Genomic DNA, 115,343 nt, shown 5'->3' with positions numbered 1-115,343 from the left:
TTTGGTGGGCCGACGGCACGAAACAGAACTCAACTAATTCATAATTAACCCAATAGGCTAAAATCTTATTATTTTACCATAAGATAGGGTTCCGGGCATTCAGGTGGGCGAAACAGGAATATTTCCCAATTAGCAGACCGACAACCCAGCTAAGGGATTCTCCCCAATATGACAGACTGCCGGCTCATTCCTCCCGGAATGGCTCTCCCCACACATACAGATCGAAGGAGATGGACAGTCCAAGGGCTGCCATTTTTTGGATCGCTTCGGCAGACAGGAAGGGCCCTCCCAGCATACCATTACCGAAATGAAAATCCGTCGCCACCTGGATGTAGCCTTTGGCCTGGCGCACCAGGTGGCGGATACCTTCTGCGTCCTCCAACAGATAGTCCAATAACTTTTTCAGCTTGTCTTCGAACGCATCCGGTTCCGGATTGCTCAAAATTTCAATATTGCTGTATTTATGAGCTGATCTTCCGTTCCATTTCAGGTCTCCCTTACTCCACCAATTCGTTACCATCAGACGGGTCATAGCTTTCAAATCATCGGCCGACATTGTTTCTGAAGTTGCGCGGAAATACACCCTTTGCCAGGCCTCGGTATCCATGCCCGTGATCTCCCCTTTTTCAGCATTGATATAAAAAGTAAAGTAGAATTGTTGTTCCAGCACCGGAAGGTACACGACAATACGGCCCTCCCGCTCCCTATCGATACGATCGACTTTTGGCTTTCCTTCAACCAATACGGGGGAATGAATAGCCAGAAACTGTTCAGTAGCACCCATTGTTTGTTCCAGCAGTTCCCTTTCAACAAGGGAAATGACCTGTTCGTCTGTCAGCATATTAAAACTTATTGTAAGATCGCGCAGCATTATACGTTATAACCACAACGAATCTTCCATGAATATACGATTGCATCCGATTATTTCGTTTCTTTATCGCACAGCATCAGGTACTCTAACGGATGAGCAGCATTGAACAATTACATGTAACGCTTAATGAACGGCGACGTCCTGAAGACGTAGCAGAAATGATCATTTCCCTGCTGGATAAAGACCTTAATCAACAGGAGCGCAGTATACTGATGAAAGCTGCCAAAGGGTCCCTTGCCCGAAAAATGTTCTCGTACACATCCATGTTGCAGACTTTTGCAGCAGCTGTCGGTGCCGGCAAGCAGGTCGAAACAGCAATAAGGCTGTTCAAGTTGAATCAACCAGCAGCAATCGACTACAACGATGCGACAAACATCGAAAGGTTCATAAAGTTTGTATCGCCAATTATACATAAGCAGGTTGGGGAAAATGACTTTAAAGCCGACCGGTTGAACAAAGAACAACGCAAAACGATTGGGTTGGATGTATCCAAACGGAACTACAACAAAAAATGGAGGTTACTGAAGCGGCTTGAGCGTAAATTGACCAACTTCATCCAGGAAAACAGGAAGATCGAGTTCCAGAAGATATCAAAACACGGGCTCGCGCATACCATTAACCTGGGTGAATTTTTACAGGATGTTAATTCAGCCTGCTTTATCGCTTACTACACTGCCCGTTGTAATGTCAGAAGTATTTTCACCAATGAAAAGCAGGAACGCCCCTTCGACGAGATCTGCGATATGCTGCTGAAAAGATGCAGTAGCCAACACCATCGTTCGGACTTGCTTGCAACCAGTTCTAAGGAATCCTCTCCGATGCCGGCTAATTGGTGGGCAATTGCCCATTGCTATGTGAGCGAGCAGGTGCTCAATCACCTGGACGATGAGCAAAAAGGTATTCTTCTGGGAAAGTGGACTTCCATTTTGCAGGATATTGCGGCGCTTTTGGAAGAATTGTGGCAAGGCAACGATATTAATCACCGCACTATGATCGTTAAAAGAGGCAATGATTCCACTACCTGGAACAATACGGCCGGAGCCTGGAACAAAGCACGGGACAATTGGATGAATCTTATATATTCGATGGGCCTCGAATCCATACTGGAAGATATTTGTTTTGGTAAAGTACTTCGCCTGATGGCAGCCGATGTGGCTGCCTGGCATCGGGCCAGTGGAAAAGACCTCGATCCCAATACCGACGTTTGGGCAAAGCTACCATTGCCCTGGCAGGTTTTCCAGGACACAGCCATCTGCAACAAGGCATTGGTTGAAAAATCCTGTGAGGAAGCGGGTGTTGATCCAATAAAATCCGGCTGGATCACGCCAAGGATCCATGGTATTGTTGCCTTTAAGCCTACCCCCGAGCTGGTTCATGGGGTAGCAATCAGTAGTCCCTATCTTGCAACCGTATTGAAAAAACATAAATACTATTCAGGAAAGAAGGGAAAACCCTTTACTCCCGGAAACAATTAGATAGGTTAGTTCAGTGGTAGAACGTCCGGCTCGTTTACCGGATGGACGCAGGTTCGAGCCCTGCACCTATCGCCAACCACGGTCGAGTCACTTGCAGTGTCCCTGCAATATCCATCTATCCGAGCGCGTTATAGGAGTATTCGTCCATCGAACGACGATAGCACCTAACCAACCCGTACCCTACATGACAAAACTGATCCCCTGCCTCCTGATAGGCGCACTGTGCCTGCCGGGCACTGTCTCCGCACAATACAAGAGATCCACAGTGACTCCTCCATCACCCTTCGCTTCATCGGACAGGACCATTCATTACGAACCTCAACGCAACGAACCCGCCAATTCCGGTATTTTCGGTATCGTCGTGAGTCCGGCTTATCTCGACGTGCATGGTCTGAACCTCAATATTGGTGGCGCCGCCGAATTTTTCTATACCTGGCGCAGCCTCCTGCGCATCAGCGGTGGCTACTATTTTGCCTATGCCGATAATATTGGCGGCGAAAATCACAAAGGCGAGCCCAATGAAGATTGGGTTAGTTATGGAACAGCCGTAAACGTGAAACCCAGCAGCAGCTTTCATCTCCTCTTCTCGCCCACCATCAGTTCCTGGGAAAAAACAGACGACTACCATATCACCCTTGGCAAGGCAGACCGTAATTCCATTGCCGTAAGCCGTGTGAGCGGCACTGTATTGAAAGCAGTTACCGGCCGGTTGGGATATGTTGTAGACAAGAGAATGATTGAGACCAAAAACGGAATTGCGTTTGAAACGAATACCCCCGCCTTCAATTACAACTACCAGGGTGAAGTGTATACGTTGCGGCCCGAAAACCTTGACAAAGGAAATACTATGATGCAATCCAATATCGCCGTGATAGGAGTTGCCCTCACCACCTTCCGGGATATGAAGATCACGCTCGACGACGACAGGTATACGGGACGGCGTCAGGAAAAATCACAGACTGATGTGTTCTTTGATCTGCTCTATGCCCATCAGCTGCAGTTTCAGGATATGATCTATTATCATTCGCTGGAATACCCCACGCAGAAGCAGGCAAAGGGACACCTTCCGCAACGGCTCGACCTGTCGGCCACGCCGGTCAACAAGTTAGGAGCCCGTGTAGGTTATCAGTTTACAGGTATGTACAAAAGGAATTTCGGCGCCAAATGCCTGATTGAACTGGGCTTGCGACCCGGTCCCAGTAACGCCGAAGGTAATCTGTACCTGCAAATAACATATGGGATCGTTTTTGGAGCCAAACCGTAAGCGGCTACCGCAGCATCCGTCAACTCACCTAAACTTGTCCCTCACAAACACTTTCACATGCCGACCTTGCAACAACTTATACCCATCACGATAATAGCTGTTTTACTCGCCGCTTGTTCTTCGAAAGACTTTGAACATTGCGACGGCACTAAACAAGCCCAGGCCTCCGTAAGTAAAAATGCCAATGGAAGCATATCGCTCACTGCCAATGGCATCGATAATGTTCATTTATACAGCTGGCGGGGCCCAAATAAGTTTTACTCCAACGAACAGAACCCGCAGATCAGCAATCCATCTGCCGCCAACGCCGGCAAGTACACCGTAGATATTATTACCAAAGATGGATGCCTGTATACTGCTCAAACCGACTCGATTGGCGTAACGCCGGTAACACCAAGCTGTAACCTGCGCAATAATTACATGCAGCTTTCTCCCACATACGGTGTTTCTTTCTTTTATGCAAACGGCTCTAACGAGACTTCTTATTACGAAGTAGAAGCAACAGGAAGTAACTATGACCTGGTATTTAATTTTTATGGAGGTTACCCCGGTTCAGGCCTCTACTCCATCGTACCCTGGAATGGTGATAAGAAAAAAGGCAATGTCACTGTCATCATCGATAATAACGGCGCCTTCTGGTATGCATCTGGCGGCACTATCCTGGTGAGCGGGCCAACTTACGATCCAACCGTTACTTTTTGCGACGTGGAGTTTACGCGCTATACCGACAAATTACAGGTTAGTGCAAAAATAACCTTCTAATTACGGCACGGCAATATCGGCCGTCCCGCTATCATTTACATCCGCAGCGCCTCTATAAGCAATGTTTCTCAGGCAGCGCCTCAACGTCTATCGTCGCATCACAATCAGGTTCGCATTGGCCGGCGTACCAAACAACTCGAACTCGCCCAACTGCAGGATCGTTCCGCTGTTGTTGGTCAGGTTGAAGCGATAATATGTGTAGGCCGTGGTATTGCTGATCGTAAACGTTCTTGTTTGAAACCGATTCGGAAAATCCTGGTTCGTGCGCGTGTCGATCGTCGTCCAGCCTGTGCCATTGTTGGAGCCTTGCAAGGTCCAGTTGAGCGGATCACGCTCGGGCGCATCATTGGCCGAGGTAATGGAATAGCCATTTACAACATATGAACTATTGGCTTGAAATTGTACCCAGCCGCTGGCATTGAACGTGAGGTATTTTGCCCTTGTATTATTATCAATTAACTTGCCGTATTCCTCGCCAGTGGGTGATCCCGTTTGATACTGTGCAGTGAGCGTGCCCCCCAGGTCCGTAATATCCTGCCCCTTCGGTCCCGGATCAACCGGCAAACCATTGGCCTGCCGCAGCAACTGGAACAAATGATCGGGGCGCACCACCACATAGTTGGTATTGAGCGATGCGGCCACATTCTTAAAACTTGTCGGTGTTACGTTCGTCCAGGGTTGCGCCTGGATGATGACGAACCGTGGCGACGTACCATTCCATCCAGCAGCAGCCGTCGCGATATGATCCTTCATCGCCTGTTCGCCGGTGCAATAATTGCACGACAAGGCCTGCCCCGGCAGCGATGAGCTGTAGATCGTTAATCCCCCACCTGTATTTTGCGCGGTAAGCCCCAGCATGGAGGGTGCATTGGCGGCAAAGCTTTGTCCCACATTCTGGTTGATGCCGACTGTGATCGTATTCCAGATCGTGAGTACCCGCAATCCGGCTTTCCGGTTATAGGTTTCTGATTTAGACACAAACTGATCGAGTATACTTTGATTGGGAAAATTATTCGGGTACACATATCCATAGCCCGATGGCCCCGAGATCAGGTTATCATTTACAGTCGCCGTTTGCCAGTAGTAATTGAGCGCCGACGGCATGGCATCCACCATCGCGGGCGACAAGGTCCATCCCATTGGCACGGTACCACGATCGGCATTGTTCCATAGCTTGCGCATCAGGTGCTCCACATATTGCAGGTTGTCGCCATCGCTTAAGACAAAGGCCACATAGATCTTATTCTGCAAGGTTGGTTTAGAAGGCGCCGGTGTAATATTGATCGTACGCGATGTTCCGCTGTGCATGGTGAGGTTGCTGCACCAGTCGCTCGCAATGGTGCTGATGCCATAGGTAGAACCTCTTTGTACGCCGGGCGCTTCTTCGGGCCACCATCCCATATAATTGGCGCCAACCGGCATGGACGACAGGAAGCTATTAAGTAGGGTACTTTCGGCGGCGACATTGGGATCGAGCCAGATCGTAGCAGCGCCTAGCGCGGTAGCATATTCACGCAGCGCCGCTTTGTGTACATCGGGGTTTAACCCGATCAGCAAGCGGTGATCGATCGTGGGCCAATAAGTATTGTACAATGCCTGGTATACCTGCAGTTTGCTGGTATACTGGCCACGCAGGTCGAGAACCACCGGTAGATTATACGGAGCAGCTGTTAATCGTGATAACAATCCCGGTGAAGCGACCAATGCTTTCCGGTCTTTGGTCAGGGTGGTAGCCAGGTTGATCGTAGCCGTTTGCGCGGGATCATACACGATCACCCCCAACAGTTCGCTACGGTATTTAGTAATGAGGCTCCATTTATCGGCCGGTTCATTCCAGCTCATGCCGAGCGATTGCAGCCAGGTGTATTGTCCTTCTGCAAAGGCATCACCTTCGTAACTGAAGATTCGTGGCTGTACCCTATTCACAATCCCTTTCAAGGAGGCAAACAGGTACATCTCCGCCGACGAGGCATTTTGCTGTACCCCCACCCAATCGACCTTGGTATAGGCAGCGCCGCGCCAATAGATCCGTAACTCCAGCGACTGGTTATCGCCTGACAGCGTAAAAGGCAAGGTGAAATTGACGTAACTGCCCGCCGCCGTGAACTGCTGGCGGGTGATCGTTTGCGCAGCCAGGATAGCGCCCGATGTGGCATTCCGCACATCGATATCGACGATGGGGTCGTTGTTGGCCGTATTGTTGTCGGTCTTTATCCTGAACTCCGCCACATTGGGCCCAGCAGGGATATTGGTCACGTATGGCCCAAATACCATATGCTGGTTGGCCGCATCGATACCGGTTTGGCAAAGCCAGCCATCCGTTTCGAGCCGGCCTGTATTGTGACTGATGGAACCGCCTTCCGCTTCCCAGCGCGAAGAAGATTCACGAAGTAATATAAGATCCTGTGTGGAGGCAGGCGTGGGAAACGAAGGCAACAATTGACCCGATGGCCAGTTTACCTGTGCGATAGCGGGAACAAAAAAGAATAACAACGGCAAGATCGTACCTGCCGCCAGTATGCGTGACAAGGCAATCGATTTCGACATAGGTATAAGTTTCCGGTGAATGTAAATCATTACCCACCGGTGCTGGCCCCATATCGTCTCATTATATTGCCAATAAGTTACATTCGTTGCCTAAACGCCTGTCCACAACTCCCGGTCGCATTAGCCGCACTGGTCTGCGAACAGGCAAGGCATCAAAATGATCTCGCGGACAGACCGGCGCCGTGGTAACAAAAACTTAATACACGTGTATCCTTTGCAGTAACCGAAAAAAAGGCAAATTTTGTGCATGATGATACTGGCTACCAGCCCCAAAAGCCGTTTTCCATGGATCCCATCCGGAATTTTCCTATTACTCCTCGGACTACTGATCTCCGATCCACACAATGCCTGTTATATAGCTTTTCTTTTCCTCTCTGTGTACCTTGTAGTGTTTGCTTTGAGTGACTACGTTGGGCACACTGAAGCGAGTTTCGATGATCATTGTCTTTATCTACGATCAACCATGGCAGGAGATGCAACGATCCGTTTTAGGGACATTAAGCTCATTACTTTCATCAAGCAGCCTCAGACAGAGGAAGAATGGGACAGAAATGAAATACCAGCAACGGAATTCACTATTTATTACCTGGATAACTTCGGAGCCTACCAAATGCGTTATTTTACCATACCCGTTCGAAACGAAATCTTATGGGCCAGGGCCATTACGCTGATCAAAGCCCAAAATACGGGAGTAGTACTGCACAATGAAGACAAACCCGAAGAACCTTCATTCGTTCCTTCTACTCTTAACCAGCAACTTGCTTAAATTCCGTATCTTTCTTTAAACTACTGCTCATGCGCAATATCTTCCCGGGTCTGCTCACGGCCATGACCCTGCTAATTTTTGCCTGTCAGCAACCTAACAGCCAGCTAGCAACGGCCACATCCAGCGACTTCAATACCGGAGATACCGGCGTACGGTATGCAGGCATAAAAATGATCCCCGTACAAACGCCAATTGGCACGTTCAAGGTGTGGACCAAAAGATTCGGTAACAATCCCTCCATCAAAGTTCTCCTGTTACACGGCGGCCCCGCTATGACACACGAATACATGGAATGCTTTGAAAGCTATTTCCCCGGGCAGGGCATCGAATTCTATGAATATGACCAGTTGGGCTCCTACTATTCCGATCAGCCCACCGATAGCAGCTTATGGACCATCGACCATTTTGTAGACGAAGTGGAGCAAGTGAGGAAAGCGCTATCGCTCGACAAAAGCAATTTCTTTCTATTGGGGAATTCCTGGGGCGGTATGCTGGCCCTGGAGTATGCCTTCAAATACCAGGATAACCTGAAAGGATTACTGATTTGTAACATGATGGCTAGCTGTCCGGAATACGGCAATTACGCCGAGAATGTACTGGCCCAACAAATGGACCCCAAAGTGCTCGACACCATCCGTCAACTGGAAGCCCGCAAAGCCTTCCAGGACCCTAAATACATGGAACTGCTGATGGCCAATTACTATAACCAGCACATTTGCCGCCTGCCCGAACTACCGGAACCTGTGATGCGTAGTTTCAAACACCTCAATAACTCCATCTATACGCTGATGCAGGGCCCTTCCGAATTTGGCATTGGTGGCCGCCTGGCCAATTGGGATCGCCGGGCCGATCTGCCAAAGATCAAAGTACCCACCCTCACGGTGGGCGCCAAACACGATACCATGGATCCTGAACACATGAAATGGATGAGTACGCAAGTGCAGAACGGCACTTACCTGTTTTGTCCCAATGGAAGCCATTTGAGTATGTGGGATGATCAGAGAGTATTTATGAACGGGGTAATCGATTTTATTAAAAAAGTAGATGCAGCGAGCGTGAAGAAATAAACGAAGGCTATTACAGCGGTGTACGGGATCCGGCCTGATTACCGCGCATAGCGGTTCTTGTATTCCACCGGCGTGGTGCCCGTAACCCGTTTAAAGATGTCGCGGAAAGTTTGAGCATCTGAGTAACCCACTTCGAGGATGATCTCGTCGATCGATTTACGTCCGGTTTCCAGCTCCTTCTTGCTGGCTTCGATCCGTACTTTCTGCAGGTATTCGATGACCGAACAATGCGTTCCCTTCTTGAACCTGCGTTCAAAGGTGCGTCGCGTGAGGTGTAGCTTGTCTGCCAGTTCATCCACCGTGATCTTTTGCGGATAGTTGGCTTCAATAAACTCCTGCGCCTGCAGGATTAGCGTATCCTCATGATCCTTCAACCCATTGAAGATGATAAAGGGCGTCTGGTTTACTTTATCGAGGTTCACCACAAAATACTTTGCCACCTGGATCGACAGTTCCCGGCTCACAAACCGTTCTACCAAAAACAGCAACAGATTCCAGTAAGCATTGCTGCCACCACTTGAATACAGTCCATTGTGCTCCACGATGATCTTTTCATCGATCAATTCCACGTTTGGATAGAAATAGCGGAACTCATTGGCATACTGCCAATGCGTAGTGCACTTCTTATTGCGCAACAATCCCGAAAAACCCAGCATGAAAGCACCCGTGCAAAGCGCAGCGATCTCCGCATTCTTCTTGTACTGCTTCACGATCCAGTCTACATAAAACCGGTTATTGTGTGTTGCGCTCATCATATCTCCCTCGAGCGCCGGGATGATGATCAGTTCGGTCTTTTTCAGCGCATCGGTCATCACCTCGGGATGAATGCTGTAAAGCCCGTCCGACAAACTCGTGTCGCCCTGCATGCCTACGATCTGCACGTCAAATGCCTTAGGCTGGTGGTTTAATGCCAGCAGCTCATTTACCTTCAGCAATACGCTTCTGGCATCCACGATCGATGCGAAATTGGAATCCCGGAGCGCCAGTATGGAAACGTGCTTCATGCTGATTATTTGTACAAAACTAAGGGTATTCCTTGTCGCAATTGGCATAGGCAGAATGTCGTATTTACCTATGGACACATGGGGGAATGTCACCTACTTTTGTTGTGCAATCAAAAAACACAGCCATGAAAAATGTCGATCTCTATTTGCACTTCAACGGGAATGCCGAAAAGGCCATGAATTTTTACAAGAAAGTATTCGGGGGTGAGTTCACCATGGTACAGCGATACGGCGATGTGCCCGGCAGCGAAAAAATGGTGGCAGAAGACAAACAGAAGCTCATCCATATAGCCCTGCCACTTTCCCCCAACCTCCAGCTGATGGCATCGGATATCGTTACCAAAATGGAAAGCAATATCACCTTCGGCAACAACTACCATATCTGCCTGCAGGCGGGCAGCGAGAAGGAGGCCGACAAACTCTTCAACGCGCTGTCAGATGACGGCCGAATCGAGATGCCGATGGCAAAAACCTTCTGGGGCGCCTATTTCGGTATGTGCCTCGACCAGTTTGGCGTACAGTGGATGATCAACTTCACGTACCCGCAATAAACTTCACCAAACACTTATAGCCATGACAACAGCAAACAAGTACCTCACCGCATCGCCGGTGAGGACAGGAACTTCTATTGCCCAGACGGCCGCCCGAATGGCCGCTACCGCCGCCAGCCTGGCGCTTATTCTCGTAGCCCTGCTACACTTCATCAAAAGCGATCTTTCGCCTGCCGGCCATATGCTGAGCGAATATGCCCGGCCGCCGCACGGGTGGATCATGCAATGCGCCTTCCTTGCCTGGTCATTAAGCTGCTTATCCCTGAGCTGGTCCATCCGCTCGCAGGTTACAACTACCGCAGGGAGCGTAGGTCTGGGCCTGTTGTATGTTACCGGCATCGCCCTGCTCCTTGGCGGCTTGTGTGTAATAGATGACCCCTTCGCCCCACCGGCCGAACCTACTTTGCAGGGTAGCCTGCACGGTCTTGCCGCCATGATCGGCTTACCCGGACAGGCCATCGCCGCGCTGCTCATCAGTTATAGCTTAAAAAAGAACCAGCAATGGCGAACGGCCGGGACACCATTGGTTCGCTTTGCACATGCCATCTGGATCAGCCTGCTGCTGATGTTTGCCGCCACCTTCGCCATGTTTGCGCAATCGGGCGGGCAGTTCATCGAAACCAGTTATCTCGGTTGGACCAACCGCCTGCTGCTGCTTACCAACTGCGCCTGGCTGATCGCCGTTGCCAGGAATGCCATTGCCATTGGCAGCAACCGCTAAACTATTATTCACGCTTTAAAATATTGAATCATGAACATTCTACTCACCCTGCTCGCCATCATCGGCGGCCTTGTATGCATCCTATTTCTCGCAGCACTATTTACCAGGAAAGCCTACCGTATAGAACGCACCGTTACCATCGGCAGGCCCGTACAGGAAGTGTTCAACTATATCCGCCATCTGAAAAACCAGGAACAATACAGCAAATGGGTCATGATGGACCCGCACATGAAAAAGGAATTCCGCGGTAATGATGGAACTACCGGCTTTGTGTATGGCTGGGATGGCAACAACAAAGCCGGTGCCGGCGAACAGGAGATCACCGGCATAGTAGATGGTAAACAATTGAATACAGAAGTAAGATTCAGGCGCCCCTTTAAAGGCATTGCCCATAGTTTGATGACAACAGGGGCAGCTGCCAATTCCATCAACAAAGCTGAGTCCACGACGGTGCAGTGGGTCTTCAGCAGTGAATTGAAGTATCCCGCGAATATCTTTCTTTTGCTCACCAATGTAGAAAAAACGTTAGGCCGGGATCTGGAGACCAGCCTGGCCAATCTCAAGCATCGGCTGGAGCAGTAGTTGCTAGCCTTATTTATACACTGCCTGCATGCATGCAGGGCCATAACTTCTCTGGAAAGCGCAACCGCTTTTTCACGGTAATTGGCTACAGTTCACCATCCCATTCGGGGGCGCCGGCCAGTTTCTCCAGCAGGTTTTCCGGGAGGTAGGGCCTGCCACCACTGGCCTTCACGCAGGTGCCCGAGAAGACAGCTTTGGTCACCACTTTATTGTTCAGCATGATGGTTTGGCGGAAATGCAGTACAGACTTATTGTTCTTATCCAACATGGGGCTGCAGGTAACGATAAACTGGTCGCCCTGTTTCAAAGACCGTACGAACTGGAGTGAATATTTCGATAGCGCCATGTTCACGCCATTTCGTGCCTCTTCTTCGAAATCGAAACCCAGCACCTCCTTGATGAAATCGTGCCGGCAATACTCCATGTAAAAGGGGTAATACAGCCCATCCATGATGTTTTGCACATCGATGTGCTCGTCTTTAACGGTGTAGCTTTTTGAATATTCCATAGAAGCGTGGTGTTAACGTAAGGGCGCAAATGTAGAAAGGGCGCCCCGGGCGGTAAAATTTAATTACCCACCACGCTTCATTCTCATTAAGGTGGCCACCAGCAGGTCCACATCAGCACAAGTATTGTAAAAAGCCAGCGAAGGACGTACGGTACTCTCCAGGCCAAACCGGCGCAAGATCGGCTGGGCGCAATGATGGCCTGTTCTCACGGCAATACCTTCCTGGTTCAAAGCCTGCCCTACCTGGTCGTTGGAATATCCCTGCAATGTAAACGACAGCACACTGGCTTTTTCTTTCGCCGTGCCGACCAGTCGCAAACCAGGCACCTGCTGCAGTAATCCGGTAGCATACTCCAACAGGAAATGTTCGTACAGTGCAATATTGTCGATACCAAGCCCGCTAACATAATCAAGCGCCGCCCCTAAACCCACTGCGTCCGCAATATTGCCGGTGCCAGCTTCAAATCGGCCGGGCGCATTATGATACAGGGTGCGCTCAAACGTGACATCCTTGATCATGTTTCCCCCTCCTTGCCATGGTTCTGTTTGGTTCAACAGCTCTTCCTTACCATACAAAACGCCAATACCCGTGGGCCCAAATACCTTATGGCCCGAAAAGACAAACCAGTCGGGGTTCAGCGCCAGTACATCGGTGCGCATGTGAGATACCGACTGAGCTCCATCGAGCAATACTTTGGCTCCTGCCTGGTGCGCCATATCGATGATGATCTTTGATGGCGTTATGGTGCCCAGCGCGTTCGATACCTGAGTAAAAGCGACCAGTTTGGTCTTGCTGTTCAATAGCTTTCCATATTCATCCAGCAATACCTGTCCGTCATCATCAACCGGCACTACCCGCAGCTTTACCCCTTTCTTAGCGACCAGCTGTTGCCAGGGCACTATATTGGCATGGTGTTCGAGATGGGTGATCACGATCTCGTCGCCCGGCTGCAGGTACTGATCACCCCAGCTCTTGGCCACCAGGTTGATTGCCTCAGTGGTACCACGAACAAACACGATCTCATTGGGCGAAGCGGCATGAATGAAGGTCTGCACTTTTTTCCGGGCATGTTCATAGGCATCGGTGGCGCGCGCCGCCAGTTCATGGGCTGCCCGGTGTATGTTGGAATTCTCGTGTTGGTAGAAATAGCTGATCCGTTCAATAACGTGCCGGGGCTTCTGCGTCGTGGCTGCGTTATCGAGCCATACCAGTGGTTTGCCATTTACCTTTTCGGAAAGGATCGGAAAATCCTTCTTGATAGCATTCGCATCGAATCCCCAGGCGCCGGCCGTAGCTGTTTTGTCTTCCAGGAAATAGTAGCCCGGTGCATGCGCCCAAATATTACCGGCATCTGCCGGCCATGCCGGCAATTGAGGCGCCAATGTAGTATTGGAAGGGATCAGGGACAATATTGCCTGCAGGTTGAACATATAGGCCGGGTCTGCCTCGTAAGGCAGGTATTCTTTCAACTTGTGTGCCGGTGAATACACGCTGTCACCCGGCATAGTCGCTACACCGGCTTCCTGCAGGTTCTTATCGGGAAAACCTGTTTGCGGGTTCTCGAAATTGATGTTGTTGCCATGAAGGATGCCGGAAGGCGATTGACCGCTACCGGCCACCGAGGCAGGAATGTGCTGCGGCGGCAGCACCGGCAAGCCAGGCACTCCCTCACTGGCTTCAGACTGACGAAATAGCTCATTGGCGAGCTGCTGGAGCGCAGCTTCGTCGGGCACATCTGACTGGTTAATATTTGTATTCATGGTAATGGCCGGTTTCAACATCATCCAATACAGCGATGGCATCATCTACCAGCACTGCCAGAGAACAATACAGTGATACTAAATAAGAAGCAATAGCCTTGTCGTTGATGCCCATAAAACGGACCGATAAGCCGGGCGACTGCTCACCCTGCAGGCCAGGTTGAAATAATCCCACTACCCCCTGGCGGCTTTCGCCGGTGCGCAGCAGAATGATCTTTGATTTACCCTTCTCTATGGGGAGCTTGTTCGATGGGATCAACGGGATACCCCGCCAGGTGATGAACGGTGAGCCGAACAACGATACGGTTGGTGGCGGCACCCCTCTGCGCGTACATTCCCGGCCAAAGGCAGCTATCGCCTGTGGGTGCAATAGAAAGAAGCCGGGCTCCTTCCACACCAAAGCAATGAGTGCGTCGAGGTCATCGGGGGTAGGCGCCCCGGTGCGGGTCTTGATACGCTGACTGGCTGCTACGCTGTGCAGCAGGCCGTATTCCTTGTTGTTGATCAGCTCACTTTCCTGCCGCTCCTTGATGGTTTCAATAGCGAGGCGCAATTGTTCGCTGATCTGGTTGTAAGGCTTGCTGTACAGGTCCGACACCCGGGTGTGGACATCGACGATCGTTTGCACAGCCGCCAGGTTGTACTCCCGGGGATTTTCGATGTAGTCGACAAAGGTTTGCGGCAATATGTGTTCGTCGCGTGCCGAGCAATCCACCACGATGGCGCCGGCATCCTTTACCTTATTCAACCGGTACACGCCGGATTCTACGCCCACCCAACTCAACAGGCGGGTAAGCCAACGCGGACTGATGGTTACCATTTGCGGAACGGTACGGGTAGCAATAGCCAACTGCCGCGCTGCCACATCACCCAACGCTGTTTGCTGATAGGTACTCTTCTGATCTGCCATAATGTATTTTTTAATAGTGTACAGTAATAACGGCAAAAGGACTTACCGCCAATTCATCCAAACGGGGCAGGATTAATAATTAGTAAAGGAAAAACTTGCATCGGGAATGGGCTCTGTTCAATACCTGTCAACCGGAAAGGAAAAACCAATGGAAAACGAATATCTGCAATGGTAAGCATTCATCGCATTGGTCGGGTTGCAGTTCCTATTTGCCGATACCACTTTGAAGTGCACAGAAATGGTACCGGTACTGTAAAAGAAGAATCGCTACTTAAATATAAGCTAAGGCGGGAAAACGACCAATTTATTTCTCCTGACTACGGGCCGTATATAATAGGGTTGTAACTGAGATCGGAGATGACTCACCAGCTATATCCGGGGCTGGGACATAACGTAGAAAGCAGGCACAGACAACAAGTAAGCAAGTCCGCTGAAAGCAAGTGCTTCAAAGGAGGCGGTCCACTCGTTGGCATTGCCATCCGGACCAATCGCTCTCGGTAGATGCAGTATTAAAAACCATCCGAGGATCACGGCAGCCACCGTCTTCCCTACCCTGTTCAGCTGCCAGCCGGCCAGGAAACAACCACCCGCAACGATCAAAAAAACGCCCGACGCATACACCCAAAAAACATCGCCGGGTATCCAGGCAGGGATCAATGCTTTTACAAAATCGACGAAGAGAAAATGCTGGATGCCGCTGGCCAGCAGAAAGAGGCCGAAGCAAAAGCGGCAAAGGACACCAAGGCGGAGAAAGAAAGCCGGGGCACCTGCAAGCGTTCGTGTGGCAACAGGCAAAGGTGCATCGACAGCAGGTTTAGCGCCAACAAGGGGCGCCGCTCCTTTATAAAAACTTGCCAATACGAGGAAAGCTCCCGACCCCAGGGTTAGTGCTTTGCCGGTACAGGTGAGCAAGGCACCGTAGTCGGCTTTTGCGATCGTTTGCACCAGGTTGGGCAAGGCAGCTGCGCCCAGCAGCCAGCTACCCACGCCTATCAGGCCGTATTGGTAAAACCGGCCAACCAATACCAGCAGGCCCGTCAATACCAGTAGAACGCCGACGATATACGCGACGACATCCTCACCCGAAATAAGGCTCGCCAGCACCGACGGCCTTCCGGCTACCAGCTTACCCAATGCAAACTGCTGAACACCGAAGACGATCAGCGATAATGCGAAAAAACAACGAGCGGTAAAAAGAAGTTTGGGAGACATATAGACGTTCCCTTCGTTTTAAAGACAGCTCTTTGAAGGTATCTAAATATCTCCCAAAAATCAGATTAAAACAAGAATCTCATGAACAACCGCTTCCTGGGCACTAAACAGGCTTTACTACTGACAAACAGCCTGTAGATTTATGCAATCCGGCAACCGATGTTTTGGATGGGTAAGTACGTAAAATAGTGCATTGACGCTGCGACCTCTGTCAGGGTTTCGTCGCGTCTGATGAAGGCTGAATAAGCCAGACCTTTGACATGGCCAAACTTACCAGTAAACCTACCAGGCAACCAAAAATCACTTCACCAATCTTATGCAGTCCGTAGCGGAGACCCATTTCTGCAGAAGCTCCGTGCCTGATACTCGCAGCAATGACTACGGCAGCTGTGATAGGCGCCTGCCGCCACATGGTTTTAATGCGTACGACATAAGAAGAGATAAGTACCGTGGTACCCAGCGCCAACGGGAGCAGCCAATCTTTGGCGCCGCCCAGCAGTAGAAAGAGCAGGCCTACGGCGCAACCAACAAGAACATTTATGATTCTCGCCCTAAACATCTTCCGCGCCTCAACTGGCTGCGGATCAGATGCAGCCACCATGGAGGCGATGGCCCAAATTGGATTGGTATCTTCCAAAAGCCGCAGGGTGGTCCAGGTGATCCAGGTGGCAATAGCTACATTGACAGCGAACCGCATGGCGAGTATATGGTCGAATGAAAGGCCGAGCCGTTTCATCAATGCCTCCGCCTTTTGTGATGATCGACGTGCCATACTCTTTATTCGTTGGATTTAGATGCGTTGCCGAGGAGTTTGTAAACAACACCTGTTTTCGTGGCATTCAAAGCTATCCAGTCTTTGGCCGAATATTGGAGTGCCAGGAAGAATGCTTCGGCACGTTTCATGGATTCACGATTGAGCTCCCTTCTGTCTTTGAACTTAATCTGGTAAGCAAATTCACCGATAAGCGGCCGGTGTTCTCCGCGCGTGCGCCAAATACCGACGTTCGCTTTCGCTGTAATGCCTTCACCAAAATCCAGCAGGCAAATATCCTGCAACACCTCTTCTATAATGGCGCCATTGACGAGGTTTATCTTTTCACCTTCCTCCTGTTTCAGCTTCTCCAATGTCGGAAACACCTGCGTTAACACATCAAATGAAAGGGCATCACTTTGGGTGACATTCTTGCGGGGGAACTGAACATTGTTCGAATACAGGATTCGCACGCCGCCGAGTTTCTCTTTTAACGGCAATACCTGGCATTTAAATTTAACCTGGTAATCTCCCTGTATCTGGGGCCGCACGTCGGTTTCAGCAGTTGTTTGAAGATCCGCATTTCTAAATTTAAACACAATTTCCGGATCGCCTTCCGGGAAGCCGTTTACGTAAGTTATACGACGTCGCAGGATGAAAGAGTTATTGTATAGCCTGAAATCGTCGGTGTCAATAAAAATAATCTCCCGGATCTTCGTTGGCTCATCAATATAATTGCTCACGTTAAAATCAACCCCATAAGTAGCGGCCGGTGCTTTTATCACGCGTGCAAAGTCGAACAAACTATCCCTTGAAATAAACCGGTTGGGTTTGAGAATGAGCTTAAACGCAAGGTAGTTGAAGTCGGGATATGGCAGACCATCCGAGTACACCCCTGGTTCTATATGTGGAATTTTACCTACCCACGAAGTATATTCCGGTTCTTGATTAGCCATTTGTTGAGGAGACGTAGATCCCAGCTTCTTGTCATTTTTCTTTGCCGGCTTTACCGGTGAGTGTGACTTTTGCATAGTAGTGTTTGTTTTATAAACACGGTACAGCAGTAAGCTAACAGAACTTTGAACACATATTAAGTTACGTTATAAATTCATGAGATGTAAGCATTTAACAGTTAAACAGCATCTCTGCAATACTAAGTTGCCGGCCCCCCACGAACTACTGCACAATTACTCGTTGGCTGATATTCCGGTCGCTCAAAACTTTCAGTATGTATACGCCCGGCTTAAGATCATTTACCTGCTGCGGCTTTGCGGCCGTAATCATAAATGACCTCACCAGTCTTCCACTTCCATCAAATACCTGTACAACATCCTCTTCGATACCTGAGAGGCTTATATTGAAATAATTGATGGCAGGTACCGGCCATGCTTTTAAGTGAATGCTTTTATTCGCTTCTCCTGTCACCCACCGGATAACAGAATAGGAAAACCGGCCATCGATATCCTGCTGTTTCAACCGGTAATAAGTTCGGCCAGTGAAATTATTGGCATCCGAAAGCACATACTCATTAGGAAAAATACTCGTACCGTTAGGGGCTTTCGTCCTTTCAAAAGCAACCACGGCAAAACCGGTATCCGAATCTATTTTCCGCTCAACAAAGAAGCCTTTGTTATCGATCTCCTGAACGGTTTTCCAGGTAAGCCGCACCTCTTTGCTGTTTATTCGGCTGGCAAAAAAATCCAATCCCATTACTGGTAAAGCGGTTAAAGCGAAGGGCTGCAAAATACCCTGTGTAAGCAAACTGTTCTGTTGCTGCAAACTGATGCTGGTAACTTCACCCACAGTAAATTCAAGCAGGAGGGCATTTTGGGAAAAGGTGCCGCCGCCATTATCCAGCCCGGCAAATCCGCTGCCTAATTGTACGTTGCCGACGGTAGGAATATTGGTGGTGGTGCCTGCAACGGGTTGTAAAAAGTCGGGCGTATACATGATGGCATTACTGTTTACAGCCTCCGCCACAAGGCCACCCACCGCATCTTCGAGTAAAATGCTGCCTGCACTATGGCTTCGCCCGGCACTATTAGTGGTTTGTATACTTAGTTGTTGCGCTGATGCTGCCGTGCAAACCAGCATCAATAGAACAACGGTGTTACATTTCGTTACTACCCTCATCATGTAATAGCTTATTTGTTTATTAGAATAAGTTATAGGTCCTGGCATCATTCAAAAATCAAAATGCTTGTATATAACCGCTATAGTAGTCATTGCCGTTAAGTGCGACGCCCGAATTATTGCGCACGCAAGCGCCCACCTTATAAGTACCTGATCCAGGAACTACAGCTCCGCTGAAACTAAAAGTCAGTCTGGTTGCGGTTATTGGTGCTTCCATGAAAGTGGTAGGAGTAAATGGCGAAATGGTTCCTCCACCTGAAGATTGATAGCAGGCACAGAGAGACACCTGGTTTGCAGTTCCTGAATTAAGTCCCAGGACTGCAGAAAAATTGGCGCCAATATATTGACCGGCATTAAGCGTAATATCTTGCGACTGGCCAATAAAGATCCAGTTGGGACTTGAGGCAATTATATTGTTTACCTGGCCGGTAAATACCTTAAATACAGGGGCAGAAGAAGCAATGGTTGAAGGCTGCCATTTGCCTGCGGCTGAGCTCCAGGTTAATACCTGCCCATTAGTTGGGGCTGACACTGCATCTACTGTACGGCCGCCAATTTTAGTGCTATTCACTGCTGTATTAGCGGCTAATGCAAACGGAACCGACACCAGTTGCTGGCTACCCATATCGGTGAAAACGCCGCTATTGTTTACATCCAACTCAACCCTTATAGTACGTGTTTTGCTGCCATCAGTCCACTCTGTATTGCTGATATTGCCATAGGTAGAACTGGCTCCGGATGCCCCTATCTGAACATTAAACAACCCAAGGGTGTTTGTCGTAACAGTTCTTGTTTCGCTGTAAAAGGTCATGGCGCTGTTTGCATCTGCTGCATTCAGGCTTATGCGTATCTTAATGGTTTGATTGGCCAGTGCCTGACCACTGTTATTACGCGCCACAGCCTGGTAGTTTATTAACTGAGGAGTTTGTGCGGCTGCGATAGTTGTTATAAGCAAAGCAATCAGGAAAAGGTGTACTTTTTTCATGTCATTTTATTTTGATAGGACAAAGATTGCCTTCCCAGAAAAAGCATGCAAACGGAGTTAAGCCATCGCGCTATTCAATGCCTTCAAACGGATAAACCCTGCGATGAAGTGATTTGATGAAAAAAGACCCCTGTCTTTACAAAAACTACCGGCGTTGTATATGAATGGCACACGCATGCCACCGACTAATCATCCCGGCCGCACTTCAAAGGCTTTTTTATCCGTTTTACGGACTTTTTCCCCTCGCGCTTTCTTTCCGGTGCACTTGTTTATATACATTCGTATTTTATGGTACATTTCTCATTTTACTAAAGCAATGAAGAATTTCCGGTGCCTGCTTGGTGGCTTAATAGGGCTGTTTGTTCATTTGAGTGTCTACGCTCAAATAGCCGATATTTACTTTCATGATATAACCGTCAGAAACGGGTTAAATGACGGCAACGTAACCTCCATAAATCAGGACAAATACGGCTACATCTGGATTGCTACCCAGGGCGGACTTAATCGCTTTAATGGTACTACTATTGAAAGGTTTACCCACAAACATGGCGACAGCACTTCAGCACCCGGCAGTATTCCTTATTCAATTACCAGCGGACCTGATGGACGGCTGTGGTTTGCCTGCGACAACGGGCTGTACGAATTTGATTTTCCGACCAATCAATTTAAAAAGCATCCCCGTTTGCAAAACTGGTTTATAGAGAAACTGATCGCATCCTCTAATAATCGGCTATTTCTTATTTGTAATGGAAGTTTGTACGAGTACAACACCGTACAGGAGAAACTAACCGATCTTAAAGATAAAAATGCGGCCATCCATCAACACCCCACCTATTCATTATTCTTAAGCGGCGATCTGCTATACATAGGAAGTAAGGGAGGATATATAGCCTACAACAGCGAAACAAACCAGGCTGTATTTAATCCAGTTTCGGTATTGAGTCAACTAACCGTCAACCGCATTATGGTCGACAAAACGGGCTACGTATGGTTAAGCAATTTTTCGCAGTATAAATTGGTCAGACATCATCGTGAAGATGGCCAATCGGAGGTCATTTCAGATCATCCTTCCATCAAATCTTTGAATAAAACAATTTCTTACAACGATCTCATCTGCGATTCAAAAAACAATACCTGGATCACAACCAATGTGGCGGGCCTGCTCCAATACATACCGGCAACCAAACAAGTAAATCATTATCTTAACCATAGGAATAAGGACACCTATAATGCGGACTATATACTGATTTGCCTGTTTTCAGACGCTGATGAACGGTTATGGATCGGCAAGGTAGGAGGATGCAGCTATTTTTACCCGGATAAAAACCTTTTTTCAACATTACTTCCCTTTCCCGAAAAGGAAAGGATTCAAACAAGTCGTATTGCACGCCAGGATAAAGGTGGAAACTATTGGTTTTCCACGGGCCTTGGGATCTCCTACTATGACCCCAGAAAAAATACCTGGAGCGTTTGGAGAAATGAACCCAATAAGAAAGACGTCATCTATAATAATTCGGTTCGCGGGCTTGAAATTGGCGATGATGGCAGAGTATGGCTTGCCACCGCAGGGGGCATTAACTGTTATGATCCGAAGAACAAAAAGATGACTTTTTTTGACGAGAAAGACTCTATCCCCAAGGTGTTCTATTTTACAGCAAACAAGGATCGCAAAGGACGTATCTGGTTTGGCACCAACCGGTACGACGGCTTATATTACTATAGCGAAAGCGTCAATAAGTTTTATAGTGTACGGAATCACCCGCTGCTCAAAAAGTTCACTGGCTATTCGGCGCGCATTGTTTATAATGACAGTAAAGGTCGTATTTGGGTTGGTTATGGCAACGGGCTGGCTATGGCTGATGAAAAAAATGGCGTATGCAAATTCTGGGAAAATAATGACAGTAGCCGTAAGACAATCATCGGCAATTTGGTCATCGATATTAAAGAAGATAAAAAAGGCGTAGTTTGGATTAGCACCTTCAATGGCGTAACGGGTATTGACCTGGAGAAAGACCAGTATTATTGGATAAATGAAAGCCAGGGATTAAAAACCAATATTGCCACATCGCTGGCTGTCGATACAACAAACCAGTTATGGATTGGAACCGCCGCCGGCCTGTATATGCTGGATGAAAAAAGACAAAATCTTTATTATTTCGACGAGGCTTCGGGACTCACCAGTGCAGCATTTACAGAACACGCAGGGTATCAGCTGGATGATATCATAATAATGCCCACCACCAAAGGCTTTATTAAGTTCCGGCCGTCGGAATTCAAAAAGGAGGAGAATAAGATCCCTTTTTACATAGCCTCTGTTGAAGTACAGTCTGAAAAAAAGTGGGTCGATAAGGAAATGGGTAGTCAACTGCACCTGAATGCCAGGCAGAACTCGTTCACCCTGTACCTCGAAGCACTTAACTATAGCAGCCCGTCACAAACCTGGTTTGCCTACAAACTATCGGGATTTGAAAAAGAATGGCACTACACTACTGACCCCAAAGCGGTATATACAAACATACCTGGCGGCAGTTACACCTTTCTTTACAAAGCAGCTATGCGTAATAAGTTTGACCATGTGGAGGGAAAACAATTCACGATTACCATTAAAAAGCACTTCTACAAAACAACATGGTTTTGGATGCTGATTTCCGGTTCAGTTGCTTTGTTATTGTATGCACTTTATCGCAACAGAATGAACAAACAACGGCGTATCCTTCTATTGGAAACAAAAGCGGAAGCACTGGAGAAGGAAAAAACCCTGGTACAATACGAGAGTTTAAAACAGCAACTAAACCCCCACTTTTTATTCAACTCTTTAACGTCCTTACGTAGTTTGATAAAATCAGACACCAAGCAGGCAACAGGCTTTCTGGATGGACTAAGTAAAGTATACCGGTATGTATTGAAAAGCGGCGACCAGGAGCTGGTATCATTACACTCAGAACTTGAGTTCGTCAAGGTATTTATTGACTTACAAAAAACACGATTTGGTGAAGGCCTTCAGGCAAACATTACTATTCCAGCCGAAAGCTATGGCAGGTATATTGCGCCGGTGAGTTTACAAAACCTTGTTGAGAATGCTATTAAACACAATACAACCGATAAAGACAGTCCGCTTGTTATAGATATTTATATAGATGCTGAGTATGTTGTTGTTAGAAACAACCTGCAAAAGTACCATATGGTAGAAACCAGCAATAAAAAGGGGCTTGCCAGTTTACAAACCTTATACAGGTATTATAGCGAAAAACCTATAGAAATAACAGCCGACGAAAAGTACTTCATTGTAAAAATCCCCTTGTTATAGATCATGAAAGCAGTAATTATTGAAGACGAGCAATTGATTGCAGCCGAAATGCAGGAAACGATTGGTGCTGTTGCGCCTGATATTGAGGTGCTTGAAATTCTTCCCAGTTTGAAGGCCGCCCGAAAATGGTTTATCGCCAACAGTGAGCCCGATATCCTTTTTATGGATATAAAACTAAGTGACGGTATTAGTTTTGAAATATTTGAACAGTTTCAATTAAAATGCCCCATCATATTTTGTACTGCTTACGAGGAATATGCAATCAGGGCATTTAAGGTAAATGGGGTTGACTATTTGTTAAAACCCGTTCAGGAAGAAGACCTCAAAAGGGCAATAGACAAAGTACGGAACCAGCGGGCTGGCGCTTTCCCCGAATCGGTAGACATGCAGTACCTGATGGACTTTTTCACCAATCCCGCTTCAGCAAAGCAACAGTACAAGGAGCGTTTTATTATCAATACCAACAATAAGTGGACCCCTGTTGAAACCAGCAACATCGCCGTATTTATAAAAGACAACCTGAATTACATATACACATTTGGCGGGGAAAAGCATATTTACGATTTCTCCGCACTCGATGACATCGAGGAAGTACTGAATCCACGCCTTTTCTTTCGGGCTAACCGGCATGCCATTATTCATATCAATGCCATCCAATCTGTTAAGCCCGTTGGCAATCAAAAGCTGACGATCCAGGTAAAATCGCCTTTGAAACTGGAAGTTGATGTAAGCCGGGAAAAAGCTCCTTTATTGAAAAAATGGATGGATAAATGATGACACAAAAAGAAATACAATTAATCAAAAGAAGCTGGCGTCTATTTCAGCAGATTAAACCAGAGATCGTAGGTGACGTGTTTTACAGCAAACTATTCGATATTAGCCCGTCACTGCGGAGAATGTTTGGCACAGACATGAATGCCCAATATCGAAAATTGATGGATATGCTGAGCCTGATCGTGGCCCGGCTCGATAACCTGGACGTGATCTCCACGGAAATAAGTGAAATGGCTGCTCGTCATGTTAAATACGGAGCCACTCCGGCGCATTACAAAATGGTAGGAAACGCCTTGCTATGGACACTTGAACATGGTCTCGGAAACGACTGGAACGAAGAATTAAAAGAGGCATGGTCTGCATGTTATAGAAAACTTTCCGGGGCCATGATAGCCGGAGCATGATCCGGAAAACACAAAACCCGCAGCGGTACTGCTGGCTTCTTTTTTTGTCGGGACGAATGATTGAAACGCTATGAATGAACAGGGCTATCAAGTAACCTCATCCGGTATGCATTCATCGCTGTATGCCCGAGTTTTTTGATCAACCTGTAGTTAACTAATATTCCTACCGGCGCACCGATAACAGGAACCAATTGTGCCATCTTGGCCAGGTCAATATAGTCCCTGTATTCCTGTTGAAATTTTCTCCACTCAAATTGGTTTATATCTTCTGGAAGCTGCTTGCTTTTCTGGTCCCAGTCTTCCATTTTCAGATAAACTTTTTTCCGGTGAGCATGGCTTGAAAATGCCAGTTCGAAGATATGAAGCAGGTATACTCTTTCCCTGTAATCATCGGTATTGAATCCATAAACAGCTGCAATATCAAAAAGCAATTTTAACTTAATGGCGATCAACAGAGGAAAATCAGCAAGCCCCAATAAAATACCGCCAGCCCCGGTTATACCTCCTTCTACTGCCGCAGTGGTCCGGTAGAATTTGATCTTTTCCTCTATCCTTGCTTCCCGAAGTTGCAAGCTTGCATTGACCAGCGGATCGGCCGTTGTGTATTTGGCACCAAACAATACGCCCCTTATCATTTGCTTGATAGCAACGGTCACTGCATTATGTATCTTTTCGGGTATCCACGAGTTGATCTTATCCTGCGTCAGCTTGGAAAGGTTATTAAAGAAAGAGGGCCTTCGCAGCATTTGCTTTTGCCAGATTTGTAGTTCTGAAGCTGCCTGTTTGCTGAAAACGTCCATTTCCCGTATTTACTTGTAGTGTAAATTTAACTATACGGTACAAACTTTTACTATTAAAAGATGCCTCCACACCAAAGGAAGAAGCCACCTGGCGTGAAAAACATACATAAATATAGAGCCCATCACAAAGAATATTAGTCTTAGGGTCTCTTTTCAAGCAGCGCTTATCAATAACACCTTAGAGCAAATAAGGCAGCGGGCACTTCAGGGGATGGATGCTCCAACTCGATGATTAGCTTTTCTGCCACAACAGGCTTCTCCAGTCTCACCACGTTATGGGTGCGGTAATTGCCCTCCACCACCGCAAGTACATGGCCCGCACCGTCTTTGATACGGTAATTCCGTACACAAAAAGGCATCACCGATTCCGGATGGTGCATCAATACAGATTCCATGGGATGGTCGTAATCCGCGTCAAAGAAAAGATCGATCCGGCTGATGGTCTTTGGTTCTTCCCAACTGATGCTCAACCGGGGATTAGGATCCCTCCAGTCCGCCACCCAGGCATTGGGATGATCGGTTGGCCGATCGATACCATTGCGGATATTGTCAGCAGCAAAGGCATTCAATCCAGCGGGATATTTGAAAGCGATATTATGCCCTTCGGGCCTGCGTTGCGGACACCAGAACTCGAAAGTATCCATGCCGATATCCTCGGGTGGCGTCTGCTTGCCATAGTTGGAAACAGCCTTGTTGATGGTATTGAAAACAGAAAGTATACCTGTTACTCTTTTCCTCGTATGATGCAACTGCACCAGCGGATTCTTCATAATGGTTAGAAATGCATAACCCGGCTGTTCCATGACGGCGTCGAATGCGATCTGCAGGCAATTGCGGCCCGGTTGTATATCCAGCACCTGTTGAGCCAGGGTGATATCGGGCGTGTGATTACCCGGCTTACTGCTGATGCGCAGCCCCACTTCCAGTTGGGTATTGGTTTCTGATTGCACATGAACGATAAAGGGCTCCACCTGGCCGGCCTCCAGGGGAATCATTTGCGCCAATGAAAACGTCAGCGGTTTCAGGAAGCCTTCTTCGGGCAGTTCCTCCAACACCAGCTCGCTGCTGGCTTCGATATGGGCCAATTGAACTTTATCGGCATTGTCGGCCAGCACCAGTCCGGGAATAAATTGACCAGTCTGCTGTAATCGTTGCTGCAAAGTGCCGATACGTCCTTTCTGAATGATATCGGCAGGTAGCAGATTTTCCTCCTTACAAAGCGCTGCAGCCATGCCCACCGCCTGAGAAGCATAGGCAGCTGTGGCCATTACCCGGGTAGAACCAAACGCCACATGCGAAGCGCTGATGATACGCCCCCCCAGGAAGAGGTTGCCGATATTCCGGCTATACAGGCAGCGATAAGGAATCTGGTAAATACCTTTTGCGTGCCATTGATTGCAACCGGGCTTTTCGCTAAACACACCGTCGGCGGGGTGCAGATCGATACTCCAGCCACCAAAGGCCACCGCATCCTCATGTGTGCGCTGCTCAACGATATCCTGTTGTATCAGCATATAATCGCCTTCGAAACGGCGGCTTTCCCTTTTGCCAGGTATCGTACCCACCCATTCGAGGGTGAGGTTGGCAGCCTCCGGAAACTCCCCTGAGTTTTTGATATAATTCCATACCCCGTATACCACTTTCCACAACTCCCATTTGATCTGCTCCGTATCGTGCACCGTATCCAATCGCCCGCCATACTCGATCCACCAGAGCTTACAACCAAATTCCTGTGCATTGAACGATTTGAAGCGTGGTATCTGCGTGATATCCTTCAGTGCAAAGGCAGGAGGAACAAAATTGACCGGACGGCCCGTATCCTTGCTATAGAAATAAAGAGTATGTCCCAGCAGTTCTCCATATTCCTGCGTCGGCGCAAATTGCTCTCCAAACTCTTCTTTACTTTCTGCTCCCATGCGAAAAGCGGCGCCCGACAGAAAACCCACTACCCCATCACCCGACGCATCGCAAAACAGCGGAGCGGATAACAGGTATTCAGTCTGGTTTTGACTACAGAACGCTTTCACAGAGCTGATTGTATCGGCACTGCTCTTCTCTACATCATACACAGCCGTATTCAGCAGCAACGTGATATTGGGCTCACCAATTACTTTATCCAGCAGTAGCATATCCAGGATCACGGCATTGCCCTCCGGATTGCGGTACGTATTTTCTACCAGTATCTCGTCGATCACACCCCCTTCACGGGCCCAGCGGTTGTTATTGCCCATATGCGAAGTAGCACCCAGCACCCAGAGCCGCACTTCGCTGCTGCTGTTGCCACCCAGCACAGGCCTGTCCTGCACCAGTACAACTTTACAACCTTCTCTTGCTGCCGTGATCGCGCAGCAAACACCGGAAAGCCCCCCACCAACAACGACGAGGTCGGCTTCCATCTTTTTATTCATCAATGAGCGCTTGCTACCAGAACTGTTCTTATCTACTTTCATCTTTACCAGTTATAAATATTTGAATAAGGTTAATTTCCAAGAATCACCTGTTCGCTTTGCTGCACCTTCCCATCCACACCCGTCAACGAGAGATCAAAACGAACCGCTCCATGTTGTGCTACCGGAACAGTGAATTCAAATGGATACGCCGTATCAACGATCGTTATTTGCGCACCATCCGATTTGGTACAAACCAAAGTCGCTTTGCTGATCTTATTATCATCGGCTTCCAGGTACACATATAGTCTCCTGTCGTATCGACCGAGGCGCATCAGCATCGCATGCGCTCCGCCGCTCTTCAGTTTTATGTAATCCTTTCCGGTGGCGCTGTAGTTTGAATCCAGCAACGCTTGCTGAAAGGACGAACGAATTACAGCTCCTTCTATCTGAACGGCAGCCAGCCCATTCGCCGGAACAGTGATCACAAAGCTGCCATCCTTGATCTTCGCCTGCTGTGGTCCGGTGAATGACCTGAGCCCGCTCCCGCGCTGAAGTTGTACACGTGCCGGATCGATACTGACCGTTGTTGTTACCGCTTTGCCAGATTGGTTAGCGAAAGCCAGGTAAAGCGAATTACCCTTGCGGGCTGAAATATAGTTCAGCTCGTTGCTGGCGATCTTCAACAAACGGGCCGGCATCCACAACTGCACATCATTGTCAGCATAGAATCTGCCTTTTTGTGCACCGTATAATTTGTTCTGCAGATAAGCATACCCTTCCATGTACTCTGAAGGAAAATCGATCTGCGCCTTGCTGCGTACAAAGGCATCGGTAACCAGGTAATCGAGCAGCATGCTCGCCATGGGCAGTATATGATTGTAATGAAAGGAGTTCACGCTCTGTTCCTTGTGCTCATGCAGGGGAAAATCGAGCTGCTCATAAGCCGTGGTCCTTTCCGTATTGATATGATAGCCCGGAAAATTCCGGTAACGCCCGATGATGGCCGCCTTGGCCACCTGTACGAGGAAGCTATCCTTCGCATAGTATCCCAACCGCAACATCCAGGGAGCATAATTGCTCATGAAGATGCCCCGGTGCCCGGTCGATGTGCCGGAAGATTCCGGGGTAAGCCCCATCTCCGACAGCCGCCAGGCTGGCGCCTGTTCTTCCGGGTAATACATCTGTGTATGCCCTTTAGAGCGCAAGTACCAGTACATTGGCGCTTTACCACCTTTGTTAACGGTGATCATGCTATCTGGTACAGCCGGACTCATCCAGGTAAACATCGTATAGTTGCGCGCACCCTCCCGGGCAGCCTGCAGGTATCGTTTCTCACCCGTCAGTTCGTATAACTGCAGGAACTCGATCCACCTGCCGGTGAAAGTGGGCCAGAAGAAATAACCGGTCTGCATAGGATCGTTGAAAGCGGTCTGCGGCCGGTCGATCCGTTGTAAAAGGTATTGATCAGCACCTTTCATGCTGGCCTGCAGGTATTGTTGATCGCCCGTAGCCTTATACAGCCACATATCGCTGATCCAGTTCCTGCCCACCTCCTTGTACTCCATATTGCGAACACGCGTCGTTTGGTATTCTTTCTCTGCCATGGCCAGGTAGAAAGGGTTCTTTTTTCCGAACACATCATACAAAGCCAGCAATTCTGAGATGGGCGCAATGGGCCCCTTCATCTTACGGCTGGGACTTTGTATCTTTTGCGTACTGTCCAATGCAAACAGAAACTTCTCCCGGCTCAGCATAAACTCCATCAATGGATAAGCCCGCTTTTCAAACATCACTGAATCATCCCGCACGATGGCCAGTTCCAGCGGATTCAGACTCGACACGTTCTTCACCGCACCAGGCACATCGGTACTATAGGCGCAACCCTTGAGACTGTCTATGAACCACGCATAGTGCGACAGGGAATAATCCACCATATTGTCCAGCGCCGTATTCAGCGACGCAATATCATTGTACCGGTAATCACGGAAACCAAAAACCTTTCTTGCCAATAGCTCATAAGTTTGGTTGATCGTCTTTGGTTCCACCACGAGATAACAACTGAAATCAAACGATTCCCCCGGTCCCATCTTCGACAGGTATCCACCCGGTAAAGGAGCATAGAGCTGCGGCTGCAATTGCTTTTTCTCGTTCACCAACGCCACACCAAAGCGGCTATTGGGCAGTGTCGGAAGCGGCTGAAAAGGCAATTCTTTACTCGCCGCTAACACCCCTAGGGTATTGACGCCGTCATTGACAAACGTCGATGGCAAAGTGGCCATGAAGGCAGGCGTACAATAAGCGCCATCAGGGATACGCTTTTCCTGCCAGATCAGCGGCTGCCAGATACCCGCTACTGCGTCCGGCGCAAAGGCAGGCGCGCCCGAATAGCCCACGCTGTAATAGCCGGGCTTATGAGGCTTGAAGGAGAAGTGCAAAGACGGGTACGGACCGTTCTCTAAAAGGTAAGCGGACAAAGTAAAATCAGCCGCAGCCGGTAAGATGAAAAGAATAGTATCCTTCACCTTTTTAATCCCTGTAGCCGCCAATACGGTACGATCACCGGCATGGTATATGTTCGCGGTTCGCCATTCAGCTTTCGCGCGCAGGATTCGGTCATCAAACCCATCCCCTGCCATGGCGGCACCAATCTTTTTCTGTTTGAAATCATATCGAACGCTGTCACTCACTTTCCAGGTCAGTACATTGTACTCTACTTTTTGTAGTCCGGTCGGCTTCAGTGCCATACCCGGATCGGTAGCATTATAGAGAATGGTAAATACCGGTAAGAAACGATAGTCACGCCCACCCCTGCTGATGACCAGTTCCTTCTTATCCATAGTCACAGTAACCTGGGCCCGCAATGAAACAGGGATATGGGCAACAAGCAATAGCAAACAATAGCACAAAAATCTTCCTTTCATAACCGGTCATTGCTTTATTTGGATCACCAGACCGCCATTGGCAGGTATGCTGAAGGATGAATTTTTACCAGGGTTGGGTAACTGCTTAGCGTGCACAAACCCTTTCCCATCTGGCGCGTCCTGGATCACAGTTACAGTACCTTTTACCGGACTTCCGGCAAATGCCGCATCCAGTTGAAAAGGCACCTCACGATCAGCGCCATTGATCACCGCCACGTACCAGGTATTGCCTTTCCGGCGTGCGAAGGCCGCGCATGTACCGATGGCGCTGCCCGGCAGCACAATGGTACTGTCCCAGGTAGTCGGTAAAGTTTTCAATAGCGGCAGTATTGCTTTATAGACAGGTTGCCGCAGTAACTCAACCGGATTTTCTGCAATGCATTGAAACGGCGAGTCGAACAAGTACAACAACGCAAGCTGATGGGTATAGGTAGTATTAGCCCGGTTGCTGAAGAAGGCAGGCGTATAGTCGCCATGGCCGCACAGCAACCTTGTAAACGGCAGCGCGGCATTGTGCCAGGCAGGAATGGGCTCATTCATGATATTGAGTTCCATGCCGCGGATGCCCTCGCGGGTAAGTTCATTGGGATAGGTCGTGCTTTCGCCGGTGGGTGCCTGGCAACCATGGAAATTGACCAGCAACTTCCTTTGAGCACAAGCCCGCAGCAAGCCTATCTCAAAATCAATGAAGCTTTTGTCTTCACTGTTCATGAAATCGGTTTTGATACCCACTGCCCCACTACGCCGGATGCTGTCGAGGAAACGATCTCTTTGTAACGTATCCAACAGGTCCTTACTATGCTTCCACACCCATACACCGATCTTCTTATTAGCGGCGTAATGGCTGAGCGCAGCCAATTGCTTCCACTTATCCCGCCATTTGGTCTCCCAGCCTTCGTCGATCAATGTATATTGAAAATTAAGCTTCGCAGCAGCATCGATGAAACGCTTCTCCTCTGCCGGCTCCATGTACAGTTCCTCTTTACGCGAGATCCAGCTCCACACCGCAACACCCGGTCTGATCCACGAACGGTCTGCAAAAAGCGCCGGATCGGGTACAGGGTTCAATAGTGCAATCACTTTATTGTTGACCAGCTGATCGAGACCATCCGCAAACAGGATCACCCGCCAGGGTGTCGATAGTTTTTTGTGAATGGTAAAGCCAGCATTGCCCTCAGTAAAATTCACCTGTACAGTATTGTTCCCAATAGCCTTGAGGCGCATGCCGCTGTAGCCGTTTAACGCCGCCTCGGTGATGACCATGAACTTATTGCCTGGAAGCTCAGCCACCAGGGGTTTTCCCTGTATCGGTCCCTGGGAAGAAACCGTGGGCAGTTGATCGGGAGTTGTTTGCTGCCAGAGGCCGGCATAGGATTTCAACTTCCAGTTATTATTCCTTTCGAAATACCAGACACGCGCCTGCGCAGGAAAATTGAATGTGGTCAATTCCTCCTGCACCCGCTCCTGCAACTCACCGGCAGGTAGATACCGGAATGCACAGCCATTATCAAACAAACGGAAGATAACGGTATCCGTTATAGCCAGTTGACGCACCAGTACAATGTATTCTATGCAATGGCTGCTTGCCCGCTGATCGCCAAAGCGAGACTGTCTCACTTCATAAATCCCTTGGCGACGAAACAGACTGATATCCTCCACACGTGTTCCCACGCTCCTCCCATCCACCACGATACCCAATGCAGCGTCTTCCACCAATACGAGATCGCCCGCCTTCAAACGATAGTGGAGTTTTCCTTCGGCGATGGATAATTCAGCCTGCAGTGATTGATGGGGGCTGGTCAGCCGGACCGGCTCACCGGCCCAACCAAGGACATGAGATAACACGAGGATTATGGTAAGCAATACGCGCATAAATAACAGGTTTCAAATGTAACCAGGGCACTCCTTTGCCTAAAGCGACAGCAACACAAAATCACCTTGGGAACATTCCCAATTGATGGGAATGTTCCCATCGGCATCAGTCACAACAGACAGGTTATAGCGGTTTTCCATTCAATAATATTTTGCCCAGGTAAAATACCGTGCGGTCATAGCGGCGTGGGTTCGCCGTAATATCCTGCAATTGTTTTTCTCCCAATATGGTACGCTTGTCCGCTTTGTCGGGAGAGATGGTGACGGTAACTGTATGCTCACCCGGCGCCAGCCGGATGCATTCAAACTGCCCGCGGTAACGGTTATTGCAGAAGCTATTGAACCGGTTGACGGGAGCTGCTTCTACTGCTACGATGGTCGACACCCGCGTACCCGCCTGCACGGCCGACAGCCGCACTGGTTTACCATCTACCTCGATCAGCAATTGCCCTACTTCCGGACCGCCGATGTCGAAGAACCCAAACATGTCGCCGGAGAACCTGAACGTGAAACTGGCACCCGGTTGCTCCCCTTGCAGAAGGTAAGGGAACCAACCTGTAAAAGACTTGAGATAGGTGCTATCCGACGGATCGAGCTTTTCCCACGCTCCGTTAAACCGGGCGATGGCTTCCGGAGCATACATGCCCGCCGCTTCCCAATTGGCGGCGATCATGGCGCCGGGCAACGTATGCGGTACCTTCCCTGCCTGTTGCTGCATTCGCTGCATGCTCCGCGCAATAGCACCGGCATAGAGGTCGCCGCCTTCGGGCAGCGGGTGAATGCCATCATTGGAAAAAACGACTTTACCCTGTATGGTCTTGCTGTCAGATTTCCAGACCAGCCCGCCTTGAGCCTCCAGCATAGCCGGCTGCAAGCCCAAATGAATACCGGGTATACCGTAATGCGTTGCAATCGCTTCAAAGGCCGCAATATTGTCCGGCACCTTACCGGATGCATAGATAGCCGACTGCCCATTAAACAACGTATAAAGCAGGCAGATATCGATCGTAGGATCCTCCTTCCAGATCTGCCGGATCATCCCTTCCAGGCCATCCCGGTAAGCCCCATTCACCGCAAACTCGATGAATACCAGGTCGGGCCGGTATTGCAGCAACTGCTCCCGCAACCGGCAGGCGCCCAAATCGGTGCCCGTACCAGACACCCCTGCATTGATGGCTTTCATGAGCGTGCGCGGAAACATCGATTGTATGAACCGCGCCGAGCTGGCTCTATAACCATGCACCGCCTGGGTAATACTCCCCCCGATGTAGCCAATGGTCACCGTTTTACCGGCAGCTGCTTTCTCAAAAAAATTGGGCAGCCCACCCCGCACCTCGCATTCCTGCGCATTGCCGAAGTTCAACGGCTGTATCACCTGCACGTCCTTGGCGCCGGGATCAAAGAACAGGGGCGAAGCGCCCGACTGCGATGCTGCAATCAGTTGTTCCCTGCTGTCATCACCCGCCTTCTTCACCTGCGCACAGGCAGCCATCCCCATCAACAGCGAAACAAATACACAATAACCTTTCAGGGTATGCATGGGCTATTCAAATTCAATGTTTGCTTTTGTAGTCTTTCCATCGGTGCCCTTAACTTCCAGTACTCCTTTCAGCGTCTTGTTTGCTGGAAGCTTATAGACAGACCACTCATAAGGATAGTTATCCTTTGTCACCTGTGTTCCTCCGAGGGAGAAGCTGATACGGGCACCTTCAACAGGAGCAGATTCCAGGTACCCGTACATAGAATCCCATCCAAAAGGCGACCGGATCCGGAACACATAACACTTGCCCCAGGGAGCGCCGAGATCGATCACTTTCATGCCCTGCTGAACAGGGACCTGCAGCGGTGCTTTGGTAGTAGCCTGTAGTGGGACCGACAAAGCCACCATCCCTTTACCGGGTACTGCAATTTCCATAGTTCGGTTTTTCAGGTCGACCTTCCCTTGTTTATTATCCTCAACATGCAGAAGTGCCGCAGTACCTGTAGATGCGACCGGCACCTCCGCCCCCAGCGCGACCTTTGCCGATTGACGCTCCGCCCCTTCATTCATAACCAGTATCCAGAAACGATCATTGGAGATGGCCGTTACAAAGTTGAAACCGGGCTTATCGATAGTCACCAGGCCCCGCTTCAGCCAAAGCTTTGCCTGCTGGTCGCCGAACACAGTTCCCTTTCCGGCGCCAAAAGCCCTGTTATTGAACCACACGAATCCATCCTGCTTGCCAAAAGGAAAATTGACTTTGCCATTCGACCGCGTGATGGCTTCGCTAATGAGGTAATCAAGGGTAAATGCCAGGTGGGGAGGTATATGGTGGTAGTAGATCGAACTCACATCCGGACCTGTGTAGGGAAATTCTTTCGACAGGGTGATATCCGTAAACCCCGTTGCGTAGTACCCAGGATAGGTAGAGAAACGGCCGATCACCGCATTACGCGCATACGTGAGGAAGATCTTTTGCTGGCTGTATTGATGCAGGCGCAACAAGTGCGGCGCCCAGCTGCTCATGAATACGGGTCTCACCGTTTTGCCCGCGTCGAAATAAGTGAAGGGTTGCTCAAAACCAAGCCCTACCGGCGATACCAGCCATTGCGGCACCTGCTTTTCCGGCGCATCGTCTTTCACCCGCGGAAATCCGAGGCGGTATCTTTTATCGCCCTTCCACCACAAGGTGGTATTGCCTTCGAATTGATTGCCCGGATGAATGACCTGAACCGTATCCTTTACCTGGGGATACGAGCGTATGCCCGCCACAGTATGATAAGCAGATGCTTCAGCTGCTTCCAGGAACCTTTTTTCGTGGGTAACCTCATAGAGGTCGATCAGATCCCACCAGTAGGCATAGAAAGAAGCATTGTAAAAGGGTTCCCTTGACAGCGGCTTTGTGATAGGACCGTTAACCTGTAGCGCAATCAATCTATCCGCACTAACCTTAGCCTTGTCGAGCCATTGTTGATCGCCGGTAAGGCGCCAGGCAGCCAACTCCTGTGTATAGGTCGGCACTTCTACCGAATACCCCTTAGCAGGCCGAACGGCTCCCCCAGGCAAAGCGATATCTTTCAACCAGGGATTCGCCTCTCCCAGCAAACGGTTCAATCCTTCATAGTAGTTGGTAGTGAACTGCGAACCAAAGGGACTCAGCTGCAAAGATTTTTTATCACTATTGAAAGGTGTGCCGGATACAGCCTTCGCCCAGCGAAAACCACTGCGCGATAAAGTATATTCAATAGTAGGTAAGGCACGTGTAAGGTAGAAGTCTTCATCATTGGCCATAACAGCCACCGATACCAGGGTGAGCGGAGAAGCATGCACCACCGTAGGCACTACAGCGGGATTGGCCTCGATATCATAAAACCCTTTCAGACTCGCATCCCACCCGGATGCCGAATCGTTCTTCATCAGGTCAACAATATTGAAGGCCGTCTCTGTTAACGAGGTATTCTCTTGCTTGCGATAATCCGTAACCCGGTAAATGCTGTCCGACACATAGGTCAACACCTCGTTCCACCCCGTAGCGAAGGCTCCGATGGCAAATCCACGCTGTAAAGTATTTCCCGCTGCCAGCTTTGAATCGGGCTGACCCAGGATTGGGGAAAAGGCAACAGGCTGCACCCTGTTGCTTTCATTCTTTACCGTAAATCCAAGGGGACTGTTCGCACTGCCCCAGTCGTTCGGAGAAAAGCTCGTCGCCAGTCCGCTGGCAAAAGTGCTGACCAGGCCCAGGTCCGTTCTCATCTCGGCAATCGAAACCGGTTGTGGCATCATACCGGACGGCACCATAACAGGCTGAGGAGATAACCGCTGGTACTGGAACATGGGCGGTAATAAAATATTGGTAGCGCTATCAGCCGCTATACTTTGAAAGGCAGCCAGGCCCATACTGTAATAGCCTGCCCGCTGTGGTTTGAATTGCAGGTTTACTTCCACATGCTTTGCGCCGGCAGCAAGCGCCCAGGTGCCAATAAGCAGGGGCTCCCCCGCCACCGTATAACTCACTTCAATAGTATGTGCGTTCAGTTGCCTGGCCGCTACCGGAATAGCCTCCGTAACCTGGCCTGCAAAGAAAGGATTGAGAATAACATCAGTTTCGAGGATGGAGTATTTTTTGCCATTGTTTTCGAAAGAGGTGAGCCCGGTGCTACCATTCCAGGAAGGAAAGAAATTTCCAAATCCGAGCTGCGGATCGTCCGCACGCAGGATATACACTTTATGGTCTTCCCGCTTCGCATCCATACTCCCCCACTTGCCTTGTATGCGGATATCCGTTTTAGCGACCAGCCTTTTTACCTCACTGCCGGTAGCAGGCATGAATCGCACACGCACCTGTTCATTTTGGATCGTGGCAACAGGGGGTCTTACGCCACTGGCCACCGCATTAGACAATTGGGGGTATACCACCGGGGTTGGCTGCATGGTTACCGGCTTTACCCTGGATGTAGCCAATGCAGTCACGGCCTGTGTGTTGGGATCGAAGTTATCAGCAGCAGTCAGTAGGATCGCATCACAACGCCCGAAATTGCCCCGGCTGTCATTGAGCCTCAGCACGGCATTACCCGCCGGCAACGCCGCCGTTCCCACTTTCTCCCAATAGAACCCGGGTTTGCCGTGGCTGCCCGATTCCTGTGGCATATTGTTATCATTCACCGAAAGCCTGAACAGCCGGGTGCCCGGCCTGTCGTTTGGATAATCGGCCGACCTCACCCATACCTGATAGGTCGCTGCCCGTTTCACTTCCACTACCGTTAATGCATCGACGGCTTTGGTCTTACCGGATAGCACACGTAGAATACTGTTGTTGGAAAGTCCTTTGCCACCTTCCCGCTCCACCACCCAGCCTCCCTTGAATTGGAAGTCTTCCGCCTCTACCAGGTAGTGATCCTGGCCATAAGCAATGGCAGCGCCCAGGAGGCAACTGATCAAAAACAAAACACGCAGGTTTTGCATAGCAATATTTTGAAGTTTTTCTAATGCACGGATTAGTAGGCGACCTCGATCACCTGCATTCCATATGAAGGGATCGACAGCGTCCATGTATTACCCGTCGCCAGTACCGTTCGCTGGCCGTCGGCATTCCGCAGGTGCACGGACCTTGGGCGAATATGGGCGTTGTTTATTATTTTGTTGTAGTCGACGGTCAGCGTTGTTTGTAGCGGATCATTATCACTGTTCAGCAATAGCAAGAAGAGCTTCCGCTGTTGCTCATTGATAGCGCCGAAATAGTCCAGGTAATGACTGTCTGCCTGCAGCATGCCTTCTTTCAGCAGCAACGATGCCGGCTGTCCATACACCTTCCCTGGTTTAAAGCCATAGCTCTGGTGAGGACCAACCTTGGGGGTGATCCAGCCGCGCGGAAAACTCACCTGCCCCTTCGAACGCAGCGACACTTCCGACAGGAGATAATCCGTGATCCAGCCGATCTGCCACCAGGCATGATGCGGATAAGGCCCCGCTCCCCGGTTCATCACATCCCAGTAATAAGAAGCCACACTTGTTGAAGAATCGACAAAAGCATCACGGCCCAGGGCAGCTGCGCGGGCCATAGTCAGGAACAATGAATCTTTTGTAAGGGAGAACATACGCACAAACAGGCCGGCATGACTGGCTAGCAGTATCGGGCCACGCAGGGTGGCAGAGCCAAAGCTGCCGCCATGCTCAAAGCTGAGACCTACCTGGCTGATCTCCCAATCGCGCCGGGGCACCCCTCTTACCGATTTCTGTAATTGCGAAGGAATGGGATGCGTATAGACACTGGTCGTATACAGTTGAGCCGTCGTGATGGCTGCATCAAGATGACGTTTATCTTTTGTTATGTCGTACAGGTCAAGCAAGGCTTGTGCACTCTGGCCTGTGGCGAAATCCGGCGCAAAGCGGGTATCGCCGCACACACCGGTGAAATGACCTTTGTCGACAGCATGTGTCATAAACCATTGCGCTCCTTTGATAGCGCCCTGCAGGTATTTTTTATCGCCCAATAATTTATAGGCGATCAACAAGCCATAGAAAGTCGGCCGCAGGTCGTCAATGTCGGTGAACAAAGGTTGCTGCGTAGCATGATCATAAGCAACAACCCAACGCCCCTCGGGGCTCATCCAGTTTAATAATCTGTCAGCAGCGAGGCGTACTTCCCTGCGCATAGCCGTATCACCAGGCTCAAACAGCAATATATTGCCAGCATCCATCAGCACATAATACGTAGTACCGATGGGCTCTACATAAGGTCCCCACTCTTCTGTAAACTTCTTTTGGGAGGGCAGGTAATACTGACCGGCCGCCGAACCGTAAAAGAAGCCGGCAACGGTATCTTGCTGGGTGAGTTTAAAATTGCGCGCATAGGGTAGCCTGGTTGCCTGCAAAACCGGATCGCCGGAAATGCGGGCCAGCATCCACATGGCGCCAAAGTCTGCATTCTTGATGGCATCTCCTACTCCGCCGTGCACACCACCCCGGTAGTCTTGTGCTCCCACTGTCAGACCCCGGAATTGTGTGGTCCTCCATTTGGAGGTACTATCGTCGATCACATACTGATGCATCTGTTGAATACGATCTGTCAGCGATTGGCGGGTCTGCTTCAAAGCGAGAAAATCTTTCAGCCTATAAATATCATTGGCAGCATGCTTGTACACGCTGTACCAGTCGGCCGCTTGAATCGTATAGCGAAAGGAGAACCTTACAGCATCTCCCTTTTTCAACCAGGATCCCTGCTCACCGAGGATAGGATGCCAGGCTGTGGGGGTAAGTTGCGCCGATCGGTTCATAACGGAAAGACCAAGCTGCCAGTCATTCTGTGTACTGTGATCCCACTCCCAGGGATCGCGGCTGGTGCCGGGTGCCGGGATAACGGCGAACGTGATGCCTTGCTTATTGCTAACGAGCGGTGATAAAGTGCTGGCGGTCCTTTCCCGGGTCACTACCGGCAAAGCAGGTATCCCCTGACCGTATCCATAGGCCTTAACGAGATTCTTTTCAATAGTACTTCCCTGGAAATGTCCCGGCACCATCGCCCACGCCAGCTCTTTTTCTGCCGTGATGGCCAGTGATGGAGAAGCCAGGGAGAAGTAACCATCCTGCTTCGCCTGCAGCACCAGCTCTACCAGGATATCGTTTTGATATACTTCATCCATGCGCCAGGTGGCGGTAATATCCGCTTTATCCAACTGTTGGCTGAACTGTAACGCCCCGTCTGGCTGTTTCAATTGCCTAGGATAAAACCGAAAAGCTTCACCCGCCTTATTGAGGGCCACAGGCAGCAAAGTTTGCTTCCAGGGTGGTAGAATATAACGGTATTGCGGCTCAGGAATATCGATCAATGCCCCTTGTTCATTATATACTTTAGCAGGTACACTATCGGGCTTCGCTTCGGAGTACAGGAACATATATTCCCCACTCAGCCCCGGCAGCAATTGCCATTTATTGCCCTGCTTTACCGCCAGCTTCTGCAGGCGCCAGCCATCTGCCGACTGCTGCCACTCCACTTGTAAGGAAGAAGAAGACAAATTGGTTTTCGCAGCAACCGGCTGCTGTGCAACTACCGTTGAGCAAACCAGGAAGGTTGCGCAAGTAGCGGCTACATATGTTTTAAGAATACTCATACCTGTTCTGATTGGGTGTAAGCAGCCACCGGCGGGGTTGCCCCATCAGCCTGTTGTGGTAATTTTGCTTTGAGTGCTGCGCGGAAAGGAATGATCGCACTTAGCAGGATCAGGGCAGCAATACCGGCAACAAGGCCAGACCCAGCCGTAGTAAGCAGGCTCAGGGCAAACAGCAGCACGGCAATAAAGGCCAATGCAAAAGCAATTACCCGTAACCCAAACCTGTTCTGCTTTTTGATCTCCAGCACCTCTTCCTCATTCACCTGCTGCGCATTCGCTTTGCGTTGCGCCTTGCTTTCGAGGTAAGCATGGTATTCCGGACTCACCTTATTGGACGAACGCATATACCATTCCCAGGCAGCCAGCATCAGGAACGGCAGCCCTACCCCCAGCACCATCTCCGCTCCACGGCTGAGTTTGAAACCAATGGTCAGCGGTAAGATCATTTTAAACACCAGGTTCACCCCAAGGCTGATCAAAGTGATGGACAAAGTGGCTTTCCCCGTAAGGCGTTTCGAAAAGAGCGCCCAGATCGGAGGAGCCAATAAGGGACCGCCGGTAATGGCGCCAATGCTCAGCGTGAATTCTACAATACCACCGATATAAGGAACAATGAGCGCTATTCCAATCATGCCCAACCCGAATAACCAGGAGGAGATCCGGGCCACCCGCATCAATTGCCGGTCGGAGGCATTCGGATTAATGCTGCCTTTATAGATATCATTGGTGAACACAGCGGACACCACATTCAAAGCCGTGTTGGCAGAAGCGGAGGTAGAGAAATACATCCCCGTAAGGATCAATCCCATCAGTCCTGCCGGCAACACATGTTTGCAGATCATCAGGTAAGCGTTCTCGGTATCCAGACCGGTCAATCCGGGATTGATCGTCTTGTATACCATGGGCGGCAACATCCACAAAATGGGACTGATCAGGTACAGCCCCGCAAATAGGAAAGCGACCTTCGACGCTGATTTGGGCTTATCAACACTGGTATAACGCTGTACAAAAGTCCAGTTACCGCCGATATAGAAAATATGATAAAGTGCGAAAGCCAGGATAAAACCCCAGGTATATTCACCATTCACGACCTGAAAGAACCTTTCAGGTGCTTTCTCCAGGAATGGCTGCACACCACCGGCTGCATTGAAAGCCAGCGGCAGGATAATGAGGATGGCAGCCGTGAGGATAACAAATTGCAGGATATCGGTAACCATCACTGCCCAAAGCCCCCCAACAGCCGTATAAGCGATCATGAACAAACCGAGCACAATGGTGGTTGGCAGCAGCGGAAACCCGAGCGAGGAACCAACGAGTTTGGCCACAGAGTATAAAACAGACCCTTTGATAAAAAGGGAAACCAGCATGAAGATGTAGATATAACTTTTCTGTACCCGCTCCCCCAGCCTTTCGCGGATGAACTCGGCAGCCGTCAGGTTGCCGGTCGCCTTCCACCGGGGCGCCAGGTATAGACCCGTAATGAGCCCGCCGATGCACATCGTCCACTGGATCGTGATGGCCACCCAGCCGTGCTGATAGGCGATAGACCCCCAGGCCACGAAGGTGCCAGCAGAAAAGAAACTCATGAAGAGCGACAACCCGCCGATCGTCCAGGGAACCGCTTCACCGCCGGCAAAGAACGATTTCAGGTTCCTGCCGGTACGGGCAAAGAGAAACCCGATCAGCATGATAAAGACCGAGAATACAACGATGACAGCGGTATCAATGGTAGCGTTCATAGTGTTGGCGGATAAGCAAAGGCAATTTACGGAGTAATAGTTATGGTTAATTCCTTCAACACGCGCGCCGGCATATTCTGATAAGACGCATTGCTGGCTTCAAATACCACCTTATACGTGCCCGCTTTATTGAACAGATCGGTAGCTGGTGCATAACGGGTGAGATTGGTGGTGATGTTCTTGATCGCAATGCCTTTATCGGGCGTAGCAGTATTGGGATTGAAACTTTTGGAAAGTACCCAGTCATCATCCGCGTTATTGGCCGTAGCCTGACTCAGGAGCTGCGAGCTCGTGATCGACCAGTTGGAAGCAGGATTCGCAAAGCTGATAGCTTTCCAGGCAGCAGTAGACATGGTAGCCATTGGAGTAATGGCGCCATCCGGCGACTGGTTATCGGCATTGAAGGTACGTACCACCCACCGGTTCGGACCAGCCAGCGCAGGCGTCACATAACGAAAGGCAAGGGTGGCGGCCTTGTTGTTATTGGCGAATTCCGACAGGTCGACAGTTCCCGATTGCGTTTGGTCGGCACCCGTAGACAGCGTAAAACGGCTGGTCACATCTGTCCAGGTCGCCGCCTTCACATTCGTCGTATCGTATACTCCATTGAAATCGTTCGACACCAGTACGGTCATATTGTTGCGTACGCCAAACTGCTGATAGGTATTGAATTTCACCAGCAACTTATTGCCCGTGGTGAACGTCCTTTCCCTGAATTCATATACGCGCCCCGGTGTCCCTGGCCAAAACACGATGTTCTGCGGGGTACCTGTAAAGGTGAATATGATGGAATCGCCCAGCTTGAACGTGGACCCGTTGGCGGCAACTTCAAAAACCGGCGTATCTACTTCATCACGCTTGCTGCAAGACGCAAGCAGAAGGCTGCAAATGATATATGGAAATAGTTTGTTCATGTCGTTGTAGTTCGAAAGATGAATAGATATTACCAACCAGGATTTTGTGAAACATAGGGATTCACGGCAATCTCGGTATTGGGAATAGGAAACAGTACACTCCTCGCTGTAACCCTGGCGGCCTGCTTGATGGCTGCATCAGACAGTGTGCTGGGCATATTGGTCTGGTAGGCCGTCACCTGTTGCTGCATTGTGCTAACGTAAGTACCCCAACGCAGCAGATCGTGTTTTCTCAATCCCTCATAGCTCAACTCCCGGAAGCGTTCCTTTTTGATGGCTTCGAGGAAGTCGGCGGAAACGATACCCGGATCGAGATCGACCGATGGATCGGCCACCTCAGCAGGCTTCCCAAACCCTCTCCTTCTTACTTTGTTGACATACTCTATGCCAGTAGGCGTAGCGCCCACCACATGGCTTTCCGCTTCTGCATACATCAACAGCACATCCGAATAGCGGAGCATGGGAAAGTTGATACAGGTAAAATCCTGGTTCTTGGGGTTGGTCACTTCATATTCCCGGCGGTATTTACCCGCGCTTCTTTCATAGATCTGCGCTGAGGTCCAGTTGGTGCGTGTTACCGGTGCTGCCGTACCTGAACCGGTTGGCACAAATCGGTAAGGAGCGATGGTCCAGTCGCGTCGAAGATCACCATCCTCATAGGCGCTGTACAGTTTGGCAGTAGCATGCACGTAATCATAAGCAAAGCCGGTATCGATATTCGGACAGTAAACACCCATCCAGGAACCTACATAGCCGCCTTCGCGGATGATCTCCTGGTTATTACCAAAGTATTCTACCTCCCAAAGCGTTTCTTTGATATCGTACCGGTTCTTCGACAGGTTGATGAAGACCTCGGAAAAGCTGGGATTGAGGGCGTGTAATTTAGAGTCTATTACTTTCTGGGCGTACAACTGCGCCTCCGCATACTTGGATTCATCTTTCAATGGCTCACCCGCCATTGTCAGGTACACCCGGGCCAGCATACCTTGCACCGCAGTCTTGCTGATGCGGCCGTTGAAGCCGTAAGTAGTGATGTTTTTCACCAACCCCTCTGCGTCTTTCATATCCTGTACAACCTGGGCATACACATCGGCCAGCGGTGCACGAGGCAGGTTGGGCTCGAGCGGTGATTTGGTATAGGTGAGTTTAAGTGGAACGCCACCCCAATTATCCGCCAGCACAAAATAATAGAAGCCGCGGAGGAACAAGGCCTGTCCCTTGATCTCATTCTTAACAGAATCGTGCACGTCTGCACCACCCACCCTTTCTATCAGCATATTCGCACGCTCGATGCCCACATACAACGCTTCCCAGCAACGATTAAGCTCCAGCATACTCGCATCGAGCGTATTCGACATATACCCGGTGGGCTGGCCCTTGATGAAGAATTCGTCGCTGAAGCTAAGAAAACCATACAGGCCGTTTCCATAGGTACGGCGATCGCCCAGGCGGTCATATACCGACGAGAGGGCCCGGTCGAGATCCTCCTTTGTTTTATAGTAAGTTTCCGGTGTAATGGAATCAACCGGTTTGGTATCGAGGAATCGCTTGCAGGAGCTAAGCAACCACATACAGCAACATACTGTCAGCAGCAGGCCCAGGTTGTTGAAGGCTGGCCGGCCACCCTTGCCTTGTCGGCACTCTTTGAATGATAATGGGAGATGCAGGAACATATGCAAAGCTGTTTTAAATCGTTAGAAAGTTACGTTTAGGCCAACGGTGATGGTGCGGGCTTTGGGATAGGCCGACCAGTCGAAGCTGGGTGTAAGCGGAGAGTTCCGTACAGATACTTCCGGATCCACACCAGTGTAATTTGTCCAGGTCACCAGGTTCTGCGCAGCCGCGTACAGCCGGATACTCTTGATCTTAATACGCCTCAGCACCGGCGCCGGCAGCGTATAGCCAAGGGCCACCGTTTTCAGCCGCAGGTAAGAACCATCTTCGATGATACGGCTCGAATACACGTTGGGACTCGTGACCCCGGCCACCGGCAGTGTTGCATCGGTGTTATCAGGCCGCCACCGGTCTTCAAATGACTTGAACATATTGAGATAAGGTCTTCCTTCCATGCCTTCAAAAACCAGGCGGTTCGCATTCAGCACGTCGTTACCATAAGACCATTGGAAGAATACGCTCAGGTCGAAATCATGGTACTTGAAATTATTGGTGAAGCCGCCGGTATGTTTGGGCATCGGGTTGCCGATAATGGTCTGGTCATTGGCATCCACTACGCCATCGCCGTTGATATCCTTGTATTTCACAAAGCCAGGCTTGATGAGGGTACGATCCTGCCCGTTGTTGGGCACTTCGTCTTTCAGCTGGTAGCTGCCATTGGGCAATTGGATAAAATCTTCCACCTGGTACAATCCATCATTGATGAAACCGAGGAACATCGCCACCGGCATACCTGGCCTTGCCAGATACGGAAGACCGTTGTTGAAGTTGTCATTCCACCCCTGTACACGGGTGGTGATGCTTGGCTGATCGAAGTTCAGCTCCAGTATTTTGTTTCTATTAAAAGCGATATTGAAATTGGCACTCCATGTGAAATGCTTATGGTCGACATTCACGGTGTTAAGGGTAAACTCCAGTCCGTTGTTAGCCACTTTGCCGATATTCTTGTACCCGTTCAGGTAGCCGGTAGAAGCAGCCAGGTTGGCCAGCAGGAGCAGGTCGCTGGTACGTTTATTATAATAATCGACGGTAAGCGCGAGGCGGTTATTAAGGAAGGCCAGGTCGATGCCCAGGTCCAGCTGTGCCGTACGCTCCCATTGCAATTCTTCGTTGCCCACTTCTACAGGTGCAGATCCTGGAATATGCACGTTATTGAAATAATAACCCGGCGTGGTGTTGCCGCTACCATTGGTGAACCCGGTTTGGCGCAGCACAGACAGGTAAGCGAAATCGGCCACCCGGTTGTTACCTGTAACGCCATAACTCGTACGCAGTTTCATATCGGTGATCCAATCGAATCGCTTCATGAATGATTCCTGGTTGATGCGCCACGCAAAAGAGCCAGAGGGGAAATAACCCCAGCGCCTGCCGGGAGCAAATTTGGAAGATCCATCTGCCCGGAAGGAAGCCGTGAAGAGGTATTTCTGCTTCCAGGTATAATTAGCCCTTCCCAGGAAGCTGGCCAGGGCCGACTCAGAATCGGCTGAAGTATTGGTAAGCGGAATACCTTCATCGAGACCGGCGATCCCCAATGCCTCGTTGGGCACTTTACCGGCAGTGAAGCCATCGGCAATCGCCCGCGTCCTTTGCAGGGTAAAGCCACCCAGCACGTTCAATACATTATTCTTGTTGAATCGCTTATTGTAAGTGAGGGTATTTTCGTTGAGCCAGCTGGTGAATACCGTGTTATTGATGGAACCGTTAACGCCATAGGTTTGTCCATACACGGTACGCGGATTACCTGCAGCCGTTTTTGTATTATTGAAGACTTCCCGGCGGTTGCCGTTTCTTGTAATACCGCCACTAACGCGCAACGAAAGATCTTTGGATATTTTATAGTTCAGGTAGCCGTTGGCCATCACTACATTGGTATACCCTACAATATGCGCGTTCTTAGCAGATACGATCGGGTTTACGCGCAGGTCAGAATTGGTGGAGATATCCGGATCGAAGGCATCGTCGGCGAAGGTTAGATCAGACAGCGAATCGCCGGTCAGCGGCCGGTAGCCCCAGGCGCTGTAGAAAAGATAAGAAGAAGCGTTGATGCCATTCTCCCCGCCACTGGTAGCGATCTGTCCCTGTGTCTTTAACCAGGAGTAGTTCACATTGACACCCACCTTCAGCCTGTCGGAAACCGTTTGATCCAGCACTACCCTGCCCTGGTACCGCTTGAAACCACTGTTGATGATGATACCCTGCTGATCGAGGGCAGAGCCCGAGATCACATAGCGGCTTCGGTCGTTGCCGCCGGTAAGAGAGATGCTATGGTTTTGCATGGGGGCCGTACGGAAGATCTGGTCCTGCCAGTCCACCCCTTTGGCATTCCGATATGATTCGAGCGTCTTGCCGTTTTCGAGATACACGCCCGATTGGGTTGGATTGAGTTCAAGCTGGTATTTCACAAACTCGTAAGGGCTCATTACTTCCAGGCGTTTGATCTCCTGTTGCACACCGTACCAGGCATTGTAGGTAAGAACCGGAGGACCGGTCTTTCCCTTCTTGGTAGTAATGAGTACTACTCCGTTCGCGCCACGCGCACCATAGATAGCGGTAGCGGAAGCGTCTTTCAATACTTCGATCGATTCGATATCATCGGGATTAAAGGAGTTGTTGCCGGGGTTTTCAATGGGAAAACCATCGATCACGTACAGCGGCGCATTATTCTGTGTGATGGAGTTGCCGCCGCGGATGGTGATCAGGTTGCTGGCGCCTGGCTGTCCGTCGATGGCGCTTACCTGCACACCGGCCACACGGCCACCGAGAGCATCTTCGAAAGAAGCAACGGGCGCCTTTTTCATATCCGTCACTTTTACCTGGCCCACCGAACCGGTAAGGTCCCTTTTCTTCACGGTACCATAACCGATCACCACCACATCATCGAGGTCCTTCATGGAACTCGTGAGCTTCACATTGTAAATGGTGTTGCCGGCATTCAGCTTCAGGTCTTTCGAAACGAACCCCACCATGGAAAAGGTAAGTTCGGCACCCTGCAAATTGCTCACGGCAATAGTAAAAATGCCTTTGTCATTGGTGGTGGTGGTAACTGTTTTGCCTTTGAGCTGAACCGTGACGTCGGCCAGGGGTTCGCCCTCCTCATCGGTTACTTTACCGGTTATGGTGGATGTTGACGCGGGGGGAGCATTCTGGGCTTTCAGACCGGAGAATGTCGTTACTACTGTAATCAGAGTAAGTAATAGTGCAGCTAATCTTTGTTTCATACGGAGCATCGTTCGCTAACAAAAATGCCAATTACGGATTGGAGGACAAAGAAACTTCGGTTAATTTATTATTGGGAACATTCCCAATTTAAGGGAATGTTCCCATATCGTTCCAATTCCTTTTATTTGTACCCTAATCCCACTGCATGAAACGCCATCAGACAACGATTGTTGACATTGCCAGGAAACTGAATCTTTCCAAATCAACCGTATCACGCGTACTCACCGGCCATCCCAGTGTAAGTGAAAAAACACGCCGGGCCGTGATGGAACTGGCGGAGCAGCTCGACTACCAGCGCAACATGCTTTCTGTGAGCCTGCTCAACAAAAAAAGCAATACGATTGGCATTATCGTGCCCGAATTCATGAGCTCCTATTTCCCACAGGTGATCATGGGCGCACAGGAAGTAGCAGCCGAAATGGGATACAATACCATCATCTGTCACTCCAATGAACATTACGAAACGGAAGTCGCCAATACCAGGTTGATGCTGGCCAACCAGGTCGATGGGCTGCTGGTATCACTCACCAAAGAGACCCGCAATTTCGACCACCTGAAAATATTCGAACGCAAAGGTATCCCCATCGTGTTTTTCAACAGGGTCTGTGATGAGATGGATGTGCCAAAAGTGGTAGTAGATGATTACGAAGGCGCCTTCCGGGCGGTAGAACACCTGATCAAGCGAAAGAAAAAGCGGATCGCCCACCTGGCGGGGCCCGACTCACTGCTCATCAGCGTAAAACGATTGAGAGGCTATCGTGACGCTTTGAAGAAATACAATATTCCCATCGACGAAGAATTGATCATCCCGTATGACCTCACCATCGCCAAGGTGAAGATCTATGTAAACCATTTGTTGCGTTTGTCCAATCCTCCCGACGCCATATTCGCGATCAACGATCCCACGGCCATCGAAGCATTGCAGATCGTAAAAAAGAAAGGGCTGGAAGTACCGAAGGACATCGCGATCGTCGGCTTCAGCAATGATCTTGCTTCCGGCCTCATCGATCCCGCGCTCACGACGGTTTCCCAGCCCGTAAAAGAAATGGGGCAAACGGCTGCACAACTACTCATCGATCAGATCAACCGCGATGTGTCGGAATGGAAAACGATTATCCGCGTATTGAAAACAGAACTGATCGTGAGAAAAAGCAGTTGATCAGGGTGTATTATTGATACTCCATACCGGTAAGGTATTGATAGCGCCCCAGCGCTTGCCATGCTCCCGGGTTTGACAGGGATAGGGCTCTATCGTATTGGACGTTTGCGTAAGTCCACTGACCGAGGCGAATACCATCGCCGGGTAGGGACATTTTTCGATCGTATTGTGGTGCACGTTGATCTGCTGGAAAGCACCAGCAGTGGCGGGTACCTGCGGAACACCATTCACGTACCATACTGACAATGCGCCGGGCGGCATTCCCTGGTTGGTCTTCTCAAACATGCATTCAAACAGCTTATTGTATTTGATCTCTACGTTGTCGGCAAACCCGCCGCCCATCCAGGTGATCTCCGGAGCTACCAGGATGCCATTCATCTGGGTGCCAGTGATCTCATTGTCCTGCACCACACCATGCGAGCTTTTGATGAGTATACCACGGGACCGATTGTAACCTACCTTGTTATTGCGGATCAGAAATCCCTTGCCGGTATGGCTTTCATTGTATACCAGGTCGCCCAGCCCCATGGCTGGTAAAGTATCCACCGTAAGGATGGTTCCTCTCGTATAACTTGTTTTGAACAGCAGTTCAGGATACAGCGCGGTAATGGTATCCCGGTCGGCGCTAGTAGGTGTAAAGGATGCGATCGCTGTGATCTTCATCATACCTGCCTTTGTACCCGCATACACCACGTGCTGCAAGGTATCGCCGGTGTAGAAGACCGGAAGCCCTTCCCTGCTTAGCACATGCATGGTTTTAGCAACCGTATCGATCCTGCATACGGGGAAGGAGCGGCCAACTATTACGATGCAATCATCACCATTATGCTTCACTTCACAGTTCTCTATAAGCGGCCCCACACTCGCCAGGCTGCTGTGGATGCCATCGGCATTGCCCGAGCGCAGTCGGGCCGGTATGCCGGCAGGCATACTCCCCCTGCCCACCTTGCAGCGATTGTAATGCGAGCTGCGGCAATCCCGTTCAAAGAAGGAAAAGCTGTTGGACCCATAGATGGAAACGTCCTGCACGGTAGCATTGGTGCACTTCTCCAGCATAAGGCAATGCGCGGGCGGATTGGCTTTGGTACTTACCACATCCAGGACCACCAGGTCACCCACTTTTTCAAAAGCCACCCAGGCAGCGTTCTTGGTAAGCCGGAACTTCCTGGTGGTACCGATTCTCGCGAAAGAAGTATAATGGCCTTCACCCGTTGTGATGCTGTTGCGTTTCAACTGACGGGTAGCAGGATCATAGAATTGCACCCGGCTATGCCGCACATTATCGACCGCATACCCTGTGTCGATCTCCACTTCGAACCACAGGTTGGAGGGGGCTTTCGCAACGATCACGCCCTGCGTGAAGCACAACGGATCGTAGTCGATCGTCAGCTCTTTGATCGTGATGTTCGTACAATTCAGAAAGCGGAAAGCCAGTTCCTGCGAATTGCAGATGATGGTGGAATTATTACCCCGGATCTCGACATTGCTGAGGTTCTGAAACTGGTAGGCGCCATTGGTCATATTATTGAGCAGGTACGTACCTGCCGGGATATTGATCACGGAACTGCCGGCCTGTGCATCGAGGATGGGCTTTAGTTCGGTCAACTGCCTGGCTGTAGCCGTCAACGATGCCAGGATGAAAAACAACAAGTAAAATATCTTATTCATAACATGAGTGCTTTATAGTATTTCGAAATGGATCGTTCATTGGAGACTATAGCTTCACCAGTTTTTTGGTGATCGCTTTCTTGCCTTCGTGCAGGGTTACATAGTAAACACCAGTTATCAATCCCTGCAGGTCGATCGTGAGGCGACCGCTCTGCAAACTGGCGCCCTCTACCCTTCTTACCACTTGCCCCGATACATTGGTGACGACGACCTTTGCCTTACTCAGTTGCTTGTTATCGAAAGTAACCAGTACCTGGTCGCGGGCTGCGTTGGGGGTTAGTTGTAAATGATAAAGGGATGGTTCTGCAGAGGCGGCCAGACTTGGCGCGACGGGTTCCGGCGCCATTACGATAGACCGGAAGACCTGTTGATCGTTTGCCCGCACGATCAGCCTGGGCGTAAGTGCCGCGAAGCTGGCATTGTAGCCCGTATTATCCGTGAACGTAACCACTTCACCACTGGCACCGGTACTGTTGTCATTTCTGCGGATGGCATAGATCACCACATGACCACTGGCATTGAGCTGCCCGGTCACGGCACGGTACTTATCGGACAAAGCGCCGATAGCTCCATTGCTCACCCAGGTGCCACCCGATAAAGAATACTTCTTCAGCTGGTTGTCATCCGCCACATAGAGTACATCCGATCCGGTGCCGGCATTGATCATAAAGAGCTGATAAGGACTACCGGTAGCGGGTACGCCAGGCAGGTTGGTCATGGTTTGTCCGGTGGTTACGGGCAAACCAGTGCCGACAGTAGTAATGCGTAGTGAACCGGACGTAGAGGTGGCATACAACTGACCGTTTACCACCACCAGGTTACGGGCGGTGGTGGTAGTAAGTTGTGTATGCGTGGAGCCGCCCAGTGTGGCGTACATGACGCCGCCCGATCCGCCGCTGGCCCAGATACCGGTTCCATCGATCACGGCAGCACGAATAGACTGACCGTTGAAAGCGCTCAAGGCCGTACTGGTATTGACAGCCCCGGATTGATCGATGATGCCCACTACCCTTTTAACGGTTGTACTGGCGGAAGATGAAACGGCTGCTGTACCCGGGTCAGCATCGTAACCGGCCAGGGCCAGTTGGCTCCCATCCTGCGAAAGGCTGACATACCCTTCCGTATAATCACTGGTGGAGATGGGAAGTGTGAGGCGCTTGTTGGAACCGCTTAGAACGGTGGGCAGGGCAATGGTGCGGACAAGGTCCCCGCAAGGATTGTATTCGTCGAGATAAACAGGCTGGGCCACACCGGCAGTGAGCGCGGCGGCACCGGAACCTATTCTAACGACTACGAAATTTCCCGGCGTAAATGCCTGGGAAAGAGCGTTGGTAGCTACGAGCACCAACAGGAAATGAAGGATTATTTTTTTCATATGGCAAATCGTATTGCGAACAAGTAACACAAAAACGACTTGGCCAGCATGAATCGGCACCCGTTTATTTTTGTGGGAATGTTCCCTACCCACGGGAATGTTCCCAACTAAAACAAAATCGGCAGCGTATGCTATGGGTGCCGTCCATATTCAATCATTTTCTCATCAGCTTATCTTTCACGACTACGGCTATCACTTCGTCACGCAGATTTCGGCTGATGGGTATGGTGTCCTGTTGAATCCGTATATCATTGCCGTCAATGCTGTCAATTTTAGGAATAGCTACCAGATAGGATTTGTGAACCCTTAAAAACTTTCCATTGTCAAGGTAGGTCTCCACTGTTTTCAGTGGCAGCAGCGTCATGAACTTGTTGTTGGTGGTATAGATGATTACATAATTCTGAAGTGCCTGAACAAACAGGATTTCCCCTATCTGTATCTTCTCGTACTTATTTTCACATTTGATGAATACATAATCCGGTGCTACCGTTGCCGCGCTCTCGATTTTATGATTCTTAAGTAAATGATAGTCTTTTGCTTTGTTGGTAGCTTTTAAGAACCGGGTAAAGGTGACCGGCTTTAACAGGTAATCTATCACGTCTAACTGAAAACCTTCAATGGCATAATCGGAATAAGCAGTGGTGAGAATGACCATGGGCAAGCTGGTCTTTATCTTCAAAAAATCCAGGCCCGTCATGAAAGGCATTTGGATATCCAGGAAAATAAGATCAACAGGCTGACTTTCCAGTAGTTTGTTCAGTTCAAGGGGGTTTTGCGCAACCCCCACCAGGTCGAGGTAGTCAATCACTTCCACATACTTTGAAAGCCCTTCCGTAGAGAGGGGTTCATCATCAGTTATGATACATTTCAGCTTCATGCCAAGTCAATTTTCAATGCTACTTTAAATCTGGCGCGTTCTTTATCGATGCAGAGTTCATGTTTACCCGGATATACCAGGTTCAACCGGCGCCGCACATTGGCAAGGCCGATTCCAGATAAACTCTGTATCTCGTCTGCCTCCACATTTCTGCTGTTTTCTATATTCAGTTCTAAAACCCGTCGGTCAGTTACGGAAAGATCCATTTTGATAAAGTGTTGCCGTGTCCTGCCTTTCGAAAGATGCTTAAATGCATTCTCCACAAAGGGGAGCAGGATGAAAGGGGCAATATGACTATTGTGAACCGTGGAATGGTTGATCTCGAAAGAAAGATCCGTTTGGTTCTCATGCAGCCGGAGCGATTCCAGTTCGATAAAATTTTCGAGGAACGTGAGTTCCTTGTTTAGCGGAATTTCCTTTTCGTTACACTCATAAAGCTGGTAACGAAGCATTTCAGAAAAGGAGGCAAGTGATTCTGACGCCAGGTCGGGGTTTTTGTGGATGAGGACAAAGATCGAATTAATGGTATTGAACAGGAAGTGCGGATTGATCTGTGACTTCAGGTATTTTAATTCCGTTTCCAGGTTTTCTTTTTCAAGTATCAATCTTTTCTTTTCAGCGTTTAACCAGTTCTTGCCCAGTTTTACGCTCATGGCCAGTGTCATCGCTCCAATAGTCGATGGCAAAGCCGTTATTGAAAATATTGCCAGAAATTGGTCAGGACGCTTCCCGAACAACTCGGTGAATGTTTTGTCTGATGTCCATGCGTTTAAATAATATCCCATTGTAATGAGTGCGGAGCAGGCCAGTACGGTCAATACCACAAGAAAAATGTAGGTTTTGTATCGGCCAGGGTAAAGAAACCTCGGAATGAGGTAATAGAGGTTAAAATAGGCGCCGGCAGCCTGGAAAATGATATAGCCAATAAACTTTACAGGTACTTCATTCTGAAACAGGTAAAATAACGTGTTATTAAAACTGCCTACATTAATAAGCATCCACAGGAAATGATAGGCGATCCAGAAAGGAATGTGGTAAAGGCGATATTTTATTATCCAGCTGCGCATAACATTGAATCTATCCTTTGTCCATGAAAATAATCGAAAATGGATCAAAATACGACAGAGATTGATGTTTTGTAAAAATGAGGTGACGAATGGGATTACCCAGCTTTATTACAAATGGTCAATCTGCCGGGGCATGTCGTCAATTTACCCAACCTATAGCAGAAAATCCGGGGTTTATTTGGGAAATATCTGCCATGAAGTATTTCCTGTTGACCATACTGGTTTTGGAGGCAACATCCGCCAGTCCGCAGTTGAGGGGCAAACTGGAGACCAATAAGGGCGAACCGGTGGCATCGGTCAGTATCATTGTTCACCGTGCGGCCGATAGCAGCAGGGTTGCCGGCGGCACCTCTGATGAACAGGGCCTGTTCGAAATCACCGGTCTGACTACCGGTAGTTATTTCTGCCGCATCAGCCGGTTAGGTTATATAACCGCTTATTCGAATGTATTTACAATTGCCGGTGATACCTCATGGATTGTTTTACCGGCCCTTCAACTGACTGCGGTAGAGGCAGTATTGGGCGAAGTGGTGGTGACGGCGAAAAAGGACCTGGTAAAGTTCACACCAGGCGGTAAAGTTTTTAATGTACAGGCCAGCCTTTTAACGAAAGGAAGTAATGCCTTGCAGGTGCTGGAGCGGCTTCCAGGCGTAATAACGGATCGAAGGAATAATCAGTTTAGCCTGAACGGACAGGCGGGTGTAACTGTGTTATTCAATGGAAGAAGAGTAAACCTTTCGATGGAAGAATTGATGAATTTACTGGAGAGTACGATAGCAGATAATATTGATAAAATTGAACTGATCACTTCGCCGGATGCCAAATATGATGCGGATGGAAGTGGCGGTATCATCAATATTATATTTAAGAAAAGCGAGCAGGAAGGCACCAGGGCAAATGCATCGGCTACTGTTGGGTATGGTTATCGCGGGAAAGCAGTTGGCTCGATATCATTATCTCATGGATTTAAGAATGCCAGTGTGCTTGGTTCATATTCCTATATGTATGATGGCATTCGTTCCGGATTTATGGGAAATGGTACCAATGACGGCCTGCTCTATAACGGAAGTACTTTTGCAACCTTTTCCGGCATATCACGGAGGTTTCAGCATACGCATAATCTTAGCCTGGCCGGGGAAATACGTCCAGGTCCCCAAACCACCCTTGGAGGGGACATGGCATTTTCAACGAACAAAACCCATAGCTTCACGAATAACGATGGGACATGGGAATATGATAACGGGGATTATCTTCGGTACGCTGCGCTTTCCGAAGGTAATACCAGGAGACACAATATCAACGCGTCTGTTTATTCAAGGCATAAGCTTTCCGCCCATGCGCAGTTGAATCTCGATGCCAGCTATATTCACTATGCTAACAATAGCCCGGCAATAATAAACGGAAAGTATTATGATCGGGCAGGAGATCCTATTGTACCGGTAGATTCAAATTTTACCAGTGGAAATCGCGGGAAGAGTTTCTCCAGCATAGATGCTCTGACCTTTGCGATGGACTTTACCAGCAAACTGGGGAAAAGGGTCCAGGCCGAATTCGGCGGCAAGGGCAGTATTTCGGAAAACAGTAATGACAGTAAGGTAGAGCGGCTGATAAACGGTCAATGGGCGATAGATCCCCGGTCTCAATCGTTAGTGAACAGCAGGGAAAAAATTGGCGCATTATATACTCAGTTTAGGCTCTTGTTAAATGCAAAGTCAAGTTTTCAAATTGGATTGCGGTATGAATACTGGCGTCGGGAAATAAGCCTGTACAAGGAACCATTTGTTATTGGAAAACTCTTTCCTTCCGTTTTATTTAATCAGGCCTTCACCAACGGCAGTTCCCTGTCGGTTGGCTATAACCGCCGTATCAGCCGTCCGGCTTACACCGATTTGGTGTCTTCTCTTTTTTACAATGACCCCACGTTTGTATTTTCTGGAAATCCCTTGCTGAAACCAACCATCTCGGATATATTCAAAGCAGACTTCAATCGGCAGCGACTAAATGTCTCCCTGTCTTTTCAGGTTGATCAACACCCGGTCTTACGCTACCAGATCACCAGCAATACGACAAAGGAAATAGGTATATCATCTCCGCAGAACCTGGATTACCAAAGGAATCTCAACCTGGCCATTAATTATTCCCTGCAACCGGCCACCTGGTGGAAACTAACGTTGGGTAGCACTACTTCCCTGCGAAATTACCGCGTGTCTTATAGCCTTCAGCCTGCGGTAAAAACATTTGTCCTCCAGAACCTGACTTTTAATCAACAACTGCAACTGCCCTGGCAGGTTGAAGCAGAATTAAACGGCTGGTATAATTTTCGTTTCTATGAAGGAACCAATATAGTCAGTGGATTTGGAGTCATTAATTTTGCCCTGGCCAAGAAATTGAAAAAAGGCAGAGGCAGCTTCCAGCTTTCACTGCCAGATTTATTTCGCTCATTCCGCGTGCGCACCCATATCGGAGGAATGACTCCAATTGCCTTTAACATCAATACACATGGCACCTGGAAAGATGAAACTGCCTTCTATCGTGTCATCAAGCTGACCTATTCCCGAAGTTTTGGTAAAAGCAGTATTCGTGCTACGACCAGGAATAGGCGGAGTGAGGAGGCGGAGAGAATACAGTAACATGCTTTTTTTTACCGGAAATACAAAACCCGCAGCGTGTGCTGTGGGTTTCTTGTTTATCGGTGCCAGTTGCAAAAATTTAGAACCAGTTTTTAGACGTCCCTATTCAAATTCAACGACTTAAATAGCAACCTCTGTATAATATTTATCAGTTGTAATCCCTGCAAACAGCAACCTGGAAACAGGACCCAGCAAATAATTGGTTTTTTATTTTATAACAGATCATAAAAAAATGTTGCGCAACCAAATAATTGCACTTACATTTGCAATCACATAGTTGCACATAAACCAAAGATGGAAATAAGAAGAGACATTTTTCAGGCAATTGCCGACCCGACCAGGCGGGCAATCATTGCCCTGATCGCATTGCAGGCAATGACGCCCAATGCGCTTGCTGAACATTTTAATACAAGCAGACAGGCCGTATCAAAGCATATTAAAATATTGACAGAGTGCGAACTGGTAAAGCAGGAACAGCAAGGCAGGGAAATTTACTACTCACTCCAAATTCAAAAAATGAAAGAGATTGATAAATGGTTAGACCAATTCAGACGGCTGTGGGAAACCCAATTTAATCAACTTGACAAAGTATTAGCAACACTTAAAAAATCAAAAAAATGACAACTAATTTGCTGTTTGATTTAATCGTTGACAAAACAACAAAAAAAGTGTTCATAACCAGGGAATTTGATGCTGAACTTTCACTGGTATGGGATGCTTTTACCACACAAGAACTTCTTGACCAATGGGTGGCACCTAAACCCTGGATGTCAAAAACGAAACACATGAATTTTGAAGTGGGTGGACGCAGGTTTTATGCGATGGTAAGCCCGGATGGTATGGAGCGTTGGGCCATTCAGCGCTACACATCCATTACGCCCAAGACCAATTTCAAAATGTTCAATGCTTTTGCAGACAAAGATGAAAACCCTGAATTACCAGGATCTGATTGGGAGTATAATTTTAGCGAAGAGGGAGAAAGAACAATAGTGAACATTACCATCTATAACGAATCGCTTGCCCGTTTGGAGAAGATGATTGAAATGGGATTCAAAGAAGGATATGCGGCATCCATGCAAAACCTGGAAGCACTGTTGGCAACTTTATCGCAACGCCAGTAGAAAGAAACGGCTGTCCAACATCGGCATATCAATGGTGTTCGCCAAATAAAGCTTACCCGAGCAAGCTCGGTACGCTGCCAGATATACAAAACCCGCAGCGCTGCTGCGGGTTTCTTGTTTGTCGGGATGACTGGACGAATATTTTAGCCTGTATTGGCAACACAAAAGTCGCTTGTCTCTACTTCGCACTTGAGTTCTTTTGACAAGGGAGGCAGTCATTGCCAGATTTGCTTCGATAAGGAAAAGTATTATTTCTCATATTGCCAGAACCGGCCTTTGCCTTCCGAGATCCATTCAATGGACTGGGTGGCTCTGGTCTCACGGGTGGCATCCGTTTTGGCATCGTTAAGCCATTTAGCGTATTCCTTTCTGAAGGAGGGTGATTTGCTTTCAAATACCTTTTTGGCCTTTGGATGCTTGTTTAGCCGTTCGTAGAAGAAGGCAGGCACTTCAACGGGGACTTGTTCTTTTTTTGACGGCGCTGGCTTTTTAACGCCGCTTGCATTGATGGCTATGATCTCCTTTAAATAGCCGGTGAGTATCTTTTGTGAAGGTAGTTCGGACAATGTTCTTATTTTGTCCATGTAGCCGAACTTCTTCCCGGCTTTTACGCTTTCTTTCATTCTGGGATCTTTAAGTTGATCTGCATTAAAGAGGCTGAATGAGATGTGTGCCTTGTAGGCACCGAGGGTACAAAGGGTGGCTCCTTTGTAAGAAAAATGCGGTAACGCCCATTTTATCTCTTCATCGACTTCCGGACAGGCGTCGTGAATAAGTTCTCGCAAGTGGAATAGGATTGGTTTGGCGAAATCTGCTGCCTTTGCGATGTAGATGTCGATCTTTGGGTTGGTTTGTTTCATGTTTTTTATTGTATAGGCAATTGATCAGCGTCCAGGTACACGAGTTCCCATTGGGGCCCCTCAAGGTCGGGAGAACTGCGGTTTGAACCGAAAGCCGGGCGCCGGAAGAAGACGCGGCTCCTGTTGAGGTTCTTTACCGACAGGCTGATGAATACCGGGTTTGTCATAGCCGGATCTGTATAGCAAAGAAACCAGGAAAACGGCTGACGTTGCTGGTTCAAATCTTGGATAGACTGGTAAATTTGCTCACTTGTGCTTTTTCCGGTAGTCGGAGGGCGACTCTCCGGTCTGACCCCGGAAGAATTTCCCGAAGTTGGCAGGATCGGAAAAGTTGAGCTGGTAGGCGATCTCTGCGATGCCGGAGTCGGTATAGCGGATGAGGGATTTGGCCTCCCCCGCCAATCTTTCGGAGATAAAAGACAGTGCGTTCTTGCCAGACACTTGTTTAACGGATTGGGAGAGATAGTTGGCTGTCACAGACAGCATATCGGCGTACTCCTGAACTGTTCGTTTATCGAGGTAGTGATTGTTGACGAGCTGGATGTATTTCTGCAACAGTATTTGTTGGGGGGAAGCCAATCCGATGTCTTTTTTTCTTTCGACACTGAAATCTTCGAGGTAGTACAACAAGCCCAGAAGTTTAAGCCGGGCCTCCATGTGCTGGTCTTTTGCCGAGTTGTCGTAAGCCTGGAATACCGCTTCGAAATGCGGTGCTAGCCGGTCGTAAGTGGCGTGATCGAACTTGAAGAGATTCGTGTGCAGCAGATCGAACAGGAGAAAAGTTCGATGAAAGTCCTGTTTGAAGAAGGAAAAGCATTCTGCCTTGAAATAGACAATGTATCCTTCAAGCTCATTGTTGTGCGAAAAGCTGTAGATCAGGTTGGGGGCGTGGAAGACCATATAGGAATCCGGGTTATTGATCCGCTGGTCGTTATAATTCACTTCGATCTGACCGGTGTTCCGGAAGAGCGCAAAAAAATAGAAGGAACGTTTTAAGGGTGGTCGGTATACCTGGAGCACTTCGTCGACCCTTTTCAAACGTAAGCAATAGAAATCCGGGTTGTTTGTTTTCCCGGGCCAGGGAATAGATGCCAGGAAGTCATTGATCTCTGTGTAATAAGGAATAGATAGTGTGGCTTTTTCCATGAAAGGTTAAATCTAGGTATTTTCCAATTGACAGCAAAGTTGCCGGGGGAGTCGTGTTTTGACTAAATTCTTTCCATCATTCTAAATCCAAATTCTCTTTGCAAAAACGCTAAGATATGCTCCACCTTTGCAGCTTCCAATACACTGTCAGAATAAGCCTTAGGAACAGTATAAAAAAAGTATCGGTAAGTGCTGTCAGTCGCCATTTCAAAATGAATAGCGCTACTATTGTAGGTATATGGCATGTTAGGGAGCTGTGATTGGTCGGGCAAGGTAAAAACCTCTAGTCGTTGTAAGGAATCTACAAAGTGGTGCCATCCATGTTTTGGAACTAAACTATCAACGGTCCTTTTCAACAATGTCGCGGAATCTGGTCCATAATTCCAATAAGTAGTATGCAATTCAGCAACCCAGACCGGCTTGCTTTTAAATATCTAAATTTGTCTTCCAGGAGCATTGCTGTATTCAAGCCACAGCCTCACCTGTAAACCCGGATATCCCTTGTCAAGCAATTCAAGTTTCCCAACTCTGTTTGCTAAATCCATTATTCGTTCATGAAATACTGTTATAGCCTCGGGGATATCCCGGCGGAAGGGGGTCGTATCCGATTTCGTAACTAACGCCGTAGCCGGTTCTTGTTGAAGGCAGGCTGAAACCGTAAGCAGTAGTAAAATGTAAATAAATATCTCTCGCATAAATATTAGTTAATAATCCTCAAACTCACCTATGATGCGCGTAAAAGTATGGGGCCGAATGTATCCCCTTTTTTACAAGCTTTGCTCTTTTGGGCAAGGGACAAGCTTCCCACTGGTTTGCTTTTGTGATATATCATAAATGTATTATATTTGCAGTTAATTCGTCCTACCAGGTACTCTATCTCTGTACCAAAGCAGCTTTTCATTCTTAAAATTAATTGTATGTTGACTCAAAAACTATTTGCATTAGCAATTGCTTTTGTGCTGGTTGCTTTGCCGTCTTCTGCCCAGGATGATGATATCAAACAGGTAATAATCAAAGAAACAGATTCGTATTTCAAGAAGGACGCAAATGCGTGGAAATCTACCTGGTTACAAGACCCGAATATTTTCAGAAGTTTTGTAAGCACCTGGGCTTATTTAAGAGATGCCGGATGGGATAGCGTTGTTACGCGGCAATTAAGAAGTTTTGCCAATAATCCAGAGGCCGAACAAGTAGAGATTACCAGAGATAGTTTTTCTATTCGTAAAGAAGGCCATATCGCAGTTGTCGATTTTAAGCAAACATTAAAATACCCCAATAGCCAGCCGCCATTCGATCAGTTTGCTTCGCGTGAGCATAGGGTTATGGTAAAATCGAACGGACAGTGGAAAATAGCGACCCTGATGACGACAGAAACATCAACGTATCTAAAACCCGCCGGAGAACTAACATTAAACAATGCGGGATATGAGTTTTTAGCGGCAGGAAAAATTGATGAAGCCATCCAGGTATTTGAATTGAATACAAAGTTTTTTCCTGAATCATTTAATGTATGGGATAGCCTTGCAGAAGCCTATGCGAAAGCCGGCAAAAAAGAATTAGCCATACAGAATTACGAAAAATCTGTTCAACTAAATCCTAAGAGCGAAAGCGGTGTAAAAGCCCTTAAATCTTTGCGGGGCCAATAATATGACTTCTAATACCCGTTGAAATTTCCAGCTCTCAATGGGCCAAATATTATGGGAGCATACATTGTGAGCTGGCGACTGGATTAGCTACACTGATCCAGTTTGCCCTCCATCTTACTAAAGAAACCCGGCTTCGATTTCGTCGAAGCCGGGTTGTTTTTTTCCGTCCGCACTGGAGAACAAGTTCTCCGCGCCTCTGGCAAAAAACAAAACCCGCAACGATCGCTGCGGGTTTCTTGTCTGTCGGGTTGGCTGGACAAATTTCGAACAGGTATTTGGAGGATTTGATAGATATTCAGCGACTTAAACATTTAATTAGCTCCACTAAGTCATTAACTCATTTTAGAAAGGGTGAAAAATACCGTGTCTTAACTTAACGAGATGGGTGAAAAAACGGTGTTCACTTATTCTAAAATCAGATAGCTTGCTTTAATACCGCTGCCCACATTAACCGCGCTTTTCTGGTAAATAGCTATAGATAGACAAACTGAAAAATTGGTTTCTGATATAACTGCACATTATGGCGTGGGTACAATCCTATTTGTTTTTGTAAAACTTCCCCATATGAAGGATACCACAAACATTGCCGGGCAATTTATTGGCTTTCAGTTAGACAAATTGTTCCCAGACTTACTTTGGATAGTATTTTGGTTGTTGTTATTTTTTTGGGCAAAAGATATCATCAAGACAGCCATTTCAACATTATTAATTAGACTCAAACATGGGGCTGGAGTGAAAATAGGTTCATTTGAGTTACAAGATTTGAAGGTAACAGCAGGTAGTGAAAATCAAAATACCCATTTTCAGGTAACAAATGACAATGGTGGACAAAGAGAAAAAGAAAGAGCAGGCTTCTACAAGACAAAAAGAAGGGTTATGCTAGTTCACAAAATGTTCAAATCACAAAAAGATGGACAGCTATATGACTTTCTAATATATTTAGTTCCTCACAAGTCAAACCTTATTCAAGTAGTAAGCGTAGATTATTATTTTGGAACATATTGGGGCAGCAAAGTTTTTACGACTGCTGACAGAAGCAATGGCTTTGCAATTGCGACTTCTGCCTACGGCCCTTTTTTGTGTAGTGCAAAAATTAATTTTAATGACGGTGAGAGTGAAACAATTTTTCGCTACATAGACTTTGAAATGGGAGACGTTGCAGCTATGACAAAAGGGAAAAACGAATAAGAAAGGTATACGATGAGGGCTCTTTGTAAGCATTAAAAGGCAATTGTAACATAAATTCAATTAAACTAAAAACTCTTCAAATCCAACGATCTGAAGGGTTCATTTTTATGGTCGGGACGACTGGATTAGCCGCGCTGATCCAGTTTGCCCTCCATCTTACTAAAGAAACCCGACTTCGATTTCGTCGAAGCCGGATTGTTTTTTTCTGTCCGCACTGGAGAACAAGTTCTCCGCGCTTCTGGCAAAAAAACAAAACCCGCAGCGATTGCTGCGGGTTTCTTGATGGTCGGGACGACTGGATTCGAACCAGCGACCTCTTCGTCCCGAACGAAGCGCGCTACCGGGCTGCGCTACGTCCCGATCTTGAATGGAATACCCTACAAAAATACCAGAGCTTCCCCATTTTTCAAAAAATCGTTGACAGGGCGTCGCGCATGACCAAAAATGCAAAGCAGTCCGGGTTAGGTACTCGATTAATTCCTTACCTACCGCACTTCCTCAAAAATCGCCATAGTTATAAATCTTAGGAGCGCGTTAACATTTACAACTATACTTTTGGGTGACCCAACACACTAACCCTTCATGCTGAATCATTTTCGTGGCCTTATCCTGATACTTTCCGGCCTGTTCGCTGCGTACACCTCCCCTGCCCAATTGCAAAAGATCTACCTCCATCCCAAAGCCGCCGGCAGTGAAAAACAATCCAAATTCATAGACTCCATACGATTTACGCCCCTGGAAGTGAAAGAGGGCATTGAGCTGACACAATTCAGCGCACCCGAAATAACAAAAGACTACTTCCTGATACGCAAATACGTTGAAAAGGAGGTGCTGCTCTACTCAAAGAATGGCCGCTTTATTAAAAAAATAAGTTATAAAAAACTCGGCAATGAATTCTGGCCTCGCTACGACCAGCTCAGGAACCAGCTCGTCTTTTTCGGATACAACAAAAACTATACACTGACCTCCAGAGACCGAATTAAAATACAACTGGACTGGAATAGCCCACGCAATAGAAAATATTACCAGAAATATACGATCGATCTGGCCGATAGCAATTTTGCCATCAAAAAGGAAACACCCCAACAAAATGACATCGCACACGCCTACCCCTTCTACGATGACTTGTATAGCGTAAGCGAGATCACAACAAGCGAAATCTATAAAGACAGCCTGGATTACGAACTTAAGCTCTATCAGGGCAATCAACTGGTAAAAGGCTTTTTCCCCTACAACCGTATCAATGAGGTAAAATATTTATTTGAACAGGAAAATATCGGCATCACCAAAACAGATACACCTAATATCCATTATATCACCCGCCCCTTTTGCGACACCATTTACAAAATGGTGAAGGACAGTTTATGGCCTGCATACAAGATCGTGCTGCCCCTGGAAAACAGCGTGCCCGCCTCTTTCTCCACCAAGCCTTTTAAAAGTAAGACCGACCGCGAAAACTATAGTCGCAACAATGGCTGGATGCTTCGCCAGATATACTCCGTTTACGAAACGCCGCGGTTCCTGTATTTAACACTCCGTTACCTCAGCAACTACGAAGGATATATTTACCAAAAGCAAACGCAAACCACACACAAAGTCAGAAATATCAAACCGGACAGCAGCCAGTATAATTTGTCATTGATCGCTGGTTTTGATTTCGTGCGTAAAAACGACAGGTTCTACAAAACACAAAAGGCTGGCGACCTTCTTAGCTTTTTTGAAAAAAATAAGGACATCCCTGTCCCCCCGGACCTGGAAAGCTTCATAAAGAGCAATCCCCCTGCTACGACACCCGTAATTATAGAATTCAAATTCAAAAACTAACCTTGAAGCAGACTTTCTTCAGCTGTCTCCTGATAACCTTGTCCGCCCTCGCTTTCGGCCAAACCGGCAAACTAACAGGTTCAATCATGGACGCAGCCACCAAAACACCCCTCGAACTGGCCACCGTAACCGTTCTCGGACCAGACTCTGCCGTCCTGGCCTATGAGTTGTCCGACAAAAACGGACTCTTCACATTTGATAAATTACCACTACGGAAAAAGCTGCTGGTAAACATTACGTATACAGGATACATCGCATATCATACTTCAATTCAACAGGACACAGCCCGTACGGATACCCTATCGGTATTATTAGCGCTGAGCAGCTCAGATACCGTAGTCGTAACCGCAGCAATACCCATCAGGATGAACGGCGATACGCTGGAGATCAACCCCGCAGCCTTTAAGATGAAAAACGAGGCCGTGGTAGAAGAATTGCTGAACCAGGTTTCCGGCATAACCATCTGGTCCGACGGAAGCATCACGGTCGATGGTAAAAAGGTTCAAAATCTCCTTGTTGACGGAAAGCCCTTTATGGGCGCTACAGATCCCCGGATTGCCACGCAAAACCTTCCCAAATCTGCCATCGATAAAATTCAGCTTTACCAGGAATACGACAGAAGCAAGATCGGTCAGCAGGCCCAGCCCCAGGACTCCCTGCTCACCATGAACCTGAAGTTGAAAGAAAGCAGCAAAAAAGGATACTTTGGTAAAGCAGGAGCAGGCTATGGCACACGCGACCGCTTTGAAGGAGACCTGTCTTTTCAACTGTACAACAAGCGGAGCAGCGCAGGTATTGGCGGTGGTATCAATAATATCAACAAGAACATTGGCAACCTGCAGGAGATGTTTCAAAATAATACGTACAGAAATTACAACCCCAACTTATACAATGTAGGCCGGTTTGGGGCCAACGGGATCAACAAGAACCACAGCATTGGTGGTGTTCTTACCCATAACTTTATAGAATCTGCCAACAGCCGGCAAAACGACCGGATTACCCTTAATTATAATAAATCAGGCGTCGACGCTTTTATTACCGACAAAACCTATACGACCAGAACAACGGTCGACAATCCCCAGTTTATCCGCGATGAGGGAGAACAAAACAACCGGAATGACAGGCATGAGGTCGGTATCAATTACGTAAAGACCAACAGCTATAACGATAACCTGAACATCAATGGCGTACTAAATACCAGCCGGGACAACGGCAACTCCTTCCGTACTACAGAAGTACGAGATTCCGCCAATCAATTACAAAGTACCAATCGGATTACTTCCTGGAGTAGCGGTAAGTCGGACAACGAATTGCTGAATATTTCTTTCGGCAAACGCAAAGAAGAGCAACCACTTCAAAACTTCAATGGACGTATCGGTATATCCCGCGGCAATACGGTTTCGGAAAGGAACGTGATCAGTGATTTCGAGTCCATGACCGACAGCCGGAAAAATGCCTTCAACGACCGGCTTTATACCAACAAGAACCAACGATTGAACATTACAGGCGCCTTAGATTACAGAGGCTTTAAAAGACTTCTGCTGGGAAGGTACAACCTCTTTGGTATCGACCTCGGTTTTGACCAATGGTTCAATTACACCCGCACAACGGACGACGCCGTTGTGAGCGACCTGGACACAATAGCCAAACAGCGAAATATCAACCAAAAACTTTCCAACGCCAATAAACGCGAGCTGATAGAGTATACACCTGCCCTGACCATGGCAAAGAATTTTAGCAGGAATCTTGAAGGCGGGTACCGCAACATAAACCTTCAGTTTAAACTGTTGGAAGACATCAAAATTGACAAAAACAGTTCATCTATTGCCCAAAGAAACCTGGACCGCTCCTTCAATCTTCTCCGGTATGAGGGATCGATCGGTTATCAAAAATACCATTGGGAGAAATACCAGTATAACGCGTCTGTTAATTACACCAAATCCTTCTTCGAGTACCCATCTATAGACCGGCTGTACACCATCATTGACGATATCAATGCTTACGACATCAGGATCGGTAACCCTAACCTGCGCAACAGCATCAATCATGCTATCAGCATAAACGGTTATTTTAATACCCAAAACAGAAAGTCGCCCTATTCGATCAATGGAAATTTCAATGGCAGCTACAACGTGTCTTTAGATCCGGTAACGGATAGCATCATCAATGACCCCTCCGGCAAAAGGATCAATTATTACGTAAATGCCGGCAAGTCCAGTAATATCAATTTCAACTACTATTTCAACATCTCACGAAAAATAGACAAACACAACCTCCAACTGATGTACAGTGGAAATTTCAGAACCGGCAAACAACCGAATTACATAGACGGGTTCAACAACATTAGTACCACCGACAATGTATACAACAACTTCACCCTCCAATTTACGCTGAACTCCCGGCTTGTATTTACGGCCGGACAAAGCTTTCAAAATAACAGATCCACGCCAAGTGCACCAGGGCTGAAAGCGTTTAAAAACAACAACAGTACTGCTAAGCTGGGCATCACGGTCAACCTGCCATTCGACTTTACCATCAGCAGTACGGCCGATCGTGTCAGCAATTCCAATATCAATAAACCATTCGTGCTTTGGAATTCATTTGCTACCTACAGATTCATGCAGCAACAGGGAGAGTTGAAATTTTCAGCGATGGACCTGCTAAAAAAATACCAGAATATCAGCAACAGTGTATATGCGTATGGTACCAGTACCAGGATATCGAATGGTTTACAACAATATTTCCTGCTGACTTTCTCTTATTACCCACGCAAGTTTGGCAAAGCAGAGATCAAGAGCAGACAGGGTAATTAGAACATCCAAACCAATCGCAGTCAATTGAAATGAGAGAGAAACAGGAAGGCATTCATAGGCATCGGATCTTTCGGTTATTTAGTCTTCATTAGTTTGATCCATTGTTTTACCACCTTGGCAAGGTTTCCTTTGTGTTTCGTCACATCGCCCATGGAGTAAAATTTAGCATAAGCCTTCCCTTTGGGGCCAGGCTCCAGTACGCCGGATTTATCTTCGAGAATTTCGCCCCGGTGAAAGATCACCGCCACATATTCTTTGACCCTGGGGTTGAACGTTGCCATGGGTTCCTTATAATCGAAACTGGGGCCACCCCATTTGATGTCCTCTTCCAGGTCGGGTCCTGCCTGCCGGATAATCTTAATGACGGCTTGCATTTCCGATTTGAGAGGATGCTTGAGGTCTTCAACGAATTGATCGATCGTTATTTTACTGCTCATGCTTATCGTTCTTTTTCAGGGTGATAGACTTTTGTTAGGCAACAAATGTATACCAGTCCCCAAAAATCGGCTGTGATCCTAATCACAAAAAAGAAACTAGGAAACCCGGATACTCTTTCTCGCTCTGCTAACGGCTTCCCGGCTGATGTACAGGTATTTTGCCAGCTCCGTCACAGAGGTGTTTTTCAATAATTCAGGCTTGTTTTCCAACACATATTCATAGCGCACCTGGGGAGTTGCAAATGACAATATTTTCAGGTGCTCTTCATGTTTTTGCATAAGTTGCTGGGTAAGCACCAGGCCGATCGTGCCGATGGTTTGATTCTTATAATAGAGCTCTACCAACTTGTCATTGCTGGTTGTGATGGCGACCGAAGGAGCCATAGCAGTAATTGAAAAGGGAGAAGGTATCTGCTTGCTGTAACTTTCGCAGCTGGCAAGAAAGTCGTTTTCCAGATAGAAGCCGAGTATTTTCTCTTCGTCATGTTCATTCAGGCTTACATTCTTAAACGCGCCGCTAATAACAAATCCACACACTTTCGAAATCTCTCCTTCCCGAATAAACTCCTCGCCCTTTCTATACCTTCTGATAGTTGAAATATCAAGCCATTGTTGCCAATCGGCTTGTTTACCTACGTTATATCTTTTCATCAATACTTTTGCATATTCCATGTGTTGCAGTGAGGTTGTATTATACAAATCTCGCTAACAGGGTAATGCTTCCGAAGTGCAAATGCGACATTCTAAGTGGCTAAAAACGACATGTACCTGATATTCATACCTGAGCTAGCCGTGGGAAATTTAGCGCGTATACAACGGTTGATTTTATTATTTTACAAGAAGTTCTAAGGTTTTCCGCTTAAATTCAGATCAATGGGTTCTTTACTCCAGATACTACAATCTATTATCTTACTCGGATCCTTGCAGGGAATCATATCAGGTTGTCTACTCTATTTTGCCAAACCCCGTAGCCGAAACCTCCGGTTGCTGGCTGTTTTGATTTGGCTGTTTGCATTGGCCAGCCTTAATATTTACCTGAATTATACTGGCTTTTATTATGCAAATACAACCATGGCAATCATCCATGCAATAATCCCGATGGTCATCATTATGCCGGTTGGTCCGCTACTATTCTTCTATATCCAATCGTCACTTGACGCCAACTTCACACTAACCCCAAAGCAGCGTATACATTTTTTACCGGTTATCATTGATCTCATTCCTTCGTTTGTAGTTATTGTCTATTTTATGGGAGTAGCTTGCGGAATATTTAGTCACGATCCCAAACCCTGGAATGCCTTTATCGATAACTACAACGTATATTCCGATATCCCTCGCTGGATGTCTATCACCTGTTATCTGGCACTTTCTGCCAGTTATCTCGCGGGACTAAAGAATAAGGAAGTTGCACAGTCGGTCAATTATAAACAAATGCAGGCTGTGACCCGTATATTTCTGGTCTTTCAAATAATCTGGCTGGCCTATCTTATTCCTTACATCATCCCCGCTTATACAGACCTGATGCTGGGGATCTTTAGCTGGTATCCAGTATATATATTAATGGCATTCATCATGTACTGGCTGGGCATTAAAGGATATATTTCACACCTGCATAGTCTTGCTAGCTCCAAAAAAGCGGGTACTGTAGCTTCTTTGTCGCCCGGCATTATCCAGGAAGCTGCCCTGCTTTTACAAAGATCCATGGAGGAAGATAAAATGTACCTGCATCCCGATCTCAATCTGCACGAAATGGCACAACATACGGGCCTGCCTCAAAAAACCATCTCGGCTGTGCTCAATCAACATATAGGAAAAAGCTTCACTGAGTTTGTGAATCAATATCGGGTAGAGTTGCTGAAGGAAAAACTGCAACAACCCGCGATGAGCAACTTTACCATAGCCGCGATTGCCATGGAATGTGGTTTTAACTCAAAGGCAACTTTTCAGCGAATATTTAAGGAGTTCACCGGCTCATCGCCCAGCGAGTACCGGAAATCGCTGACGGACAAGGAGAAATAGTCTCAAAACCGGCTTTTGAGACGGCTGTTTTTTGCTTCACCGGTAGGCCGATCCGAGGTTTGTATCAAAATACAGCTATGAAGAAAGCAACCCTTTTTATGCTGGTGCTACTCTTTATGACCAGCCTCTATGCACAAGTAACATCAGACCGGCCTTCCATTAAAAAAATAGATGAACTGATCACCCGGAGTTACCAATCGATCGCACCCGGGTGTGTAGTATTGGTGTCCGAAAAAGGTAAGGTGATGTATGAAAAAGGATTTGGACAGGCCAATATTGAGTTGAATGTTCCCATGAAACCGGAAATGGTCTTCCGGATGGCTTCCATCACTAAGGAATTTACGGCCATCGCTATTCTTCAATTGATGGAGCAGGGTAAAATCTCGCTGCAAGACAGCCTTCAGCAGTTCATTAAAGACTTCCCAGGTAAGGGACATACCATTTCGATAGAGCATCTGTTAACCCATACTTCCGGCATAGCTGACTATGAAGGATTGGATTTTCATTTACCCAATGCCATCCGTATTGACTTCCCGCCCAAACAGATAATCGATAGCCTGGCTGTTTTACCGCTTGCTTTTATTCCCGGAACCCGGTATAACTATAGTAACTCCAATTATTACTTGTTAGGCTATATTATAGAGAAAGTAACAGGGAAAGCCTATAGTACGTACATGAAGGAATGCGTGTTCACCTACATAGGCCTGTCAGACACTTATTACGACTCGCCTGCAGCCATCATCAGGAACAGGGTATCCGGTTATACCAGGGGAAATTCAGGCTACCAGCATGCCGGATACCTGAGTATGAACCAGGTGTATAGTGCAGGAGCTCTACTAACAAGCGCCCGGGACCTGTTCAAATGGCATCAGGCACTATATGCTTATAAAGTAGTGAAAAAGGAAACATTAGAGAAGGCCATCGAATCCTTCCGGTTTTCAGATGGAAAACCATCGGAGTATGGATATGGATGGTTCATAAAAAATATCGGAGGAACCAGGTTGATCGGTCATGGAGGTGCCATCGATGGTTTCAGAAGTATGGAAGTTTACCTGCCGCAACAGGATATATTTATTGTGGCCCTGTTTAATGCAGACAGCAATGACTTTTTCCCGCTCTTTGAAAACATGACAAGGCTTATTATCGCTAACTAGCCGCTACCACCATCTGAAAAAGCAACAGGCCCGCACTGCGCGGGCCTGTTTTCCTAAGTACATTTTTTTATAAACAATCTATATGCCAAGGAAGAAGCTGGAAGTTTTAATGGATATATGATCACTTAATTTATCGTATAGAAAAGGTTTAATTCCATATCCCGTTCATCTCCGTCAGCACTATCGGCAGGCCATCGGTAATGACGATGGTATGCTCATGCTGCGCCATAAAACCGCCCCTGTTCCCTACCTTCGTCCACCCATCCTCCAGCGTGGTGGCGAGGGTAGAGCTGGTAGTGATAAAGGTTTCAATAGCCACCACCGAATTTTTCCTGAAGCGCGTAAAATTATTAGGGTCGCGGTAATTGGCAATCTCCGAAGGTTCCTCATGGAGACTCCTGCCAACACCGTGGCCGGTCAGGTTCCTGATCACTTTAAAGCCCCGCTTTTTCGCTTCGGTTTCTATCAGGTGGCCAATGTCCGCAATGCGCACACCGCCTTTAATTTGATTGATGGCTTTTTGCAGAATAGCTTTAGAGGCATTGATCAGCGGCTGATGGTTATGTATGTCCTTGCCCAGCACAAACGAGCCGCCGTTGTCCGACCAAAACCCATCCAGCTCCGCCGAAACATCAATGTTAATAAGGTCGCCCTCCTGCAGAATCGTTTTGGAAGAAGGGATACCATGGCAAAATTCGTTGTTGACGCTGATGCACGTCCAGCCGGGAAATCCGTAGGTTAAATAAGGGGCCGACCTGGCACCGAGCTTATTCAGCACCTGTGCGCCATATTCATCCAGCTGTTTGGTGGTCATGCCGGGAGTCGCATATTGGGTCATCTCTTTCAGGGTGAGGGCAACGGCTTCGCTGGCTTTTTTCATGCCAGCCAGTTCAGATTCTTTATTAATAGACATATTCAGGTTTTCGTAAACTGGTAAGTTCTTCAATGGACCCTTAAAGATAAGAAATGAAAATCCGGGGCATTAAACAGGCACCTTTACCAAAATCCAAGAAAGCTAACCCATTCAAAATCAATCCTCAAGTACAAAAAAATAGGCCACTTGGGGTAAGCTCTGTGTAACTACTGAGTGATAGCATTGAAATTCAAGGGTTAACGTTAAGATATACCAGAGATAATCCAGATATAAAGCAGAGATAAACCAGAGATATAGTACATCTTAATGATCTGGTATATCTCTGGTTTATTTCTATTTAAATTCTTTTTTATCTGACTGATAATCACCGATTCACCCGAAGGGTACCTACCGGTTGCTATCCGGGAGCCCAGGACCTCAACATCCGGCCAGCACACCGTTTACAGCGAGGCAGTGTACGGGCCAATCGAAGGACCTGTTTTTTTAGCGGATGCATGACCCGGGAGGATATTTCAGTGGAGCATGTAGGATAGAACAGATACCGATCGAAAGAGTTATTTCAATGACTTACTAGTTAATATCAACAGATTATTAGCTAAAATTGACTTATCCATACACAAGGGTTCTCCATAGTTTTATACGCAATTATCAAACAATACATGATCTGATCATGTGTTGCTGAAAATGATTCCATTATGAAAATGTACAAAGTAATCCCGCGTGTCGTCTTATTCGCTGCTGCCATAATTTTGGGCGTTACCACCACGCAGGCACAAAACGGAGACCAGATCCTGGATGGGATCGGGGAAACGGGTATGATTGCGCGCTATGTGTTCGACGGAGATCTCAAAGACTGGTCACGCAATAATTTGCACGCCAGATCTCAGGGCGCTGAAGTAAAATTTATCAATGACAACCGGTTTGGAAAGGTCCTGTCACTCTCAGGCGATAGCAGCGCATTTATTTCGATCCCGGGAGAAGCATTAACAGACCTGGAATCGATCAGTATTTCCGGATGGATACACCTGCGTTCGAAGCAGCCAGGTCAACGTTTTTTTGATTTCGGAAAAGACGCCAGCAAACACTTTTTTGCAGCCCCCGTTGGCACCAGTGCTCAGGAGGGCTACCAGGCGTTGATAACGGCCACAGCTGGCAATAAGAACGGTGCGGTAGCTCCGGCAATAGAGGCGAATAAGTGGGTGCACCTGGTGATCGTGATCGATATTCCTTCAAAATCCATGACTACCTACGTCGATGGTAAGCCTGCAGGCGAAACCAAAGACATACCCCAGGAATTAACAGCGGTATTCGGTCAGCAGCCAGGCGATAAAAAACTGTTGTACATTGGAAAGTCCCTGGTACCGGGAGAGCCAACCCTCAACGCTTTGCTGCGTGATTTTCGCATTTACCGGGTTCCCCTAACCAGGAGACAGATCGCCGGTATTTACAACAACTCCCAGCGAGGCATCAATGAAGGTTCGGTCAATACGACTGGTAAGAAGGAAGATGATCTCCCCCATTTTTCACCCAACGAGCCACAGCTTTATAACACTTACCTCGTTAAGGTATCGGATGTGGAAGTGGCCACGGCAGTAGGTAATTTACCGCGATTGCCGAGCTACGTACCAGGCACCTACCGCAATGGCCTGAAAGGGCCGCAAGTGCGTGTGCTGTGGCCCGCAGCCATCGACAATACTGCAGTCCTTGCTCCCGGTCGCTATACCATTACCGGACGGATTGCCGGAACCAGTTTTCAACCAAAAGCGACCGTCATCGTAAAGGAATCCAACAAGTCAACAACCCCTGCCTCGAACCTGAAGGCTTTTGACCTGAAACAGGTTTCCCTGAAAAACGATGCGCACGACCACGCCAGCAAATTCATCGAAAACCGGGATAAGTTCATTACCGCATTGGCTAAAACCGATCCCAACTCCTTTCTCTATATGTTTCGCCATGCATTTGGCCAGCAACAACCTGAAGGAGCCAAACCATTGGGCGTCTGGGACAGCAAGGATACCAAATTGAGGGGCCACGCTACCGGTCACTACCTCACGGCCATTGCGCAAGCCTTTGCCGGCACCGGATATGACAAAGCGCTCCAGGCCAGTTTCTCCCAAAAAATGGAGTACACGGTAAATACCCTCTATGAGTTGTCGCAATTATCTGGAAAAGCGAAGGAAGCAGGTTCCGCGCATGTATCCGATCCGGCTGCGGTGCCACCTGGTCCCGGAAAATCGGGCTACGATTCCGATCTCAGTGACGCAGGTATCCGTACTGATTACTGGAACTGGGGAACGGGATTCATCAGCGCCTACCCGCCCGATCAGTTCATCATGTTGGAAAAAGGAGCCAAGTACGGCGGGCAAAAGAACTCGATCTGGGCGCCGTATTATACGCTGCATAAGATACTGGCCGGATTGCTGGATGTATATGAAGTAAGTGGCAATAAAAAGGCCTTGGACGTAGCTGCCGGCATGGGAGATTGGGTATATGCCCGCCTGAGCCAGGTGCCGACGGACACGCTGATCAAAATGTGGAATACGTACATAGCCGGAGAGTTTGGTGGCATGAATGAAGCCATGGCCCGTATGTACCGCATCACCGGCAATCCGAAGCACCTCAAAACAGCGCAATTATTTGACAATATCAGGGTGTTCTTTGGCGACACAAAGCATTCGCACGGACTGGCCAAAAATGTAGATCTTTTCCGTGGTTTGCATGCCAACCAACATATACCGCAAATCATAGGAAGTATCGAAACCTACCGGGTCTCCAATAATCCGGAGTATTACAAGGTAGCTGATAATTTCTGGTATAAGATGGTCAATGACTATATGTACAGTATAGGAGGCGTTGCTGGTGCCCGTAATCCCGCCAATGCAGAATGTTTTATCGGCGAGCCGGGAACCTTGTATGAGAACGGCTTCTCTTCCGGTGGACAAAACGAAACCTGCGCCACGTACAATATGCTCAAGCTAACCAGCGACCTGTTTCTCTTCGAGCAGCGGGGTGAGTACATGGATTATTACGAGCGCGCCTTGTACAACCATATTCTGGCTTCTGTAGCAGAGAATAGTCCGGCCAACACTTACCACGTACCACTCAGACCAGGGTCGGTTAAACAGTTTGGCAATCCGAATATGACAGGCTTTACGTGTTGCAACGGCACAGCGATAGAGAGCAGTACCAAGCTGCAAAACTCCATCTACTTCAAGAGTAAGGACGACCAGGCACTTTATGTGAACCTGTACATACCTTCTACCCTCGACTGGACAGAGCGCCAGGTAAAAGTGGAGCAAACCACCAGTTTCCCCCGGGAAGACAATACCCGTTTAACGATCAGGGGCAGTGGAAAATTCGACCTGCAGGTGCGTGTTCCGGGCTGGGCAACCAAAGGATTCTTTGTACAGATCAACGGCAAAGCACAAAAACTGCAGGCCAAACCGGGAAGTTATCTGAAAATTAGCCGCACCTGGAAAGATGGCGATGTAGTAGAACTTAGAATGCCCTTCCAGTTCCATCTCGATCCTGTGATGGATCAGCAAAACATTGCCAGCTTATTCTACGGACCGATCCTGCTGGCGGCCCAGGAGCCCGAAGCAAGAAAGGAATGGCGAAAAGTAACCCTGGATGCACAAGATATCAGCAAGTCTATTAAAGGTGATCCGCAGCAGTTACAATTCACCATCGATGATGTGGTCTTCAAACCGTTTTACGAATCATATGGCCGTCATTCAGTTTACCTGGATGTAATCTTGAAATAGCAGTGAAGAAAAGACTGTACGATAAAGCCCTGGCAAATGCCAGGGCTTTATCGTTTTATGATGCTGATGCGATCGAAAGTCATCGTTTCACCTGTTCCAGATCGAGCGGAAAGGCCGTTTCCGTTTTACCCTCCCACAATACGAAGGATGACTGCACCGAACCAATATTAGGCAAGGAGGAAAGTTTGTTGATCAGGAAATTGTTGTATTCCTGCATATCGCTGATGACCACTTTAAGTAAGAAATCAAAATTACCGGTAAGGCGATAGCATTCCATGATCTCCTTGAACTTCACGCTCTTTTGTTCAAAACCCCGCAGTGCTGCCTGGGTATGTTCCCGCAATTTGATCGTCGTGAAAGCGATCAGGTTCTTCCCAATTTTTTCCTTATCCAGTATCGCGACATAACGCTTTATATAACCAGACTGCTCCAGCTTTTTGATGCGAACAGAGACCGGCGTAATGGTGAGCCCCAGTTTGTCGGCAATTTCTTTGGTGGTTATACGGGCATCTATCTGCAAAAGATCCAGTATCCGGATATCCGTTTGATCAAGTTGAGCTGTCATGAGAAGTTATTTTTTCTATTGGGATAGCCAACTGGCGCCCCAAACAGTATATAGTATAGTAAAGCGACCTAAATATAGTTATTTTAACTACTATTTGCCAACATATTGCATACTTAATCTATTTGTTTCAACTTTGTGCAATAGATATTAATCGTTCACTAACATCAATTGCTTCCATATGGCTCAGTTACCCTTGAGAGACGCCGAAAGACTTCAGGATTATATTTACAAAGCGACTGCGCGCGCGCAGCATTTTATTGGTTATCCCATTGCCCAGGATTTTGACTATTCCGAACTCTTTCCATTGCTGAAACTTCCGCTCAATAATGTGGGAGACCCGCTGATTGAATCTACATATGATGTTAATTCCCGATCCCTCGAATGTGAGGTGCTGGAGTTCTTTGCGGGTCTGTTTAAAGCCCCCGTCAATAATTGGTGGGGTTATGTTACGAATGGAGGGTCCGAAGGCAACCTGTACGGCCTCTATGTTGCCCGTGAATTGTATTCGAATGGCATCGTCTATTACTCTGAATCCACGCACTATAGTGTGCAAAAAAACATTCAGCTGCTGAACCTCAGGAGTATTGTGATCCGCACACAACCCAATGGTGAAATGGACTATGATGACCTGCGGGAAATGATCAGCATGCATCGCGACCAGCCGGTGATCATACTGGCCAATATCGGCACTACGATGACAGAAGCCAAAGATGACCTGAAATCCATTCAGGGGATCTTCCGGGAACTGGCTATCAAAAATCACTATATCCATTGTGACGCGGCGCTGGCTGGTGTGTATAGCGCATTGCTCGACCTGCAACCCGGCTTTGATTTCTCGCACGGGTGCGACAGCCTTGCCATCAGCGGCCATAAATTCATTGGTTCGCCGATACCGTGTGGACTGGTATTGGTGAAAAAGAACTATAAGGAACGTATCGGCAAAGTGATCCCCTATATCGGTACGGCAGATACCACGATATCGGGCAGCCGTAACGGCCACAGCCCGGTATTTCTATGGTATGCTATCAAGAAGCTGGGATCGGAAGGATTGAAGCAACGTGCCATCGAAGCATTGGCAATAGCTGAATATGCGGTTGACCGCCTCTGCAGGTTGGGCATCAAAGCCTGGAGAAATCCAGACGCTTTAACCATTGTACTCCCCGATCCTCCCCGTGAGATCAGCGTAAAATGGCAATTGGCCAGTGAAGGAGGCTTTAGTCATATTATCTGCATGCCAGGAGTAAGCAAAGAAAAGATCGACCAGTTTCTCTACGAATTAGAGGCAACGATGGAGGTCGCAGTATAAATTTGAAGGGAGGCAATTCGCCTCCCTTTTTTTATTTGAACCGTTGCCTCAAGGCACGTCATCCAGCGAAACCGTCCTCATTGTCACGGTTTTTTAAAACGATACATCAACCATCCGGTCCGGCCCCGACGGCATCCTTTTGAACCAGTTCAATACTTTTTCTTTCAACACCGACACCACTTGCACATGCTGGGCAGCCACATTGGTAGTCTCATAGGGGTCATTACCGAGATGATAAAGCTCCTCCCCCGTCCCATCGCAGTTCACCAGCAACTTCCACGTGCCTTCACGCACTGCCAGGTTAGGGCTCCGGTTTCTACCTTCCGGATAGCGGAATGAAGTTTGGTTGCGGCCATACTCCCAGTAGATCGTTCTCTCTTGCGCAGAAGGCGTTCCCAATAGTACAGCACTTCTATCCACACCATCCGTGGACGGCGTTTTGCCGGTTACACCCGCCAGTTTACAAAAGCTTTGAAGCAGATCCGTAGCAGTGAGAACGGAAACACTGTCCACAGTACCGGACTTAACCTGTTTAGGATACCGAACAATAAAGGGCATGCGAATGCCCCCTTCATACAAGGACAGTTTTGAACCGCGGAAATTACCGGAGCGGAAACCAAACGTAGGCAGTGCGCCATTGTCGGAAGTAAAAATAACCAGGGTGTTCTGGTCAAGGCCCAGTTGCTTCAGTCCCTCCAACAAACGGCCGATTTGTTTATCGTATTCTTTCAATACAGCTTCGTATTGGGGTCTGCTTTCGGCGCCTTTCGGGTTACGCTCCTGGTCATCTTCATCCGCAATCCAGGGGGTATGCACGTCGTCAGGCCAAAGATTCACAAAACATGCCTGGCCTTTGTTCTTCTCTAAAAAGGAAAGCGTACGATCAACCCAATAGCCTGTCCGGTTCCAGCGCTTAATGCTATCGGTTTTAGCCCAGATCCAATTCGACGAAGTGAGCAGCGGATCAGGATTGGGACTTTCCCAGGTGCTGCTGAACTCATCGAAACCGTATGCACTGATAGGTGGCGCGTTTTTCACATCACGTCCGCCGCCCATATGCCATTTACCAAAATGCGCCGTATGGTAGCCTGCCTTTTTCAACTCCCGGGCAACCGAAGGGGCCTTTGGCGTAAGAAAATCAACTTGAGCACATTCCGCATTACCCTTTCGCGTTTGAAGGTAACTGGTAATATTCCAGGTAGCCGGATGCGACCCCGTAAGAATGCCTGCGCGGGAGGGCGAGCAAATGGGTGACGCACTGTAGTACTGCGTAAAACGGCGCCCCTCGTTGGCCATCTTGTCCAAATAGGGCGTGGGCACCACTTTTCCGCCATAACTGGCCACATCACCGATGCCCATGTCGTCCGTCAGGATAAAAATGATATTGGGCTTTTGCGCCTGAGCGAAGGCAGCGCTTAAAAGCAGGATACTGGTATAAATAAGTCGTTTCATCATTTTGTTTCTAAAAGTCATTGATCGTTATATAAGCATGGTCCGAAACATTCTTCATCACCTCCAATGCCCCGATACATTCCGAGATAGCGATGAGATCACCGTTCTGATTGGCCAATTCATAGTCATCGTTTTTCCGGATCGCTTCTTTGATCTGCGGGTAGATGATCTTATTCCTGATCTTCGTAAATACCGGTATAAGCTCCTCGATAGATACGGTTTGAGGCTTAAACGCCTCCAGGTTATCCAGGACAGACATACTATCCTTTCCGTAGGTAGCCTTAACGATCCGCACTTCTTCCTCATTCAATACGCCAAGGTGCACGACCGGTGTGTGGTCTTTCCAGTCGTAGAACATCAGCGCCAGGCTGTCGCAAGGTCCAGAAGTGGTGAAGCTGTTTAGTTGTTGGCCGTCGTGATCGACCTGGATGATTTCGACACTGATGGATACACTCATAGTATTAGGGGTTGGGTTTTACGAGAAGTTTGCTGAACCGGTACTGCCACCACCGTAAGATACAGAAAAGCGTCGCTGCCAGCAGACAAAATAAATTACTGGCAGCGCGCTTTCATTTCACCCAACTACATATGTAACTTTATGCGCCTCTACCGGCGACGGCACCTCCAGCTTATTAGCCAGCTTTTCCACTACGCCGGCTGGTACTACCGCCTCCCTACCCTTGTTTTGCGCCATGAGGCGATTAAAAGGCACTTCGAGGTAAACAATATGCACCGACGCCTTGTAGGCAGTAAACAGGTCGATCAATTGCGACCGCATTTGTCGCGTAATATTGGTGGCGTTCCATACAAACGAACGCTGTTGCCGCAACATCTCCTTTGCCTTTTCTTTCGCCAACTGGATCACACGCCCATTACCGGTTTTATCATCCGGGGCATACCCCAGTTCTACCCGCAAGGCATCCAGCGACACCACCGGCAGGTCTTTGAAGTGCTTACGGATATAGGTATCCTTACCGGCGCCGGGCAGTCCGCTCATCATCACTACTTCCATGGCAGGCCGCTCAAAGGGCATATAGTCCGGATAAGCTTCTTCCGTGTGTAGGTAATGCATCCGGGCATCGTCCGATCCAAAGGGTCGTGTAGTACCCCAGCAGCCATGCTCTTTACAGAACTCCTCAAAACAATCAACCCGGTACAGCAGGTCATCGATATCGGGCGCAATACGTCCCTTCATATCGGCCCTTGCCAGGAGTGCCAGCCAGGCCGTATTGACCTCCATGCTCACCTGCACCGCCAGCTTAAGCGGATCTGGCCGTTCCAACAGCCATAGCGGAATACTATGGTGCTGCACCAGCCCCCATATTTGCTCACGAATGGCAAAAGGCGCCGGTATATCCTTATACAGGATCCTCCTGGCTGTTTGCGCCCCTTTTCGTGCATGTCCGCGCGAAGTGATGCGGCCGTCGGGTTCGGTAACCGTTGTGCTGCGTTTCTCCACATCATGCAACAGCGCAGCCGCCCATAATAGCTCCTGGTCCTGTGGCGCCAGTAACTGGTAGGCAGGTTCCGCCAGCAAGGCAGCCAGCACCATCTGTGTATGTATAGCCACATCACCCTCCGCATGAAAATCCCGGTCCTGCGGTGTTTGCCGCATATCGGCCACCCAGGGATATCGCTCTTCCAAATATTTCCATTCTTTATTGTCACTGATGGTCCACATCGTCCCCTCCTTCATGTTTTAACCGGGCGCGCTGCCAGTGACGGGTCCAATGCTGGTCCGTTTTGACGTGCCCCTTTCTTACATACTTAAATACATTCTGTGCAAATTGATCCGTACCATACCATTCTGCATTGCGCGTAACGATCCCTTCCATGGTAGCCATGGAGCCATCATGTGCATTGACCGGATCGTAAGCACCTGAACCAGCAACGACGGTCAGCACATCCGCTTCAAATGCTGCCCGGTTAGCCGGTACGGTAACCGTATCAATCTCCGGCACCGTAGGCAGGTCAAGTAAGCCTGCATAGAACTTCGTTTCTTCCCAGCTCAGCCACCGGTCATGGTCGCGAATGGCAAACACATGAAAATGATGATCCAGCTTCCGGTAACGCAGCGAATGTACGGCATAGAGGTTTTCGAGAAATACCTCGAGGTCGCCAAGCTGTGGACGAATACTATGCCAGTACTGCCGCAGGGTTTCTGTCCACGGACTGGTTGTGGGCGCAGCATGAGAGCGCGCAAAGACGCCATACTTCGACAGGCAATTGTTCTCCCCATCCAACTTCTCCGTATGCACCAACCGGGGAATTTTCTGTATCAGTTCCCAATAGTCATGCTGTATACGATCATCGCTGGTGGTGCCCGGCGAAAAGGGGTAATGCCCCGTACGGCCATATTTTTGTGAAATAGCCATGTAATGTTTTTTTTGATCAGTCAATAAGATTCCGTTCGCAACGGGTGTCGCGAATAATCAAGGTCTTAATATGTCTGAACCATTACATGACGCAAGGCTTGTAGATTTTTTAGAATGACGCAAAAGTACAAAAATTTTGCAGCTTGTCAAGTGTGGGCTCACCTCAATCAACCAGTGCAGCCAACGCCGCCCTGTCGGGTATCTGTGACACCCGTTTAATGGCACCTGGCTTGTAAACACCCTTACGATCGATGAAGGCATAACCGGGATAACCGCTGAAGGAAAAGAATTGCGACAGGTCCGCATCCAGCGCTTCGTCAATAAAAAAGTGTACACCTGGTAAATTCAGCTCTCCAATTTTCCTCTTCCACTTTTCCTCATCCGAACCCCTGTTCGTGCATACATATACGAATACAACGGATAGGTCTTTGGATGTTTCCTGAAGCTTCTTGCTGTGCGGCATTTCTCCCAGGCAGGGTGCACACCAGGTGGCCCACAGATCAAACACGATGGCCTTGCCGGGGAAACTCTTTTTGAGACCAGCGAGGAAATCAGCCCCTTTTACATTCGACACTTTATACAACGATGCACCAAAGGCAGTTTGCACCAGTGGTTTGCCAAAATCGGCAGCGGTCATGGAGTTTCCGGCATTGGACATCGCCTTATTGATAGCGGCCATTTTAGATAAGGTATTGGAATAGTTTGCCCGGGCGATCGCGTTGCACCAGGCCGTTTGCATAGCCGGCATCAATTGCTCCAGCGCATAGCGCTGTTCGTTGATATCTTTACTATCATTCAACAACAACTTCAGGATATCGGCCTTGCCGCCCGTAAAATTACTGTCAATGGCCCTGATGCCATTGTCGATCAATTGCTCGTCTACTAACCTTTGCTTGCGTGGCTTCGCTACTTTTGTCCATTTAGCCACCTGCCCTGTTGAGTAAGCCGTTCCGGCCGTTTGCCTTTCCGCCATCAGCAACGAATCAACAGCCAGCTTCTCGTCGGTAGTAAGATCGGGTAATAAGGCTACCTCTTTCCAGGCTATCTTTGTACGCCGACCGGCCACCAAACTAAAATAATTGGAGAGGTAGCGGTAAAATCCAACGCTGCTATTGGTAACACTATAAGTTTTATGCTTCTGTAAGCGGGACAACGTCGGCGCATCCATTTCATGCCCCCAATAGGTAACGCTTATCCTGCCATAGTACTCAGACCAATATTCATTTTCCAGCAGCCAGGCGTAAGGTGATGGGTTCTTAGCGGTGTAGTCATCCACGATCATCTTTACTGAATCGTATATACCGCCGTAAGCCGCCTGCACCGTAGCGGCGCTCGGTTTGGAAAGTCTTGGTATCTGCTGGATCCGCGAATCAAGCGCCAGTTGTTCCTCGCGCCGGAAGAGTATAAAATTGTTCGTGTATTCGTTCAGGGGGCCGTCTGTTCCCAGAAACCTGATTCCCGGACCATTGAACAAAAGCTCCTTGCCAGGCGCCTTCACTTTTTGAACGTCTACCTCTACATGCACATCCTTATTGACATAAATACCGGTATAAAACATCTCTCCTACACTCAACCAGATCTGCTGGTAAGGAAGCGGATAATCCAGCTGCAACCGGAATGTTCCATCGGCTTCGACCTGCGTGGTCTTCCTTACCTGCCCTACCAGGCTGACGAGCGAGTAAGTAATGGGAGTTTTTGATATTTCCTCCTGACTGATGTTGATCAATTTTCCGGTAACGATGGGAATGGTCCGGCCGGCAAAGTCTGTATCAAATGCCTGATCATCCAATGCATGGAGTCCGGCAGGTTGAGCATAACCCGCATTACCAAGCAGGAGAATAGCGCATAAAGCAGCGATGGAGGGTTTCATAAAAAGTTTTGAGTAATCTGAATGTACGAAAGATTACTGATCCCCGGTATAATTCCTTTCATTGAACAAATACATGCACCGTACTGCTAACGGCGCAAAACAGCTGATGTATACTGGTTAAATGCTGTACTTTTGGTGCTCAAATCATAAGCTATGACCTACAATGAATTACTAGCCAACCGTGTTCGCGAATTCCTCATTACCAGTGAAGACAATATTGTGGAAAAACGCATGTTTGGCGGGCTGTGCTTCATGGTCAACGACAAAATGCTGGTAGGCGTGGAAGCTGAACGGATGATGGTGCGGGTAGGTCCGGAGGTGTATGAAGAAGCGCTCGAGCGGGAAGGTTGTACGCCGATGGATTTCACCGGCAAAGTGATGAAAGGATTCGTATTCGTAGATGCCGATGTGCTGGCCAGTAACAAAGAGCTGTCCTGGTGGATCAATGTGGCGCTGGCCTACAACCGGGTTGCCAAAGCTTCCAAAAAGGCCGGTAAAAAGCCGACCGTTACGAAGGTGGCAGCGCCCAAAAAAGCAACAGGCGGATCGCCGGCAAAAAAGGCCGCAGCAGCCAGTAAAGTGAAAGGGAAAGCTGCTGCCGGGAAGGCGGCATCTGCTAATAAAGTGAAAGCTCCGGGTAAAAAAACACCAGTTAAGAAGTCCGCCTCTCCTAAAAAGGCTGCGAAAAAATCGGTGGCCCCAAGGGGCACCTCTCCCAAAAAGAGCGCAGCTAAAACGCCCGCCCAAAAAGCTGCTGCGCCGAAAAAAGTGGCCGCAAAGAAAACCAGCGTAAAAGGAAGGAAGCGTTAAACGCAGCTGCAATTCCGCAAGAACCGGGTTTTCACCCAAACCCCACACCGGTAGCTTTGGGTTATGAATATAATCACTGAAAGAATTGAATCGCACGATTGGGAAGCAGCAGCGGCTGCACTGCACCAGCAAGGATATGCCCTGCTGCGTAATGTACTTACAGAAGCCGAATGTGACGCGCTGATCGATCAATACAAGGAGCCTGCGCATTACAGGAAGACCATCGTCATGGAAAGGTACCGCTTTGGACTGGGCGAATACAAGTACTTCCAATACCCGTTGCCTCCCCTCTTGCAACAGATACGCCAAAGCGTATATCCCCACCTGGTACCCGTTGCCAATGCCTGGATGAAGGCGCTGGGCATCCAGCAACAATACCCTGCTTCGCTCGAGGACTTCCATGCTTTATGCCGGCAACAAGGCCAGGTTCACCCTACCGTATTGATACTGCAATATGGTGAAGGTGGTCACAATACCCTGCACCAGGACCTGTATGGAGACCTGTTCTTTCCCATTCAGCTGGTCATGTTCCTGAGCGAGCCCGATCTCGATTATACCGGCGGCGAATTCGTATTGACTCAGCAGGTGCCACGTGCCCAATCAAAAGCCATTGTGTTAACTCCACGCAAAGGCGACTTCCTGCTCTTTACCACCAATTTCAGGCCCGTTAAAGGCAGTAAAGGGTATTACCGGGTGAATATGAAGCATGGGGTGAGCGAAGTGCATACCGGCAAACGATTTACCCTGGGCATTATCTTTCATGACGCTACGAGTTAACTGTTCCCCCGACACTCCCTTCCAGCCAGGGTTGCAGCAACTTATCCCCGTTTAACCGCATTCAAATAAGAAACGGTGTTATTCATGGGTCGCCCCTTAACTTTATCCTGCTCAACAAACTACTATACTGATTATGAAATCTACTGTGTTCATTGCTGCCGCGCTTGCCGGCTGCTTCGCCGCCTGTAAGAGCGGCGACTCCAAACCTGTTAAACCCGATGTGGTGGCCGCCAATATGGATACCACCGTTCGTCCGGGTGACGACTTCTTTCTCTATGCCAATGGCGGATGGATCAAAAGAAACCCCATCCCTGCCGAGGAAAGCCGGTGGACCATCTCCAACCTCGTTAATGAAGAACTGTACAAACGGGTACGCACCATCAACGAAAAGGCGATCACCGACAGCGCCGCCAACCGTTCCTCCCGGCAACTGGCCAACTTCTGGCTTAGTGCCATGGACACCGTCGCTATCGAAAAAGCCGGCTTACAGCCGTTGCAAGGCGAACTGACCCAACTCAATGCGGTCAGCGACATTCCATCCATGATGAAACTGGTAGCCGACTGGCAGATCAAAGGCATCTCTCCCTGTTTCAGCATGTTCATTTTCCAGGACAGCAAGAACAGCGAGCAAATGGCCATGTACCTGTACCAGGGTGGCCTCGGCCTTCCCAACCGGGATTATTATTTCAATACCGATTCCCGTACTACCAATATTCGAAACGAGTACGTAAAACATCTTGGAAAGATGTTCAGGCTTTTGGGCGATGATACTACTATCGCTGCCAACAATGCCGCCAGTGTGATGCAACTCGAAACCCGGTTGGCTAAAGCCTCCCGCAAACTCGAAGCGCTGCGTGACCCTTATGCCAACTACAACAAATTTGCCGTGAGCGACCTCCATCAACTCACGCCTGCCGTAGACTGGAAAGTCTGGAGGGGCAATATCGGCGCACAAGTGCTGGACTCTGTCATTGTAGGACAACCGGAGTTCTTCAAAGAACTGCAATCGGCGCTTACCAGCATTCCCATAGCCCAGTGGAAGACCTACCTGCGCTGGAACCTGATCAGCAGTTCGGCCGATTACCTGAGCAAACCGTTCGTCGACGAAGACTTCAACTTCTATTCACGCATCATCCGTGGCGCCAAGGAACAACGCCCGCGCTGGAAACGCGTGCTCGATACACAAAAAGACGTAATGGGAGAACTGGTCGGCAAACTCTTTGTAAAAGAGTACTTCGATGAAACAGCGAAGAAGCGTTATGCGGATATGGTGGAAGCCATTCGCGGAGCCCTTAAAGCACGCATCGAAAAACTCGACTGGATGAGCGACAGCACGCGCCAGAAGGCCCTGCACAAGCTGGCTACTATGAAAAAGAAAGTCGGCTACCCCGATACCTGGAAAGACTTTTCTTCTATGGAGATCACATCGGCGCCCTATGTCATCAACATGCAACAGGCACGTGCCTGGTGGCACCAGTTTTACCTCAATAAACTGGGCAAGCCGGTAGATCGTACAGAATGGGATATGCCGCCTCAGGAATACAATGCCTATTACAATCCATCCAATAACGAGATCGTGCTGCCTGCAGGCATCTTCACCATTCCCGGTTATCTGGATGCTGAAGTAGATGATGCCGTGGTATACGGATATGCGGCAGCCTCCACGATCGGCCATGAGATCACCCACGGTTTCGACGACGAAGGCCGCAAGTTCGATGCCAATGGTAACCTGCTTTCGTGGTGGACCGAAGCCGATGAAAAGAAATTCAACAAGAAGGCGCAGGTCATGATCGATCAGTTCAATGGCTATGTGGTGGTAGATACTTTGCGTATCAATGGCCAGGCTACCCTGGGCGAAAACATTGCCGATCTGGGAGGTATTCTGTTGGGCTGGGACGCCTTCGTACAAACGGAGCAATACAAAAAGGGAGATAAGCTGGCCGGCCTAAGCCCCGCACAACGCTACTTTCTCGGTTATTCATTGGGTTGGCTGGGCCATGCCCAGAAAGAGTCGCTGGCCAATCAATTACTCACGGATGTACATTCACCAGCCCAATACCGCGTTAACGGACCTATGGCGGATGTTGATGCGTTCTACTCCACCTTCGACGTTAAGCCTGGCGATAAACTTTATCGGGCAGACAGTATGCGTGTGAGGATCTGGTAGTAAAATGTTCCAATATATTTAAACCATGCTGCCTATTGTAAATATCACTTCACAATAGGCAGCATTTTTATTTAATATCATTTTCAAACATCCGAACATTCAAAAGAATTACCCGCTGTACCGATTCATCCCTTCTTATACAATTAATTTTCCCGCCCGGCGTTTAGGGGGTTAGTATTCGAAAAACTCTACACCAGTTATGAAACGTCTTTACCCCGGAACCCTGTTGCTGATCGGTAGTTTGTTGCTATTTGCGTGTAATAAAGAGGGCAAAACGCCCATCCTGGAAATCGACAAAACGAGCATTGTTGCAGACGCGCAAGGGGGAAAAGACTTCCTGTTGATCACCTCCAATTCGGATTGGGAGATCACGGGCCTACCCGAGGGGATCACCGCCACTCCGGATAAAGGCCAAGGCGATCGCTGGGTCACGATCACCTACCCTGCCAATACGGGGATCGAATCGATCGATATTAAATTCACCATCAAAAGCAAGGAAGCCAGCCCTGTAGAAATTGGATTTAAGCAGCTGGGTTCAGCCCCTTCCATACTGGTCGATAAGCAGATCATTGGCGCTGTAGGAAGCGGACAGGAACAAACCATCACCATCATTTCCAATACATCCTGGAAACTGGATATTCCCGCCAATGGGGCCTGGGTAAAAGCCAGCAAAACGGCCGGAGATCCCGGTCAGTCGACGGTTGTGCTCACCATATCCGAAAGCAATGAACCCAGAGACCGCAGCACCGAACTCACGATCAGCCACGCTGCCACGAATACCAGTGTTAAAGTCTCCGTGAGCCAGTTGCAGCCCGACGTTTTGCTGACTGCCATTACACCGCATGCCAAAGGCGAAGAGGTGATCACCATTACGGGCAAAGGATTTTCGTCTGCCAAAGCCGATAACGTCGTTACCATCAACGGTAAAGCTTCCACGATCACAGAAGCCACTTTAACAAGCCTCAAGGTTACCGTCCCCCTCCGGGCCGGCAGTGGTAAAGTACAGGTTACGGTGGCCGCCAAAACATCGAACCCCGTCGATTTTAAATATGACTCTGTATGGCGCACCTATCATTATGCCGAAAACACCGATCCCGCTGCACTCGGTAATATGCACCATATTGCGGCCGATGATGCCGGCAATCTATTCATCACCGTTCCCGATCAACACCTCATCAACAAGATCAATGCCGACGGCATCCTCAGCCTGTTTGCCGGTGGCACCAAAGGATACCAGAATGGTATGGGCGCCGAGGCCTGGTTCAACCGTCCGCAAGGCATCGCCATCAACAAATACAATGCATTGTTTATAGCTGATTGGGGCAACCGGGCTGTGAGAAGACTTACGCCGGGCGGCACCAGTAATACCATGGCTGCTTTTTCTTATACTACCGGCCTGGATGGTATTGCGGCGGATGATGACGGGATTTCGTACGTAGCCGACAGCATCTATGGTGCAGTGGTGAAAGTGAACAACGTGGGCGGCACCTGGGCCGACGTTTATAAATCCGGCAAACCCGTTTCGGTGGCCCGCTCTAAAGAAGGTATCCTCTATGTGGCCCATACCGATCACCGAATTTACAAGGTAAATATCAATGGTACCGTTGAGGTCTTCGCCGGTAGCACGGCCGGACTGAAAGACGGTCAGGGCGCTGCTGCCCAATTCAACGAACCCGGGCAGTTGGCGGTCGACCCCAAAGGCAATCTGTATGTAGCCGATACCAAAAACAACAGCATCCGCAAGATCAGCCCCGCCGGTCTTGTTTCCACGATAGCTGGTGATGGCACCGCCGGCGACTTGATAGGTTTAACAGCCAGGTTCTCGGCGCCGCTGGGTATTACCATGGATAAACTTGGTAACCTGTTCATTACAGATACACAAAATCACAAGGTTAAACGGGTATTATTGGAGTAAGCACCGGCCTTTCGGCCCGGCCCAACCTGGCCGGATTGTTGTACCTTGTGGTGTATGGATGCCGACATCAATACACTGTACGAGTCGACCTTTTACCGCATCATGGATTTCAAATGCCGGTGCGTGGATTGCCGCACTTCCAAACCGGAATACAATGAGGCTTTCTGCATCAGCTTTGTACGCAAAGGAAATTTCCTGTTCAATATTTTTCGTCGCACGCTCGACTCCTATACGGGTTGCGTACTCATCACCAAACCCGGATGCGAACGCACGGTAACGCATGCCCATAGCGTTCCCGATGAATGTACCATCTTCGAATTCAAGCATCCATTCTATCAGGAGCTTTTGCTGCAATACGGAAAGACTACTTTCTTCGCCGATCATGACCTCCACTCTACCCTCTATAAAACAACACCCGAAACGGAGTTCCTGCATTTCTACATTGCCCGGCTGGTGCTTACCCGCACCGGCAGCAAATTGCAGATCGATAACCTGGTATTGGAAATGATGCACAAGATACTGGGCACAGTAACCGACTACACACCCGATCACCGCATCCATGCCCGCCTCAAACAACAGCACCTCACCACCATTGAGCTGGCCAAGCAATACATTACCGAACATTACACCGACGACATCGCTCTGCAAGACCTTGCTACTCATTGTCTGGTAAGCCCCTTTCACTTCAGCAGGATCTTCAAGACCTTTACACAAACTTCCCCGCATCAGTTCCTGCTCACCATCCGGCTCAAGAATGCAGAACTGTTGCTGAAAGAAACTGCGCTGCCCGTCGCAGACATTGCTTTCACATCCGGCTTCAACAGCATTGAGCATTTTACCACTGCCTTTCGCCAGAAATACAAATGCCCACCTGCTTCCTACCGGTCACAATTGCTCAGTACATCGTAAGCTTCCTCCACAACTTTTGCACGGCTGCCAAGTTCAGCAAGATTCCTTAAGTCTTCGCGTGGGCAGCTCTATAGCTTTGCTTCAAACACAATAGTCATGCAAACAGAATTAGTGAAGCCAACACAATTGGTCAAGACCTTACAGACCTCCAGGCAGTACACACTCGCGGTAGCAGAAGCCATGCCCGAAAAGGATTATGAGTTTAAACCAGCCGGCGGGGGATGGAACTTCCGGGAATTGCTGCAACACATTGCCTATGGTATTGAATGGTGGGAAGACAATTACATCAAGGGCAATAAAACCGATTGGGCACCACCAGCCACCAAATTGAAAAAGAACCAGGTCATTGCTTCGCTGAACGATGCCTATAACAGGCTCAAAAAAACGATGGAAAGCGAAAAGCTTACCCCCGATGCGGTGCATGGTTTTTACACCACTCTCGATCACATCACCCATCACCGCGGGCAGGCCGTTCTGCATTTGCGCATACACGGTATCGAACCGCCTGAATACACTTATTAATAAGTGATGCTATGCACGGTTCTTAAAGTATGGTCACAAAAAAACCGGGTACCAGCCTGCGGGCAATTGCCCCACACTGGTACCCGGTCACTATTGATCAGTAGCTTAGAATGCTTTTTCGTATACGTCGGTAAACTCCACGCCCAACCCGGGCTTATCGGAGAATACCACTTTACCGTCATTAAAATCGATGCCCGTAGCGATATCTTCCTTCAACAGCAACGGACCATCCATATCGACATAATCCAGCAGGGGCGATAAGTGCGCGATGGCTGCAGAACCAATGCTGCTCTCGTTCATACTGCCCACCATTACTTTCATGCCGAGCGAACGCGCTTTCTCAATCATGAACCGGGCGGGTGTTATGCCGCTGCACTTGGTGAGCTTGATGTTGATGCCATGAAAATGTCCATGACATTTCTCCACATCCGCCTGCACCACGCAGCTTTCGTCGGCTATCAGCGGCAATGGTGAGCGTTCGTACAGTATTTTCATACCCTCCCAATTGTCTTTGGCCAGGGGCTGTTCGATGAACTCTACCCCCAGGTCGGCCAGTTGCGGTATCTTTTCCAGGGCTTCTTCCACCGTCCATCCTGCATTGGCATCTATCCGGAATATGGCATCCGTGTGTGACCGCAGCGCTTTCATGATCGCTATATCTTCGGGTGTACCTAATTTGATCTTGTAGATGGGCCAGGGTTTTTCTTTCATCTTTTCCACCATCTTATCGATGGTATCGATGCCGATCGTGTAATCGGTTTGCGGCGCCGTAGCGGCATCGAGCTTCCATAACTTATACAATGGCTGCCGGTACGCCTTGCCCCACATATCCCAGGTAGCGATATCGAGTGCACATACAAGGAAATTATTCTGCGGAAATAAATGATGCAGGTAATGCCAGTAGCGCTCGGGCTCGGTGAAGGCGAATTTCTCCACCATCATTTTCTTGCGCTCCAGGTCTTCCACCATTTTCTCTACCGGAATATTGTAATAGGTGATCGCGGGCGCTTCACCGTATCCCACTACCCCACGGTGCTCCAGTTCAACGACGAGTGAAGGCTGGTGCGTTTTCGTTCCCTTCGAGATCGTAAACGGATGGCGAAAAGGCAGGTTATAGGTCCTGTAAGAAACTTTCATTGCTTGATGCCTGATTTAAGGATGCAATATACATCCGTAAACCAGTGCTGCATACTAAGCGCGTCCGCTTTTCTCCACCTGTTCCTGCAGGTCATCATTAAATTCTTTCTCCTTGATGAGCTGCTCCAGCGGGAGGTGCATGCGGTAACGCCAGTAGTGTTGCGGGTTTGCGGGAATATTGATCCGCTCTTCCTGCGGATTGCTCCGGCGCAGGGCATCGCTGGTGCCCAATATATCCTGCAACTGGAAGATGGCCCACATTGCGGGAGATTGCAGGTGCTGCAACACAATTGCCTTGTTAATCCAGGCATCGCAGAAGAAAGGCGCATCACCCCATTGCTGCAGTTCATTGTTGTAGAACCGCTGGATCTTTTCGCGGTCCTCTTCCCACCAGCCACGAATGGTACTCATGTCGTGGGTGGAAGGCGTTACCACAGAGAGGTAAGGCGCTTTTGCGGGATGAAAGAACTCCTGGTAGGCTTCTTTGGGCATACGTTGTATCTCGAGACTTAAGATGCCCAATTGCGTCATTACCTGCGGTACGCAGCCCGGCACCAGGCCCAGGTCTTCGCCGCAGATCAGCATATTGGTAGACCGCTTCAGGGCGGGCAATTTCTTCATCGCCTCCTTCCTCCAGTAATCATCCTGCCGGCGGAAGAAATAATCGACATACAACTCATTCAGCAGGTACTGCGTGTGCAGATCAAGGTGACGGTAAGAGGTAGTACTGCTGATGCCAAACCGGAAATGGAATTGCTGACCGTTGCTACCTGGTTCTTCAAACAGGATCACGTTGGAGATCAGGTCATACAATCCTTGTCTGATGCGCAGGTTATCTTCTGTCGATTCGTGACCGGCAAAATATTGTTCTACCTGCCGTTGGGTGGCAAACTCCGGCTTGAGCTCGTAGGTGCCATCGCCTATGCCGTGCAGGAAGGGTTTGAACTTGTCGTTGTTGGGGCCAAACAGCTCCCACAGTATCGCATCATTGATGCAGGGTTTGCAGTAGCGGTAGTGATCGAACCAGATGCCCCGCTGGCCAAATTCTGCCAGGCTTACCGGGATGGCCTGTACGAAATGCCCCATAATGCCTTCTACCGAATCGATGGGTATGCTCCAGATGCGGAAGAAGCCGAGGATATGATCGATGCGGAAGGCATCGAAATAATTGCCCATCTGCACAAAGCGGCGGTGCCACCATTCGAAGCCGTCTTCGGCCATGCGATCCCAGTTATAGGTGGGGAAACCCCAGTTTTGTCCGCGCACGGCAAAATCATCGGGAGGCGCTCCTGCCTGCAACTCCATATGGTACAACTGCGGCTCCATCCAGGCATCACAACCATAGCGGTACACACCGATGGGGATATCTCCTTTCAGGATAATGCCGTGTTTATGGGCATACTCTGCGGCCTCTTGCAACTGGAGGTGCAGGTGATACTGCGTAAAATAGTGCAGGGCCACTTCATCATAATGCCTGGCCCTGGGCGATACGAACTTGTCGATCGCTTCCTTGCTGTACTGGCTATGTGTTTTCCACTTATTGAAGTCGGAGGTCTTATACCGGTCGCGCAGGCAACAGAAGGCGGCATAAGGCACCAGCCAGTGCTTATTGTGTTCAAAGAAGAGGAAGTAATCCTTATCCTTCAGCAACTGTTCTTTCTGCACGGCGTAGAGCTCGCGGATGACGCCCAGTTTCAGTTTCATGACTGCCTCATAATCGAGATCGGACAGTTCATTGAGTTGCTTTTGCTTTTTCTTGAGTGGCTTAATGACATCTGCATACTGCTTGCCCGCCACCGTTTCGAGGTTGAGGTACAACGGATGCAGTGCAAAGGCAGAAATAGCCGCATACGGATAGGTATCAACCCAGGTATGCGTGGCTATCGTATCATTGACCGGTAGTATCTGGATCAGTTTAAGGCCGGTTTTGCGAGCCCAGTCCACCAACAAGTTGAGGTCGGTGAATTCGCCGGTGCCAAAGGAATTCTTGCTGCGCAGACTGAACACCGGTACCGATACACCAGCGCCTTTCCAGGTATCGTTGGGCAAGTGCAGGAATCCATCATGCGCTATGGTAACGGCTGGCTGTGCAGCCTCTTCCTGTACGGCTCCGTGCAACACACGGTTATCGCCGGTCTCGAACCTTATAAAGCGTTGTTCCTTGGTATTGTATACGCCGTATTTATAGTACAGGGGGAAATCTTCACGCGGCAGCGATAGCTTTACGGACCACCAGCCACTTTCTTTCGTGAGTAAAATAGGTTCCTGCGTGTCCCAGTGGCGGGTATCGACTGTGTTGCCCAACAGGCACACTGCTTCATTCTTTGCCAGTAAGGGGGCTTTTACCCTGAACTGATGGGTGAACTTCTTAGGTTGCTTGGTCCTGGACTTGTCGCCGTCACTCAGCAATACATCCCGGAAGGGATTGGTATAGAACACATTTTCAAACTCCCCGGCATGGTTCCAGGTATCTACCAGCTGAATGCGGGCGGCACCTGCCACCTGGGCCTTTTCGAGCGATCTTTCGCCCCATTCCAGTACCCGGAAGCCGTCTTCGTTCTTAAATATATAGTTATATCGTATCTCACCCGATTCCGGAAAATCGGTCTCGATGCTGCCGTACCAGAACTCACTATTGAGGTGGTTGAGGGTAAAAGCTTTCTCCACATCACCATTGCCCAAAGCCTCGATGTTGCCGGTGACTGCCAGCAGTTGGCCGTATTGGGTATGAAAACGAACGTAAAAATGAATTGTCATCGTAGGTGTTTTCCAATCAAAAGCCCTTCCACACAGGGTTAGGTTGGGCGAATTTATTACAAAGTGTACGAATTACGCTATTCCCTTGTCGGCCTTTTGCCAACATGTTATGGAAATGCGATATATTGAAAACCGGGTAAAGTCTGCCAGCGCTGTCTTTTGGCGGCCCCATAGCCAACGAAAAAAACTAATACAAATTATGCCCGGACCGTAGAGAAAATGGGAGATTCTCTTACATTTCTTCCTAAAAAATAATACCTGAACCTTTCAGAATTAACGCTTTCACCCTATTTTTGCGCAAATTCTTACGTACCATGGCTAATAAAAGAAACAAAGGCTTATACATGTTGTTATTCCTCCTTTCCACTGTTGCCTTCGGCGCAGCGATCTTTTATCATTGGGAATACCTCACCCTGATCATTCCTTTTGTGTGTACTTACTTTGTATTGGCCCTGGACATTATCTAAGCACTATCGAATTTTATATAGGAAGCCACCCCACCGGGTGGCTTTTTCATTTTGCGGCAATGAGTCGGACCGGCTCTCATTCACCAACAAAAAAAGCCACCCGGAGGCGGCTTGGATATCATGTTCGGGGGAACTTAATTATTGGCTGTGGCACCACCGGAAGACCCGGTAGTTTTTGTGGCAGCTGCTTCTACCCGCTCGATGTAGAGGGATTGCTTGAGGCGAACGGCCACATTCATCTCCTGGCGGATAGCAGGCACCCAATCCGGCATCTTGTCGAATGCATCGATGAGGCGGTCGTTCATTTCGTCGTTACCTCCTTTGATGACTTTGGTGTAGCCAGGCTTGCCGTTCTTATCGATCACAAACTCTACCATTACGTAGGCCTTCTTCTGGTCTTCTTCGAGGTATTGGGCCATTTCATGGCTGATCTTATCAATGAAGGTCTGGAAGCCAGGGTTGCCGCCGGGAAATACCGGCAGTTTGTTCACCACGGCAACAATCTCCCCGGTAAACTCCTTAACGGGTCGCGGGTCACGCTTCTTCACCTCTTTCACTACTTTTTCCGGCGCCGGGGGAATTACTCCCTCGATCACATAGTTGCCTTTTTTGGCCACCATCACCACAGGAAGCCTCTTTGTTGCCTCGAAGTACAGGTACGCATGCTTCAGTTCTTCGGTCATGGGGCCATACTCCGGAAAATCTTTCATATGCCTGGCCAGGTAATCGCTGCTGCGCTGATTTTTGAACTGGATCGGGAAGATATGTACTGGAATAAAATCCTGCCCCTGGGCACGCGCATTCGCTGCCAGGATATACAATTCTTCGATCTGGGTGTCGGTGATGGGTATACAACCCGTGGTAACGCAGCTACCGTGAATATAGATATCACCACCGGGCGATAGTGAATCGCTGAGAATACGATCAGACGGGTTGGGATAGTTCAACCCAAGCGACAGGTGATACTGACTATTAGGCTTGAACTCGTTAATATAATAAAATCCTTCCGGTACCTGGTAATCGCCCTGCATGCGCTTGGGACCGAGTGTACCGGCCAGGGCACATACCTTATAAGTCTTGAATAATTTGAACGGCTCGTTCTGCTCGTGCTTTACCCAAACTTCCAGCTGACTATCGTATTTGAATGAACGCAAATACATGTAGCGGAATGGCCAGGCCAGTCCTTTCTCCAGGAATTGCTTCATCAAAGTGTCTTCTTTACGTTTCCAGACATCGCTGGTGCGGGGGAAAGTTTTCTGGTACTCAACAAAGTTGAAGGTGGGGGCAGTAGTCTGCGACCACGCGTGCGATCCTGAAAAAAGGACCACTGCCACAATCAGTGCATATTTCATCTGGTAGAATCCCACAATAAGTGATAACGTGTTTTTTGACCGGTTATTACGGTACATTGGTCAAATCAGGCATTAAAATTAGCACAAATGATCCTGCAAAAATCAGCCCATCTTGTTAACAATGTGAAAAACTAAGGGAAAACACGCGTAGTATCTACGTATACCGCCGTAAAAAAGGTAGGGATGCCGGCGATGGAGGAAGGAGTTGCATTGGATCAAGGTGATGACTATTGAGAATACATTGTATCCGGTAAACACCTATGCGAAAAGGCTCTGGCAATGCCAGAGCCTCTGTATATTTTATTTGAAGGTCTATTTGACACGTTGTAGTGCCGGCGCCTCTTCCTTACAAATTACCGCGCAGCTCCTGCTCACGCTCAATGGCTTCGAAGAGTGCTTTGAAATTTCCCTTGCCGAAGCTCTTCGCCCCTTTTCGTTGAATGATCTCGAAGAAAAGGGTGGGCCTGTCTTCTACAGGTTTAGTGAATATCTGTAGCAGGTATCCTTCATCATCGCGGTCAACCAGGATGCCTAGTTCTTTGAGAGGCGTTACGTCTTCATCGATCTTGCCAACGCGCGATTCCAATTCATCATAATAAGAAGTAGGCACCTGCAAAAACTCCACCCCGCGGTCGCGCAGGGCAGTTACCGTTTCTACAATATTATTGGTAGCAAGCGCTACGTGCTGGCAACCTTCGCCATCATAAAACTCGAGGTATTCTTCTACCTGCGATTTCTTTTTGCCTTCTGCCGGTTCATTGATGGGAAACTTGACAAAGCCATTACCGTTACTCATTACTTTACTCATTAATGCAGAATACTCGGTAGAGATATCGTTGTCGTCGAAGCTGAGGATGTTGCGGAAGCCCATCACCTCCTCGTAAAACTTCACCCATTTGTTCATTTGGTTCCAGCCCACATTGCCCACACAATGGTCAACATACTGCAAGCCGGTTGGCGTTGGATTGTAATTCGATTTCCAGGCGCGGTAGCCGGGCATGAAGGCACCTTTGTAGTTTCTGCGTTCAATGAACAGGTGTACGGTTTCTCCATAAGTATAGATACCGCTCATGACCACTTCACCATCATCGTCCTGCATCTTGTGCGGTTCCATATAGCTGCGGGCGCCACGTTTGGTAGTTTCTTCCCAGGCGCTGGTGGCATCCTCTACGCGGAGGGCCAGCATCTTCACCCCATCGCCATGCTTATAAACATGATCGGCGATGGCGTTGCCGGCACGCAGCGGCGTAGTAAATACGAAGGTTAGCTTCTCCTGGCGAATGGCATAGCTGGCGCGGTCCTTAACGCCGGTCTCCGGGCCCGCATAGGCCAGTGATTGAAACCCGAAGGCGGTTTTATAGAAATGGGCGGCCTGTTTGGCATTGCCCACATAAAATTCAACATAATCGGTTCCCTGGAGTGGTAAAAAATCGGCATTGGTAGCCACCGTAGCGGCAGTAGCCAGTTGAGTAGACATATAACATGAATTTAAGAAGTCAGTGAATACGAATCAATGATTCATTAAGCGGTACGCTTACAATGAAAGGTTTAGCGGCGATTTGAAGGGTTAGCGGGCAGAATCCATGGCAAGTGCTTCCATGAGCAGGCAGTAGCCTATTCTTTTGTCGTTGAAAATTTTATGGTCGTAGTCCGGACGCATGCTGTACAAAGATAATTTTTTTTGGATTCCATCCTATGGCCCGGTGGGTTATGCACATTTGTTGTCAACTAACAGGTCTGGAATTCTGCATGGTTATAATGATAAATATGTATTTTAGAATATTAATCGGTATCCCACCTGCCCTGTCATTCAATGCTTACGACACGCTGCTAACACTACCCTGCCCCCACGGCTGATTAGTATTCAAAGATGTCTTTGAACCCCGGTTCAATACCGGATCGCTATAACCAATCTTCACAACTAAATCAGATCATCTATGAACGCCTCATTGTCTCAAAAGTGTATGGCAGAGTTCTTTGGCACATTCGTATTGGTATTTATCGGAACGGGCGCAGCAGTACTGGCCGGAACACATGTAGGTTTCCTTGGGATCTCGTTTGCATTTGGTTTGTCGGTGCTCACGATGGCTTATGCCATCGGGCATATATCCGGCTGTCACCTCAACCCGGCCGTCACGATTTCCATGCTGGCCACCGGCAAAATACCCGCTAAAGATGCGGTGGGGTATATGATCGCCCAGATCGCCGGCGCCATTTTGGGCTCGGCCCTGCTTTGGCTGATCGCTTCGGGTAAAGCCGATTACACCATCGCCGCCAATGGCCTGGGCCAGGATGGCGTGGAGCAGGGCTCTCCCGACAAATACTCCCTCTCCAGCGGCCTGGCGGCCGAAATAGCCCTCACGGCCATCTTCCTGCTCGTGATCCATGGCGCCACCAGTAAGAACAACGGCAATACAGCCCAGGCGGGTATCGCCATCGGCCTGGCGCTCACCATGATCCATATTGTAGGCATTCCTGTAACCGGCGTTTCGGTCAACCCCGCACGCAGCATAGGCCCAGCCCTTTTTGTGGGTGGGGATGCTATTTCGCACCTCTGGGTATTTATTGTGGGCCCCATAATCGGCGGATTGATCGGTGGCGGGGCCTGGAAACTGGTGGATACTTTCAGGTCATAGGGCAAAGTGCTTCCCCTTATCTTTGCGCCTTAACCTACAGGCATGCAAAAAGTTGGAATTCTCGGCGGTGGACAATTAGGAAGGATGTTATTACAGTCTGCCGCCAATTACCCCGTTGAAACCTATGTATTGGAAAATGACCCCGCCTGTCCCGCGGCCCATTTGTGTCACCATTTTGTGAAGGGCGATATTCAGAATTTCGACGACGTATATAATTTCGGCAAGGGGCTTGACGCCATTACCATTGAAATTGAGGCAGTTAATGAAGATGCCCTGGAAAAGCTGGAAAAAGAAGGCGTAAAGGTGTACCCCAAACCATCGGCCCTGCGCACCATCAAGAACAAGATCCTGCAAAAGCAGTTCTATAAAGATCAGCAGATCCCTACGGCCCCGTTTGTCATCACCCAGAACAAGGGTGAGTTGCGTCAACAGACGAGCTTTTTGCCTGCTGTTCACAAAGTTGGCCTGGGCGGTTATGATGGCCGTGGCGTACAGGTGATCAAAACGCCCGATGTGATCGAAAAGGGCTTCGATGCCCCCTCGGTGCTCGAGAAGATGGTCACCATTCACAAAGAGATTGCCCAGATCGTGGCCATCAATGCCAAGGGTGAAACAGCCTTGTATCCGGCTGTGGATATGGTGATGGACCAGTCACTGAATTTACTCGACTACCAGATCAGTCCAGCCGATATACCCGATAAGACCTTGTGGAAAGTAGAAGCGATCGCACTGGCCGTCGTGAAAGGATTGAAGAGCCCGGGTTTATTTGCCGTTGAGCTCTTCGTCGACAAACAAGGCGATGTTTTCGTCAACGAAACAGCTCCCCGCGTGCACAACAGCGGACATCATACCATAGAAGCCAATTACAGCTCACAGTTCGATATGCTTTGGCGTATTATCCTCGACTATCCGCTGGGCAATGCAGACCATATTTTACCGGCCGCCATCGTCAACGTACTGGGCGCCGATGGCTTTAGCGGAGAGGTGAAATACGAAGGATTGAACGAAGTACTTCAGATGGATAATGTGTTTGTTCACATCTACGGGAAAAAACAAACCAAACCCGGCCGCAAGATGGGACATATAACTATCGTCAGTAAAGATAAACACGACCTGGCCTATAAAGCACATCGCATTAAAAACACGTTAAAAGTCATCAGTTAAGCTAGTTACGACTACCGCTCGTAACCAAATTAACACGGAAGCATTGGTAATACATTAACTTAGCCGCGCACCAAATTAACCCAAGGGGCCCTAAGCACATGAGTCGTAGCATGCCAACTTTTTCCCGTACCTGTATGCGAGGTATTATACGGTCATTGAATGCCAAACATATGCACATGAAAGGTAAAAGCCGGTTAGCCGTACTATTAGTATTCGCATTCGTGATAGCCTGCAAGGAAGAAAAGAAAGACACCGGTTCTGCCGCCGCAGGTGGCGCAGCACGCGGCGGAGGTCCCTTGCAGGTAGAAGCCTTTATCGTAAAAACACAAGCGCTCAGTGAGCAACTGGAAGTTCCAGGCACCCTGATGCCGTATGAACAAACGGAAATACGCCCGGAGATCAGCGGCCGGGTTGTGAAGCTCAATATTCCCGAAGGAAGTTTTGTAAAGAAAGGAACCGTACTTGTCAAGTTATTCGACGAAGACCTGCAGGCGCAATTGAAAAAACTGCAGGTACAATTGCAGATCAATGCCAAGACAGCCGAGCGGCAAAAAGAACTGTTGACCATTGGCGGTATCAGTCAGCAGGAATACGACCTGAGCGAGCTGGCGGTGAGCAACCTGAAAGCGGATATCGACCTGGTGCGGGTAAGCATTACCAAAACCGAGATCCGTGCCCCCTTCGATGGCCGCATCGGTTTGAAGAACATCAGCGATGGCGCCTACATCTCCCCCACTACCCTCGTCACCACCATCAGCCAGGTAGGCCGATTGAAAATGGAATTCTCCGTACCAGAAAAATACAGTGAATTGATGGCTAAGGGACGGCCCGTAACCTTTACTGTGGCCGGCAGCAACAAAACCTTCAAGGCAGCTGTAATGGCAACAGAGTCGGTGATCGAAGCCAATACACGTACCCTGCGGGTACGCACCGTAATCGACAGCAAGGCACCCGAGCTATCGCCGGGAGCGTTTGCCAAGGTAGGACTGAAACTGGACGAGAACGACAAAGCACTGATCATACCTACACAGGCCATCATACCACAAGCACGGAACAAACGGGTGGTCCTGTATTCCAATGGCGCCCCCAAATTCCAGGTTGTATCCACCGGTATCCGCGACTCTTCGTATGTGCAGGTCACCGATGGATTGAAACTAGGCGATACGGTCATCACTACCGGTTTGCTGGCCATCCGTCCGGATACCAAAATCAAATTATCCAAAGTACAATAAGCGCTTGTCATGAATATTTCAGAACTGAGTTTACGCCGGCCGGTATTGGCCACTGTACTGAATATCGTGATCGTGTTGTTCGGCATTATCGGCTTCACGTTCCTCGGCGTGCGCGACTATCCTGCCATCGACCCACCCAATGTGAGCGTAGGCACCTCCTATCCCGGCGCCAATGCCGAGATCGTGGAATCGCAGATCACCGAACCACTGGAAAAAGCCATCAACGGTATTGCCGGTGTAAAAAATATCACGTCTACCAGCAGCCAGGGCACCAGCCGTATCAATGTGGAGTTTGACCTGAGCATCGACCTGGAGGCCGCTGCCAATGACGTACGCGATAAAGTATCGCAGGCTTCCCGCTCCCTCCCCGATGATCTTCCTGCACCGCCTGTAGTATCGAAGGCCGACGCCAGTTCGGATGCCATCATCTCGATGACGGTGCAAAGCAATACGCGCAACCAGCTCGAGGTTACTGAATACGCCAACAACGTACTGGTGGAACGCCTGCAAACCATTCCCGGTGTAAGTGCCATACAGGTATGGGGCGAAAAACGCTGGGCCATGCGTGTGTGGTTCAACCCGGCTAAGCTGAGCGCCTACGGACTTACCCCGGGCGATGTACAATCGGCCCTGTCGCGCGAGAACGTAGAACTTCCTTCGGGCAAGATATCCGGTAATACCACCGAGTTGTCCATTCGTACCTTTGGCCGCCTCTTCACGGAAGATGACTTCAACAATGTGATCATCAAAACGATCAATGGCAATGAGATCCGCCTGAAGGATGTAGCTGAAGCTGTATTGGGACCGGAGAATGAAGAAACTGTTCTGAAGGAAAGCATGATCCCCATGATCGCGCTCGCCCTGGTGCCCCAACCCGGCTCCAACTATGTGGCGATCTCGAATGAGTTTTATAAACGTTTCGAGCAGCTCAAGAAGGAAATGCCCGAAGACCTGAAGCTGAATATCGCCCTCGATCAAACAAGGTTCATCAAACAGTCCATATCGGAAGTAGAAGAAACACTGATCATTGCCCTGATCCTCGTGGTGCTGATCATTTACCTGTTCTTCCGCGACTGGATCATCTCTATACGTCCGCTGATCGATATCCCGGTATCGCTGATCGGCGCCTTCTTCATCATGTACCTGAGTGGCTTTACCATCAATGTATTGTCGTTGCTGGGCATCGTACTGGCCACCGGCCTCGTGGTGGATGATGGCATTGTGGTAACGGAAAACATCTTCAAGAAGATGGAGCAGGGTATGAACAAGTACCAGGCTGCTAAAGAAGGATCGAAGGAGATCTATTTCGCGGTGATCGCCACTTCCATCACGCTGGCAGTAATATTCTTACCCATCATCTTCTTACAAGGATTTGTGGGCCGCCTGTTCCGCGAATTCGGTATTGTAGTGGCTGGCGCGGTATTGATCTCGGCCCTGGTATCGCTTACACTGACGCCGGTACTGAACGTGAAGCTGACGAGGAAAGTGCATAAACACAGCTGGTTCTACCTTAAAACGGAGCCCTTCTTCCAATGGATGGAGAATGGCTATTTCAATTCGCTGAAACGGTTTATGCGGGTAAGGTGGATCGCCGGGTTACTCGTGGTGGGCTGTTTTCTTATCATCTATTTCATTGGCGGCGGACTGAAATCGGAACTCGCCCCCATGGAAGACCGCAGCCAGTTCCGCCTGCAGGTAACAGCCCCGGAAGGCACCTCCTACGATTACATGGATAAGTATGTGGACCGCCTCGCGCAATTCATGCTCGACTCCATCAAACCCGAAGAACGCAAGATCGTATTGTCGATCACGGCACCCGGGTTCAGTGGTGCAGGCTCTGTGAACAGCGGCAACGTGCGGGTAACCCTCGTTGATCCGCAGTATCGCACCCGCTCGCAGGATGATATCGTGAACATGGTCAACAGGAACCTGAATAAATTCTCTGAAGGCCGGGCTTTTGCCGTACAGGAACAGACCATCTCTGTGAACCGCCGCTCTGGTCAGCCCGTGCAATTCGTTATCCAGAACAACAACTTCGACAAGCTGAAAGAAGTAATGCCCAAGTTCCTCGAGGAAGCCAACAAGAGTGGCGTTCTCATGAACGTGGATGTGGACCTCAAATTCAATAAGCCCGAACTGAATATCGATATCGACCGCATCAAAGCCAGTCAGCTCGGCGTGAGTATTGCCGACGTATCACAAACCTTGCAGCTGGCATTGAGCAACCTGCGGCTGGGTTATTTTTACCGCGAAGGCAAGCAGTACCAGGTGATCGGTCAGGTGGCGCGCAATGACCGCGATGACCCTACCGACCTGAAGAATATCTACGTGCGCAACAACCGCAACGAGATCATTTCGCTCGACAACCTGGTAAGCATTCGCGAGGAAACTACGCCTCCCCAATTGTACCATTTCAACCGTTATAAATCGGCTACCATTACCGCCAGCCCGGTTCCCGGCGCCACGCTGGGCGAGGGTATCAAGACCATGGAGGATATCGCCAAAAAATTACTGGACGATACCTATTCCACTTCCCTATCGGGTCCTTCGCGCGACTTCGCCGAAAGTTCTGGTAATACCAGCTTTGCGTTCATCCTGGCTTTGATCCTGATCTTCCTGGTACTGGCTGCCCAGTTTGAAAGCTTCATTGATCCCCTGGTGATCATGATCACCGTACCGCTGGCGATCGCAGGTGCGGTATTATCGCTGTGGTTATTTGATCAAACACTCAATATCTTCTCGCAGATCGGTATGATCATGCTGATCGGTCTGGTAACGAAGAACGGTATCCTCATTGTAGAGTTTGCCAACCAGAAGCAAATGCAGGGGCTGTCCAAACGGCAGGCTGTTACAGAGGCTGCCCAGGCGCGTTTGCGCCCCATCCTCATGACCAGCCTGGCCATGTCGCTGGGCGCCTTACCGATAGCCCTGTCGCTGGGTGCTGCGGCCACCAGCCGTATTCCATTGGGTATCGTGATCGTAGGCGGTATCATGTTCTCGCTCATCCTGACGCTCTATGTGATCCCGGCCATCTACACCTTACTTTCACGCAAAAAGAAAAAGGACGAACTGGACAAACTGTTCAGCGAGCAACCTGTTCAAGAGCCGGAGGCTCACCATGCTTAAATGCATTCCTATTATGAAAAGAGCTTTTGTATTCCTGATATCACTGTCATTCCTGGTTCCGGCTGCAGCACAAGATTCGCTCACCCTGCAACAGGCCATCGAGGCTTCGCTGAAGAACAATTACGACATCCTGCTCACCCGCAATGATTCGGCTTCTTATGCGCTGGATAATTCTTACGCCTGGGCAGTTTTTCTGCCACAGCTGAACGGCACTGCAGGTACTACCTGGAATAAGAACAATCAGCAATTGAAATTTGTAAAACGTGCAGGCGGCGGCGATAGCAGTGTAACACGCGATGCGGTGAAGACGCACGTCATCAATTACTCCGTCAACCTGAACTGGACCCTGTTCGATGGCCTGAAGATGTTTGCCACCCGTGATAAGGTGGCCGAACTGGAAAAGCTGGGCGACCTGGGCGTTAAAACCCAGATCGTGAATACGGTGGCCCAGGTGATCAACAATTACTACATCATTGTACGGCAAAAGCAGCAATTGCAGGCGATCCTGGAACAGATCGGCTTGAATGAAGACCGTGTGAAGCTGGCCGAAAAGAAGATATCGGTGGGTTTGGGCAGCAAGCCTGAATTGCTGCAGGCCCGGGTTGACCTCAATGCGCAACGGGCGGCGCAATTGCAGCAACTCACCCTGATTGCGCAATTGCGCGAGCGGCTCAACCAGTTGATCGGTTTTCGGACGGGCGCCGTGTACCAGGTGAGCGACAGCATCCCCTTAAACATGGGTTTGCAGTTTGGTGAGTTTGCCCAAAAATTCGAAGACTCCAATCCTTCCTTACTCTTTGCTAAAAAGAACATCGACATTGCCCGCATCACACTCCGGGAGCGCAAAGCCGACCTATTCCCCATCCTGTCGTTCAATTCGTCTTACAACTTTACGCAGAACGACAACAGCGTTGCGGTCAATATCAACCAGCCTTTCTTCAACCGCAACAAGGGGTTCAATTATGGCTTTGGCCTCAATGTGCCCATCCTGAACGGCTTTAATACCAAACGGCTCATCAAGCAGGCCGAGATCGATATCCGCTATCAGCAACTGGTGTATGCCAGCCAGCGCTCCCAGATCGATATGGGCATCAGCAATGCCTTCAAGGATTATGAACTGCAAAAACAATTGCTGCAACTGGAAGATGAAAATATCGCGCTCGCGAAAGAGAATGTGATGATCGCCCGGGAGCGTTTTAAACAGGGCGTTTCTACCTACCTCGAATTGCGGGAAGCCCAGTTCAGCCTGCAGGATGCCTACAACCGCCTCATCGCGGCACGCTACAATACCAAACTGGCTGAAACTGAATTGTTGAGGCTGAAAGGCGATCTGGTGCGATAAATACGATATGTACTACAGAAAATACGATGCAAACAACTGTTTTAGGTTCGTTTGCTGGTAAATTTTCCCTTTCTTTGCGGTTCAAATCAATCCTTGCATGAGTCCGCAGGTAGGTATTATAATGGGTAGCGATAGTGATCTGCATGTGATGCAAGCTGCCGCAGATATACTGAAAGAATTTGGCATCCCGTACGAACTGACCGTTGTTTCGGCACACCGCACGCCGCTGCGCATGGTAGATTATGCTACCAGGGCCAGTGAGCGGGGACTCAAGGTGATCATTGCCGGCGCCGGTGGGGCAGCGCATCTGCCCGGTATGGTGGCTTCCCTCACCCCTCTTCCTGTAATTGGTGTTCCCGTAAAATCGTCCAACTCGATCGATGGCTGGGACTCTGTATTATCCATCCTGCAAATGCCCAATGGCATTCCGGTTGCCACGGTGGCGCTCAATGCCGCGAAGAATGCCGGAATTCTGGCAGCTTCCATCATTGGCGCTTTCGATCCTGCCATTGGCACGAAAGTAGCTTCCTACAAGAAAAACCTGGAAGCCGAAGTACTGAAGAAAGCTGATAAATTGAAACAAGAAGGCTGGCAAAACCAGTACGACCAATAACTGTTGCTGTTATATTGATGACCAGGCAACCATGCGCACGCAGGTAGTATAAATACATTATATGAAATTGACGCTGACAGACTTTAAGATCCTTTCCACTTTTCCCACCGGATCGAGTATCGAGTTTCATGACCAGAAAGTTTTTGTAGTAGGCCGGGATGCCCGCGAAGTGCTGATCATGAACAAGCGCTGGAAGGAACTGGAACGCATTCCGCTGGTCGACAATTCGGCCATTCCTATTGAGCAAAAGATACAGTCTGACCTGGAAGCTACCACGGTAGTACTCGTCAATAGCATTCCCCGCATGCTCATCCTGGGTTCGGGCAGCCGGGAACATTACCACAACAAAGCCATCCTACTCGATCTCGATAGCTACCTGAAAGATGAATTCGATATGACGGTTTTCTACGACCGCGTCAAGGCTGCCGGCATTACCGACCTCAACATCGGCTCCGCCGCTACGCTCGACGAAGGCCATATCATCATGGCCAACCGGGGCAGCACCAAGAATCCCGACAATCACCTCATCATTACCCGCAATACTTTCTGGAAACACCAGACTGATGCAGAACTGGAAGTGCTGCCTATCAAGTTTCCCGGTAAAGATGAAAAACTGAAACAGGCAGGTATCACCGGCCTCACGTATTCGGCGGTGAACGACTGGCTGGTGTTTACAGCGGCGACTAATGAAAATGGTCCTGTAGGCGTACCCGGCGACAGTTACCTGGGTGTTATTGAAAATGCTTCCCGCAAGATCGGCCGCAAGGACATGAAGGTAAATGAGATCATTCCTTTGGGTGAGGCTGAAAAGTCATTGAAAGGCTACAAGATCGATGCGCTGTGTATGCAATCGGAAAAGAATGCCCGGGTGAAACTGCAGTTCGTAGCAGATAACAACGATGGTGTGAGCTGTCTGTTCAAGGTGAGGATCAAGTAACCCCTTTACATGTATAAGTATTTTGTGGTGTTTTTACTCATAGCCTGCATTGGCTGTGAAACCAAACCGGTTGACTGCAGTCATTTCCGTACAGGAACTTTTATGTTCACCGTAGGCAGTTCCACGTACAAGATCGTACGTACAGAAAAAGAGCAGAAAGAAACGAACGTTGAAACGGGCGAGTGGGCAACCTGGGATGTTACCTAGCAGGGCGACTGCACCTACACTATTACCATTAAGAAACGCTCTCCGGAAAAGCCCACCAAACACCCGGTAATGGTGGTAAAGATCATTAAGGTGGCCGGCGATTTTGTTTACTTCGACAGCTTTGGTGACGGCCAGCAACTGCATTATTCCAGCAGGATGGAAAAAGTAAAATAACCAAGCTCCCAAAGGCCACGACATCGCATCGTCAATAAACCGTAGCTATTTCTGGTGCACGATCACAAATTCCTGTTCCAGTGCCAGGGACGCATTGTAGATGCAGCGGATGAAGGCCGGTCCCCACAGTGCATAATACGGGAGGAAGTTCTCTACGCGCTCCTGTAAGCCACCCGCAGGGAATAGTGCCGCTTTGATGGCATTGATCTGGTGCTGCTCGTTCTCGTATTTCTTCTTTTCGGCCCGCAGCATTTTTTTCTCCAACTCCTGTAGTGGCTTTAATGTCTTTATTTCGAGCGCCTCGATATGGGGCACGAGGGTTTCATCGATATGGCCTGCTTTTTCGCGCAGGCGTTTGTACAATTCCTCCGCAGCCTGCAATTCATTCTCCAGCTTGAGGTGTCCATTGCTGTGGCGGGTAACCAGCGAAGTGAGCAATTGCTGTTCGGTTTGGAAAAAGTCGCCAATGCCGAAGCCCAGCTTTTCGATCTTCTCTTCCCATTTTTCTTCCACGATCAGGAACGAATTGCGCAATACCAATACCGGATAGGATACCTTGTAATGTGCCAGCAGTTCCTTCAGCTCCAGCCAGTAGGCTGTTTCGCCACCGCCGCCAATGAATGCGATATTGGGCAACAGGGTTTCCTGGTAAATGCCGCGCAATATTACATTGGGGCTAAAACGCTCCGGATGCTCCTGCAGTTCCTGCTTCAGCGACGCTGCGGTGAAACGGATATCCTGCCCTACCACTACCCACTCTTCGCCCTGCTTTTCTATCCGCTCGCGGATACCTCCTTCGAGATAAAAGAGATTGATAGCTCTCGGATTGGCTTGTACTTTATAGTTTTCGCCCAAACGCTCGATCGTCTTTTCTACGATCGAAGAGGGCGTTTGATTGAACAGGTCATCTTCAAATACCGGCAGCATGATGCGTTTGAGGTCTGCCTGGTCGGGCAGCAAAACGATCAATCCATATTCTCCAAATAAAGCGTTCAGCAGTTTGAAGGTGGCTGTTTGCACATCGTTACTGTTGAGGTAACAGTCTTTCAGCAATTGCACCAGCTCTTTACCATGCGGCTGAATGGAAAGTTCTCCTTCTATACGGTGAACAAGGGTTTCCAGTCCTTTGGTGTTCATGCGGCCCACGGCGCCGGTTTGTTTGGTATCCCACACCAGTTTGTCGCCACTGAGCCAGATATTGCCCAACTCATCGAGATCGGCATCTTCACTACCGATCCAGAATACCGGTACAAAATTGTACTGGGGCAGATCCTGCTTCAGTTGTGCTGCCAGCCGGACGGTATGTAATGTTTTGTAAATAAAATAGAGGTGGCCTGTAAAGATAGCAGGCTGATGCGCCGTAGTGATGGTAAAGGTATTTTCCTTGTCCAGCAGCGCCATGTTGTTGGTAACCGCCTCGTGCGTATCTATGCCGGTGTATTGCTGCTTAAGTGCCGTCGTCAACACGCCACGGTGTTGCGGCAACTGCTGCCGTTGCAATATGGCGTCTTTGATACCTTGTAAGGTAGGTTCGTATTGATAAAACGGACGTATGGAAGGCGATTGCTGCAGGTAATCTGTAACGATCTTTGAAAAGGAACCAGTAGCAACGTAAGGTAATTGTGTAGTATTACAATTCATAAGCGCTTAAACGGTCGTAAAAATACAAATTGCTGTTGGCAATTCGACCTACCGGTCATTTTTAACAAAGTCTAAGCGAAAAGGTTTTGCGCAGCAGCGCTACCACCTTGATAACCTGGTAGTAAATAGCCGGTTTCCCTTACTGAACAATTCATTGATGCGCCTGCATTCCTTATGACTTACAGGGACTTCGCACTACCGGTCAATCGGTTTTCAAAGTCTTGTTAAACTTTCCGCAAACGCCCATGATCGCTCGCCTGCACCAGGAATTGTCGTTGGATGTATTATCTAAAACGCTCTACACCGAAGGCCGAGATATCGATGGTGGGTTTGCCGCCTTCGACAATCTCCTCCACCAGTTTACCAGTACCAGCCGCCAATGATACGCCCAGCATGGCATGACCGCCAGCGAGGGTAAGGTTGGTAAACTTACTGTGACGGCCGATGTAAGGCAATCCGTCGGGGCTCAATGGCCTTAAACCACTCCAGATCTTTTCGGTAGCGGGTAGTTCAACCGGGAGGTTTGGGAAATAATTCTTAGCAGCCTTGAAGATGGCATGCGCCCTTTTTACGAGTGTGGGAGAATCGAGCCCGCTGATCTCCATGGTACCGCCCATTCGGAGGTCGCTGCCCATGGGGGTCATTGCCACGCGGTCGTCGACCAGGATGGCGGGGTAACGCAGGTTGCGGGATACCTTGTTGTAGGTGATGCTATAACCTTTGCCGGCTTGCAACAGCAGGTCTACCCCCAGCATACGGGTAAGCAGCGGCATCCAGGAACCGTTGGCCAGCACCAGTTCGTCGCAGGCAAACTTTCCTTTGTCGGTGATGACGGCGGTTACGCGTTCAGTATTCTTCTCAAAGCCGGTTACGGAGGTGTTCAACTGGAGTTTCACGCCGGCGGCTTCCAGGTGCTTCTTCAAGGTGACCATGAATTCGCCGGGGTGCATATGGCAATCGAGGGGATACAATATGCCGCCTCTTACATTCACTTCCACATCGGGCTCCATGGCCTGTACTTCCTGTGCGGTGAGTACTTTGGTATCGATCTTGAATTTCGCCGCTTCGTGGGCAAGTTCTATTTCGTGTTCTTCTGTACCGGCGTTCTTGTACAACATGAAGCATCCGATCTCCTGCATGCGGAAGCTGTTGCCGAGCTGCTGTTTCATATCGACCGTAAGCTCACGGCTCAGTTGCAGGATGTTGTTGAGGTGCGGTGCAGCATGCTTTACATTGGCCGCATTGGCCTTTTTATAGAAGCTAAGGCACCAGCGGATGAGTTCCCAGTTAAGGCGGGGTTTGATGTAAAAGGGACTATCGGAGCGCAGCATCCAACGCATACCCTGGGCAACGATACCGGGGGTAGCTAAGGGTATGAAGTGACTGGGTGATACGTAACCTGCATTGCCGAAGGAGGTACCATCGGTAATATCACCTTTCTCGATCACCGTTACCTGGTGACCTGCCTGTTGCAGATAATAGGCACTGCACAATCCGATCACTCCGCCACCTACAATTGTTACTTGCTTGCTCATAGTTAATACAGGAATCCCTTTGATTTGATGGAATGGAAAAGCCGCCCGGGGAGCTGGCTACAGCCCAACCGGACGGCTTTCCGGTTTATTACTTCGTCGAGAACTTATAAACCGTTGTTTGGGTATAAGTTTCTCCTGGTTTTAAAATAGTGTTCGGGAAGGAAGGCTGATTGGGTGAATCAGGGAAATGTTGTGTTTCCAGGCAAAGACCGGCGTGTTTTACGTAAGTCTTGCCACCCTTTGTATTCTTCAACGTTCCATCCAGGAAGTTGCCACTATAGAATTGTACACCGGGTTCTGTGGTGAACACTTCCATGTAACGACCGCTGGCGGGGTGATACAGGGCGCCGATCAACTCGAGGCCTGCGCCTGTTCTGGTGATCACCCAGTTGTGGTCGAAACCACCAGCCACCTTGGCTATATCGTTTCCTATCTTCTTGGCTGTATTGAAATCCATCGGTGTTCCTTTTACATCGGGCAATTGACCGGTGGGGATCAATTTATCATTTACCGCTGTGTATTTGTCGGCCTTCAGTTGCAGCTCATGGTCGAGCACAGTAGAGTCTGCACCGGCGCTCAGGTTATAATAAGCGTGGTTGGTGAGGTTGAGCGGCGTTGCCTTGTCGGTCGTCGCTTTGTACTCGATCTTCAGCTCATTATTGCCGGTAAGCGTGTACACCACTTCGGTGTGCAGGTTGCCGGGATAACCTTCTTCGCCATCCTTGGCATCATAAGTCAATTGCAGACTGCTATCGCTTAAAGTCTTGCCGGTCCATACCACTTTATCGAAACCCTTCAGGCCACCATGCAGGGAGTTGCCGTTGTTGTTTTGGGCCAGTGTATACGCTTTACCATCGAGGGTGAACTTGCCGTTGGCGATACGGTTGCCGTAGCGGCCGATCAACGATCCGAAATAAGGGTTGCCGGTTTGCTGATAACCACTCAATGAATCATAACCCAGTACCACATCACCGAGGGTGCCGTTCTTATCGGGCGCCAGCAGGTGGGTGATGGTACCACCGTAGTTCAGGATCTTTACACTTACTCCATTTGCATTGGTAAGGGTGTACTCAATGACTTCCTTACCATCTGTGTTTCCATAGGGCGCTTGCGTCAGGCTCATTTTTGCGGCTGTTGTTGTTGAATCAGATTTTGTGTCGGTCGAAGTGGCTGCATCATTGCAGCTCACCATGGCAGATGCCAAACTCAGGCAGAACAGGGAATGCGTAATCAATCGTGTTGATTTCATATAGCTGGTTTATGTTTTGAACGTTTGTTGGCCACTCCCTCACACAAGTTCTTCGCTACCACAATCAACCCGTTGCCGTTCGATCCCCTGTCCAGCTTCGACGTTTACAAAACCTGGAAGCCGTAAGCGTATGGATCGTCCTCCGGGTTGATGGATATGCTGTTGTATCCATAGATCCTGGCCCATCCTTCAATGCTGGGCCTGATGGCGGGCTTGCCGCTGCCAAAGGCATTGGGGATCTCTTCTTCTATGCGGCCGATAAATTTAGAACCTATAATGCTCTCGTGCACAAATTCATCGCCTTTTTTTAGTTTACCCTTGGCGTACCACTGGGCCATCCTGGCCGAGGTGCCGGTGCCGCAGGGCGATCGATCGATCGCTTTATCGCCATAGAATACGGCATTGCGGGCGGTAGAGGTGGGGTCGAGCACCGCTCCTGCCCACAATACATGCGAGCAGCCATTGATCGTAGAATCTTCGGGATGCACGAATGTATACTTCTCATTGATGCGCTTGCGCATCTCCCGCGCCCAGGCGATCAATTTGTCGGCAGAATAATGCTCCAGCCCTTTAAAATTCTTCTGCACATCTACAATGGCATAGAAATTTCCGCCATACGACACATCGATCACCAGTTCTCCCAGCTCGGGACATTCTACTGTCAATTCGGTGGCCGCAAGATACGCCGGAATATTTGTCAATTTAACACTTTTCACCTTATCGCCTTCCTGCCTGTAGTTGATGATCACCAACCCCGCGGGGGCTTCCATCCGGATGATGCCGGGTGTTTTTGGAACGATCAATCCTTCTTCCACCGCAATGGTGATGGTACCGATGGTTCCGTGCCCGCACATGGGCAAACAGCCGCTGGTTTCGATGAACAATACCGCTACGTCGTTCTGTGGATCATGTGGCGGATAGAGGATACTGCCGCTCATCATGTCGTGCCCGCGCGGCTCGAACATGAGGCCCTTACGGATCCAGTCGTATTCTTTGAGGAAGTGCTGACGCTTTTCGCTCATCGTGCTGCCGGTGAGCGCAGGTCCGCCGTCGGCTACCAGCCTTACCGGGTTGCCGCAGGTATGGGCATCCACGCAATGGAATACCGATCCGGCAAGTGGCTTGGCAAGGGTGGAGGTATGTTTCGTAATGGGGTTACTCGTCATATAATAGCTTATTACGATAAAGGACGTTCAGCAAGTACCGGACGCCGGCACCTGCTGAATGCCTGTTCACCTATAGGGTATTTTTTGTGACTTCGTTGTTGACCGTTCTCCAGATGCCGAGGGGGTTGCCATTTTTCAGTTCGGCAGGCAACAGGCTATCGGGCCATCCCTGGAAGGATACCGGGCGGGCAAAACGTTTGATGCCATCGGCGCCTACAGAGGTAAAGCGTCCGTCGGTGGAGGCCGGGAAAGGACCGCCGTGCTGCATGGCCAGGCATACTTCTACGCCGGTAGGCACGCTGTTGAGGATGAAGCGGCCGCATATATTCTTGACGGCTTCTACCAGGTCATCATTGTCGAGCATATCCTGTTCGGTAGCCATCAGGGTGGCGGTGAGCTGACCTTCGATCTTTTCTGCTACCTGCAGCATTTCGGCGGCATCGGCACAACGGATCACCAGTGAATAAGGGCCAAATACTTCCTGGTGCAGTACCGGGTTGTTGAGGAAGGCTTTACCGGTGGCGGATGCGATGACAGGCACCCCCTGGTTGGCGGCGGGTGCGGTTGCCGACTTCGCCACGGTGCTTACTTCCTGCTGACCGAGTGCGGTCGATTTCTTTTCTTCATACGCTTTGGCGATGCCGGGGTGCAGCATGGTGCCGGGCGCTATCTGCCGGATCTCGTTGCCGAGTGCGGTAATGAACTGTTGCAGGGGCTCGCCTTCCACGCCGATGATGAGACCGGGATTGGTGCAGAACTGGCCTACGCCGAGGGTGATGGAACCTGCATACATTTTAGCGATGTCTGTCGCGGACTGTTGCAGTTTGCCGGGCAACAGCCACACGGGGTTGATGCTGCCCATTTCGGCAAATACGGGAATGGGTTCTTTGCGTTGGTTGGCCCAGTCGAACAGGGCTTTGCCGCCCAGGTAAGATCCGGTAAAGCCAACGGCTTTGGTATAAGGATGCGTCACGAGCGCTTTGCCTACTTCAAAAGAGGCGCCGTGTACGTGCGCGAAAATGGCTTCGGGTAATTGTTGTTGTTTTACTGCTTCGTGGATGATGCCAGCCACGATCTCCGAGGTATCGGGATGCGCGGGGTGGGCTTTCACGATGACGGGGCAACCGGCTGCTAAGGCGCAGGCGGTATCACCGCCGGCCGTTGAGTAGGCAAACGGGAAATTGCTGGCGCCGAATACCACTACCGGCCCCAGGGGTACGAGCATCTTGCGGATGTCGGGCTTGGGTGGGTTGCGATCGGGATTGGCGGTGTCGATGCGGGCTTCGAGCCACTCTCCTCTTTCGCAGGCATCGGCATAGCTATTGAGTTGAAATACGGTTCTTGCTTTTTCATTGCGCAGGCGCGCTTCGGGCAGGTTGGTTTCCTGCATGGCGGTCTGGATCAGTGCGTCGGGCGACTGATCGAGGCCGGTGGCAATGGCGCGCATGAGCGCAGCCCGTTGCCTGATCGATAACTTCCTGTACAGGTGGAAAGCCTTCCAGGCTTTTTCCATCACTTCATTGATCTCGGCTACTGTTGCATCTTTATACATAGAAATAACTTTTTGCGTGAACGCCAATCATTATTACCGGGCACGGAAGGCCGGCTAAGCAGTATGGTTACTGTTGATTGTTTTGTGGGCAGCTGCCATGCACAGGAAGAGCTGTCCCGCGAGGAGACAGCCCATCCTGTTATGAAGGCTTAAAGATAGCTATTTGCTACGGCAAGATTGAGGTAGTCGGGCAATACAGGGCGATTGCGCACTCCTTCGTTGATGATGGCCAGTACCCTTTCGCGCTCTTCGCCGATGAGTCGAAGGCGGGGCGCCCGAACGTATTCGGAACCGATACCGGTAGCCACGGATGCCAGCTTAATGTATTGAACCAGCTTGGGATGAATATCCAGGTCGAGCAGCGGCATGAACCAGCGGTAAATAGCAGCAGCTTCTTCGAGCTGACCGGCTTTTACCAGGCGGTAGATGGCCACGGTTTCGCGGGGGAAGGCATCGACCAGACCGGCTACCCAGCCATCGGCGCCCATTACCAGTTCTTCCATCGCCAGCGGGTCAACACCGCAAAGGATCTTGAAGCGGCCGCCGAAACGATTGATCATGCGCGTTACGTTGCTCACGTCGCGGGTTGATTCCTTTACTGCACCGATGTTGTTGCATTCGGCCAGTTCTTCAAACATGTCGAGGGTAATCTCGATCTTATAGTCGACAGGATTGTTGTAAACGATGATGGGCAGGTCGGTAGACTGCGCTACGGATTTCAGGAAGGTCACCGTTTCGCGGTGATCGGGCTTATAGCGCATAGGCGGCAGGAGCATCAAACCATCGGCGCCCCATTTGGCAGCGAGGGTGGCCTGCTGTATGGCCTCTTTGGTTGAGCCTTCTGCAATATTGAGCAACACAGGCACCTGGCCGGCAGACTTTTGCAGTGCTGTCTTTACGAGTACTTCTTTCTCAGCAGTTGTCAATACACTGGCTTCGCCGAGTGATCCACCAAGGATAACGCCATCCACCCCGGCATCTATCTGTGCAGCCAGGTTCTTCTCGAAAAGCGGAATGTCCAATTCATCATCCGGTGTAAACTGTGTTGTGAGTGCAGGGAAAACACCTTTCCATTCAAAATGCATGGGCTTATAATTTTGATCACAAAACTAAGGGTGTACCGGTCAATATGGTTTGCGGTATTTAATCAGTTTTAGTACAAAATTCACTACCCTACCCTACTACTTCTCCTTCCAGGTCGTAGTCGTAGGCTTTGGTGATCTTCACCATCACAAATTCGCCCGGTATAAGGCGTTTGGTGCTGTTAATGATCACTTCGTTATCGACTTCCACAC

87 protein-coding genes and 2 tRNA genes (1 of these 89 cut by a window edge) are annotated in these 115,343 nt (G+C 49.1%); 39 read left to right on the top strand and 50 right to left on the bottom strand.

Annotated features, from left to right (window positions below; all coding sequences use genetic code 11):
• Positions 1-184: 184 nt before the first annotated feature.
• A complete protein-coding gene (locus P2H89_RS30065; protein ID WP_275834190.1) occupies positions 185-841 on the bottom strand; it encodes a DUF4279 domain-containing protein in 657 nt (218 codons plus the stop codon).
• Positions 842-963: 122 nt separating this feature from the next.
• On the opposite strand from P2H89_RS30065, the gene P2H89_RS30060 reads away from it, so the two are divergent.
• The 4 genes from P2H89_RS30060 to P2H89_RS30045 all read left to right on the top strand — a co-directional run bounded on the left by P2H89_RS30060 (position 964) and on the right by P2H89_RS30045 (position 4,372).
• Positions 964-2,346 carry a hypothetical protein gene (locus P2H89_RS30060; protein WP_275834188.1) on the top strand — a complete coding sequence of 461 codons (1,383 nt, stop codon included), beginning with the start codon at positions 964-966 and terminating at the stop codon, positions 2,344-2,346.
• Positions 2,346-2,421, top strand: a tRNA-Thr gene (locus tag P2H89_RS30055). The genes P2H89_RS30060 and P2H89_RS30055 overlap by 1 nt, the downstream gene beginning before the upstream one ends.
• Positions 2,422-2,530: 109 nt before the next feature.
• Complete coding sequence (locus tag P2H89_RS30050) at positions 2,531-3,610, top strand: hypothetical protein (RefSeq protein WP_275834186.1); 1,080 nt, start codon at positions 2,531-2,533, stop codon at positions 3,608-3,610.
• Between the two features lie 57 nt (positions 3,611-3,667).
• Entirely contained in the window at positions 3,668-4,372 is a 705-nt protein-coding gene (locus tag P2H89_RS30045) for a hypothetical protein (protein ID WP_275834184.1), read from the top strand.
• A gap of 87 nt (positions 4,373-4,459) precedes the next feature.
• Here the strand turns inward: P2H89_RS30045 and P2H89_RS30040 are convergent, their stop codons facing one another.
• Positions 4,460-6,919 (bottom strand): discoidin domain-containing protein, encoded by a 2,460-nt coding sequence (locus tag P2H89_RS30040; protein WP_275834182.1) that lies wholly within the window; start codon positions 6,917-6,919, stop codon positions 4,460-4,462.
• Positions 6,920-7,166: 247 nt separating this feature from the next.
• Between P2H89_RS30040 and P2H89_RS30035 the strand changes: the two genes are divergently transcribed.
• Entirely contained in the window at positions 7,167-7,685 is a 519-nt protein-coding gene (locus P2H89_RS30035; RefSeq protein ID WP_275834181.1) for a hypothetical protein, read from the top strand.
• A 29-nt stretch (positions 7,686-7,714) separates the two neighbouring features.
• The gene (locus P2H89_RS30030) at positions 7,715-8,752 is read left to right on the top strand and encodes a proline iminopeptidase-family hydrolase (RefSeq protein WP_275834179.1); all 1,038 of its coding nucleotides are present in this window, start codon (positions 7,715-7,717) and stop codon (positions 8,750-8,752) included.
• Positions 8,753-8,790: 38 nt separating this feature from the next.
• On the opposite strand, the gene P2H89_RS30025 is transcribed toward P2H89_RS30030, so the two are convergent.
• Positions 8,791-9,756 carry a helix-turn-helix domain-containing protein gene (locus P2H89_RS30025; protein WP_275834177.1) on the bottom strand — a complete coding sequence of 322 codons (966 nt, stop codon included), beginning with the start codon at positions 9,754-9,756 and terminating at the stop codon, positions 8,791-8,793.
• Positions 9,757-9,881: 125 nt separating this feature from the next.
• On the opposite strand from P2H89_RS30025, the gene P2H89_RS30020 reads away from it, so the two are divergent.
• The 3 genes from P2H89_RS30020 to P2H89_RS30010 are packed head-to-tail and all read left to right on the top strand — an operon-like array spanning position 9,882 to position 11,610.
• The gene (locus P2H89_RS30020; RefSeq protein WP_275834175.1) at positions 9,882-10,307 is read left to right on the top strand and encodes a VOC family protein; all 426 of its coding nucleotides are present in this window, start codon (positions 9,882-9,884) and stop codon (positions 10,305-10,307) included.
• A gap of 22 nt (positions 10,308-10,329) precedes the next feature.
• The gene (locus P2H89_RS30015; protein WP_275834173.1) at positions 10,330-11,028 is read left to right on the top strand and encodes a DUF998 domain-containing protein; all 699 of its coding nucleotides are present in this window, start codon (positions 10,330-10,332) and stop codon (positions 11,026-11,028) included.
• A 30-nt stretch (positions 11,029-11,058) separates the two neighbouring features.
• Positions 11,059-11,610 carry an SRPBCC family protein gene (locus P2H89_RS30010; protein WP_275834171.1) on the top strand — a complete coding sequence of 184 codons (552 nt, stop codon included), beginning with the start codon at positions 11,059-11,061 and terminating at the stop codon, positions 11,608-11,610.
• 85 nt (positions 11,611-11,695) lie between these two features.
• Here the strand turns inward: P2H89_RS30010 and P2H89_RS30005 are convergent, their stop codons facing one another.
• The 8 genes from P2H89_RS30005 to P2H89_RS29970 form a co-directional block, all read right to left on the bottom strand.
• On the bottom strand, positions 11,696-12,118 hold the full coding sequence (locus tag P2H89_RS30005) for a thioesterase family protein (RefSeq protein WP_275834169.1): 423 nt from the start codon (positions 12,116-12,118) through the stop codon (positions 11,696-11,698).
• A 63-nt stretch (positions 12,119-12,181) separates the two neighbouring features.
• Positions 12,182-13,879 (bottom strand): family 2A encapsulin nanocompartment cargo protein cysteine desulfurase, encoded by a 1,698-nt coding sequence (locus P2H89_RS30000; RefSeq protein ID WP_275834167.1) that lies wholly within the window; start codon positions 13,877-13,879, stop codon positions 12,182-12,184.
• Positions 13,863-14,789 carry a family 2A encapsulin nanocompartment shell protein gene (locus P2H89_RS29995; protein ID WP_275834165.1) on the bottom strand — a complete coding sequence of 309 codons (927 nt, stop codon included), beginning with the start codon at positions 14,787-14,789 and terminating at the stop codon, positions 13,863-13,865. Before P2H89_RS29995 ends, P2H89_RS30000 begins: the two co-directional genes overlap by 17 nt.
• A 369-nt stretch (positions 14,790-15,158) precedes the next feature.
• Positions 15,159-16,001, bottom strand: coding sequence for a hypothetical protein (locus tag P2H89_RS29990; protein ID WP_275834163.1), 843 nt, complete (start codon positions 15,999-16,001; stop codon positions 15,159-15,161).
• A 211-nt stretch (positions 16,002-16,212) separates the two neighbouring features.
• On the bottom strand, positions 16,213-16,773 hold the full coding sequence (locus P2H89_RS29985; RefSeq protein WP_275834161.1) for an FUSC family protein: 561 nt from the start codon (positions 16,771-16,773) through the stop codon (positions 16,213-16,215).
• A gap of 5 nt (positions 16,774-16,778) precedes the next feature.
• Complete coding sequence (locus tag P2H89_RS29980; RefSeq protein ID WP_275834159.1) at positions 16,779-17,783, bottom strand: hypothetical protein; 1,005 nt, start codon at positions 17,781-17,783, stop codon at positions 16,779-16,781.
• 145 nt (positions 17,784-17,928) lie between these two features.
• On the bottom strand, positions 17,929-18,888 hold the full coding sequence (locus P2H89_RS29975; protein WP_275834157.1) for a T9SS type A sorting domain-containing protein: 960 nt from the start codon (positions 18,886-18,888) through the stop codon (positions 17,929-17,931).
• Positions 18,889-18,943: 55 nt separating this feature from the next.
• Complete coding sequence (locus P2H89_RS29970) at positions 18,944-19,870, bottom strand: hypothetical protein (protein ID WP_275834155.1); 927 nt, start codon at positions 19,868-19,870, stop codon at positions 18,944-18,946.
• Between the two features lie 316 nt (positions 19,871-20,186).
• Between P2H89_RS29970 and P2H89_RS29965 the strand changes: the two genes are divergently transcribed.
• Genes P2H89_RS29965 through P2H89_RS29955 form a run of 3 tightly spaced genes read left to right on the top strand, consistent with a single transcriptional unit; the run spans position 20,187 to position 24,355 of the window.
• Entirely contained in the window at positions 20,187-23,177 is a 2,991-nt protein-coding gene (locus P2H89_RS29965; RefSeq protein ID WP_275834153.1) for a sensor histidine kinase, read from the top strand.
• A gap of 3 nt (positions 23,178-23,180) precedes the next feature.
• On the top strand, positions 23,181-23,951 hold the full coding sequence (locus P2H89_RS29960; RefSeq protein WP_275834151.1) for a LytTR family DNA-binding domain-containing protein: 771 nt from the start codon (positions 23,181-23,183) through the stop codon (positions 23,949-23,951).
• Complete coding sequence (locus tag P2H89_RS29955; RefSeq protein WP_275834149.1) at positions 23,948-24,355, top strand: globin family protein; 408 nt, start codon at positions 23,948-23,950, stop codon at positions 24,353-24,355. The genes P2H89_RS29960 and P2H89_RS29955 overlap by 4 nt, the downstream gene beginning before the upstream one ends.
• Before the next feature lie 68 nt (positions 24,356-24,423).
• On the opposite strand, the gene P2H89_RS29950 is transcribed toward P2H89_RS29955, so the two are convergent.
• The 11 genes from P2H89_RS29950 to P2H89_RS29900 all read right to left on the bottom strand — a co-directional run bounded on the left by P2H89_RS29950 (position 24,424) and on the right by P2H89_RS29900 (position 47,470).
• Positions 24,424-25,155, bottom strand: a complete 732-nt coding sequence (locus P2H89_RS29950; protein WP_275834147.1) for an EcsC family protein — start codon at positions 25,153-25,155, stop codon at positions 24,424-24,426.
• A 167-nt stretch (positions 25,156-25,322) separates the two neighbouring features.
• Positions 25,323-27,605, bottom strand: a complete 2,283-nt coding sequence (locus P2H89_RS29945) for an FAD-dependent oxidoreductase (protein WP_275834145.1) — start codon at positions 27,603-27,605, stop codon at positions 25,323-25,325.
• 29 nt (positions 27,606-27,634) lie between these two features.
• A complete protein-coding gene (locus P2H89_RS29940; RefSeq protein WP_275834143.1) occupies positions 27,635-30,466 on the bottom strand; it encodes a hypothetical protein in 2,832 nt (943 codons plus the stop codon).
• 6 nt (positions 30,467-30,472) lie between these two features.
• Positions 30,473-32,338: a glycoside hydrolase family 97 protein gene (locus P2H89_RS29935; protein ID WP_275834141.1), complete on the bottom strand. Its 1,866-nt coding sequence runs from the start codon at positions 32,336-32,338 to the stop codon at positions 30,473-30,475.
• 124 nt (positions 32,339-32,462) lie between these two features.
• Positions 32,463-33,878, bottom strand: coding sequence for an SGNH/GDSL hydrolase family protein (locus P2H89_RS29930; protein ID WP_275834140.1), 1,416 nt, complete (start codon positions 33,876-33,878; stop codon positions 32,463-32,465).
• Positions 33,879-33,881: 3 nt separating this feature from the next.
• Positions 33,882-37,280 carry a hypothetical protein gene (locus P2H89_RS29925; RefSeq protein WP_275834138.1) on the bottom strand — a complete coding sequence of 1,133 codons (3,399 nt, stop codon included), beginning with the start codon at positions 37,278-37,280 and terminating at the stop codon, positions 33,882-33,884.
• Positions 37,281-37,312: 32 nt separating this feature from the next.
• Positions 37,313-39,925 (bottom strand): glycerophosphoryl diester phosphodiesterase, encoded by a 2,613-nt coding sequence (locus P2H89_RS29920; protein ID WP_275834136.1) that lies wholly within the window; start codon positions 39,923-39,925, stop codon positions 37,313-37,315.
• The gene (locus tag P2H89_RS29915) at positions 39,922-41,664 is read right to left on the bottom strand and encodes a sodium:solute symporter family protein (RefSeq protein WP_275834134.1); all 1,743 of its coding nucleotides are present in this window, start codon (positions 41,662-41,664) and stop codon (positions 39,922-39,924) included. Before P2H89_RS29915 ends, P2H89_RS29920 begins: the two co-directional genes overlap by 4 nt.
• A 26-nt stretch (positions 41,665-41,690) precedes the next feature.
• Positions 41,691-42,578, bottom strand: coding sequence for a DUF5017 domain-containing protein (locus P2H89_RS29910; protein ID WP_275834132.1), 888 nt, complete (start codon positions 42,576-42,578; stop codon positions 41,691-41,693).
• 29 nt (positions 42,579-42,607) lie between these two features.
• Positions 42,608-44,251 (bottom strand): RagB/SusD family nutrient uptake outer membrane protein, encoded by a 1,644-nt coding sequence (locus P2H89_RS29905; protein WP_275834130.1) that lies wholly within the window; start codon positions 44,249-44,251, stop codon positions 42,608-42,610.
• A gap of 21 nt (positions 44,252-44,272) precedes the next feature.
• Positions 44,273-47,470, bottom strand: coding sequence for a TonB-dependent receptor (locus tag P2H89_RS29900; RefSeq protein ID WP_275834128.1), 3,198 nt, complete (start codon positions 47,468-47,470; stop codon positions 44,273-44,275).
• 146 nt (positions 47,471-47,616) lie between these two features.
• Here P2H89_RS29900 and P2H89_RS29895 point away from each other — a divergent pair, with 146 nt between their 5' ends.
• Positions 47,617-48,630 carry a LacI family DNA-binding transcriptional regulator gene (locus P2H89_RS29895; RefSeq protein WP_275834126.1) on the top strand — a complete coding sequence of 338 codons (1,014 nt, stop codon included), beginning with the start codon at positions 47,617-47,619 and terminating at the stop codon, positions 48,628-48,630.
• Here P2H89_RS29895 and P2H89_RS29890 read toward each other — a convergent pair whose 3' ends face one another.
• The 4 genes from P2H89_RS29890 to P2H89_RS29875 all read right to left on the bottom strand — a co-directional run bounded on the left by P2H89_RS29890 (position 48,631) and on the right by P2H89_RS29875 (position 53,617).
• The gene (locus tag P2H89_RS29890; protein ID WP_275834124.1) at positions 48,631-50,298 is read right to left on the bottom strand and encodes a hypothetical protein; all 1,668 of its coding nucleotides are present in this window, start codon (positions 50,296-50,298) and stop codon (positions 48,631-48,633) included.
• A 46-nt stretch (positions 50,299-50,344) separates the two neighbouring features.
• Positions 50,345-51,673 carry a T9SS type A sorting domain-containing protein gene (locus P2H89_RS29885; RefSeq protein WP_275834122.1) on the bottom strand — a complete coding sequence of 443 codons (1,329 nt, stop codon included), beginning with the start codon at positions 51,671-51,673 and terminating at the stop codon, positions 50,345-50,347.
• 154 nt (positions 51,674-51,827) lie between these two features.
• The gene (locus P2H89_RS29880) at positions 51,828-52,550 is read right to left on the bottom strand and encodes a LytTR family DNA-binding domain-containing protein (protein WP_275834120.1); all 723 of its coding nucleotides are present in this window, start codon (positions 52,548-52,550) and stop codon (positions 51,828-51,830) included.
• A complete protein-coding gene (locus tag P2H89_RS29875) occupies positions 52,547-53,617 on the bottom strand; it encodes a histidine kinase (protein ID WP_275834118.1) in 1,071 nt (356 codons plus the stop codon). The genes P2H89_RS29880 and P2H89_RS29875 overlap by 4 nt, the downstream gene beginning before the upstream one ends.
• A gap of 740 nt (positions 53,618-54,357) precedes the next feature.
• Here P2H89_RS29875 and P2H89_RS29870 point away from each other — a divergent pair.
• The 3 genes from P2H89_RS29870 (at position 54,358) to P2H89_RS29860 (ending at position 57,368) form a co-directional block, all read left to right on the top strand.
• Entirely contained in the window at positions 54,358-56,247 is a 1,890-nt protein-coding gene (locus P2H89_RS29870) for an outer membrane beta-barrel protein (RefSeq protein ID WP_275834116.1), read from the top strand.
• A 294-nt stretch (positions 56,248-56,541) separates the two neighbouring features.
• A complete protein-coding gene (locus P2H89_RS29865) occupies positions 56,542-56,868 on the top strand; it encodes a metalloregulator ArsR/SmtB family transcription factor (protein WP_275834114.1) in 327 nt (108 codons plus the stop codon).
• On the top strand, positions 56,865-57,368 hold the full coding sequence (locus P2H89_RS29860; RefSeq protein WP_275834112.1) for an SRPBCC domain-containing protein: 504 nt from the start codon (positions 56,865-56,867) through the stop codon (positions 57,366-57,368). Before P2H89_RS29865 ends, P2H89_RS29860 begins: the two co-directional genes overlap by 4 nt.
• A gap of 248 nt (positions 57,369-57,616) precedes the next feature.
• On the opposite strand, the gene P2H89_RS29855 is transcribed toward P2H89_RS29860, so the two are convergent.
• From P2H89_RS29855 to P2H89_RS29845, 3 genes are all read right to left on the bottom strand, one after another.
• The gene (locus P2H89_RS29855) at positions 57,617-58,228 is read right to left on the bottom strand and encodes a YdeI/OmpD-associated family protein (RefSeq protein ID WP_275834110.1); all 612 of its coding nucleotides are present in this window, start codon (positions 58,226-58,228) and stop codon (positions 57,617-57,619) included.
• A gap of 5 nt (positions 58,229-58,233) precedes the next feature.
• A complete protein-coding gene (locus P2H89_RS29850; protein WP_275834108.1) occupies positions 58,234-58,395 on the bottom strand; it encodes a hypothetical protein in 162 nt (53 codons plus the stop codon).
• A 79-nt stretch (positions 58,396-58,474) separates the two neighbouring features.
• Positions 58,475-59,374, bottom strand: coding sequence for a helix-turn-helix domain-containing protein (locus P2H89_RS29845; RefSeq protein WP_275834106.1), 900 nt, complete (start codon positions 59,372-59,374; stop codon positions 58,475-58,477).
• Between the two features lie 917 nt (positions 59,375-60,291).
• Between P2H89_RS29845 and P2H89_RS29840 the strand changes: the two genes are divergently transcribed.
• Both P2H89_RS29840 and P2H89_RS29835 read left to right on the top strand, forming a co-directional pair.
• On the top strand, positions 60,292-61,020 hold the full coding sequence (locus P2H89_RS29840; RefSeq protein ID WP_275834104.1) for a tetratricopeptide repeat protein: 729 nt from the start codon (positions 60,292-60,294) through the stop codon (positions 61,018-61,020).
• A 564-nt stretch (positions 61,021-61,584) separates the two neighbouring features.
• Positions 61,585-62,208, top strand: coding sequence for a pYEATS domain-containing protein (locus P2H89_RS29835; RefSeq protein ID WP_275834102.1), 624 nt, complete (start codon positions 61,585-61,587; stop codon positions 62,206-62,208).
• Positions 62,209-62,491: 283 nt separating this feature from the next.
• On the opposite strand, the gene P2H89_RS29830 is transcribed toward P2H89_RS29835, so the two are convergent.
• A tRNA-Pro gene (locus P2H89_RS29830) sits at positions 62,492-62,568 on the bottom strand.
• A 222-nt stretch (positions 62,569-62,790) separates the two neighbouring features.
• On the opposite strand from P2H89_RS29830, the gene P2H89_RS29825 reads away from it, so the two are divergent.
• On the top strand, positions 62,791-64,032 hold the full coding sequence (locus tag P2H89_RS29825) for a hypothetical protein (protein WP_275834100.1): 1,242 nt from the start codon (positions 62,791-62,793) through the stop codon (positions 64,030-64,032).
• Between the two features lie 2 nt (positions 64,033-64,034).
• Positions 64,035-66,845, top strand: a complete 2,811-nt coding sequence (locus P2H89_RS29820) for an outer membrane beta-barrel protein (RefSeq protein WP_275834098.1) — start codon at positions 64,035-64,037, stop codon at positions 66,843-66,845.
• Positions 66,846-66,919: 74 nt separating this feature from the next.
• Here the strand turns inward: P2H89_RS29820 and P2H89_RS29815 are convergent, their stop codons facing one another.
• Both P2H89_RS29815 and P2H89_RS29810 read right to left on the bottom strand, forming a co-directional pair.
• Positions 66,920-67,282 carry a DUF1801 domain-containing protein gene (locus P2H89_RS29815; RefSeq protein ID WP_275834096.1) on the bottom strand — a complete coding sequence of 121 codons (363 nt, stop codon included), beginning with the start codon at positions 67,280-67,282 and terminating at the stop codon, positions 66,920-66,922.
• Between the two features lie 96 nt (positions 67,283-67,378).
• Complete coding sequence (locus tag P2H89_RS29810; RefSeq protein WP_275834094.1) at positions 67,379-67,954, bottom strand: Crp/Fnr family transcriptional regulator; 576 nt, start codon at positions 67,952-67,954, stop codon at positions 67,379-67,381.
• A 399-nt stretch (positions 67,955-68,353) separates the two neighbouring features.
• On the opposite strand from P2H89_RS29810, the gene P2H89_RS29805 reads away from it, so the two are divergent.
• Positions 68,354-69,301, top strand: a complete 948-nt coding sequence (locus tag P2H89_RS29805; RefSeq protein WP_275834092.1) for a helix-turn-helix domain-containing protein — start codon at positions 68,354-68,356, stop codon at positions 69,299-69,301.
• 77 nt (positions 69,302-69,378) lie between these two features.
• Positions 69,379-70,455, top strand: a complete 1,077-nt coding sequence (locus P2H89_RS29800) for a serine hydrolase domain-containing protein (protein ID WP_275834091.1) — start codon at positions 69,379-69,381, stop codon at positions 70,453-70,455.
• 148 nt (positions 70,456-70,603) lie between these two features.
• On the opposite strand, the gene map is transcribed toward P2H89_RS29800, so the two are convergent.
• Complete coding sequence (gene map, locus P2H89_RS29795; RefSeq protein ID WP_275834089.1) at positions 70,604-71,368, bottom strand: type I methionyl aminopeptidase; 765 nt, start codon at positions 71,366-71,368, stop codon at positions 70,604-70,606.
• A gap of 656 nt (positions 71,369-72,024) precedes the next feature.
• On the opposite strand from map, the gene P2H89_RS29790 reads away from it, so the two are divergent.
• Positions 72,025-75,093 (top strand): beta-L-arabinofuranosidase domain-containing protein, encoded by a 3,069-nt coding sequence (locus P2H89_RS29790; RefSeq protein ID WP_275834087.1) that lies wholly within the window; start codon positions 72,025-72,027, stop codon positions 75,091-75,093.
• A gap of 79 nt (positions 75,094-75,172) precedes the next feature.
• Here P2H89_RS29790 and P2H89_RS29785 read toward each other — a convergent pair whose 3' ends face one another.
• A complete protein-coding gene (locus P2H89_RS29785) occupies positions 75,173-75,658 on the bottom strand; it encodes an Lrp/AsnC family transcriptional regulator (protein WP_275834085.1) in 486 nt (161 codons plus the stop codon).
• Positions 75,659-75,836: 178 nt separating this feature from the next.
• On the opposite strand from P2H89_RS29785, the gene P2H89_RS29780 reads away from it, so the two are divergent.
• Entirely contained in the window at positions 75,837-76,964 is a 1,128-nt protein-coding gene (locus P2H89_RS29780; protein WP_275834083.1) for a histidine decarboxylase, read from the top strand.
• Between the two features lie 93 nt (positions 76,965-77,057).
• Here P2H89_RS29780 and P2H89_RS29775 read toward each other — a convergent pair whose 3' ends face one another.
• The 5 genes from P2H89_RS29775 to P2H89_RS29755 form a co-directional block, all read right to left on the bottom strand.
• Entirely contained in the window at positions 77,058-78,416 is a 1,359-nt protein-coding gene (locus tag P2H89_RS29775) for a sulfatase-like hydrolase/transferase (protein ID WP_275834081.1), read from the bottom strand.
• A gap of 10 nt (positions 78,417-78,426) precedes the next feature.
• Positions 78,427-78,873 (bottom strand): hypothetical protein, encoded by a 447-nt coding sequence (locus tag P2H89_RS29770; protein WP_275834079.1) that lies wholly within the window; start codon positions 78,871-78,873, stop codon positions 78,427-78,429.
• Positions 78,874-78,990: 117 nt separating this feature from the next.
• Positions 78,991-80,097, bottom strand: a complete 1,107-nt coding sequence (locus P2H89_RS29765) for an AAA family ATPase (protein ID WP_275834077.1) — start codon at positions 80,095-80,097, stop codon at positions 78,991-78,993.
• Entirely contained in the window at positions 80,081-80,791 is a 711-nt protein-coding gene (locus tag P2H89_RS29760; RefSeq protein ID WP_275834075.1) for an RNA ligase family protein, read from the bottom strand. The genes P2H89_RS29765 and P2H89_RS29760 overlap by 17 nt, the downstream gene beginning before the upstream one ends.
• A gap of 163 nt (positions 80,792-80,954) precedes the next feature.
• Complete coding sequence (locus tag P2H89_RS29755) at positions 80,955-82,661, bottom strand: TlpA disulfide reductase family protein (RefSeq protein WP_275834073.1); 1,707 nt, start codon at positions 82,659-82,661, stop codon at positions 80,955-80,957.
• A gap of 153 nt (positions 82,662-82,814) precedes the next feature.
• On the opposite strand from P2H89_RS29755, the gene P2H89_RS29750 reads away from it, so the two are divergent.
• The 6 genes from P2H89_RS29750 (at position 82,815) to P2H89_RS29725 (ending at position 89,761) form a co-directional block, all read left to right on the top strand.
• The gene (locus tag P2H89_RS29750; RefSeq protein ID WP_275834071.1) at positions 82,815-83,471 is read left to right on the top strand and encodes a TfoX/Sxy family protein; all 657 of its coding nucleotides are present in this window, start codon (positions 82,815-82,817) and stop codon (positions 83,469-83,471) included.
• Positions 83,472-83,534: 63 nt separating this feature from the next.
• Positions 83,535-84,248 (top strand): 2OG-Fe(II) oxygenase, encoded by a 714-nt coding sequence (locus P2H89_RS29745; RefSeq protein WP_275834069.1) that lies wholly within the window; start codon positions 83,535-83,537, stop codon positions 84,246-84,248.
• Between the two features lie 133 nt (positions 84,249-84,381).
• A complete protein-coding gene (locus P2H89_RS29740) occupies positions 84,382-86,415 on the top strand; it encodes a M13 family metallopeptidase (RefSeq protein ID WP_275834067.1) in 2,034 nt (677 codons plus the stop codon).
• Positions 86,416-86,614: 199 nt separating this feature from the next.
• Positions 86,615-88,330, top strand: coding sequence for an IPT/TIG domain-containing protein (locus P2H89_RS29735; RefSeq protein WP_275834065.1), 1,716 nt, complete (start codon positions 86,615-86,617; stop codon positions 88,328-88,330).
• A 54-nt stretch (positions 88,331-88,384) separates the two neighbouring features.
• Positions 88,385-89,239 (top strand): AraC family transcriptional regulator, encoded by an 855-nt coding sequence (locus P2H89_RS29730; RefSeq protein ID WP_275834063.1) that lies wholly within the window; start codon positions 88,385-88,387, stop codon positions 89,237-89,239.
• 96 nt (positions 89,240-89,335) lie between these two features.
• Entirely contained in the window at positions 89,336-89,761 is a 426-nt protein-coding gene (locus tag P2H89_RS29725; RefSeq protein ID WP_275834061.1) for a DinB family protein, read from the top strand.
• Between the two features lie 105 nt (positions 89,762-89,866).
• Here the strand turns inward: P2H89_RS29725 and P2H89_RS29720 are convergent, their stop codons facing one another.
• Both P2H89_RS29720 and P2H89_RS29715 read right to left on the bottom strand, forming a co-directional pair.
• Positions 89,867-90,898, bottom strand: coding sequence for a dipeptide epimerase (locus tag P2H89_RS29720; protein WP_275834059.1), 1,032 nt, complete (start codon positions 90,896-90,898; stop codon positions 89,867-89,869).
• A 54-nt stretch (positions 90,899-90,952) separates the two neighbouring features.
• Positions 90,953-93,655 (bottom strand): 4-alpha-glucanotransferase, encoded by a 2,703-nt coding sequence (locus tag P2H89_RS29715; protein ID WP_275834057.1) that lies wholly within the window; start codon positions 93,653-93,655, stop codon positions 90,953-90,955.
• A 314-nt stretch (positions 93,656-93,969) separates the two neighbouring features.
• Here P2H89_RS29715 and P2H89_RS29710 point away from each other — a divergent pair, with 314 nt between their 5' ends.
• Entirely contained in the window at positions 93,970-94,122 is a 153-nt protein-coding gene (locus P2H89_RS29710; protein ID WP_275834055.1) for a hypothetical protein, read from the top strand.
• A gap of 134 nt (positions 94,123-94,256) precedes the next feature.
• Here the strand turns inward: P2H89_RS29710 and P2H89_RS29705 are convergent, their stop codons facing one another.
• On the bottom strand, positions 94,257-95,474 hold the full coding sequence (locus tag P2H89_RS29705; RefSeq protein WP_275834053.1) for a L,D-transpeptidase family protein: 1,218 nt from the start codon (positions 95,472-95,474) through the stop codon (positions 94,257-94,259).
• A gap of 346 nt (positions 95,475-95,820) precedes the next feature.
• Positions 95,821-96,951, bottom strand: coding sequence for a 4-hydroxyphenylpyruvate dioxygenase (gene hppD / locus P2H89_RS29700; RefSeq protein ID WP_275834051.1), 1,131 nt, complete (start codon positions 96,949-96,951; stop codon positions 95,821-95,823).
• Between the two features lie 460 nt (positions 96,952-97,411).
• On the opposite strand from hppD, the gene aqpZ reads away from it, so the two are divergent.
• The 8 genes from aqpZ to P2H89_RS29660 all read left to right on the top strand — a co-directional run bounded on the left by aqpZ (position 97,412) and on the right by P2H89_RS29660 (position 106,731).
• The gene (gene aqpZ, locus P2H89_RS29695) at positions 97,412-98,110 is read left to right on the top strand and encodes an aquaporin Z (RefSeq protein ID WP_345799380.1); all 699 of its coding nucleotides are present in this window, start codon (positions 97,412-97,414) and stop codon (positions 98,108-98,110) included.
• Positions 98,111-98,152: 42 nt separating this feature from the next.
• A complete protein-coding gene (locus tag P2H89_RS29690; protein WP_275834049.1) occupies positions 98,153-99,274 on the top strand; it encodes a 5-(carboxyamino)imidazole ribonucleotide synthase in 1,122 nt (373 codons plus the stop codon).
• 176 nt (positions 99,275-99,450) lie between these two features.
• Positions 99,451-100,506: an efflux RND transporter periplasmic adaptor subunit gene (locus P2H89_RS29685; protein WP_275834047.1), complete on the top strand. Its 1,056-nt coding sequence runs from the start codon at positions 99,451-99,453 to the stop codon at positions 100,504-100,506.
• 9 nt (positions 100,507-100,515) lie between these two features.
• A complete protein-coding gene (locus P2H89_RS29680) occupies positions 100,516-103,632 on the top strand; it encodes an efflux RND transporter permease subunit (protein WP_275834045.1) in 3,117 nt (1,038 codons plus the stop codon).
• Positions 103,633-103,645: 13 nt separating this feature from the next.
• Entirely contained in the window at positions 103,646-104,974 is a 1,329-nt protein-coding gene (locus P2H89_RS29675) for a TolC family protein (protein WP_275834043.1), read from the top strand.
• Positions 104,975-105,071: 97 nt separating this feature from the next.
• Positions 105,072-105,587 (top strand): 5-(carboxyamino)imidazole ribonucleotide mutase, encoded by a 516-nt coding sequence (gene purE, locus P2H89_RS29670; RefSeq protein WP_275834041.1) that lies wholly within the window; start codon positions 105,072-105,074, stop codon positions 105,585-105,587.
• A gap of 61 nt (positions 105,588-105,648) precedes the next feature.
• Positions 105,649-106,524 carry a hypothetical protein gene (locus P2H89_RS29665; protein ID WP_275834039.1) on the top strand — a complete coding sequence of 292 codons (876 nt, stop codon included), beginning with the start codon at positions 105,649-105,651 and terminating at the stop codon, positions 106,522-106,524.
• Between the two features lie 9 nt (positions 106,525-106,533).
• Entirely contained in the window at positions 106,534-106,731 is a 198-nt protein-coding gene (locus P2H89_RS29660; RefSeq protein ID WP_275834037.1) for a hypothetical protein, read from the top strand.
• A gap of 219 nt (positions 106,732-106,950) precedes the next feature.
• Here the strand turns inward: P2H89_RS29660 and bshC are convergent, their stop codons facing one another.
• The 7 genes from bshC to rimO all read right to left on the bottom strand — a co-directional run.
• A complete protein-coding gene (gene bshC, locus P2H89_RS29655) occupies positions 106,951-108,546 on the bottom strand; it encodes a bacillithiol biosynthesis cysteine-adding enzyme BshC (protein WP_275834035.1) in 1,596 nt (531 codons plus the stop codon).
• A 284-nt stretch (positions 108,547-108,830) separates the two neighbouring features.
• Entirely contained in the window at positions 108,831-110,081 is a 1,251-nt protein-coding gene (locus tag P2H89_RS29650; protein ID WP_275834033.1) for an FAD-dependent oxidoreductase, read from the bottom strand.
• Positions 110,082-110,169: 88 nt separating this feature from the next.
• A complete protein-coding gene (locus P2H89_RS29645; protein ID WP_275834031.1) occupies positions 110,170-111,330 on the bottom strand; it encodes an aldose epimerase family protein in 1,161 nt (386 codons plus the stop codon).
• A gap of 104 nt (positions 111,331-111,434) precedes the next feature.
• Positions 111,435-112,496 carry a 4-hydroxyproline epimerase gene (locus P2H89_RS29640; RefSeq protein WP_275834029.1) on the bottom strand — a complete coding sequence of 354 codons (1,062 nt, stop codon included), beginning with the start codon at positions 112,494-112,496 and terminating at the stop codon, positions 111,435-111,437.
• Positions 112,497-112,566: 70 nt separating this feature from the next.
• Positions 112,567-114,075: an aldehyde dehydrogenase (NADP(+)) gene (locus P2H89_RS29635; RefSeq protein WP_275834027.1), complete on the bottom strand. Its 1,509-nt coding sequence runs from the start codon at positions 114,073-114,075 to the stop codon at positions 112,567-112,569.
• Between the two features lie 122 nt (positions 114,076-114,197).
• Positions 114,198-115,133, bottom strand: coding sequence for a dihydrodipicolinate synthase family protein (locus P2H89_RS29630; RefSeq protein WP_275834025.1), 936 nt, complete (start codon positions 115,131-115,133; stop codon positions 114,198-114,200).
• 88 nt (positions 115,134-115,221) lie between these two features.
• Positions 115,222-115,343 carry the end of a 30S ribosomal protein S12 methylthiotransferase RimO gene (gene rimO / locus P2H89_RS29625; RefSeq protein WP_275834023.1) on the bottom strand. The gene runs 1,189 nt beyond the window's last position, so only the last 122 of its 1,311 coding nucleotides appear in the window; the start codon falls outside the window, past its right edge — the gene reads right to left on this strand; it ends in the stop codon at positions 115,222-115,224.

Source organism: Paraflavitalea sp. CAU 1676 (assembly GCF_029223285.1).
In the GTDB taxonomy this organism is placed as follows: domain Bacteria; phylum Bacteroidota; class Bacteroidia; order Chitinophagales; family Chitinophagaceae; genus Paraflavitalea.
The sequence above is the reverse complement of the archived record's forward strand: the minus strand, read 5'-3'. Positions and strand labels throughout refer to the sequence as shown.

Coding starts and splice junctions, on each gene's coding strand:
- P2H89_RS30065 (WP_275834190.1), bottom strand. CDS start 841: ATGCTGACAGACGAACAGGTCATTTCCCTTGTTGAAAGGGAACTGCTG.
- P2H89_RS30060 (WP_275834188.1), top strand. CDS start 964: ATGAGCAGCATTGAACAATTACATGTAACGCTTAATGAACGGCGACGT.
- P2H89_RS30050 (WP_275834186.1), top strand. CDS start 2,531: ATGACAAAACTGATCCCCTGCCTCCTGATAGGCGCACTGTGCCTGCCG.
- P2H89_RS30045 (WP_275834184.1), top strand. CDS start 3,668: ATGCCGACCTTGCAACAACTTATACCCATCACGATAATAGCTGTTTTA.
- P2H89_RS30040 (WP_275834182.1), bottom strand. CDS start 6,919: ATGTCGAAATCGATTGCCTTGTCACGCATACTGGCGGCAGGTACGATC.
- P2H89_RS30035 (WP_275834181.1), top strand. CDS start 7,167: ATGATGATACTGGCTACCAGCCCCAAAAGCCGTTTTCCATGGATCCCA.
- P2H89_RS30030 (WP_275834179.1), top strand. CDS start 7,715: ATGCGCAATATCTTCCCGGGTCTGCTCACGGCCATGACCCTGCTAATT.
- P2H89_RS30025 (WP_275834177.1), bottom strand. CDS start 9,756: ATGAAGCACGTTTCCATACTGGCGCTCCGGGATTCCAATTTCGCATCG.
- P2H89_RS30020 (WP_275834175.1), top strand. CDS start 9,882: ATGAAAAATGTCGATCTCTATTTGCACTTCAACGGGAATGCCGAAAAG.
- P2H89_RS30015 (WP_275834173.1), top strand. CDS start 10,330: ATGACAACAGCAAACAAGTACCTCACCGCATCGCCGGTGAGGACAGGA.
- P2H89_RS30010 (WP_275834171.1), top strand. CDS start 11,059: ATGAACATTCTACTCACCCTGCTCGCCATCATCGGCGGCCTTGTATGC.
- P2H89_RS30005 (WP_275834169.1), bottom strand. CDS start 12,118: ATGGAATATTCAAAAAGCTACACCGTTAAAGACGAGCACATCGATGTG.
- P2H89_RS30000 (WP_275834167.1), bottom strand. CDS start 13,879: ATGAATACAAATATTAACCAGTCAGATGTGCCCGACGAAGCTGCGCTC.
- P2H89_RS29995 (WP_275834165.1), bottom strand. CDS start 14,789: ATGGCAGATCAGAAGAGTACCTATCAGCAAACAGCGTTGGGTGATGTG.
- P2H89_RS29990 (WP_275834163.1), bottom strand. CDS start 16,001: ATGTCTCCCAAACTTCTTTTTACCGCTCGTTGTTTTTTCGCATTATCG.
- P2H89_RS29985 (WP_275834161.1), bottom strand. CDS start 16,773: ATGGCACGTCGATCATCACAAAAGGCGGAGGCATTGATGAAACGGCTC.
- P2H89_RS29980 (WP_275834159.1), bottom strand. CDS start 17,783: ATGCAAAAGTCACACTCACCGGTAAAGCCGGCAAAGAAAAATGACAAG.
- P2H89_RS29975 (WP_275834157.1), bottom strand. CDS start 18,888: ATGATGAGGGTAGTAACGAAATGTAACACCGTTGTTCTATTGATGCTG.
- P2H89_RS29970 (WP_275834155.1), bottom strand. CDS start 19,870: ATGAAAAAAGTACACCTTTTCCTGATTGCTTTGCTTATAACAACTATC.
- P2H89_RS29965 (WP_275834153.1), top strand. CDS start 20,187: ATGAAGAATTTCCGGTGCCTGCTTGGTGGCTTAATAGGGCTGTTTGTT.
- P2H89_RS29960 (WP_275834151.1), top strand. CDS start 23,181: ATGAAAGCAGTAATTATTGAAGACGAGCAATTGATTGCAGCCGAAATG.
- P2H89_RS29955 (WP_275834149.1), top strand. CDS start 23,948: ATGATGACACAAAAAGAAATACAATTAATCAAAAGAAGCTGGCGTCTA.
- P2H89_RS29950 (WP_275834147.1), bottom strand. CDS start 25,155: ATGGACGTTTTCAGCAAACAGGCAGCTTCAGAACTACAAATCTGGCAA.
- P2H89_RS29945 (WP_275834145.1), bottom strand. CDS start 27,605: ATGAAAGTAGATAAGAACAGTTCTGGTAGCAAGCGCTCATTGATGAAT.
- P2H89_RS29940 (WP_275834143.1), bottom strand. CDS start 30,466: ATGAAAGGAAGATTTTTGTGCTATTGTTTGCTATTGCTTGTTGCCCAT.
- P2H89_RS29935 (WP_275834141.1), bottom strand. CDS start 32,338: ATGCGCGTATTGCTTACCATAATCCTCGTGTTATCTCATGTCCTTGGT.
- P2H89_RS29930 (WP_275834140.1), bottom strand. CDS start 33,878: ATGCATACCCTGAAAGGTTATTGTGTATTTGTTTCGCTGTTGATGGGG.
- P2H89_RS29925 (WP_275834138.1), bottom strand. CDS start 37,280: ATGCAAAACCTGCGTGTTTTGTTTTTGATCAGTTGCCTCCTGGGCGCT.
- P2H89_RS29920 (WP_275834136.1), bottom strand. CDS start 39,925: ATGAGTATTCTTAAAACATATGTAGCCGCTACTTGCGCAACCTTCCTG.
- P2H89_RS29915 (WP_275834134.1), bottom strand. CDS start 41,664: ATGAACGCTACCATTGATACCGCTGTCATCGTTGTATTCTCGGTCTTT.
- P2H89_RS29910 (WP_275834132.1), bottom strand. CDS start 42,578: ATGAACAAACTATTTCCATATATCATTTGCAGCCTTCTGCTTGCGTCT.
- P2H89_RS29905 (WP_275834130.1), bottom strand. CDS start 44,251: ATGTTCCTGCATCTCCCATTATCATTCAAAGAGTGCCGACAAGGCAAG.
- P2H89_RS29900 (WP_275834128.1), bottom strand. CDS start 47,470: ATGAAACAAAGATTAGCTGCACTATTACTTACTCTGATTACAGTAGTA.
- P2H89_RS29895 (WP_275834126.1), top strand. CDS start 47,617: ATGAAACGCCATCAGACAACGATTGTTGACATTGCCAGGAAACTGAAT.
- P2H89_RS29890 (WP_275834124.1), bottom strand. CDS start 50,298: ATGAATAAGATATTTTACTTGTTGTTTTTCATCCTGGCATCGTTGACG.
- P2H89_RS29885 (WP_275834122.1), bottom strand. CDS start 51,673: ATGAAAAAAATAATCCTTCATTTCCTGTTGGTGCTCGTAGCTACCAAC.
- P2H89_RS29880 (WP_275834120.1), bottom strand. CDS start 52,550: ATGAAGCTGAAATGTATCATAACTGATGATGAACCCCTCTCTACGGAA.
- P2H89_RS29875 (WP_275834118.1), bottom strand. CDS start 53,617: ATGCGCAGCTGGATAATAAAATATCGCCTTTACCACATTCCTTTCTGG.
- P2H89_RS29870 (WP_275834116.1), top strand. CDS start 54,358: ATGGAAGAATTGATGAATTTACTGGAGAGTACGATAGCAGATAATATT.
- P2H89_RS29865 (WP_275834114.1), top strand. CDS start 56,542: ATGGAAATAAGAAGAGACATTTTTCAGGCAATTGCCGACCCGACCAGG.
- P2H89_RS29860 (WP_275834112.1), top strand. CDS start 56,865: ATGACAACTAATTTGCTGTTTGATTTAATCGTTGACAAAACAACAAAA.
- P2H89_RS29855 (WP_275834110.1), bottom strand. CDS start 58,228: ATGAAACAAACCAACCCAAAGATCGACATCTACATCGCAAAGGCAGCA.
- P2H89_RS29850 (WP_275834108.1), bottom strand. CDS start 58,395: ATGACAAACCCGGTATTCATCAGCCTGTCGGTAAAGAACCTCAACAGG.
- P2H89_RS29845 (WP_275834106.1), bottom strand. CDS start 59,374: ATGGAAAAAGCCACACTATCTATTCCTTATTACACAGAGATCAATGAC.
- P2H89_RS29840 (WP_275834104.1), top strand. CDS start 60,292: ATGTTGACTCAAAAACTATTTGCATTAGCAATTGCTTTTGTGCTGGTT.
- P2H89_RS29835 (WP_275834102.1), top strand. CDS start 61,585: ATGAAGGATACCACAAACATTGCCGGGCAATTTATTGGCTTTCAGTTA.
- P2H89_RS29825 (WP_275834100.1), top strand. CDS start 62,791: ATGCTGAATCATTTTCGTGGCCTTATCCTGATACTTTCCGGCCTGTTC.
- P2H89_RS29815 (WP_275834096.1), bottom strand. CDS start 67,282: ATGAGCAGTAAAATAACGATCGATCAATTCGTTGAAGACCTCAAGCAT.
- P2H89_RS29810 (WP_275834094.1), bottom strand. CDS start 67,954: ATGGAATATGCAAAAGTATTGATGAAAAGATATAACGTAGGTAAACAA.
- P2H89_RS29805 (WP_275834092.1), top strand. CDS start 68,354: ATGGCAATCATCCATGCAATAATCCCGATGGTCATCATTATGCCGGTT.
- P2H89_RS29800 (WP_275834091.1), top strand. CDS start 69,379: ATGAAGAAAGCAACCCTTTTTATGCTGGTGCTACTCTTTATGACCAGC.
- map (WP_275834089.1), bottom strand. CDS start 71,368: ATGTCTATTAATAAAGAATCTGAACTGGCTGGCATGAAAAAAGCCAGC.
- P2H89_RS29790 (WP_275834087.1), top strand. CDS start 72,025: ATGAAAATGTACAAAGTAATCCCGCGTGTCGTCTTATTCGCTGCTGCC.
- P2H89_RS29785 (WP_275834085.1), bottom strand. CDS start 75,658: ATGACAGCTCAACTTGATCAAACGGATATCCGGATACTGGATCTTTTG.
- P2H89_RS29780 (WP_275834083.1), top strand. CDS start 75,837: ATGGCTCAGTTACCCTTGAGAGACGCCGAAAGACTTCAGGATTATATT.
- P2H89_RS29775 (WP_275834081.1), bottom strand. CDS start 78,416: ATGAAACGACTTATTTATACCAGTATCCTGCTTTTAAGCGCTGCCTTC.
- P2H89_RS29770 (WP_275834079.1), bottom strand. CDS start 78,873: ATGAGTGTATCCATCAGTGTCGAAATCATCCAGGTCGATCACGACGGC.
- P2H89_RS29765 (WP_275834077.1), bottom strand. CDS start 80,097: ATGTGGACCATCAGTGACAATAAAGAATGGAAATATTTGGAAGAGCGA.
- P2H89_RS29760 (WP_275834075.1), bottom strand. CDS start 80,791: ATGGCTATTTCACAAAAATATGGCCGTACGGGGCATTACCCCTTTTCG.
- P2H89_RS29755 (WP_275834073.1), bottom strand. CDS start 82,661: ATGAAACCCTCCATCGCTGCTTTATGCGCTATTCTCCTGCTTGGTAAT.
- P2H89_RS29750 (WP_275834071.1), top strand. CDS start 82,815: ATGACCTACAATGAATTACTAGCCAACCGTGTTCGCGAATTCCTCATT.
- P2H89_RS29745 (WP_275834069.1), top strand. CDS start 83,535: ATGAATATAATCACTGAAAGAATTGAATCGCACGATTGGGAAGCAGCA.
- P2H89_RS29740 (WP_275834067.1), top strand. CDS start 84,382: ATGAAATCTACTGTGTTCATTGCTGCCGCGCTTGCCGGCTGCTTCGCC.
- P2H89_RS29735 (WP_275834065.1), top strand. CDS start 86,615: ATGAAACGTCTTTACCCCGGAACCCTGTTGCTGATCGGTAGTTTGTTG.
- P2H89_RS29730 (WP_275834063.1), top strand. CDS start 88,385: ATGGATGCCGACATCAATACACTGTACGAGTCGACCTTTTACCGCATC.
- P2H89_RS29725 (WP_275834061.1), top strand. CDS start 89,336: ATGCAAACAGAATTAGTGAAGCCAACACAATTGGTCAAGACCTTACAG.
- P2H89_RS29720 (WP_275834059.1), bottom strand. CDS start 90,898: ATGAAAGTTTCTTACAGGACCTATAACCTGCCTTTTCGCCATCCGTTT.
- P2H89_RS29715 (WP_275834057.1), bottom strand. CDS start 93,655: ATGACAATTCATTTTTACGTTCGTTTTCATACCCAATACGGCCAACTG.
- P2H89_RS29710 (WP_275834055.1), top strand. CDS start 93,970: ATGGCTAATAAAAGAAACAAAGGCTTATACATGTTGTTATTCCTCCTT.
- P2H89_RS29705 (WP_275834053.1), bottom strand. CDS start 95,474: ATGAAATATGCACTGATTGTGGCAGTGGTCCTTTTTTCAGGATCGCAC.
- hppD (WP_275834051.1), bottom strand. CDS start 96,951: ATGTCTACTCAACTGGCTACTGCCGCTACGGTGGCTACCAATGCCGAT.
- aqpZ (WP_345799380.1), top strand. CDS start 97,412: ATGAACGCCTCATTGTCTCAAAAGTGTATGGCAGAGTTCTTTGGCACA.
- P2H89_RS29690 (WP_275834049.1), top strand. CDS start 98,153: ATGCAAAAAGTTGGAATTCTCGGCGGTGGACAATTAGGAAGGATGTTA.
- P2H89_RS29685 (WP_275834047.1), top strand. CDS start 99,451: ATGAAAGGTAAAAGCCGGTTAGCCGTACTATTAGTATTCGCATTCGTG.
- P2H89_RS29680 (WP_275834045.1), top strand. CDS start 100,516: ATGAATATTTCAGAACTGAGTTTACGCCGGCCGGTATTGGCCACTGTA.
- P2H89_RS29675 (WP_275834043.1), top strand. CDS start 103,646: ATGAAAAGAGCTTTTGTATTCCTGATATCACTGTCATTCCTGGTTCCG.
- purE (WP_275834041.1), top strand. CDS start 105,072: ATGAGTCCGCAGGTAGGTATTATAATGGGTAGCGATAGTGATCTGCAT.
- P2H89_RS29665 (WP_275834039.1), top strand. CDS start 105,649: ATGAAATTGACGCTGACAGACTTTAAGATCCTTTCCACTTTTCCCACC.
- P2H89_RS29660 (WP_275834037.1), top strand. CDS start 106,534: ATGTATAAGTATTTTGTGGTGTTTTTACTCATAGCCTGCATTGGCTGT.
- bshC (WP_275834035.1), bottom strand. CDS start 108,546: ATGAATTGTAATACTACACAATTACCTTACGTTGCTACTGGTTCCTTT.
- P2H89_RS29650 (WP_275834033.1), bottom strand. CDS start 110,081: ATGAGCAAGCAAGTAACAATTGTAGGTGGCGGAGTGATCGGATTGTGC.
- P2H89_RS29645 (WP_275834031.1), bottom strand. CDS start 111,330: ATGAAATCAACACGATTGATTACGCATTCCCTGTTCTGCCTGAGTTTG.
- P2H89_RS29640 (WP_275834029.1), bottom strand. CDS start 112,496: ATGACGAGTAACCCCATTACGAAACATACCTCCACCCTTGCCAAGCCA.
- P2H89_RS29630 (WP_275834025.1), bottom strand. CDS start 115,133: ATGCATTTTGAATGGAAAGGTGTTTTCCCTGCACTCACAACACAGTTT.